The 113,696-nt window shown below is 68.8% G+C and carries 100 protein-coding genes (2 of these 100 only partly in view); 42 read left to right on the forward strand and 58 right to left on the reverse strand.

The window, feature by feature from the left end:
• On the reverse strand, positions 1-842 hold the 5' portion of the coding sequence (locus EJP69_RS26890; RefSeq protein WP_126473349.1) for a zinc-binding metallopeptidase family protein. 475 nt of this gene lie to the left of the window's left edge; the window shows 842 of its 1,317 coding nt (coding positions 1-842); it begins with the start codon at positions 840-842; the stop codon falls past the left edge of the window.
• A gap of 134 nt (positions 843-976) precedes the next feature.
• Between EJP69_RS26890 and EJP69_RS26895 the strand changes: the two genes are divergently transcribed.
• Together EJP69_RS26895 and EJP69_RS26900 are read left to right on the forward strand one after the other, a co-directional pair.
• Positions 977-2,497, forward strand: coding sequence for a DHA2 family efflux MFS transporter permease subunit (locus EJP69_RS26895; RefSeq protein WP_126473351.1), 1,521 nt, complete (start codon positions 977-979; stop codon positions 2,495-2,497).
• Between the two features lie 64 nt (positions 2,498-2,561).
• Positions 2,562-3,701, forward strand: a complete 1,140-nt coding sequence (locus EJP69_RS26900; RefSeq protein WP_126473353.1) for an ABC transporter substrate-binding protein — start codon at positions 2,562-2,564, stop codon at positions 3,699-3,701.
• A 9-nt stretch (positions 3,702-3,710) separates the two neighbouring features.
• Here the strand turns inward: EJP69_RS26900 and EJP69_RS26905 are convergent, their stop codons facing one another.
• The 7 genes from EJP69_RS26905 to EJP69_RS26935 are packed head-to-tail and all read right to left on the reverse strand — an operon-like array spanning position 3,711 to position 11,428.
• On the reverse strand, positions 3,711-4,481 hold the full coding sequence (locus EJP69_RS26905; RefSeq protein ID WP_126473355.1) for an SDR family NAD(P)-dependent oxidoreductase: 771 nt from the start codon (positions 4,479-4,481) through the stop codon (positions 3,711-3,713).
• A complete protein-coding gene (locus EJP69_RS26910) occupies positions 4,478-5,272 on the reverse strand; it encodes an SDR family oxidoreductase (RefSeq protein ID WP_126473357.1) in 795 nt (264 codons plus the stop codon). Before EJP69_RS26910 ends, EJP69_RS26905 begins: the two co-directional genes overlap by 4 nt.
• Entirely contained in the window at positions 5,269-6,660 is a 1,392-nt protein-coding gene (locus EJP69_RS26915; protein ID WP_126473359.1) for a transaminase, read from the reverse strand. The genes EJP69_RS26910 and EJP69_RS26915 overlap by 4 nt, the downstream gene beginning before the upstream one ends.
• 11 nt (positions 6,661-6,671) lie before the next feature.
• A complete protein-coding gene (locus EJP69_RS26920; protein ID WP_126473361.1) occupies positions 6,672-7,340 on the reverse strand; it encodes an HAD-IA family hydrolase in 669 nt (222 codons plus the stop codon).
• Positions 7,337-8,587, reverse strand: coding sequence for a Tm-1-like ATP-binding domain-containing protein (locus EJP69_RS26925; RefSeq protein ID WP_126473363.1), 1,251 nt, complete (start codon positions 8,585-8,587; stop codon positions 7,337-7,339). The genes EJP69_RS26920 and EJP69_RS26925 overlap by 4 nt, the downstream gene beginning before the upstream one ends.
• Positions 8,584-9,963 (reverse strand): aminotransferase class III-fold pyridoxal phosphate-dependent enzyme, encoded by a 1,380-nt coding sequence (locus tag EJP69_RS26930; RefSeq protein ID WP_126473365.1) that lies wholly within the window; start codon positions 9,961-9,963, stop codon positions 8,584-8,586. Before EJP69_RS26930 ends, EJP69_RS26925 begins: the two co-directional genes overlap by 4 nt.
• Positions 9,964-9,985: 22 nt before the next feature.
• Positions 9,986-11,428: an NAD-dependent succinate-semialdehyde dehydrogenase gene (locus EJP69_RS26935; protein ID WP_126473367.1), complete on the reverse strand. Its 1,443-nt coding sequence runs from the start codon at positions 11,426-11,428 to the stop codon at positions 9,986-9,988.
• Between the two features lie 147 nt (positions 11,429-11,575).
• Between EJP69_RS26935 and EJP69_RS26940 the strand changes: the two genes are divergently transcribed.
• From EJP69_RS26940 to EJP69_RS26995, 12 genes are all read left to right on the forward strand, one after another.
• Positions 11,576-12,103, forward strand: coding sequence for a MarR family winged helix-turn-helix transcriptional regulator (locus EJP69_RS26940; RefSeq protein ID WP_170217238.1), 528 nt, complete (start codon positions 11,576-11,578; stop codon positions 12,101-12,103).
• Positions 12,104-12,241: 138 nt separating this feature from the next.
• Positions 12,242-13,228 carry a helix-turn-helix domain-containing protein gene (locus EJP69_RS26945; protein ID WP_126473371.1) on the forward strand — a complete coding sequence of 329 codons (987 nt, stop codon included), beginning with the start codon at positions 12,242-12,244 and terminating at the stop codon, positions 13,226-13,228.
• An 85-nt stretch (positions 13,229-13,313) separates the two neighbouring features.
• Positions 13,314-14,783, forward strand: coding sequence for an amidase (locus tag EJP69_RS26950; RefSeq protein ID WP_126473373.1), 1,470 nt, complete (start codon positions 13,314-13,316; stop codon positions 14,781-14,783).
• Positions 14,784-14,823: 40 nt separating this feature from the next.
• Positions 14,824-15,807 carry a Bug family tripartite tricarboxylate transporter substrate binding protein gene (locus EJP69_RS26955; protein ID WP_126473375.1) on the forward strand — a complete coding sequence of 328 codons (984 nt, stop codon included), beginning with the start codon at positions 14,824-14,826 and terminating at the stop codon, positions 15,805-15,807.
• Between the two features lie 116 nt (positions 15,808-15,923).
• Complete coding sequence (locus tag EJP69_RS26960) at positions 15,924-17,234, forward strand: ABC transporter substrate-binding protein (RefSeq protein ID WP_126473377.1); 1,311 nt, start codon at positions 15,924-15,926, stop codon at positions 17,232-17,234.
• Between the two features lie 17 nt (positions 17,235-17,251).
• Positions 17,252-18,010, forward strand: coding sequence for an ABC transporter ATP-binding protein (locus EJP69_RS26965; RefSeq protein ID WP_126473379.1), 759 nt, complete (start codon positions 17,252-17,254; stop codon positions 18,008-18,010).
• Positions 17,997-18,698 (forward strand): ABC transporter ATP-binding protein, encoded by a 702-nt coding sequence (locus EJP69_RS26970; RefSeq protein WP_126473381.1) that lies wholly within the window; start codon positions 17,997-17,999, stop codon positions 18,696-18,698. Before EJP69_RS26965 ends, EJP69_RS26970 begins: the two co-directional genes overlap by 14 nt.
• A gap of 185 nt (positions 18,699-18,883) precedes the next feature.
• Entirely contained in the window at positions 18,884-19,750 is an 867-nt protein-coding gene (locus EJP69_RS26975; protein WP_126473383.1) for a branched-chain amino acid ABC transporter permease, read from the forward strand.
• A 12-nt stretch (positions 19,751-19,762) separates the two neighbouring features.
• Positions 19,763-20,818 carry a branched-chain amino acid ABC transporter permease gene (locus EJP69_RS26980; protein WP_126473385.1) on the forward strand — a complete coding sequence of 352 codons (1,056 nt, stop codon included), beginning with the start codon at positions 19,763-19,765 and terminating at the stop codon, positions 20,816-20,818.
• Positions 20,815-21,933, forward strand: a complete 1,119-nt coding sequence (locus EJP69_RS26985) for a class II histone deacetylase (RefSeq protein WP_126473387.1) — start codon at positions 20,815-20,817, stop codon at positions 21,931-21,933. Before EJP69_RS26980 ends, EJP69_RS26985 begins: the two co-directional genes overlap by 4 nt.
• 48 nt (positions 21,934-21,981) lie before the next feature.
• On the forward strand, positions 21,982-22,749 hold the full coding sequence (locus EJP69_RS26990) for a class II glutamine amidotransferase (protein WP_093203832.1): 768 nt from the start codon (positions 21,982-21,984) through the stop codon (positions 22,747-22,749).
• A gap of 122 nt (positions 22,750-22,871) precedes the next feature.
• Positions 22,872-25,088 carry a TonB-dependent receptor gene (locus EJP69_RS26995; RefSeq protein WP_126473389.1) on the forward strand — a complete coding sequence of 739 codons (2,217 nt, stop codon included), beginning with the start codon at positions 22,872-22,874 and terminating at the stop codon, positions 25,086-25,088.
• Between the two features lie 18 nt (positions 25,089-25,106).
• Here the strand turns inward: EJP69_RS26995 and gshB are convergent, their stop codons facing one another.
• Positions 25,107-26,066, reverse strand: coding sequence for a glutathione synthase (gshB, locus tag EJP69_RS27000; protein ID WP_126473391.1), 960 nt, complete (start codon positions 26,064-26,066; stop codon positions 25,107-25,109).
• 264 nt (positions 26,067-26,330) lie between these two features.
• On the opposite strand from gshB, the gene EJP69_RS27005 reads away from it, so the two are divergent.
• Together EJP69_RS27005 and EJP69_RS27010 are read left to right on the forward strand one after the other, a co-directional pair.
• A complete protein-coding gene (locus EJP69_RS27005; protein WP_093301570.1) occupies positions 26,331-26,759 on the forward strand; it encodes a hypothetical protein in 429 nt (142 codons plus the stop codon).
• A gap of 10 nt (positions 26,760-26,769) precedes the next feature.
• Entirely contained in the window at positions 26,770-27,693 is a 924-nt protein-coding gene (locus EJP69_RS27010) for a polysaccharide deacetylase family protein (RefSeq protein ID WP_126473393.1), read from the forward strand.
• 15 nt (positions 27,694-27,708) lie between these two features.
• Here the strand turns inward: EJP69_RS27010 and EJP69_RS27015 are convergent, their stop codons facing one another.
• The 6 genes from EJP69_RS27015 to leuS form a co-directional block, all read right to left on the reverse strand.
• On the reverse strand, positions 27,709-29,577 hold the full coding sequence (locus EJP69_RS27015) for a potassium transporter Kup (protein ID WP_093203818.1): 1,869 nt from the start codon (positions 29,575-29,577) through the stop codon (positions 27,709-27,711).
• A gap of 170 nt (positions 29,578-29,747) precedes the next feature.
• Positions 29,748-31,073, reverse strand: a complete 1,326-nt coding sequence (gene gshA / locus EJP69_RS27020; RefSeq protein ID WP_093203815.1) for a glutamate--cysteine ligase — start codon at positions 31,071-31,073, stop codon at positions 29,748-29,750.
• 105 nt (positions 31,074-31,178) lie between these two features.
• Positions 31,179-32,471, reverse strand: coding sequence for a glutamate-5-semialdehyde dehydrogenase (locus EJP69_RS27025; protein ID WP_126473394.1), 1,293 nt, complete (start codon positions 32,469-32,471; stop codon positions 31,179-31,181).
• 85 nt (positions 32,472-32,556) lie between these two features.
• Positions 32,557-33,621, reverse strand: coding sequence for a DNA polymerase III subunit delta (holA, locus tag EJP69_RS27030; RefSeq protein ID WP_126473396.1), 1,065 nt, complete (start codon positions 33,619-33,621; stop codon positions 32,557-32,559).
• A 19-nt stretch (positions 33,622-33,640) separates the two neighbouring features.
• Positions 33,641-34,162, reverse strand: a complete 522-nt coding sequence (locus tag EJP69_RS27035) for an LPS-assembly lipoprotein LptE (RefSeq protein WP_093203807.1) — start codon at positions 34,160-34,162, stop codon at positions 33,641-33,643.
• A 35-nt stretch (positions 34,163-34,197) separates the two neighbouring features.
• Positions 34,198-36,828 (reverse strand): leucine--tRNA ligase, encoded by a 2,631-nt coding sequence (gene leuS, locus EJP69_RS27040; RefSeq protein WP_126473398.1) that lies wholly within the window; start codon positions 36,826-36,828, stop codon positions 34,198-34,200.
• Between the two features lie 204 nt (positions 36,829-37,032).
• Here leuS and EJP69_RS27045 point away from each other — a divergent pair, with 204 nt between their 5' ends.
• Together EJP69_RS27045 and EJP69_RS27050 are read left to right on the forward strand one after the other, a co-directional pair.
• Positions 37,033-38,007 carry a Bug family tripartite tricarboxylate transporter substrate binding protein gene (locus EJP69_RS27045; RefSeq protein WP_126473400.1) on the forward strand — a complete coding sequence of 325 codons (975 nt, stop codon included), beginning with the start codon at positions 37,033-37,035 and terminating at the stop codon, positions 38,005-38,007.
• Positions 38,000-39,082, forward strand: a complete 1,083-nt coding sequence (locus EJP69_RS27050) for an NAD/NADP octopine/nopaline dehydrogenase family protein (protein ID WP_126473402.1) — start codon at positions 38,000-38,002, stop codon at positions 39,080-39,082. The genes EJP69_RS27045 and EJP69_RS27050 overlap by 8 nt, the downstream gene beginning before the upstream one ends.
• On the opposite strand, the gene EJP69_RS27055 is transcribed toward EJP69_RS27050, so the two are convergent.
• The 3 genes from EJP69_RS27055 to EJP69_RS27065 are packed head-to-tail and all read right to left on the reverse strand — an operon-like array spanning position 39,074 to position 41,657.
• On the reverse strand, positions 39,074-39,676 hold the full coding sequence (locus EJP69_RS27055; RefSeq protein WP_126473404.1) for a peroxidase-related enzyme: 603 nt from the start codon (positions 39,674-39,676) through the stop codon (positions 39,074-39,076). The two genes, EJP69_RS27050 and EJP69_RS27055, sit on opposite strands and share 9 nt — an antisense overlap.
• Complete coding sequence (locus tag EJP69_RS27060) at positions 39,673-40,182, reverse strand: CMD domain-containing protein (protein ID WP_126473406.1); 510 nt, start codon at positions 40,180-40,182, stop codon at positions 39,673-39,675. The genes EJP69_RS27055 and EJP69_RS27060 overlap by 4 nt, the downstream gene beginning before the upstream one ends.
• Before the next feature lie 14 nt (positions 40,183-40,196).
• On the reverse strand, positions 40,197-41,657 hold the full coding sequence (locus tag EJP69_RS27065; RefSeq protein ID WP_126473408.1) for an NAD(P)-binding domain-containing protein: 1,461 nt from the start codon (positions 41,655-41,657) through the stop codon (positions 40,197-40,199).
• A 135-nt stretch (positions 41,658-41,792) separates the two neighbouring features.
• Between EJP69_RS27065 and EJP69_RS27070 the strand changes: the two genes are divergently transcribed.
• The 6 genes from EJP69_RS27070 to EJP69_RS27105 all read left to right on the forward strand — a co-directional run bounded on the left by EJP69_RS27070 (position 41,793) and on the right by EJP69_RS27105 (position 53,835).
• Entirely contained in the window at positions 41,793-43,469 is a 1,677-nt protein-coding gene (locus EJP69_RS27070) for an alpha-amylase family glycosyl hydrolase (RefSeq protein ID WP_126473410.1), read from the forward strand.
• Positions 43,470-43,474: 5 nt separating this feature from the next.
• On the forward strand, positions 43,475-45,652 hold the full coding sequence (gene glgB, locus EJP69_RS27075) for a 1,4-alpha-glucan branching protein GlgB (protein WP_126473412.1): 2,178 nt from the start codon (positions 43,475-43,477) through the stop codon (positions 45,650-45,652).
• 676 nt (positions 45,653-46,328) lie between these two features.
• Complete coding sequence (gene glgX, locus EJP69_RS27090) at positions 46,329-48,437, forward strand: glycogen debranching protein GlgX (protein WP_126473414.1); 2,109 nt, start codon at positions 46,329-46,331, stop codon at positions 48,435-48,437.
• 91 nt (positions 48,438-48,528) lie between these two features.
• Complete coding sequence (gene glgC, locus EJP69_RS27095; protein ID WP_093203785.1) at positions 48,529-49,845, forward strand: glucose-1-phosphate adenylyltransferase; 1,317 nt, start codon at positions 48,529-48,531, stop codon at positions 49,843-49,845.
• Positions 49,846-49,855: 10 nt separating this feature from the next.
• Positions 49,856-51,328, forward strand: coding sequence for a glycogen synthase GlgA (glgA, locus tag EJP69_RS27100; protein WP_126473416.1), 1,473 nt, complete (start codon positions 49,856-49,858; stop codon positions 51,326-51,328).
• Positions 51,329-51,351: 23 nt separating this feature from the next.
• The gene (locus EJP69_RS27105) at positions 51,352-53,835 is read left to right on the forward strand and encodes a glycogen/starch/alpha-glucan phosphorylase (RefSeq protein WP_126473418.1); all 2,484 of its coding nucleotides are present in this window, start codon (positions 51,352-51,354) and stop codon (positions 53,833-53,835) included.
• Between the two features lie 104 nt (positions 53,836-53,939).
• On the opposite strand, the gene EJP69_RS27110 is transcribed toward EJP69_RS27105, so the two are convergent.
• The 4 genes from EJP69_RS27110 to EJP69_RS27125 form a co-directional block, all read right to left on the reverse strand.
• The gene (locus EJP69_RS27110) at positions 53,940-54,413 is read right to left on the reverse strand and encodes an ExbD/TolR family protein (protein ID WP_125948961.1); all 474 of its coding nucleotides are present in this window, start codon (positions 54,411-54,413) and stop codon (positions 53,940-53,942) included.
• A gap of 28 nt (positions 54,414-54,441) precedes the next feature.
• Complete coding sequence (locus EJP69_RS27115; RefSeq protein ID WP_093301542.1) at positions 54,442-55,137, reverse strand: MotA/TolQ/ExbB proton channel family protein; 696 nt, start codon at positions 55,135-55,137, stop codon at positions 54,442-54,444.
• 24 nt (positions 55,138-55,161) lie between these two features.
• Positions 55,162-56,007, reverse strand: coding sequence for a 4-hydroxy-tetrahydrodipicolinate reductase (gene dapB, locus EJP69_RS27120; protein WP_093203771.1), 846 nt, complete (start codon positions 56,005-56,007; stop codon positions 55,162-55,164).
• A gap of 109 nt (positions 56,008-56,116) precedes the next feature.
• The gene (locus tag EJP69_RS27125) at positions 56,117-56,683 is read right to left on the reverse strand and encodes an outer membrane protein assembly factor BamE (protein ID WP_093203768.1); all 567 of its coding nucleotides are present in this window, start codon (positions 56,681-56,683) and stop codon (positions 56,117-56,119) included.
• 93 nt (positions 56,684-56,776) lie between these two features.
• Between EJP69_RS27125 and fur the strand changes: the two genes are divergently transcribed.
• Complete coding sequence (gene fur / locus EJP69_RS27130) at positions 56,777-57,196, forward strand: ferric iron uptake transcriptional regulator (protein WP_093203766.1); 420 nt, start codon at positions 56,777-56,779, stop codon at positions 57,194-57,196.
• Between the two features lie 57 nt (positions 57,197-57,253).
• Here the strand turns inward: fur and hprK are convergent, their stop codons facing one another.
• From hprK to EJP69_RS27150, 4 genes are all read right to left on the reverse strand, one after another.
• Complete coding sequence (hprK, locus tag EJP69_RS27135; protein ID WP_093203763.1) at positions 57,254-58,213, reverse strand: HPr(Ser) kinase/phosphatase; 960 nt, start codon at positions 58,211-58,213, stop codon at positions 57,254-57,256.
• A 98-nt stretch (positions 58,214-58,311) separates the two neighbouring features.
• Positions 58,312-58,779: a PTS sugar transporter subunit IIA gene (locus tag EJP69_RS27140; protein ID WP_019655574.1), complete on the reverse strand. Its 468-nt coding sequence runs from the start codon at positions 58,777-58,779 to the stop codon at positions 58,312-58,314.
• Between the two features lie 193 nt (positions 58,780-58,972).
• Positions 58,973-59,302 (reverse strand): ribosome hibernation-promoting factor, HPF/YfiA family, encoded by a 330-nt coding sequence (gene hpf / locus EJP69_RS27145; RefSeq protein ID WP_019655573.1) that lies wholly within the window; start codon positions 59,300-59,302, stop codon positions 58,973-58,975.
• Between the two features lie 355 nt (positions 59,303-59,657).
• Complete coding sequence (locus EJP69_RS27150; protein WP_126473420.1) at positions 59,658-61,778, reverse strand: ATP-dependent helicase; 2,121 nt, start codon at positions 61,776-61,778, stop codon at positions 59,658-59,660.
• Positions 61,779-62,013: 235 nt separating this feature from the next.
• Between EJP69_RS27150 and corA the strand changes: the two genes are divergently transcribed.
• Positions 62,014-63,000, forward strand: coding sequence for a magnesium/cobalt transporter CorA (corA, locus tag EJP69_RS27155; RefSeq protein ID WP_093203758.1), 987 nt, complete (start codon positions 62,014-62,016; stop codon positions 62,998-63,000).
• Positions 63,001-63,081: 81 nt separating this feature from the next.
• Positions 63,082-63,846 (forward strand): YoaK family protein, encoded by a 765-nt coding sequence (locus tag EJP69_RS27160; RefSeq protein WP_126473422.1) that lies wholly within the window; start codon positions 63,082-63,084, stop codon positions 63,844-63,846.
• Here EJP69_RS27160 and EJP69_RS27165 read toward each other — a convergent pair.
• The 10 genes from EJP69_RS27165 to EJP69_RS27210 form a co-directional block, all read right to left on the reverse strand.
• Positions 63,839-64,582, reverse strand: a complete 744-nt coding sequence (locus tag EJP69_RS27165; protein WP_240652305.1) for a 5'-methylthioadenosine/adenosylhomocysteine nucleosidase — start codon at positions 64,580-64,582, stop codon at positions 63,839-63,841. The two genes, EJP69_RS27160 and EJP69_RS27165, sit on opposite strands and share 8 nt — an antisense overlap.
• Positions 64,583-64,733: 151 nt before the next feature.
• Positions 64,734-66,365, reverse strand: a complete 1,632-nt coding sequence (locus tag EJP69_RS27170) for an ABC transporter substrate-binding protein (RefSeq protein WP_093203750.1) — start codon at positions 66,363-66,365, stop codon at positions 64,734-64,736.
• Positions 66,366-66,438: 73 nt separating this feature from the next.
• On the reverse strand, positions 66,439-67,485 hold the full coding sequence (locus EJP69_RS27175) for a dipeptide ABC transporter ATP-binding protein (RefSeq protein WP_126473426.1): 1,047 nt from the start codon (positions 67,483-67,485) through the stop codon (positions 66,439-66,441).
• Complete coding sequence (locus EJP69_RS27180; RefSeq protein WP_093203745.1) at positions 67,482-68,507, reverse strand: ABC transporter ATP-binding protein; 1,026 nt, start codon at positions 68,505-68,507, stop codon at positions 67,482-67,484. Before EJP69_RS27180 ends, EJP69_RS27175 begins: the two co-directional genes overlap by 4 nt.
• Before the next feature lie 17 nt (positions 68,508-68,524).
• On the reverse strand, positions 68,525-69,430 hold the full coding sequence (locus EJP69_RS27185) for an ABC transporter permease subunit (protein WP_093203742.1): 906 nt from the start codon (positions 69,428-69,430) through the stop codon (positions 68,525-68,527).
• A 4-nt stretch (positions 69,431-69,434) separates the two neighbouring features.
• Positions 69,435-70,439 (reverse strand): ABC transporter permease subunit, encoded by a 1,005-nt coding sequence (locus EJP69_RS27190; protein ID WP_093301533.1) that lies wholly within the window; start codon positions 70,437-70,439, stop codon positions 69,435-69,437.
• A 63-nt stretch (positions 70,440-70,502) separates the two neighbouring features.
• The gene (locus tag EJP69_RS27195) at positions 70,503-72,188 is read right to left on the reverse strand and encodes a long-chain-fatty-acid--CoA ligase (protein WP_126473428.1); all 1,686 of its coding nucleotides are present in this window, start codon (positions 72,186-72,188) and stop codon (positions 70,503-70,505) included.
• Between the two features lie 99 nt (positions 72,189-72,287).
• A complete protein-coding gene (locus EJP69_RS27200; RefSeq protein ID WP_093301531.1) occupies positions 72,288-73,712 on the reverse strand; it encodes an NAD(P)(+) transhydrogenase (Re/Si-specific) subunit beta in 1,425 nt (474 codons plus the stop codon).
• Positions 73,709-74,041: an NAD(P) transhydrogenase subunit alpha part 2 gene (locus EJP69_RS27205; protein WP_093203732.1), complete on the reverse strand. Its 333-nt coding sequence runs from the start codon at positions 74,039-74,041 to the stop codon at positions 73,709-73,711. Before EJP69_RS27205 ends, EJP69_RS27200 begins: the two co-directional genes overlap by 4 nt.
• Before the next feature lie 23 nt (positions 74,042-74,064).
• Positions 74,065-75,195, reverse strand: coding sequence for a Re/Si-specific NAD(P)(+) transhydrogenase subunit alpha (locus EJP69_RS27210; RefSeq protein WP_126473430.1), 1,131 nt, complete (start codon positions 75,193-75,195; stop codon positions 74,065-74,067).
• Positions 75,196-75,644: 449 nt separating this feature from the next.
• Here EJP69_RS27210 and EJP69_RS27215 point away from each other — a divergent pair, with 449 nt between their 5' ends.
• The 3 genes from EJP69_RS27215 (at position 75,645) to EJP69_RS27225 (ending at position 77,409) form a co-directional block, all read left to right on the forward strand.
• Positions 75,645-76,358 (forward strand): response regulator transcription factor, encoded by a 714-nt coding sequence (locus tag EJP69_RS27215; protein WP_093203727.1) that lies wholly within the window; start codon positions 75,645-75,647, stop codon positions 76,356-76,358.
• Between the two features lie 107 nt (positions 76,359-76,465).
• A complete protein-coding gene (locus EJP69_RS27220; RefSeq protein ID WP_126473432.1) occupies positions 76,466-76,903 on the forward strand; it encodes a DUF4019 domain-containing protein in 438 nt (145 codons plus the stop codon).
• A 17-nt stretch (positions 76,904-76,920) separates the two neighbouring features.
• Complete coding sequence (locus tag EJP69_RS27225; RefSeq protein WP_126473434.1) at positions 76,921-77,409, forward strand: NUDIX hydrolase; 489 nt, start codon at positions 76,921-76,923, stop codon at positions 77,407-77,409.
• 14 nt (positions 77,410-77,423) lie between these two features.
• Here EJP69_RS27225 and mnmA read toward each other — a convergent pair whose 3' ends face one another.
• Complete coding sequence (gene mnmA, locus EJP69_RS27230) at positions 77,424-78,524, reverse strand: tRNA 2-thiouridine(34) synthase MnmA (RefSeq protein WP_126473436.1); 1,101 nt, start codon at positions 78,522-78,524, stop codon at positions 77,424-77,426.
• A gap of 188 nt (positions 78,525-78,712) precedes the next feature.
• Between mnmA and EJP69_RS27235 the strand changes: the two genes are divergently transcribed.
• The gene (locus tag EJP69_RS27235; RefSeq protein WP_126473438.1) at positions 78,713-80,452 is read left to right on the forward strand and encodes a long-chain-fatty-acid--CoA ligase; all 1,740 of its coding nucleotides are present in this window, start codon (positions 78,713-78,715) and stop codon (positions 80,450-80,452) included.
• A gap of 122 nt (positions 80,453-80,574) precedes the next feature.
• Here EJP69_RS27235 and EJP69_RS27240 read toward each other — a convergent pair whose 3' ends face one another.
• From EJP69_RS27240 to EJP69_RS27260, 5 genes are all read right to left on the reverse strand, one after another.
• Positions 80,575-81,555, reverse strand: a complete 981-nt coding sequence (locus EJP69_RS27240) for an LLM class flavin-dependent oxidoreductase (RefSeq protein WP_093301774.1) — start codon at positions 81,553-81,555, stop codon at positions 80,575-80,577.
• Positions 81,556-81,600: 45 nt separating this feature from the next.
• Positions 81,601-83,289, reverse strand: a complete 1,689-nt coding sequence (locus tag EJP69_RS27245; RefSeq protein ID WP_126473440.1) for an FxLYD domain-containing protein — start codon at positions 83,287-83,289, stop codon at positions 81,601-81,603.
• A 66-nt stretch (positions 83,290-83,355) separates the two neighbouring features.
• On the reverse strand, positions 83,356-83,952 hold the full coding sequence (locus EJP69_RS27250) for a hypothetical protein (RefSeq protein WP_126473441.1): 597 nt from the start codon (positions 83,950-83,952) through the stop codon (positions 83,356-83,358).
• Between the two features lie 13 nt (positions 83,953-83,965).
• Entirely contained in the window at positions 83,966-85,756 is a 1,791-nt protein-coding gene (locus tag EJP69_RS27255) for a VanW family protein (protein ID WP_240652298.1), read from the reverse strand.
• Positions 85,753-86,358, reverse strand: a complete 606-nt coding sequence (locus tag EJP69_RS27260; RefSeq protein WP_126473445.1) for a DUF6891 domain-containing protein — start codon at positions 86,356-86,358, stop codon at positions 85,753-85,755. The genes EJP69_RS27255 and EJP69_RS27260 overlap by 4 nt, the downstream gene beginning before the upstream one ends.
• 251 nt (positions 86,359-86,609) lie before the next feature.
• Between EJP69_RS27260 and EJP69_RS27265 the strand changes: the two genes are divergently transcribed.
• Positions 86,610-87,305 (forward strand): hypothetical protein, encoded by a 696-nt coding sequence (locus tag EJP69_RS27265; protein WP_240652299.1) that lies wholly within the window; start codon positions 86,610-86,612, stop codon positions 87,303-87,305.
• A gap of 61 nt (positions 87,306-87,366) precedes the next feature.
• Here EJP69_RS27265 and EJP69_RS27270 read toward each other — a convergent pair whose 3' ends face one another.
• Positions 87,367-87,747, reverse strand: coding sequence for a helicase SNF2 (locus EJP69_RS27270; protein ID WP_093203701.1), 381 nt, complete (start codon positions 87,745-87,747; stop codon positions 87,367-87,369).
• Between the two features lie 189 nt (positions 87,748-87,936).
• Here EJP69_RS27270 and EJP69_RS27275 point away from each other — a divergent pair, with 189 nt between their 5' ends.
• Positions 87,937-88,425, forward strand: a complete 489-nt coding sequence (locus tag EJP69_RS27275; RefSeq protein ID WP_126473446.1) for a DUF6314 family protein — start codon at positions 87,937-87,939, stop codon at positions 88,423-88,425.
• 10 nt (positions 88,426-88,435) lie between these two features.
• Here the strand turns inward: EJP69_RS27275 and EJP69_RS27280 are convergent, their stop codons facing one another.
• From EJP69_RS27280 to EJP69_RS27310, 7 genes are all read right to left on the reverse strand, one after another.
• The gene (locus EJP69_RS27280) at positions 88,436-89,029 is read right to left on the reverse strand and encodes a biotin transporter BioY (protein WP_093203696.1); all 594 of its coding nucleotides are present in this window, start codon (positions 89,027-89,029) and stop codon (positions 88,436-88,438) included.
• 33 nt (positions 89,030-89,062) lie between these two features.
• On the reverse strand, positions 89,063-89,656 hold the full coding sequence (locus EJP69_RS27285; protein WP_093301515.1) for an energy-coupling factor transporter transmembrane component T family protein: 594 nt from the start codon (positions 89,654-89,656) through the stop codon (positions 89,063-89,065).
• Positions 89,649-90,398, reverse strand: coding sequence for an energy-coupling factor ABC transporter ATP-binding protein (locus EJP69_RS27290; protein WP_093301513.1), 750 nt, complete (start codon positions 90,396-90,398; stop codon positions 89,649-89,651). The genes EJP69_RS27285 and EJP69_RS27290 overlap by 8 nt, the downstream gene beginning before the upstream one ends.
• Before the next feature lie 54 nt (positions 90,399-90,452).
• A complete protein-coding gene (locus EJP69_RS27295) occupies positions 90,453-91,289 on the reverse strand; it encodes an isocitrate lyase/PEP mutase family protein (RefSeq protein ID WP_240652300.1) in 837 nt (278 codons plus the stop codon).
• Positions 91,290-91,369: 80 nt separating this feature from the next.
• Positions 91,370-92,665: an MFS transporter gene (locus EJP69_RS27300; RefSeq protein ID WP_093301510.1), complete on the reverse strand. Its 1,296-nt coding sequence runs from the start codon at positions 92,663-92,665 to the stop codon at positions 91,370-91,372.
• Entirely contained in the window at positions 92,662-95,001 is a 2,340-nt protein-coding gene (locus tag EJP69_RS27305) for a LamG domain-containing protein (RefSeq protein WP_126473450.1), read from the reverse strand. Before EJP69_RS27305 ends, EJP69_RS27300 begins: the two co-directional genes overlap by 4 nt.
• Positions 94,998-96,407 (reverse strand): aminotransferase family protein, encoded by a 1,410-nt coding sequence (locus EJP69_RS27310; protein ID WP_126473452.1) that lies wholly within the window; start codon positions 96,405-96,407, stop codon positions 94,998-95,000. The genes EJP69_RS27305 and EJP69_RS27310 overlap by 4 nt, the downstream gene beginning before the upstream one ends.
• 104 nt (positions 96,408-96,511) lie before the next feature.
• On the opposite strand from EJP69_RS27310, the gene EJP69_RS27315 reads away from it, so the two are divergent.
• Positions 96,512-97,429, forward strand: coding sequence for a LysR family transcriptional regulator (locus tag EJP69_RS27315; RefSeq protein WP_093203678.1), 918 nt, complete (start codon positions 96,512-96,514; stop codon positions 97,427-97,429).
• Between the two features lie 7 nt (positions 97,430-97,436).
• Here EJP69_RS27315 and EJP69_RS27320 read toward each other — a convergent pair whose 3' ends face one another.
• Positions 97,437-99,140 (reverse strand): M14 family zinc carboxypeptidase, encoded by a 1,704-nt coding sequence (locus EJP69_RS27320; RefSeq protein ID WP_126473454.1) that lies wholly within the window; start codon positions 99,138-99,140, stop codon positions 97,437-97,439.
• Between the two features lie 105 nt (positions 99,141-99,245).
• Between EJP69_RS27320 and EJP69_RS27325 the strand changes: the two genes are divergently transcribed.
• The 4 genes from EJP69_RS27325 (at position 99,246) to EJP69_RS27340 (ending at position 101,554) form a co-directional block, all read left to right on the forward strand.
• Positions 99,246-99,959, forward strand: coding sequence for a YebC/PmpR family DNA-binding transcriptional regulator (locus EJP69_RS27325; RefSeq protein ID WP_093301504.1), 714 nt, complete (start codon positions 99,246-99,248; stop codon positions 99,957-99,959).
• Positions 99,956-100,360 (forward strand): GFA family protein, encoded by a 405-nt coding sequence (locus EJP69_RS27330; RefSeq protein ID WP_126473456.1) that lies wholly within the window; start codon positions 99,956-99,958, stop codon positions 100,358-100,360. Before EJP69_RS27325 ends, EJP69_RS27330 begins: the two co-directional genes overlap by 4 nt.
• A gap of 139 nt (positions 100,361-100,499) precedes the next feature.
• Positions 100,500-101,198, forward strand: coding sequence for an HAD-IA family hydrolase (locus EJP69_RS27335; RefSeq protein WP_126473458.1), 699 nt, complete (start codon positions 100,500-100,502; stop codon positions 101,196-101,198).
• 2 nt (positions 101,199-101,200) lie between these two features.
• On the forward strand, positions 101,201-101,554 hold the full coding sequence (locus EJP69_RS27340) for a cupin domain-containing protein (protein WP_126473460.1): 354 nt from the start codon (positions 101,201-101,203) through the stop codon (positions 101,552-101,554).
• Positions 101,555-101,666: 112 nt separating this feature from the next.
• On the opposite strand, the gene EJP69_RS27345 is transcribed toward EJP69_RS27340, so the two are convergent.
• The 7 genes from EJP69_RS27345 to EJP69_RS27375 all read right to left on the reverse strand — a co-directional run bounded on the left by EJP69_RS27345 (position 101,667) and on the right by EJP69_RS27375 (position 108,703).
• Positions 101,667-102,827, reverse strand: a complete 1,161-nt coding sequence (locus EJP69_RS27345) for an NAD(P)/FAD-dependent oxidoreductase (protein ID WP_093301496.1) — start codon at positions 102,825-102,827, stop codon at positions 101,667-101,669.
• A complete protein-coding gene (locus EJP69_RS27350) occupies positions 102,824-104,227 on the reverse strand; it encodes an FAD/NAD(P)-dependent oxidoreductase (protein ID WP_126473462.1) in 1,404 nt (467 codons plus the stop codon). The genes EJP69_RS27345 and EJP69_RS27350 overlap by 4 nt, the downstream gene beginning before the upstream one ends.
• On the reverse strand, positions 104,224-104,604 hold the full coding sequence (locus EJP69_RS27355; protein WP_093203653.1) for a (2Fe-2S)-binding protein: 381 nt from the start codon (positions 104,602-104,604) through the stop codon (positions 104,224-104,226). Before EJP69_RS27355 ends, EJP69_RS27350 begins: the two co-directional genes overlap by 4 nt.
• Positions 104,605-104,627: 23 nt before the next feature.
• Positions 104,628-105,122 carry an Lrp/AsnC family transcriptional regulator gene (locus EJP69_RS27360; protein WP_093203650.1) on the reverse strand — a complete coding sequence of 165 codons (495 nt, stop codon included), beginning with the start codon at positions 105,120-105,122 and terminating at the stop codon, positions 104,628-104,630.
• 78 nt (positions 105,123-105,200) lie between these two features.
• On the reverse strand, positions 105,201-106,604 hold the full coding sequence (locus EJP69_RS27365) for an aspartate aminotransferase family protein (protein ID WP_126473464.1): 1,404 nt from the start codon (positions 106,602-106,604) through the stop codon (positions 105,201-105,203).
• Positions 106,605-106,782: 178 nt separating this feature from the next.
• Complete coding sequence (locus EJP69_RS27370) at positions 106,783-107,715, reverse strand: 2-hydroxyacid dehydrogenase (RefSeq protein ID WP_126473465.1); 933 nt, start codon at positions 107,713-107,715, stop codon at positions 106,783-106,785.
• Between the two features lie 109 nt (positions 107,716-107,824).
• A complete protein-coding gene (locus EJP69_RS27375) occupies positions 107,825-108,703 on the reverse strand; it encodes a GNAT family N-acetyltransferase (protein WP_093203642.1) in 879 nt (292 codons plus the stop codon).
• 221 nt (positions 108,704-108,924) lie between these two features.
• On the opposite strand from EJP69_RS27375, the gene EJP69_RS27380 reads away from it, so the two are divergent.
• The 4 genes from EJP69_RS27380 to EJP69_RS27395 form a co-directional block, all read left to right on the forward strand.
• Positions 108,925-110,406 carry an aldehyde dehydrogenase family protein gene (locus tag EJP69_RS27380; RefSeq protein WP_093301771.1) on the forward strand — a complete coding sequence of 494 codons (1,482 nt, stop codon included), beginning with the start codon at positions 108,925-108,927 and terminating at the stop codon, positions 110,404-110,406.
• Positions 110,407-110,625: 219 nt separating this feature from the next.
• Positions 110,626-111,291 carry a haloacid dehalogenase type II gene (locus tag EJP69_RS27385; protein WP_093301490.1) on the forward strand — a complete coding sequence of 222 codons (666 nt, stop codon included), beginning with the start codon at positions 110,626-110,628 and terminating at the stop codon, positions 111,289-111,291.
• A gap of 31 nt (positions 111,292-111,322) precedes the next feature.
• Entirely contained in the window at positions 111,323-112,615 is a 1,293-nt protein-coding gene (locus EJP69_RS27390) for an NAD(P)/FAD-dependent oxidoreductase (RefSeq protein WP_126473467.1), read from the forward strand.
• Positions 112,616-112,685: 70 nt separating this feature from the next.
• Positions 112,686-113,696, forward strand: partial view of an ABC transporter substrate-binding protein gene (locus EJP69_RS27395; protein ID WP_093203635.1) — the 5' portion only. 618 nt of this gene lie beyond the right edge of the window; the window shows 1,011 of its 1,629 coding nt (coding positions 1-1,011); the start codon lies at positions 112,686-112,688; its stop codon lies beyond the right edge, outside the window.

Here is a 113,696-nt window from a genome sequence, read left to right on the forward strand (position 1 = left end):
TCGTAGTGCGTCTGCAGCGCGGCGGCGTAGTCGGCGCGCTCGTCGCCGAAGAGGGCGCGGAAGTCGTCGATCCACTGCGTGGGCTGCACAAGCAGGTCCCAGTAGTAGTGGCCGATCTCGTGGCGGAAGTGGCCCAGCAGAGTGCGGTAGGGCTCGCGCATCTCGGCGCGGATGCGCTCGCGCACGGCGTCCTCGGCCTCCTCCGCGTTGAGGGTGATCACGCCGTGCTGGTGGCCGGTCATGACGTGCGGGCCGCCGGGCACGTTGCTCAGGAAGTCGAAGCTCAGGCCGTGCGCGGGATCGACGTGGCGGCTCACCACCGGCAGGCCCAGCGCCAGCAGTTGCGAGACGAGCCGGCGCTTGGCGGTCTCGAGCTTGCGCCAGAGCTCGCCATTGCCCTCCACCGAGAGATCGGGAATGGTGCGCGTGACGCTGCAGGCCAGGCAGTAGCCGGGCGCCAGGCCCTGGGTGTCGGGGGGCAGCTGCTCGCCCTCGCGCGCGGCGGGCACCATCCAGTTGCACGCGGCGGGCGTCATGAGGTTCGCGCAGCGCCGGTAGGTCTTGCCGTGCGGATCGCCGAACACGGTGAAGGTGTCGGGCTGCGCGCCCTCGCCGACAGCCGGCGCGAGCGGCATCACGCCGAGCCGTTCGATCACGTAGCCCAGCGGCGTGTGGCAGGCCAGGCACTCGCTATTGCGCAGGAAGACGGGGCGGTCACACTGGCAGCGGTAGGCGCGACTGACGGTGGGCGCCGCGAGTTCGGTCGCGAGCGTGGGCGCGCCTTCCGCTTCGCCGGAGGCAACCGGCTGGGCGTTGGCTTGATCGTCGGATGGAGCGTTCATGCGGCAGTTGTCTTGATCGATCTTCTTGACGCGGAGGGGACAGCGGACCGATTTTGCGGCCGCCCCTTTCATTTGCCGCCGCGCAAAGCCCGATATGCTTGTAGGACGACGGACCCGAGACATTCCGCCGCCCCATGACCTCCCCACAGCCCCAAGAAGCCGCGACCACGCCGGCCCCGCCCTCCATCGGCACGCTGCGCCAGCGCTATGGCGAACGCTACCGCTGGTACCTGCTGCTTTCCGTGATGGTGGGAACGATGGCGTCGATCATGTCCTCGACCATCGTCAACGTGGCGATCCCCGGAATGAGCCATCACTTCTCGCTCGGCCAGGAGCGCGCGCAGTGGGTGAGTTCGGGCTTCATGGTGGCGATGACGGTGTCGATGCTCACCACGCCGTGGCTGCTGTCGCGCTACGGCTACCGGCGCACCTACGTGGGCACGATGCTCCTGCTGCTGGTGGGCGGCATCGTGGGCGGCGTGGCCAACGACTTCTCCCTGGTGCTGTTCGCGCGCGTGGCCGAGGGGCTGGCGGCGGGGGTGGTGCAGCCCATTCCGGCCATCATCATCCTGCGCGCCTTCGAGCCGCACGAGCAGGGGCGCGCGAGCGGCATCTTCGGCATGGGCGTGGTGCTGGCGCCGGCCATCGGGCCGAGCATCGGCGGGGTGCTGGTCGACCTGTTCGGCTGGCGCTCGATCTTCTTCATGGTGGTGCCGTTCTGCCTGGCCTCTCTCTGGCTGGCCTACAAGTTCGTGCCCAAGACCGCGCCCGGAGGGGTGGCCGCCACGCGCGGCGACGGCCTCGACGCGCGCGGACTGGCGCTGGGCACGGTCGGCACGCTGTGCCTGCTCAACGGCCTGGTGGCGCTGCGCGGAGATTCGCCGCTGCAGGCGGCGCTGCTGCTGGCGGGCGCGCTGGTGGCTTTCGGCGTCTTCGTGTGGTGGCAGAAGCGGCTCGCGGCATCTGGCGGCACGCCGCTGATGAACCTGGCGCTCTTCCAGTACCGGCAGTTCGCGATGGGCAGCGTGGTCGCCTTCATCTACGGCACGGCGCTGTTCGGCTCCACCTACCTGCTGCCGGTGTACATGCAGGTGGGGCTGCACCTGTCGGCGTCGCACGTGGGCACCATCCTGCTGCCGGCGGGCATCGTGCTGGCGCTCACCATCGCCGGCGTGGGCCGGCTGGCCGACAAGCACCCGACCTGGGTGCTGGTGACGATCGGCCTCGCGCTGCTGGCGGCCTCGTTCGCGCTGATGATGGTGCTGCGGCTCGACAGCGCGCTGTGGCTGCTGGTGGCCTTCGCGATCATCGGGCGCATCGGGCTGGGCTTCATCCTGCCCTCGCTCAACCTGGGCTCGATGCGGCCGCTGGCCAAGCCGCTGATTCCGCAGGGCGCGAGCGCGATCAACTTCGTGCGCATGCTGGGCGGCGCCGCCGGCGTGAGCCTGTGCGCCATCGTGCTCGAGTGGCGCCTCGCGGCGCACGGCGATTCGCTGGCCAACCCGATGAGCAGTCCGGCGCGGCTGGCCGCCTTCGACGAGGTTTTCGCGATGCTCGCCGGGCTCTGCGCGCTGGCCATCTGCGCGGCCTGGCAACTGCGCCAGGGGTCTGGGAACCCCGTGAGGCCGGCGGGGCCGCCGCGCAACACGGGGTAAACCCCGGCGGCGGAAGACGGGGCTTTCGCATTCAATTGTTATCAGTTGTATCGCAATCAGCCCCATGCACCGTAGAAACTTCATCGCCGCCTCGGCTGCGGCAGTGGCCGGCTTCGGCCCGTTTTCATCCTCCCTGGCCGCCGAGAACGGCGTCACCGACAGCGAGATCGTCCTCGGCCACACCGGCATCCTGAGCGGCCCGCTGGGCGTGCCGGTCAAGGTCGTGATGGCCGGCGCAGGGCTGGCCTTCGACGCGGTCAATGCGCAGGGCGGGTTGTCGGGCCGCAAGATCAGGCTTGTCTCGCTCGACGACGAGCTGAAGCCCGAGAAGGCCGTCGCCAACTACGAAAAGCTGCTGGCGGAACATCGCGTCTTCGCCTTCTTCGGCTGTGTCGGCTCCGCCACCACCGCCGCGGGGGCCAAGGTGCTGAACCAGAGCGGCGCGCCGACGGTGGGCGGCTACGCGGTATCGGACTCGGCCCGCGAGAAGGTCGGCGGCGCCGGCTACTTCGTGCGCGCCACCTTCGCCCGCGAGGCCCAGGCGCTGGTGCAGCACCTGACGACCATCGGCGTCTCGCGCATCGCCGTGGCCTATCTCGACAACCCGGGCGGCGCGGAGGTCGCCAAGCTCGTCGGCGATGCACTGACCGCGCTGAAGCTGAAGCCCGAGGCGGCGGTGGCTGTGAAGGGCGACGGCACCACCAACGAGGCGTCCGGCAAGGCACTGGCCGACAGCAAGGCGCAGGCCGTGATCATGTACCTGGGCGGCGGCATCGGCGGCGAGGTGATGAAAGCCGCGTGGGCCGCGGGCGGGCGCCAGATGTTCTACGGCATGTCGATCGTGCCGGGCGACGTCACCGCGAAGCTGGTGGGCGACAAGACCAGCGGCCTCGCCATCTCGCAGATCGTGCCCTACCCCTGGAGCGAGGTCGACGCCGGCGCGAAGGAATACCGCCAGCTCGCCGAGCGCGCCAAGGTGGACATCGGCTACCTGAGCTACGAGGGCTACGTGAACGCGATGGTGATGATCGAGGCGCTGCGCCGCACCGGCCGCGACCTCACGCGCGCGAAGCTGCACGCCACGCTCAAGGCCATGAAGCTGCGCATGAGCAACATGGAGATCGACTTCACCGGCACCAGCAACACCGGCTCGCGCTTCATCGAGATGGTGCGGGTGACGAAGGAAGGCAAGTTCCTGCGCTAGGAACGCCCCTCACGCGGCCCGCGCCGCCGCAGGCACCCGAGCACCGCCGTCTGCCACCAGCGCCGCGCCGGTGATGAAGGAAGCCTCGTCGCTCGCAAGGAACAGGCACACGGCCGCCATCTCCTCCGACGTGGCCATGCGGCCCAGCGCGATGCGCGCCACCGTCTGGGCGTGCGCGGCGCTCTCGTCGATGCCGCGCTCGGCCGCGAGGTCGCGCATCTCCTGCCGGCTCATCGGCGTATCGACCCAGCCGGGGCACAGCGCATTCACGCGCACGCCCTTCGGCCCGTAGGCCTGCGCCGCCGAACGCGTGAGCGCGACCACGCCGGCCTTGCTCGCGGCGTAGCTCGCCATGCCAGCGCCCGCATTGAAGGCCGCGACCGAGGCGATGTTGACGATGGCGCCGCCACCTTGAGCCACCATGCCGGGCAGCACCGCGCGCTGGCAGCGCATGGTGCCGCCGAGGTTGACCTCGTGCAGGCGCCCCCAGTCGTCGTCGTCGATGTCGGCCGCGTCGTCGTTGCGCACGATGCCTGCGCAGTTCACCAGCACGTCGAGGCGGCCGAAGGCGGCCTGCACCGCTGCCACGGTGGCGCGAACTGCCGCGTCGTCGGTCACGTCGCAATCGAAGGCCGGGCCCTCGCCTACGGACTGCGGCCTGGGCCAGCCGGCCACCGCGACGCGCGCGCCCTCGGCGGCGAAACGCGTGGCCACGGCTGCACCGATGCCGGTGGCTGCGCCGACCACCAGGCAGGCCTTGCCCTGCAGGCGCCCGGTCATGCCTGCTCCGCGAAGAACGGGCTCTCGGGCAGCGTGGAGCCGCCATCGACCACGATGGTCTGCCCCGTGATGTAGCGCGCCGCCGGGCTGGCCAGGAAGCGCATCGCGTACGCGATGTCCTCGGGCCGCCCGAGTTCACCCGCCGGAATGTGCCGCGCGATGCGCGCCGCCTTCGCCGGGTCGGACAGCAGCGAGCCGCCCTGCTTGGCGATGTAGCCCGGCTCCACGCCGTTGACGGTGATGCCCTCTCGCGCGTACTCCAGCGCAGCAGTGCGGATGAAGCCGTTCACGCCCGCCTTGCTCGCCGCGTAGTGCGCGCTGCCCGGCATCGCCACGCGCGGCCCCGTGACCGACGAAGTGACCAGCAACCGCCCGCCACCGCGCGCGCGCATGTGCGGCACCGCCGCCTGCGCAAGCCAGAAACAGGCCTTGAGGTTCACGGCGAGCGTCTGCTCGAGTTGATCGTCGCTCATCGCGTCGATCGCGGCCCAGGGATTGACGGCCGCGTTGTGGACCACGATGTCGAGCGCGCCGAAGATGCGCGCCGCCTCGGCCACGGCACGTTCGGCCTCGTCGCGACGGCCGATGTCGCAGGCCAGCGCCTGTGCGCAAAGGCCACGCTCGCGCAGCGCAGCCGCCACCGCCTCGCCCGCGCTGCCGGTGCGGTTGGCGATCAGTACCGAGGCACCGGCCTCGGCGAACACCTGCGCGATGGCCGCGCCGATGCCGCGCCCGCCGCCGGTGACGAGCGCGACCTTGCCTTCGAGCCCGAAGGGATCGACCGCGCTCATCCCCTGCACTCCCGCACGAACTCGGCGAAGGCCGCGTTGTGCTCGTCCACCTCGCGCTCTGTGGTGCCCGGGCAGCACAGCATCATGTTGTGGAAGGGCGTGATGAGCACGCCCCGGTTCATCAGGTAGAGGTGCAGCAGCGCCTCCAGGTCGCCGTCGCGCGTGCGGCGCACGTCGGCGGCGTTGCGCGGCGCGTCGGGACAGAAGAGCGTTTCCACGCGCGCGCCGACCTTGGTGGCGTGCCACGGCAGGCCCGCTTCCGCGATGCTGGCGTTGACGCCATCGGCCAGCCGCTGCGCGAGCGTGCGCATGCGCTCGAAGGCCTCGGGCGTGAGCACCTGCGAGAGCACCGCGCGCATCACGGCCACGGTGAGCGCGTTGCCCGCCAGCGTGCCGCCGAAGCCGGCATGTGCCGACTGGCGCTGCGTGGGATGCAGCTTGGGCAGCACCTGCCAGACCCGCTCGGCGGTTTCCGAGCTCAGCCCGAAGGCTGCGGCGGGAATGCCGCCCGCGATGGCCTTGCCGATCACGAACATGTCGGGCTCGAGCCCGTGCTCGCGCGTGTAGCCGCCGGGTCCGCTCGATATGGTGTGGGTCTCGTCGATGACGAGCAGCGTGCCGGTCTCGCGCGTGAGGCGGCGCAGCGCCTCGTGGAAGCCGGGGTCGGGCGCGATCATTCCGTAGTTGGTCATCGCGGGTTCGGCCAGCACGCAGGCCACGTCGCCGGCGCGCAGCGTGCGCTCCAGCGCCGGCAGGTCGTTGAACTCGACCACGGCCGAAAGTTTGTCGTGCGGAAAGCCGTTGGGGTGGATGTTGTTGCGCATCGCGACCGCGCCGTCGCGCAGCTCAACGTGCGCCTCTTCCACCGAGCCGTGGTAGCAGCCCGAGAACACCAGCACGCGAGGCCGGCCGGTGACCATGCGCGCCAGCCGTATGCAGGCGCGGTTGGCGTCCGAGGCCGAGGTCGTGAGGTTCCAGTACGGCAGGCCGAAGCGGCGCGCGAGCTCTTCGCCGACCCAGGCCGCATCGTCGTTCGGCAGCATCAGCGAGGTGCCAACGCGCGCCTGCCGAGCCATGGCCTCGACGATGGCGGGATGGCCGTGGCCGCACATGCCGCCGGTGTCGCCGAGGCAGAAGTCGGCATAGCCGTTGCCGTCCACGTCGACGAAGCGCGCGCCGTAGGGCAGCTGCGCGTCCTGCACGTAGAGCGGCCAGCCGCCGATCCAGCGGCGCATCCAGTGCGATGGGGCGCCGTAGAGCCAGGCCTGCTGGCCCTGGGCATAGAGTTCGCCGGAACGGGCGTGGGTGCGCGCGTAGCGTTCTTGCTCGGCCTGCATCAGGGCCTGCACGCGCTCGCGTGGCACAGTCGGTTCGAAGGTCGGTGTCATCGGAAGGAAGCTCAGTCGAGAGAAGAAGCGACGCCAAGAAGCCCGAGCGCGCGCGCATAGCTCGCGCCCGGATGCATCACGTCGAAGTGCACGGTGCGCATGCCCACGCGTTCGGCGCCGACGATGTTGCGCAGCTGGTCGTCGACGAACACGCATGCATCGGCGCTCAGGCCGAGCTGCTCGATGCATTGCCGGTAGGCGCGCGCGTCTGGCTTAAGGATGCCGGTGTGCGTGGCGTCCACCACCACGTCGAAGGCGGCCATGAAGGGCAGGCGCTTGCGGAAGTCGGCGCCGTAGAACAGGTCGAGCTCGTTGGAGAGGATCGCGAGCCTGCAGCCCGCGCGGCGCGCAGCGTCGATGGCCGCGATCGCTTCGGGCCGGATCGCCGCCTCGGGGTCGGCGCCGCGCGCGCGCTGCACGAAGGTTTCCATGCGGTCCCAGCGCTCGCCAACGAGCGAGCCGACTTCGCGGGTTCGCGCCATCCAGTAGTCGCGCTCGGAGATCTTGTCGGCCTGCATGTCGCGCCACAGCGGATCGCTCGCGATGTCGAAGGGGCCGCGCCAGGTCAGCGTGCCGCGCGGCAGCGACAGCGCCTCCTCGGTGAGCGCGTGCGTCTCGAACAGCGTGCGGCTGATGACGCCACCGAAGTCCAGCACAAGTGCCTGCGTGCCTCGGCTCATGCGGGCCTCCCGGCGGGCACGGTGCCGTCGGCCACCCATGCGTCGAACACGCGTAGCGCGGCGTCGCAGAAGGCGTCGTCGTTGATGTGCGCGTCCAGCTCGATCAGCCGCGTGGCACTGCCGATGCTGCCGCGCAGGCCGTCGGTGAAGGCCGCGAGGCCCTCGGGGTCGTGCAGCGGCTCGCCGGGGCGGTCCCAGCCTTCGATGCCCAGCAGCGGCATCAGCACGCAGGTGGCGCCTTCGGCACGGGCCAGCCGGCGCGCGATCTCGGCCGCGACGCCACGGCGGAAATCGGGCGCGCTCAGCGCGGAGGCCAGCAGCCGGTTGTGCATGTGCGCCGGCCGGCCTTCAAGTCCCGCGGGCATGGGCTGCCACGCGGGGTAGTCGAGCATGTCGATCGCGCCTGGCGCGACGATCTGCGGCGTGCCCGCGCGGCCCGCGCCCAGCAGCCGGTCGGGGCCCGCGTTGACGCAGGAGCCGCCGAGCTGGTTGGCCAGCTCCTGCAGGCTGAAGTCCATCACCGCGCAGAAGCGGCCCTCGGCGGCCAACGCCTCGAACGCTCGCCCGCCCATGCCGGTGGTGTGGAACACCGCGACCTCGTAGCCGCGCGACTCCAGCGCGGGCTTGAGCGTCTTCATGTAGGTCAGCGCGCTGGAGCCCAGCGAGGTCATGCCCACCAGCGGCCGCCCGAAGGCCGGCGCGCGCACCTGGCGGCAGGCGCCCAGCACCGCGCCGGCCGCCTGGCTCAGGGCCGAGCGGCACAGGCTGTTGAGGCCGTAGAGCCCGCCGGCCCACAGCACCATGATCAGGTCGGGCGGAATGCGCTCGGGCGGCAGCAGGTGCGAGTAGGCGATCGTCGAGACCAGCACCTTCGGCACGCCCAGCGGCAGCGCCTGCGCCACGTCGAGCGCGAGGTCGGTGCCCATGGTGCCGCCGAGCGCCAGCATGCCGTCGATGCGGCCCTCGGCCTGCCAGCGCGCGGCGAGCTTCGCGGCACCGTGGGCCATCAGCGTCATCGCGGTGTTCTCGTCGCCGCTGGCCGCCACTTCAGCGACGGTCTTGCCTGCCGCCGCGGCCACTTCGACGTGGGTGATCTCCGGCACGAAGGGCGCGCCGTCGAGCACGCCCACGTCCATCACCACCGCGCGGCCGCCGCCGGCCTCGATGCACTCGCGCATGAAGAGCAGCTCGGCGCTCTTGGTGTCGGCGGTGCCGATCAGGAGGATGGTCGGAACGGTCGAAGTCACAGCGTCGCTTCCACCTCGGCGAACGCGCCTTCGAGCGCATCGACCATGAAGTCGACCTCCTCGCGCGTGATGACCAGCGGCGGCGAGAGGATCAGGTTCGGCCCCGAGATGCGCACCATCAGCCCGCGCCGGTAGGCGGCCTGCGCCACCTTCGCCGCGACCGGGTTGCCGCGCGGCAGCGTGGCGCGCGTGGCCTTGTCGGCCACCATCTCGATGCCGAGCATCAGGCCCATGCCTCGCACGTCGCCGACGAAGCTGAAGCGCTCGGCGAAGGGCCGCGCGCGGGCCTGGAAATGCGCGCCCACCCGCGCGGCGTTGCCGGGCACGTCGAGTGCCTCGATCTGGTCGAGCGTGGCCAACGCTGCAGCAGCCGCCACCGGATGCGCGCTGTAGGTGTAGCCGTGCCCCACCGCGGCCTGTCCCGTCGGGTCGTCCATGAACGCCTCGGCCACCTTGGCGCCGATGGCCGTGGCGCCCAGCGGCACGTAGCCCGAGGAGATGCCCTTCGCGAGGCACCAGAGGTCGGCCTTCACGTTCCACAGCCGCGTGCCGAACATCGCGCCGCCGCGGCCGAAGCCGGTGACGACCTCGTCGGCGATCAGCAGCACGCCGTACTTGTCGCAGATCTCGCGCACGCGCGGCCAGTAGTTGGGCGGCGGCACGATCACGCCGCCCGCGCCCTGGATCGGCTCGGCGATGAAGGCGGCGACGGTGTCGGGGCCCTGGAACAGGATCTCGCGCTCCAGCAGCGTGGCGCAGATCTCGCCGAGCTCCTCTAGGTCTTGCGTGTAGGGGTTGCGGTACAGCCATGGCGTGTCGACATGGAAGCAGCCGGGCAGCAGGGGCTCGTAGGCGCGGCGGAAGTTGAGGTTGCCGTTGACGCTCATGCCGCCGAAGTGCACGCCGTGATAGCCCTGGCGCAGCGCGATGAACTTGTGGCGGTCGGCCTGACCCTTGAGCTTCCAGTACTGGCGCGCGAGCTTGAGCGCGCCTTCCACCGCGTCGGAGCCGCCGTTGCTGAAGAACACGGCCGTCACGCCGTCGGGCTCCATGGTCTGCACGATGCGTTTCGACAGCTCGATGGCTCGCGGATGCGTGGTGCCGCGGAACACGTTGTAGAAGGGCAGCTCGTCTAGCTGCGCGACGATGGCGTCGCGCACCGCCTTGTTGCTGTGGCCGAGGTTCGCGGCCCACAGGCCGCCGACGCCGTCGAGCATCCTGTGGCCGTCGACATCCCAGATCCAGCAGCCCTCGCCGCGCGCGATGATGTCCGGCTTCGCCTTCTGCATGGCCTGCGGATGGGCCATGGGGTGCCACAGGTACTGGGCGTTGTCGCGCTTGAGTGCCGCCACTGCGGCGGCATCGGTCGATGTCATGCGTTGTCTCCGGAAATTTTCGTCAGGCGGGCACGCCGACGGTGAGGGTCTTGACTTCGGTGTAGTGCAGCAGGCCTTCGGCACCCATCTCCTGGCCGATGCCGCTTTCCTTCCAGCCGCCGAAAGGCATCTCGGGCTGCGAGACGCCGAAGTGGTTGATGCCGACCATGCCGGCCTCCAGCGCTTCGCCGAGGCGGTGCGCGGTGTGCAGGTCGCGCGTGAAGGCGTAGGCGCCGAGGCCGTAGGGCAAGGCATTGGCACTGTCGATGGCCTCGTCGAGCGTGTCGTAGGGTTGCAGCACCGCGATGGGGCCGAAGGGCTCCTGGCGCATCACGCGGCTGTCGGGCGGTGCGTTGGCGATCACGGTCGGCTCGAAGAAGTAGCCGGGCCGCTGCGCACGCTGGCCGCCGCACAGAAGCTGCGCGCCGCGCTCGACGGCGTCGTCGACGAAGCGCTGCATGTCCTCGATGCGCCGCGCGTGCGCGAGCGGCCCCATCTGCGTGGCAGCGTCGGTGCCCGGGCCCATGCGCAATGCGCGCGCGGCCTGCACGAAGGCTTCGCTCCATTCGCCGAAGCGGCTGCGCGGTATGTAGAAGCGGATCGGCGAGGCGCACACCTGGCCCGCGTTGCGGAACTTGGCGGCGATGGAGCTCTTGAGCGCGAAGGAAAAGTCGGCGTCCTCGCAGACGATCACCGGCGCGTGGCCGCCGAGCTCGCCGGTGAAACGCTTGACGTGGCGCGCCGCCTGTTCGCCCAGCAGCTTGCCCACCGCCACCGAGCCGGTGAACGACACCTTGGCGATCGCCGGATGGTCGATGAGGAACGAAGACACCTCGGCCGGATCGCCGCACACCATGTTGAGCGCCTCGGGCGGCACGCCCGCATCGAGGAAGGCGCGCACCAGCAGCATGCAGGTGCCCGGCGTTTCCTCCGCGGGCTTGATGACTACGCTACAGCCAGCGGCGAGCGCGCTCGCCAGCTTGCGCGCCGGCAGGTTGGCCGGAAAGTTCCACGGCGTGAAGGCCGCCACCGGCCCCACCGGCCGACGCACCACGGCCTGCGAAAGAATGCCCTCGACGCGCGGCGGTACAAGCCGGCCGTAGAGGCGCTTGGCTTCCTCCGCCTGGAAGTCGACGATGTCCGCCGACAGCGTGACCTCGCGCACCGACTCGGCCAGCGGCTTGCCCTGTTCGAGCGTGAGCACCTGCGCGATGGTCTTCGCCTGTTCGCGGATCTTCTGCGCGGCGGCGCGCAGGATGTTGCAGCGCTCGAGCGCGCTCTTCGCGCGCCATTGAATGAAGCCGCGCCGCGCGGCTTCCGCGGCCTCGGCCAGTTCCTCGCGGCCTGCGAGCGGCAGGTGCGCGATCGTTTCTTCGGTGGCGGGGTCGATCACGGCGCGGCGGCCGCCTTGGGTCTGCGTGCGCCACCGGCCGGCGATGTGCAGTGCGAGTTCGGGGTAGTCCATGCCTGCACGATAGGTAGCGACCCGCATGCGGCGTTATCGAAAACTGGCAAACCTCGCGCGGCCCTGTTCGCGATGCGCGAAGGCCTTCCTATACTGTTCCTCGCTCCGATCCATCGACGACAAGAACACACACCACACACTCGCACCGTGCCCCGTTCACGCACTCCATCACAGCCAAGCTCCAGGACCTCCACGCGCGCGCGCAGCAACGCGAGCGTCGATGCATTCGACCTCGAGACCTTCCTGCCCTTCCAGCTTTCGGTGGTCGCCAATCGCGTGAGCCAGACGGTGGGCCAGTCGATCGCAAGCCGCTTCTCGCTGCAGATTCCGGAGTGGCGCATCGTCGTGGTGCTGGGCAAGTACGGCGCGCTGTCGGCGCTGGAGATCGCGCAGAAGACGAGCATGGACAAGGCCCGTGTGAGCCGCGCGCAGCACCGGCTGGTGGACCTGGGCCTGGCCAACATGCATCCCTCGGCCGAGGACCGCCGCAAGGTCATCGTGTCGCTGGAAGAAGAAGGCCTCGCGCTGTATCGCAACATGGTGCCGCTCGCGCACGACACCGCGCAGCGTCTCTTTGCACAGCTCACGCCCGAGGAGCAGCAGGTGCTGCAGACCATCGTGCAGAAGCTGTTCGACAGCACCACCGGCTTCGAGCCCAGCGGCGAGCTCGAATAGCCTGCGCACAGGCACTCGCCCCTTGCGCTTAGGGGTTTGTCCTGTCACTTTGAAATCGTTGTCAACGAAACAATCTGGTCTGGAGATTGCTTGAGGGAGGGCCACGCACGCCCTTGCCTAAAGACTCGCCGGACCGCCATGAACCGCCAGACCGCCTCCGCCCAATACCAACCCGCAGTCGAGCGCTGGACGCTGACCACGCACGACATCGACGCATACGCCAGCAGCCAGAGCGGCTGGCACCTGGAGTGCGACATGCTCTCCGGCGGCAGCTTCGCGGGCTTCCTCGATCATGTGCAGCTGCCAGGCCTCAGGCTGGTGCGCGAGACCACCAACCGCGCATTGCGCCAGCATGGCGAGATGAACCCCGACTGCTGCGGCTTCGCGCTCACATGCCGCCAGGACGGCGAGGCGCGCTTCTCCGGCCAGCGGCTGGACACCGGCTCGGTAATGGTCGGCCGCTGCGACGAACTCGACCTGTGCAGCCCCGCGGGCTTCGAGTTGACGGGCATCGTGGTCGACAACGCGCTGCTGCAGTCGCTCGCCGAACGATTGAACGATCGCGCACCGCCCGCGTGGCTCGAACGCCGCGTGGTGCTGCACTTCGACGAGAAGACGATGCAGTCGCTGCGCGGCACGCTGCGAGGCGCCTTCACCGCGCTCGACGCCATGCCCGCCCTGCTCGACGACCACGTCGCCACGATGCAGCTGCGCGACGACGTGCTGCTGGCCTGGCTCAGTGCGTTGCCCGAGGACGTGGACCTGCGCGAGCTGCGCTCCACCGAGGCGCAGCGCCGCGTGGTGCGCCGTGCCTGCGAGCTGATGATGGCGCGGCCCGACGAGCCGCTGTCGATGCTGGAGGTGTGCAACCGCATCGGCGCGAGCCAGCGCAAGCTCAACTACTGCTTCCAGGAAACGCTGGGCCTGAGCCCCGCGCGCTATCTGCGGGCGCTGCGCCTCAACGGCGTGCGCCGCGCACTCAAGCGGCCCGAATCGCGTTCGGTGCAGGACATCGCGGCGCACTGGGGCTTCTGGCACCTGAGCCAGTTCGCGACCGACTACCGGCGGCAGTTCGGCGAGCTGCCATCGCAGACGCTGCGCAGCGCGGCGGTCATGCACCACTGAGGCACCGGTCCCGCGCGGCGGGCGCGCGAAGTTTGCCGTTTTTCGATACTGGCTTGGCGAGGCGGTCGCTATCGTTGACCGCCATATGTCCGCCTCCACGTCGACCGAGCCGATCACGCTGAGCGCCCGTGCGCTCGCCACCGCCCTGCGGCGCCGCGAGCTCTCGTGCCGCGAACTGATGCAGGCCTGCCTCGCGCAGATCGAGCGTTTCAACCCGACCGTCAACGCACTGGTCTCGCTGCAGCCCACGGCACAGCTGCTGCAGCAGGCCAACGCCTGCGATGCGCGCCTCGCTCGCGGAGAAGCGGTGGGAAGGCTGCACGGCTTTCCGATGGCGCCCAAGGACTTCGTCGCCACCGCCGGCATGCCCACCACCATGGGCAGCCCGGTGTTCGCGAAGCAGGTCACGACACACGACGCGATCATGGTCGAGCGCCTGCGTCGCGCCGGCGCCATCTTCGTCGGCCGCAGCAACACGCCGGAATTCGGCCTCGGCTCGCACACCTACAACACGGTGTTCGGCACCACGCGCAACGCGTGGAGCATGGATCACGCGGCCGGCGGCAGCAGCGGCGGCGCCGCGGTGGCGCTCGCGCTGCACATGCTGCCCGTGGCCGACGGCAGCGACATGATGGGCTCGCTGCGCAACCCCGCCGCATGGAACAACGTCTACGGCCTGCGCCCTTCGCTGGGCCGCGTGCCGACCGGGCCGGGGCCGGAGCTCTTCTTCCAGCAACTGGGCTGCGAAGGGCCGATGGGCCGCACGCCGGAGGACGTGGCATGGCTGCTGTCGGTGCAGGCCGGCCACGACGAGCGCTCGCCGCTGAGCCTCGCGGGCGACGGCGAAGTCTTCGCCCAACCGCTCGACGCCGAGCTGCGCGGCCGGCGCATCGGATGGTTGGGCGACCTCGGCGGCCACCTGCCGATGGGGCCGGGCGTGATGGCGCTGTGCGAATCGGCGCTGCGGCACTTCGACACGCTGGGCTGCAGCGTCGAGGCCGCCGTGCCCGCCTTCGACTTCGACGCGCTGTGGACCGCATGGCTTCGCCTGCGCGGCTTCATCGTCGCGGGCGCACTGCGCGGCCTGCATGCCGACCCCATCACGCGCACGCAGCTCAAGCCCGAAGCCTGCTGGGAAGTGGAACAGGGCGAGCGCCTGAGCGCGGCGATGCTGCACGAAGCCGCCGTCACGCGCACGCAGTGGCATGGCGCGCTGCTGAAGCTCTTCGAGCGCTTCGACTTCCTGGTGCTGCCGGCCGCGCAGGTGTTTCCGCTTTCCGCCGACGAACACTGGCCGCGCGAAGTGGGTGGCCGCGCGATGGACACCTACCACCGCTGGATGGAAGTGACCATCGGTCCCACGCTCGCCGGCCTGCCTGCGATGGCGATCCCGGCCGGCTTCTCGCAGGAGGCCGGCACGCGCAGCCTGCCGATGGGGCTGCAACTCATCGGCAGGCCCGGAGCCGACCTGGAGGTGCTGCGCATGGCGCACGGCTGGCACCAGGCCACGCCCTTCGCGGGTATGCGGCCACCGCTGCTGCAGCACGCGCACTGAGTTCCGGAACCCGACAACAAACAACACGAGGAGACAACCCATGCGCAGACGTTCACTGATCGGCGCCGGCCTTGCCGCCGGCCTCTCCACCCTGACCGGGCTCGCCGCGGCCCAGGGCCCGGCGGGCAAGACCCTGAGCCTGATCGTTCCCTACCCCGCCGGCGGTGGCTCCGACATCAATGCGCGGCTGGCCGCCCCCGAGTTCTCGCGGCTGCTGGGCCAGACCGCCATCGTCGACAACGTGCCCGGCGCCAGCGGATCGCTGGGCGTGATGAAGGCAGCCAACGCGCCCGCCGACGGCTCGGTGCTGCTGCTGGGCTCGCCGATGGAGCTGATGCTCACGCCGCTCACGCTCGCCAGCGCGCGCTACAAGGCGGAGGACTTCCGGCCCATCGGCGTGATGGCCGTCACCTCGATGGTTCTGCTGGCGCGCAAGGACCTCGGCGTGGGCAGCGTCGACGAACTGGTCGCGATGCTGCGCCGCCCCGACGCGAAGGAGCTGAGCTACGGCAGCATCGGCCCCGGCTCGCTCTACCACCTGCTGGGCGAGCGATTCACGCAGCAGACGGGCACGAAGATGCTGCACGTGCCCTACAAGGGCATGGCGCCGGTGGTCAACGACCTGCTGGGCGGGCAGATCGACCTGGTGTTCATGCCGCTGGCCGGCAACGTGCCCGACCTGCTCGACGCCGGCAAGGTCAAGGCGCTGGGCCTCGCGGCCAATGCGCCGCACGAGCGCTTCACGGCCATTCCGCTGATGCGCAACAGCAAGGGGCTGGAGGACTTCGTCTACAGCCTGTGGTCGGGCGTGCAGGTGTCGCAGCGCGTGCCCGAGGAAACGCAGCAGCGGCTGCACGCGGCCTTCAACCAGATGATGCAGAAGCCGGAGATCCGCCGCGGCATCGAACTCGGCGGCAGCAAGGTGCCGCCCGAGCAGCCGCTGGCCGAGCTGCGCCGCGCCTACCAGGCCGACGTGGAGCGCTATCGGGCGATCGCGAAGTCGGTGAACCTGCGGCCCGAGTGAGGCACGCAGGGCACCCCACGCCTTTTGCCAGTTTTCGATAACGCCGCCGGCGCGCGCGGAGAGACGATGCGGCCCAGCCTACCGTCAATCCTCCACACGCCAAGGAGCACCCCACCATGACCGCCGACTCTTTCCGCGAAGCCTCCGGCGCGCTCACGCGCCGCCAACTCGTCATCGGCGGCGGCGCGGCCGCGCTGGCCGGCGTGCCCGTGCTGGCCAATGCGCAGTCGAAGACCATCAAGATCGGCTACCTCACCACGCTGTCGGGCGTGCGCGCCAATTTCGGCGAGGCCGATCCGTGGAGCCTGGAGCGCGTGCGCGCCGCGCTGAAGGACGGGCTCAACATCGGCGGCACCAACTACAAGGTCGAGATCGTGGTTCGCGACACCCAGTCGGACGCCAACCGCGGCGCCACCATGTCGAGCGAGCTGCTGCTGCGCGAGAAGGTCGACCTGCTGCTGGTGCAGGACAGCGACGCCGCGCTGGCCGCCGGCCAACTCTGCGACGTCAACGGCGTGCCGATGGTCTCCACCATGGGTCCGTGGCAGGCCATCACCTTCGGGCGCGGCTCCACGCCGCAGAAGGGCTTTCCGTTCTCGTTCCACTTCTTCTGGGGTGCCGACGACGTGCTGAAGAACTTCTTCGGCATGTGGGAGCCGCTGAAGGTGGAACGCACGCTGGGCACTCTCTACATCGACAACGGCCCGGGTCACGCCTTCGCCGATCCGGCCACTGGCATCCCCAACGGCGCGAAGCAGCGCGGCTACAAGGAGACCAACGGCGGCTTCTTCAAGATCGCGACCGACGACTTCAGCAACCAGGTCTCCAGTTTCAAGGCGGCGCGCGCGAACATCGTCTCGGGCTTCGCCTATGCGAACCACTTCGCCACCTTCTGGAAGCAAGCTCAGCAGGCGGGCTACCGGCCCGAGGTGGTGACGATGGCCGCGGCCTTCCTGTTCCCGAGCGCGGTGGAGTCGCTGGGCGCGGCGGGCAACGGCATGTCGACCGAGATCTGGTGGACACCCAGCTTCCCGTTCAAGTCGTCGCTCACAGGCCAGAGCGCCAAGGCGCTGGCGGCCGACTGGGAAAGCAGCACCGGCAAGCAGTGGACGCAGCCCATCGGCTACGGCCACGCGCTGTTCGAAGTGGGCATCGCGGCGCTGAAGAACGCAAGCAACCCGAAGGACAAGAAGGCGGTGCGCGACGCGCTGGCCAACCTGCAGCTCGACTCGATCGTCGGACGCATCGACTTCAAGGGCAGCCCGATCAAAAGCGTGGCCGTCACGCCGATGGTGGCGGGCCAGTGGCGCAAGACGAAGGCCGGCGCCAAGTTTCCGTACGAGCTGGTCATCACGCACAACAGCACGGCGACGCAGATCCCGGTGGAAGACGAGCTGAAGCTGCTGTCGCAGCTCAAGTCCGCCTGAGCCTCCAACACACCCGCATGACCGGCTGCCTCGTCATCGAAGGCCTGTGCAAGCGCTACGGCGAGATCGTCGTGGCCGACGGGGTCTCGCTCTCGCTCGCGCGCGGCGAGTGCCTGGGCGTGGTCGGGCCCAACGGCGCGGGCAAGAGTTCGCTTTTCAACCTGATCACCGGCGTGGCCGTGCCCAATGCCGGCAGCATCAAGCTCGAAGGCCGTGAACTGGTGGGCTTGCGCGCCGACGTGCGCGCGCGGCTGGGCGTTGCGCGCGCCTTCCAGATCCCGCAGCCCTTCGCGCACCTGAGCGCCTACGAGAACGCACTGGCGGCCGCGAGCTTCGCAGCGCGGCTGCCGCGCGCGCAGGCCGAACGCGAGGCCTGGGCGGTGCTGGAGCGCACCGGGCTGGCCGATCGTGCCGACACGCCTGCCGGCCGCCTGCCGCTGCTGGACCGCAAGCGGCTGGAGCTGGCCAAGGGCCTCGCGGCGCGGCCGCACCTGCTGCTGCTCGACGAGATCGCCGGAGGCCTGACCGAAGCCGAAGTGCAGGTGCTGGTGGCGCTCGTGCTGGAGCTCAAGAAGGACGTGGCGATGATCTGGATCGAGCACATCGCGCAGGCGCTGATGGCGGCGGCCGACCGCATCATGGTGCTGAACTTCGGCCGCAAGCTGCTGGAGGACGCGCCCGCCGCCGCGATGGACAGCCGCGAGGTGCGCGAGATCTACATGGGCGTGGGAGAAGAAGCCACGGAAACCCTGGAGGCCGGTCATGCCACTGCTTGAGGTGCGCGAGCTGTGCAGCCACTACGGCGACCTGCAGGCGCTGTTCGACCTGTCGCTCGACGTGGGCGAAGGCGAGGCCACCGCGCTGATCGGCGCCAACGGGGCGGGCAAGTCGACGCTGATCCGCGCCATCGCGGGACTGGGCCGTCGCAGCCGGGGCGCAATCCGCTTTGACGGGCAGGCCATCGAGGCCGAGCCGGCCGAGCGCATCGCGCACCGCGGCATCGCGCTGGTGCCCGAGGGGCGCATGCTGTTTCCCTCGCTCACCGTGGAGGAAAACCTGCGCATGGGTGCGCTGAGCCAGCGGCCCGGCCACTGGTCGCTGACGACGGTGTATGCGCTGTTCCCGATCCTGCGCGAGTTCCGCCACCGGCCGGCCACGCAACTGTCGGGCGGCCAGCAGCAGATGGTGAGCATCGGCCGCGCGCTCATGGCCAATCCGCGCCTCATGCTGTGCGACGAGATCTCGCTGGGCCTGGCGCCGGTGGTGATCGAGCAGATCTACCGCGCGTTCGTCGACATCCGCGCGCAGGGCACGGCATTGCTGATCGTGGAGCAGGACGTGACCCGCGCCTGCCGCATCGCGCAGCGCGTGTACTGCCTGCTCAAGGGGCGCGTGACGCTGGCGGGGCGCGCGAGCGACTTCAGCGCGCAGCAAATAGCCAACGCGTACTTCGGAAGCACATGAAGTTCTCCCCCAGGCTCCCCTCGCTTCGCGAGGTCCGCCAACCCCCTCGCCGGGGGCGCACCCGGTGGCCCGGCAAAGCCGGCTCCACGGGCGCCCGAGAACGGGCCGGCCATGCGGCCTTTGGATCTTTTGCATCGTCGGCGAGGCGAAGTGTTGTGGCCGTGGATCACTAAGAAGGGAAATTCATGGCCTGGATCGAAACCATCATCAACGGCGTGCTGCTCGGCGGCCTCTATGCGCTCTTCGGCCTCGGGCTGGCGCTGGTCTTCGGCGTGATGCGCATGGTCAACCTCGCGCACGGCGAGTTCGTGGTGCTGGCCGCCTACTTCGCTGTGTTCCTGGCGGCGCAGTTTCCGGGCGTGTCGCCGCTGCTCTTCATCGTGCCGGTGGGGCTGGCGGCCTTCGGCACCGGCTACCTGCTGCAGCGGCTGCTGCTGAACCGCGCCGTCGCCACCGACGATCCGCTCACGCCGGTGCTGGTGACCTTCGGCATCGCGGTGGTGCTGCGCAACCTGATGGCAGAGCTCTTCGGCGCCGATCCGCGCGCGCTCGACGGCGGCGCGCTGGCCACGGCCGGCTTCGAGATCGGCGGGCTGCGCATCGGCTGGTATCCGGTGCTGGTGCTTGTGCTCGCGGTGCTGGCCTTCGGCGCGCTGCAGTGGCTGCTCCAGCGCTCGCGCTTCGGCCTGATCGTGCGCGCCACCTCCGACCACCGCGAGATCGTGCGCACGATGGGCGTGCGGCCGGCCCACGTGTACGGCGTGGTGATGGGGCTGTCGCTGGCCTTCGCGTCGGTGGCGGGGCTGCTGCTCGCGCTGCGCACCTCGTTCACGCCGTTCTCGGGCGTGGAGCGGCTGCTGGGTGCCTTCGAGGTGGTCATCATCGGCGGCATGGGTTCATTCCGGGGCGCGCTTGCCGGCGGCATCACGCTGGGCGTGGCACAGCTCGCCGGCCAGCGGCTCGATTCCAATGCGGGCGCGCTGTATGCGCACCTGTTGTTCTTCGTGGTGCTGATGGTGCGTCCCAACGGCATCGCAGGCCCGCGCTCCTGATCGGCGAACTCCATGCGTGACCGCTCTTCTCCCGTTCCCTGGATCTGCTTCGCCATCGCCGCGGCGGCCATCGCCTTCGCGCCCGCGGTGGCCGACGGCGGCACGCTGCGCCTTCTGAGCGAAGTGCTCGTCACGCTGGCGATGGCCCAGATGTGGAACCTGCTGGCCGGCTACACGGGGCTGGTGTCGATGGGTCACCAGGCCTTCGTGGGCATCGGGGCCTACCTGCTGTTCATCGCGTCCGACCGGCTCGGCATCTCGCCCTACTGGATGGTGCCGGTGGCCGGCGCGGGTGCGGCGCTACTGGCGGCCGTGGTGGCGCCGCTGATGTTCCGGCTGCGCGATGCCTACTTCTCGATCGGCATGTGGGTGCTGGCCGAGATCGTGCGGCTGCTGGTGGCGAAGTTTCCGCTCTTCGGCGGCGAATCGGGCGTGCCACTGCAGGCGGTGCGGCTGGTGGAGGCCGAGAGCTTCCAGCAGAACGCGTTCTGGATCTCGGGTGCCATCGGTCTGGCGGCCGTGGCCGGGGTCTACCTGCTGATGCGCTCGCCCTTCGGCCTCGGGCTGATGGCGGTGCGCGACAACGAGCTGGCGGCCACCAGCATCGGCGTGAACGTGTGGCGCAACCGCTTCATCGCCTTCGTGCTCTCGGGGCTGGGCTTCGGGCTGGCGGGCGCGGCGCACTTCATGGGCACGATGTTCGTCTCGCCCGACTCGGCCTTCGACATCAACTGGGTGGTGACCGCGATGTTCATCGTCATCATCGGCGGCATCGGGACCATCGAGGGGCCGCTGATCGGCGCGGTCATCTACTTCGGGCTGCGCGAACTGTTCAACACCTGGTTCGCGATGTCGGGCGGCTGGTACCTGATCGCCATGGGCTGCATCGCGGTGACGGTGATGCTGCTGGCGCCGCGCGGCCTGTGGGGCCTGGCGCGCGAACGCTGGGGCTGGCGCGGGCTGAGCGTGCAGCGCCATCCGCCGTCGCGCGAGCACACTGCGCATTCTTCTGCTTCCGATTTTTCTTCTTCCCTCCCTTCCGAATCCACGCGAGGACGCACCGCATGAAGACCGCCACCACCGCCTTCTTTCACGACGAACGCACCTTCTGGCACGTGCCGGGCGGCCTGCATGCGCTGTTCCTGCCCGTGGGCGGCTGGGTGCAGCCCATGGCCGGCAGCGGCATGGCGGAGTCGCCCGACTCCAAGCGCCGCATCAAGTCGCTGATGGACGTGTCCGGCCTGAGCGCTCGGCTCGACCTGCTGGGCGCACCGATGGCCACCGAGGAAGACCTGCGGCGCGTGCACCCCGCGAGCTACCTGGAGAAGTTCAAGGCCGCCAGCGACGCCGGCGGCGGCGACCTGGGCGAGGTCGCGCCCTTCGGGCCGGGCAGCTATGAGATCGCGAAGCTGTCCACCGGGCTGGCCATCGCCGCGATGGACAGCGTGCTGCAGGGCCGCCACCGCAACGCCTTCGCGCTGACGCGCCCGCCAGGCCACCATTGCCTGCGCGAGCACAGCATGGGCTTCTGCCTGTTCAACAACATCGCGGTGGCCATCGAGACCATGAAGGCACGCCACAAGCTCGGCCGCGTGGCTGTGATCGACTGGGACGTGCACCACGGCAACGGCACGCAGGCGATCTTCTACGACCGCCCCGACGTGCTGACTCTGTCGCTGCACCAGGAGAACTGCTTTCCGCCCGGCTACAGCGGCGCGGAAGACCGTGGCGAGGGCGAAGGACTGGGCTTCAACGTCAACATTCCGCTGCAGCCCGGCGGCGGCCACAACGCCTACATGTATGCCTTCGAGCGCATGGTGACGCCGGTGATCGACCGCTTCAGGCCCGAGTTGATCGTGGTGGCGAGCGGGCTGGACGCCAACGGCGTGGACCCGCTGGCGCGGATGCAGCTGCATCCGGAGTCGTTCCGCCAGATGATGCGGCAGGTCAATGCGCTGGCCGCCAAGCATTGCGACGGGCGGGTGGTGGTAGTGCACGAGGGCGGCTACTCGGAAGCCTGCGTGCCGTTCTGCGGGCTGGCGGTGGTGGAGGAGCTCTCGGGGCACCGCACGGAGGTGCAAGACCCGTTCAGTGAGTTCTTCGGGCTGCAGCAGCCTTCGGCGCGCTTCGATGCGTTCCAGCGGGGGCTGATCGACGAGATGGCGACGCTGCACGGTATCTGAACGCAGCGGCGGCGCGATCGGCACGCGAATCGCGGTCTAATCGCAGTCATGTGCCAATTGCTAGGGATGAACTGCAACACGCCGACCGACGTGACCTTCAGCTTCACGGGGTTCGCGCAACGCGGCGGCCGCACCGACCACCACGCCGACGGCTGGGGCATCGCGTTCTTCGAGGATCGCGGGCTGCGGCACTTCGTCGATCACCAGCCGGCGAGCGAATCGCCGGTGGCGGACCTGATCCGGCGCTACCCGATCCAGAGCCGCAACGTCATCGCGCACATCCGCAAGGCGACGCAGGGCGAGGTCAACCTGCAGAACTGCCACCCGTTCGTGCGCGAGCTGTGGGGGCGCTACTGGGTGTTCGCCCACAACGGCGACCTGAAGGAATTCCGTCCGCGCCTGCACGGCAACTTCCACCCGGTGGGCAACACCGACAGCGAGCACGCCTTCTGCTGGATCATGCAGGAGCTGGCCAAGTCGCACGCGGGCGTGCCGAGCATCGAGGAGCTGACGCTCACGCTGCGCGAACTGGCGCCGCAGCTCGCGGGCCACGGCACCTTCAACTTCATGCTGTCCAACGGGCAGGCGCTGTGGGCGCACGCCTCGACCAACCTCTGGTACGTGGAGCGCCGCCATCCCTTCGTGACGGCGCAGCTGTCGGACGAAGACCTCGAGATCGACTTCGCGCAGCACACCACGCCCAACGACCGCGTCGCCGTGGTCGTGACCGCGCCCCTGACGACCAACGAGACGTGGACCCAGTTCGCTCCGGGCGAGCTGCAGGTGTTCGTGGACGGGCAGCGCGTCGGGCGCTGAAGGCGCCTGGAGCCGAGTCAGTCTTTTGACTGACACTTTTTAGCAACATTGCAAGAAAGTATCGACGGTCGGGCTCATACGAGTAAACAATAACGGTTCTCATTTGCATATCTGAACCGTCCATGCCCGCTCATTTCTTCCATCTCCGGCCTTCCGTGGTCGCAACGCTGCTCGCGCTCAATGCCGCGGCGGCCCTGGCCCAAACCACCACGGCGGAGCCGGCCGCTGCTGCGGTGTCGAGCGGCACGCTGTCGACGGTGACCGTCGAGGCCAGCGCCGACGCATCGGCCGAGGGCCTGACCAAGCCTTATGCCGGCGGCCAGGTGGCGCGCGGCGGGCGGGTCGGCATCCTGGGCAACCAGGACATGATGAGCACGCCTTTCTCGAGCAACAACTACACGAACGAGCTGATCCAGGACCAGCAGGCCAAGAGCGTGGCCGACGTGCTGCTGAACGACCCGTCGGTGCGCCAGGCCCGCGGCTTCGGCAACTTCCAGGAGCTCTACGTGGTGCGCGGCTTCCCCGTGTACTCCGACGACGTGTCGTACAACGGCCTCTACGGCATGCTGCCGCGCCAGTACATCGCCTCGGAATTCTTCGAGCGCGTGGAAGTGTTCCGCGGCGCCAACACCTTCCTGAACGGTGCCGCCCCCGGCGGCAGCGGCATCGGCGGCGCGATCAACCTGCTGCCGAAGCGTGCTCCCAACGAGCCGCTCACCCGCGTCGGCTTCGGCGTGCAGACCGGCGGCCAGGGCTTCGTCAACCTCGACCTCGCGCGCCGCTTCGGCCCCGACGACAGCCTGGGCGTGCGCGTGAACGCGGTGCGCCGCGAAGGCGGCACGGGCGTGAAGAACGAGAGCCAGCAGCTCAGCGCCTTCGGCATCGGCCTCGACTGGCACAACCGCAACGTGCGCCTGTCGGCCGACTTCGGCTACCAGGACTACGACCTGAAGGACGGCCGCCCGAGCCTGACGCCCTCTTCCACGCTGCCGATTCCGCGCGCGCCCGACGCCCGCACCAACTTCGCACAGCCCTGGACCTACTCGAAGGAAAAGGACAAGTTCGCCACCTTCCGCGGCGAAGTCGACATCACCGACAACATCACGGCCTGGGCCGCCGGCGGCGTGCGCCGCAGCGACGAGGACAACGTGCTGTCGAACCCGACGCTCACCGACGCCTTCGGCAACACCAGCAACACGCGCTTCAGCAACACCCGCAAGGATCGCATCGGCACCGCCGAGATCGGCGTGCGCGGCAACTTCGCCACCGGCCCGGTGAAGCACACCGTGGTGGTCTCGGCGGCCAAGTACAGCAACGACCGCGACAACGCCTACGCCATCTCGGCGCAGAGCGTGCGCAACAACATCTACACGCCGTACGCCTCGCCCTACCCGGTCGCCAACGGCGCCTTCGTGGGCAACACGCTGGACAACCCGCGCCTGACCGACAAGATCGACACCTCGAGCGTGGCCATTGCCGACACCATGTCGTTCATGGACGACCGCCTGCTGGTCACGCTCGGCGCGCGCCGCCAGACCATCGAGCAGACCAGCTTCGCCTACAACACGCTCAAACAGACGAGCACCTACGACAAGAGCAAGACCACGCCGGTCGCAGGAGTCGTGTTCAAGATCACTCCGACCGTCTCGGCCTACGCCAACTACATCGAAGGCCTGGTCAAGGGCAACGTCGCGGGCACCACCGTGAACAACCGTCCGGTGACCAATGCCGGCGAAATCTTCGCGCCCTATCAGGCCAAGCAGAAGGAAATCGGCGTCAAGTACGACGGCGGCACGCTCGGCGCCAGCGCTGCGTTCTTCACCACCGACCAGCCCACCTACTACTACTCGGGCCAGACCTACGGCCTCTACGGCAAGCAGCGCAACCAGGGCCTGGAGTTCTCGGTGTTCGGCCAGCCCGCCAAGGGCCTGCGCCTGCTCGGCGGCCTGACGCTGCTCGACGCCAAGCAGAAGAACACGCAAGGCGGCGCCACCGACGGCCTGACCGCCATCGGCGTGGCCAAGCAGCAGGCCAATCTCGGCGCCGAATGGGACGTGCCCGGCGTGCGCAACCTGTCGCTGAATGCCCGCGTGCTCTACACCTCGAAGCAGTACGCCAACGCCACCAACACGCAGTCGGTGCCGTCGTGGACGCGCGTCGACGTGGGCGCGCGCTACCTGGTCGATCTCGGCAACGGCCGCCTGCTCACGCTGCGCGCACGCATCGACAACCTGTTCAACAAGTCGTACTGGGCTTCGGTGGGCGGCACGCAGGGCAGCAACTACCTGGTGCTGGGTGCGCCGCGCACCTTCGCGGTGAGCGGCACGATCGACTTCTGATCGAACGCTGAGGTAGCGTCAGCGGCCCTGCTGGCGCAGGGTCGCCTCGAGCGCATCGATGAACATCGCCGGCACGTCGAAGCCGGTCTGCTCGGTGATTTCCTGGAAGCAGGTCGGGCTGGTCACGTTGATCTCGGTGACCGAGTCGCCGATCACGTCGAGCCCGATCAGCAGCAGCCCGCGCGGCGCCAGCGCGCGGCCCACGGTCTCGGCGATCTCGCGGTTGCGCGGCGTGAGCGGCTGCGCCACGCCCTTGCCGCCCGCGGCCAGGTTGCCGCGCACCTCGGTGCCCTGCGGAATGCGCGCCAGCACGAAGGGCGCCGGCTCGCCGGCAATGATGAGGATGCGCTTGTCGCCCTGCGAGATCTCGGGCACGAAGCGCTGCACCATGATGGTTTCGGCGCCGTCCTTGTTGAGCGTCTCGACGATGGAGCCGAGGTTCAGCGCATCCTGCTTCACGCGGAAGATGCCCATGCCGCCCATGCCGTCGAGCGGCTTCAGGATGATGTCGCCGTGCTCGGCGTGGAAGTCGCGCACGGCCTGCGCGCTGCGCGTCACCAGCGTGGGCGTGACGAACTGCGGAAACTCCATGATCGCCAGCTTCTCGGGATGGTCGCGCAGCGCGCGCGGCTTGTTCACCACGTGCGCGCCTTCCCGCTCGGCCTGCTCCAACAGGTGCGTAGCGTAGATGTACTCGGCGTCGAAGGGCGGGTCCTTGCGCATGAGCACGGCGTCGAAGTCCTTCAGCGCCTTGGCCTCGGTGATGTCGATGCGGTACCAGTCCTTCGCGTCGCCGGTCAGCGTGATCTGCTGAACCGTGGCCGTGACCACGCCGCCCGATTTCCACTGGATGTCCTGCGGCAGGCAGGCTGCGATGCGGTAGCCGCGACGCTGCGCCTCGCGCATCATCGAGAAGGTCGTGTCCTTGTAGATCTTGAAGTGATCGAGCGGATCGGCGACGAAGAGGATGTTTTTCATCAGGCGTTCTTTCTTGCGTTGCCGGGGCGCGGCGGCCATTGGCATGGATGTCGGGGCGCGATGTTGCCGGAAGCGGCGATGTCCTTGCCGGCGGGGGCTTTTTTCTCTTCAGCCCGCCGCGGCCAGCCGGGCCGCGCAACGCGCATCGGGTGATTGTGCCGGGAGCTCGCAGGCGCAGGATTGTCAACAATCTGAGACCCATAACGTCAACCATCCGGCACGGGAATTGCGTGCCTGCGACTGCGACAACTCCCGGAGAACCTCGTGGACACATCCTTTTCGCAAGGCGGCCCCGCGCTCGATCCCGCCGCCGTGGTCGACGAATTCCTGCGCCTGGTGATGATTCCGGACCCGCAGTCGGCCTCGCGCTTCACCGCGCCCGACATCCGCATCCGCTTCACCGGCAATCGCCCGATGCATGCGCCTGCCGACACCTCGGCCTTCAATGCAAAGCGCTATGCATGGGTGAAGAAGAAGATCGAGCGCACCGAAACGGTGGCCGGCGGCACGCCCGAGGAAACGGTGGTCTACAGCCTCGGCACGCTCTACGGCGCATGGCCCGACGGCACGGCCTTCGAGGGCAACCGCTATGTCGACCGCTACGTGGTGCGCCACGGCCTGATCGTGCAGATGGACGTCTGGAACGACAGCGCCGAATGGCTGCTGGTGCGCGCCGGCCTCGCGGTGCTGTGAGGCCACCGGCATGAGCACGCGCTGGCCCGACCGGCTGCCCACGCACGACCGCTTCGACTACCGGCCCATCACGCGGCGGCCCGACTACACCTGGCCGAACGGCGCGCGGCTGGCGGTGTACATAGGCTTCAACGTCGAGCACTTCGCCTTCGGGGACGGGCTGGGCGCATGCATCGGCCCCGCCTCGCCGCAGCCAGACGTGCTCAACCACGGCTGGCGCGAGTACGGCAATCGCGTCGGCGCGTGGCGCTGCCTCGAGCTGTTCGACGCGCTCGCGTTGCCGACCGGCGCGCTCGTCAACACAGCGCTGTACGACCACTGCCCGGAGCTGGTCCAGGCGCTGGTGGCGCGCGGCGACGAACTGATCGGCCACGGCCACAGCAATGCGGAACGCCAGGGCGTGCTCGACGAGGAGCACGAGCGCGCGCTGCTGATGCGCTGCCGCGAGCGCATGCTGCGCGAAAGCGGGCAGGCGCCCGCGGGCTGGCTTTCGCCGTGGATCTCCGAAAGCGCCCTCACGCCCGACCTGCTGGCCGAGACCGGCTACGGCTACACGCTCAACTGGTGCCACGACGACCAGCCGCTGCGCATGCGCACGCGCGGCGGCGGTTCGCTGTGGTCGGTGCCGTACCCGCAGGAGCTCAACGACATCCCGATGATCGTCGGCCGCCTGATGGACGCCAGGGACTTCAGCGCCATGGTGGTCGACAACTTCGAGGAAATGCTCGATCAGTCACGCGCGCAGCCGCTGGTGATGGGCGTGGCGCTGCATCCGTACATCGTGGGGCAGCCCTACCGGCTGAGACACCTGCGCACCGCGCTGGCGCGCCTGGCTCAGGCGCGGGACCGGGGCGATATCTGGTTCACCACGCCGGGGGCGATCGCCTCGCATGTGGGCGAGATCGAGAGGGAGCGGCCAGGGGAGTTCGGCTGAGCCGCGCACCCGGCCTCAGATCTCGATCTTCGAGCCCAGCTCCACCACCGCGTTGTTCGGCAGCCCCAGGAAGGCGGCCGCCCCGCTCGCGTTGTGGTGCATCTGCGCGAACAGCTTCTCGCGCCACGGCGCCATGCCGCTGCCCAGCGTGGGAATGACGACGTCGCGCGACAGGAAGTAGCTGGTGGTCATCTGCTCGAGCTGGCAGCCGCGCATGCGGGCGTTCTCGAGCGCGCGCGGCAGGTCGATGTCGTTCTTGAAGCCGTAGTGCACGATGATCTGCCAGCAGTGGTGGCCCAGTGCCTCGATCTCGATGCGCTTGTCCATCGGGATCCACGGCACCTCGTGGTTGCGCACGGTGACGAACATGTTCTGCTCGTGCAGCACCTTGTTGTGCTTGAGGTTGTGCAGCAGCGCATTCGGCACCACGCCCGGCTCGGCCGTGAGGAACACCGCCGTGCCGTCGACGCGCGCGGGCGGGCTCACGAACACCGAATCGAGAAACGACTTCAGGTCGATGGCGTCGGCGTGCTGCGCCTCGCCCATCAGGCGGCGGCCTTCCTTCCACGTGATCATCAGCGTGAAGACGAAGCCGCCGATCAGCAGCGGGAACCAGCCGCCCTCGAAGAGCTTGAGCAGGTTCGACGCGAAGAACAGGAAGTCGACGATGAAGAAAAGCGCGGTGGAGCCGATGCACAGCGCCAGCGGCAGCTTCCACGCGTAGCGGATCACGAAGAAGGTCAGCACCGTGGTGATCAGCATGTCGGTGGTCACGGCGATGCCGTAGGCCGCGGCCAGGCTGCTCGACGAACGGAACATGACCACTGCCAGCACGATGGCCACGAACAGGCCCCAGTTGACCAGCGGAATGTAGATCTGCCCCGCCGTGCGCACGCTGGTGTGCTCGATGTTCAGGCGCGGCAGGTAGCCCAGCTGGATGACCTGGCGCGTGACGCTGAAGGCGCCGGTGATGAGGGCCTGCGACGCGATCACGGTCGCGGCGGTGGCAAGCAGCACCAGTGGAATGAGCGCCCATTCGGGCGCCATCATGAAGAACGGGTTCTTCACCGCCTCGGGGTTCTCCAGCAGCAGCGCGCCCTGGCCGAAGTAGTTGAGCGTGAGCGCCGGCATCACCACCGAGAACCACGCGATGCGGATCGGGCTCTTGCCGAAGTGGCCGAGGTCGGCGTACAGCGCTTCGGCGCCGGTCACGCACAGCACGGTGGCGCCAAGCAGGATGAAGCTGGTGCCCGGGTTGTCCCACATGAACTTCAGCGCGTAGAACGGGTTCAACGCCTTCAAGATCTCGGGGTGGTGCAGGATCTGCGACACGCCGAGCACGGCGATCGCGAGGAACCAGGTCAGCGTGATCGGCCCGAAGAACTTGCCGATGCCCGCGGTGCCGCGCTTCTGCACCACGAACAGGCAGAACAGCACGACCAGCGTGAGCGGAATGACGTAGTGCGTGAAGTGCGGCGACACCACTTCCAGGCCCTCGACCGCCGAGAGCACCGAGATGGCCGGGGTGATGACCCCGTCGCCGTAGAAGAGCGATGTGCCGAAGATACCGACCACCAGCAGCAGGTGGCGCAGCCTGGGCTTGTCGGCCACCGCGCGGGAGGCCAGCGCCAGCATGGCGACCAGGCCGCCCTCGCCTTCGTTGTCGGCGCGCAGCACGAGCACGACGTACTTTATGGACACGATGACCGTGAGCGTCCAGAAGAACATCGAGAGGATGCCGTAGACGTTCTCGACGGTGAAAGGCACGTGGCCGTGGCCGAACACTTCCTTGACGGCGTACAGCACGCTGGTGCCGATGTCGCCATAGACGACGCCGATGGCGCCGACGATCAGGCCGGCTGAGAGATTTTTGGGGGCTGACACGAGGTCGATGGGAAAAGGACAGGCTGCTGGAATCGACGCGTCAGTCAGGCACGCCGGGGTGCGAAAGGCGAACTTTAGTCCACCTTCTTGCCCTCCCGCCCTTTTGTTTCCGTTGCTGTGGGGCCGCTATTTTGCCGTTGCCCGCCGCCTAGGCAAGCCGCCCCCGGCAATCATTCGTAGATTTCGGCGTCCGGATCGGTCGCTTCCATCTCGTAGCTGGCGGCCACCATGGCCAGCCGACCGACCACGCCGTACATGTAGAAGCGGTTGGGTGCACTAGCGCCAGGCTTGGCTCCCGGCTGTGGCAAGTGCGCACTTTCAGAAAAGGCCAGCGGCACGAAGCTCGCGCCCGGCAGCTTCAGGTTCTCGTCGGCGGCGCGCTCGGAATGCACGCGGTAGAAGCCCCCGACCACATAACGGTCCATCATGTAGACCACCGGCTCGGCCACGCCGTTGTGCACGCGCTCGTTGGTGAGCACGCCTTCCTGGACGATCAGCTCAGTGGGCTCGCGCAGGTCGCGGCCAGCACCCGTCCTGGCGGCTGGGGCAATGCTGGCGGCGCCGGTACGCGGCTTGCCGATCAGCGCCTCGACGTCCTTGGCGTCACGAACCGTCACCACGCCCGGGCTGCCGCTTCCGCTGTGGCCACCCTTGACGACCACGAAGGGCTTCTCGTTGATGCCGTATTCCTTGTACTTGCGACGCACCTTGGTCAGCACCGCGTCCACATGGCTCGTGAGCACGTCGATGCCGCGGCCCTCGGCCACGTCCACGCCTTCGGCCCGCGCATAGATCGGGTTGATGAGCCACGGGTCGATGCCCAGCAGCTTGCCGAAGCGCTTGGACAGCTCCTCGTAGCTGTGCAGGTGGTTGCTCTTGCGGCGAACCGACCAGCCCGCGTGCAGCGGCGGCAGCAGGTACTGCTCGTGCAAGTCCTCGAGGATGCCGGGAGTTCCTGCCGAAAGCTCGTTGTTAAGGAGAATTGTGCAGGGATCGAAATTCTTCAGCCCCAGCCGACGCTTGCTGCGCACGACCGGCTCGAGCGTCACGGTCTCGCCGTTCGGCAGTTCGATCTTCTTGGGCGACTTGATGGCCGGATCGATCGACCCGATGCGCACATTGAGCCCCGCCATGTGGAAGATGCGCACGAGTTGCGCGACGTTGGCGAGATAAAAGGTATTTTTGGAATGATTTTCCGGAATGACGAGCAGATTGCGCGCCTCCGGGCAGATCTTCTCGATGGCCGCCTGCGCTGCCTGAACCGCCAGCGGCAGCATTTCCTTGGTGAGGTTGTTCCAGCCGCCCGGAAAGAGGTTGGTGTCGACCGGCGCCAGCTTGAAGCCCGCGTTGCGGATGTCGACGGCGCTGTAGAACGGCGGCGTGTGCTCCATCCACTCGAGCCGGAACCAGCGCTCGATGGCGGGCATCGAGTCGAGCACCCGCTGCTCCAGTTCGTTGATCGGGCCGGTCAGGGCGGTGACTAGATGCGGAACCATGCGGCGGCCTTGTTGGTTTTGTGCTTAAAGGTGGAGCGGAATTCTAGGATTTGGGGATGTACGCCCCAATGACAAGGCCGCGCGCGGACGCATCGAACCCGGGCATCAGCTCCGGACTTCGCCTTGCCCCAGCACCACGTACTTGAGCGAGGTCAGTCCTTCGATGCCCACCGGGCCGCGCGCATGGAACTTGTCGGTGCTGATGCCGATTTCGGCACCCAGCCCGAACTCGAAGCCGTCCGCGAAGCGTGTGCTCGCATTGACCATCACGCTGGCCGAATCGACCTCGCGCAGGAAGCGCTGGGCATGCACGTGGTCGCGCGTCACGATGGCGTCGGTGTGGTGGCTCGAGTAGCGGTTGATGTGGGCGATGGCCTCGTCCACGCCGGCCACCACCTTGATGCTGATGACCGCGGCGAGGTATTCCTCCGACCAGTCGGACTCGACCGCATCGACCACCTTGGCCTTCGGATCGAGCGCGCCGTCGGCCCGCAGGATGGCGGCCGCCGCCGGGTCGCAGCGCATTTCCACGCCCTTGGCCGCGAAGATGGCGGCGATCTCGGGCAGGAAGTCGTCAGCCACCGCGGCCGACACCAGCAGGCCTTCGGCGGCGTTGCAGGGGCTGTATTTCTGAGTCTTGGCGTTGTCGACGATGCGAAGCGCCATGTCGAACTCGGCCGAGTCGTCCACGTAGACGTGGCAATTGCCGTCCAGGTGCTTGATGACCGGCACCTTGGCGTCGCGGCTGATGCGCTCGATCAGGCCCTTGCCGCCGCGCGGGATGATCACGTCGACGAACTCGGGCATGGCGATCAGCCGGCCCACGGCCTCGCGGTCGGTGGTCTGCACCAGCTGCACAGCCTCGACCGGCAGCCCGGGCTCGGCCAGCGCCTCGGACACGAGCAGCGCCAACGCCTTGTTCGATTCGATGGCTTCCGAGCCGCCGCGCAGGATGGCGGCATTGCCGCTCTTGATCGCCAGGCTCGCGGCCTCGATGGTCACGTTGGGCCGGCTCTCGTAGATCATGCCGAAGACGCCGATCGGCACGCGCATCTGGCCGACGCGGATGCCGCTGGGCTGCTGCTTCATGCCGATGATCTCGCCGATCACGTCGGCCATGCCGGCGAGCTGCTCGCAGCCCTGGGCAACCGTCTCGATGACCTTGGGCGTGAGCTTGAGGCGGTCGACCATCGGCGCCGAGAGGCCGGCGGCCGTGGCGCGCTCCAGGTCCTTCTGGTTGGCCACGGAAAGCACCGGGCCGGCTTCGCGCAGGCGGCGGGCCAGCGCCTTCAGCGCCGTGTTCTTGCTGGCCGCATCGGCACGAGCCATGAGGAATGCGGCGGTCTTGGCTTGCAGGCCTAGCGCCTGCATGTGTTCGCTTACGTTGAACGCGTTCATCCGCGTATTTTCCCACGCCGACCCCGGCCCGGCTGGCGCAGGTCTTTTGGTGGCTGGAGCCGCCCGTACCGGCCGGACCGGCAGCTCAGGCGCGCCGCGCCGCGCCGCCGCAGGCGCGGCACAGCATCAGCGCGAGCCGCTGCAGGGCCTGCCAGCCGCTGGCTGGCCAGTCGGGCTGCTTCAGGCCCTTCACGATGCCGTCCACCACGTGCGCAGCGCGCAGCAGGCGGGCCAGCATGCGGTCGTCCAGCCGGGGCAGCACGCGCTCGAAGGCGCGCTCGCGCGGTCCCCAGATGCGGTTCTCGCGCAGCGCCATGGGCAGCGGGCGGCCCGAGGCCATGGCGTCCTTCACGCGCTTGAGGGCGCGGATGTCTTCGGCGATGGCGTAATGCACCAGCACCTCGGCCTCGCCCTCGGCCTGCAGGCCGTCGAGCATGCGCGCCACGCGCTGGGGGTTGCCGGCCAGCACCGCCTCGGACAGCTTGAACACGTCGTAGCGCGCCACGTTGTTGACCGCGCCCTCGACCTGCTCCCAGCTCAGCTCGCCGGCCGGGTGCAGCAGCGCGAGCTTCTGGATCTCCTGGTGCGCCGCGAGCAGGTTGCCCTCCACGCGGTCGGCGAAGAACTGCAGCGTGCGCTGGCCTTCGTCGCCGGGCATCACGCGCTGGCCCTGCTGGCCCAGCCGCTGCGCGATCCACTGCGGCAGCGCGTTGCGCTCGATGGGGTCGACCTGGATGCTCGCGCCGTTGTTCTCCAGCGCAGAGAACCAGGCGCCGGTGCGCGTGGCCTTGTCCAGCCTGGGCAACATCACCAGCGTGAGCGTGCTGTCGTTGCCGGGCGCCGATTCGGCCAGCTGCTGCAGGGCCGCGCTGCCGTCCTTTCCGGGCTTGCCCGAGGGGATGCGGATCTCGACGATCTGCTTGTCGGCGAACAACGAAAGCGAGCCCCCGGCCGCGAGCACCGCGCTCCAGTCGAAGTGCGCGCCGGCCACGGTGTACGAGCTGCGCTCGGTGTAGCCCTGCGCGCGCGCGGCGGTACGGATGGCATCGGCCGCCTCCTGCGCGAGCAGCGGCTCGTCGCCGTGGATCGTGTAGAGCGGCTTCAGGCCCTTCTGCAGATGGGCCCCGAGCTGAGCGCTGGCAAGTTGCATGGAAAAGAAAGAGCCGGCCTCAGATTTCCTTGACCGCCGCCAGCCGGCGCATCAGCTGCTGCGCAATGTCCGACTGCATGTCGCGGAACAGCAGGTCGGCTTCGCCTTCCTTGGCCAGCGCGTTGGTCTCGTTGAAGCTCAGGTCTCGCGTCTGCGAGACGTCGGTGGGCGGCAGCAGGTCCTTGCCGCCCGGCGTACGCAGCTTGAAGCGCACCTTCAGCTGCAGCTGCAGTTCGCGCACCAAGCCGGCCGAATTGGTCGAAATGACGATGCGGTTGCGATCCTCGCTCAGGATCTCGAGCACCACGTCGGCCTTGGAGGCGTCCTCTCCCGACAGCACCGTCACCGAGCCGGTCGCCCGCAGCTCACGCCTGATCTGGTTGATGATGGCCGAGTTGCCCGACACCGACAGCGACTTGAACGCGAAGACGGGAGCCTTGCGCAGCTCGAAGCCGCAGCCGGCCAGACCGAGCGAGGCACCGGCCGCCGTCAGTCCGAGAAGAAAGCCGCGGCGCGGCAGCGAGACATTGCGAGTGTTCATGCTTGCTTGGTTGATTGAGTCGTTCGTTCGGCGGTTCAGATGACCACGTTGACCAGGCGGCCCGGAACCACGATCACGCGCTTGGCGGATGCCCCCTCGGCGAAGGCCACGAAGTCGTCGCAGGCGAGCGCGAGCTTCTCGATCTCGTCCTTCGAGGCGCCGGCCGGCACGCTGAGCTTGCCGCGCAGCTTGCCGTTGACCTGCAGCATGAGTTCGATCTCGTCCTGCACCAGCGCGCTCACGTCGACCGTGGGCCAGGGCGCATCGAGCAGGCCGCCCATGTCCTTGTCGTAGCCGAGTTCGTTCCACAGCTGCTGCGCGATGTGCGGCGTGGCCGGGTACAGGCAGCGCAGCAGGATGCCGAAGCCCTCGCGCACCGCCGCCGCGTCGCCCGCGCTGCCGTCGGGCTTGAAGCCTTCCAGCGCGTTGAGCAGCTTCATCGCGCCCGACACCACCGTGTTGTATTGCATGCGCTGGTAGTCGTAGTCGACCTGGCGCAGCACGGTGTGCACCTCGCGGCGCAGCGCCTGGGCACCCTTGCCGAAGGTCTGGCCGGCGATGGCCACCGGGGCCACGTCGGCCTGCGACACGCCGAAGTTCCACACGCGGCGCAGGAAGCGGTAGCTGCCTTCGACAGCCGCGTCGTTCCACTCGAGCGTGGCCTCGGGCGGCGCCGTGAACATGGTGTACAGGCGCGCGGTGTCGGCGCCGTACTTCTCGATCAGGTCCTGCGGATCGACGCCGTTGCGCTCGCTCTTGCCCATCTTGCCGACGCCGCCGTATTCGACCTTCGTGCCGTCGGCGGTGGTGCCGCCGACGATACGGCCCTGGGCATCGAGCACCGGCGTGACTTCGGAGGGCGGGAAGTAGTCCTTGCCGCCCTTCTCGTTGCGCGAATAGAAGATGTGGTTGAGCACCATGCCCTGCGTCAGCAGCTTGCTGAAGGGCTCGTCGGCCTTCACCAGGCCGAGGTCGCGCATCACCTTGGTCCAGAAGCGCGCGTACAGCAGGTGAAGAATGGCGTGCTCGATGCCGCCGATGTACTGGTCCATCGGCATCCAGTAGTCGGCGCCGCCGGCCACCATCGCCTCGTCGTTCTTCGGGTCGCAGTAGCGCATGAAGTACCACGACGAGTCGACGAAGGTGTCCATCGTGTCGGTCTCGCGCCGCGCGGGCTTGCCGCACACGGGGCAGACCACGCCGGCATGGAAGCCTTCGTGCTTGTGCAGCGGGTTGCCCGAGCCGTCCGGCACGCAGTCGGTGGGCAGCACCACGGGCAGGTCCTTCTCGGGCACCGGCACCGCACCGTGCTCTTCGCAATGGATGATCGGAATCGGCGTGCCCCAGTAGCGCTGGCGGCTCACGCCCCAGTCGCGCAGGCGCCAGGTGGTCTGCAGCTCTCCCAGTCCCTTCTGGCCCAGCGCGTGCGCCACGGCGGCCACGGCCTCCTTGTAGGTCATGCCGCTGAAGTTGTCGGAGTTGATGGTCACGCCGCGCTGCTTGTCGCCGTACCAGTCCTGCCACTTGTGATAGTCGAAGTGCGGCTCGTCGTCGACCAGCACCACCTGGATGATCTCGATGCCGTACTTGTTGGCGAAGGCGAAGTCGCGCTCGTCGTGCGCGGGCACGCCCATCACGGCGCCGTCGCCGTAGCCGATCAGCACGTAGTTGCCGACCCACACCGGCACCTGCTCCTCGGTGATCGGGTGCATCACGGTGAGGCCGGTGGGCACGCCCTTCTTTTCCTGCGTGGCGAGCTCGGCCTCGGTGGTGCCGCCGCTCTTGCACTCCTCGATGAAGGCCGCGACCTTGGGGTCGAGCGTGGCGGCATGCGCGGCCAGCGGGTGCTCGGGCGCCACGGCGCAGAAGGTCACGCCCATGATGGTGTCGGCGCGCGTGGTGAACACGTACATGCGGCCGTCCTGGATCAGCTTGCCTCCCGCGTCCTTGATGTCATGCGTGAAGGCGAAGCGCACGCCCTCGCTCTTGCCGATCCAGTTCTCCTGCATCAGCTTGACGCGCTCGGGCCAGCCCGGCAGCTTGTGCTGGGTGTGCTCGAGCAGCTCCTCGGCGTAGTCGCTGATCTTCAGGTAGTAGCCCGGGATCTCGCGGCGCTCGACCGTGGCGCCGGTGCGCCAGCCCTTGCCGTCGATCACCTGCTCGTTGGCCAGCACGGTCTGGTCGACCGGGTCCCAGTTGACGACCTGGGTCTTTCGGTAGGCAATGCCCTTCTCGAGCATCTTCAGGAACAGCCACTGGTTCCACTTGTAGTAGCTGGGATCGCAGGTGGCGATCTCGCGGCTCCAGTCGATGGCCAGGCCCATGGCCTGGAGCTGGCCCTTCATGTAGGCGATGTTCTCGTAGGTCCACTTGGCCGGCGGCACGCCGTTCTTCAGCGCGGCGTTCTCGGCCGGCAGGCCGAAGGCGTCCCAGCCCATGGGCATCAACACGTTGTAGCCGCTCATGCGCAGGTAGCGCGTGAGCATGTCGTTGATCGTGTAGTTGCGCACGTGGCCCATGTGCAGCTTGCCGCTGGGGTACGGCAGCATCGAGCAGGCGTAGTACTTCTTGCGGCTCGCGTCCTCGGTGACGCGGTAGGCATCGGCGGCGCTCCATTGCGCCTGGGCAGCGGACTCGACGTCGCTGGGTTTGTAGCTGGGATTCATGGCGGTTCGGCAAGAGCCCGGCTCGGAGCGGCCGGGAACGCGGGATTATCGCGCCGGACTAGACTCACCCCCAGGCTGCGCGCACTTCGTGTCGCTGCGCCAACCCCCTACCGGGGGCAACACCTGCGGCCCGGCAAAGCCGGTTCCGCGGTGTTTCGCGAAAAATGCATGTCCATCTGTTACGCGACGCGGACGAAAAGCACCATGAAACTGCGCCTGAAACACCTTGCCCTGGCCCTCGCCGCCGCCGCCGGCCTCGCCGCCACACCCCTCTGGGCCCAGCAGAACGACAAGCCCCTGCGCATCGTCGTGCCCTTCGCCACCGGGGGGGCGCAGGACGTCATCGCCCGCTACCTGGGCGCCAAGCTCACAGACAAGCTGGGCCAGCCGGTCATCATCGACAACAAGGCCGGCGCCGGCGGCATCGTGGCCGCCGACGCGGTGGCCAAGGCGACCGACGGAGCCACTGTGCTGCTGGCCACCGGCGGCGCGGTCACCATCGCGCCCCACCTGCAGGCCAAGCTCCCCTACGACCCGGTGCACGAGCTGGTGCCGGTCGCCCTGGTCGCCGACACCCCCATGACGCTGTCGGTGCGCGCCGAAAGCCCCTACAAGACGGTGGCCGATGTGCTGCGCGACGCCAAGGCCAAGCCCGGCCAGGTCACCTACGCCTCGACCGGCAACGGCACCGTCTCGCACCTGACCGGTGCGCTGCTGGCCCAGGCCAGCGGCGTGAACCTGCTGCACGTGCCCTACCGCGGCGCCGCGCCGGCCCTCACCGACCTGCTGGGAGGCCAGGTGGCGACCATCGTGACCAGCGTGGCCTCGATCGAGCCCATGGTCGCCAGCGGCAAGGCCCGCGTGCTCGGCACCTTCTCGCGCGCCGCGCTGCCCAGCATGGGCTCGGCCCCGACCATCGGCGACGCCACGGGCCTGCCGGGCATGGAAGTGCCGGTCTGGGTCGGCGTGATGGCGCCGGCGCGCATGCCGGCGGCGAGCATCGAGAAGCTGTCGACCGCGCTGGTCGAGGTGTGCAACCTGCCGGAGACGAAGCAGCGCTTCGCCCAGCTGGGCGCAGTCAATACCTGCGGCGGCGCGGCGGCTCTGGGCAAGGTCGTGACCGAGGACAGCCAGCGCTGGGCCAAGGTCATCAAGCAAGGCGGAATCAAGGTTGACTGAGCCCACGGGCCGCAAATACCGCGTCGGCATCGCGGGCGCCGGGGCGATCGCGCTGGCCAGCGCGGCCTGGCTGCGGCGGGCGGGCCACGGCGTCACCGTCTGGTCACCCGGCGGACGAGGCGCGGACGCGCTGCGCACCCAGCCGCTGGAGGCCGGAGGCATCGAGTCGTTCTCGGTGAGCGTCGATGTAGCCGACGACGCGGCCGGGCTCTGCGCCAATTCCGACGTGCTGCTGCTCGCCCTGCCCGTCAACGGCCACAGGCAGGTGATGGACGCCTTGCTACCCTTCCTGCGCGACGGCCAGACGGTGATCGTCAGCTCGATGGCCTCGCTGTCGTCGCTCTATCTGCACGAAGCCGCGGTCCGCGCCGGCCGGCGGATCACCGTCGCCAGCTTCGGCACCACCGTGCTGACCGCGCGCCGCGAATCGGGTACCCAGGTCAAGGTGATGACACGGCGCAAAGCCGTCGGCGTCTCCGCCCTGCCCGGCACCCGGGTTGATGAGGCCGTCGCGCTGTGCACGGATCTCTTCGGCGAAGGCTTTTCCGCGCAGGGCAATGCGCTCGCCAGCGCCCTGGCCAACGTCAATCCGCAGTCGCACGGGCCGCTCGCGGTCTTCAACTGGACACGCATCGAGCGCGCCGAGAACTGGCCGCAGTACCACTGCATGACGCCCGGCGTGTCGCGCGCGATCGAGGCGCTCGATGCCGAGCGCCGCGCCGTGGCGGCCGCCTTCGGCATCGAAGTCGGTCCCATCGAGGCGCATTTCGCTCGCTCCTTCGGCACCCAGTCGGAAAAGCTCGCCGACATCGCCGCCGAGCTGCACGCCAAGCGCGGCGGCCCGCCGGGCCCCACGCAGACCGACACCCGCTACGTGAGCGAGGACATGCCCTACGGCCTGGCCTTCGTCGAGGCGCTGGGCGCCATCGCCGGCGTACCTACGCCGGCGACGCGCACCATCGTGGATGCGGCCTCGCTGGTCAACGGCATCGACTACCGCTGCGGGAACGACCTGATCGATCCTCTGGGCCTGGCGAACGAGACAGTCGCCGGCCTGCTCGCGCGCCTAGGCTGAGGCGTCGGCTTCCTCGGGGAACACCGGCTCCCCTAGGTTGAGCATCAGCCGGTTGGCCCAGGCGAAGATGGCCACCGAGTGGATCAGGTCGAGGATCTCCAGCTCGCCCAGCCCGACCTCCTTCAGCTTGCGGATGTCCTCGGCCGCGACCTTGTCGGGCTCCGCGCCGAGCCTTATCGAGAACTCGACGATGGCCTTCTCGCGCTCCGTGGTGCCGGCGCCCGACGGCTCCTCGAACACCTGCGAGATCACGTCGTTGCGCTTGGCCAGCTGCTCGAAGCGCTGCGCGTGCACCGAGGCGCAGTACACGCAGCCGTTGACGCGCGACTCCACCGTGGCACCCAGCTCTCGCTCGGCGCGCGGCATGCCGCCCGGGGCAAACATGATCGCGTTGAAGGCGATGGAGCGCTGCAGCAATATCTCGGGCTGGTGCGCCAGCACCAGGAAATAGGGCGAGGTGCGCGCCTGCGGGCTCATCTCGTCCAGCGCCGCCAGTTGCTCGGGCGTGGCGATGTCGACGTTCACCGTGTCGAGCCACGGCTTCCACTTGAGCACTTCGTTGGTGAAGCCCTTGATGCGGATCGGGGCGCTCATGCCGACACCTCCAGCGCGGCCATCGCCTTCAGGCCCGCGGCGACGCGGATCTGGTACGAGAGGAAGGCGATCAGCTGGCTCGTCGCCACGATGGCCGGCGTCGAAAGGCCGCTTTCGGCCAGCGACTGCACGGCAGCCCTGTCGCCTTCGATGGGCCGCTCGATCAGCTTGCCGGTGAAGGCGAGCACAGCCTGCAGGCGTGCGTCGGCCACGGGCTTGCCGGCGTCGACAGCCGAGACCACGGCGGCGTCGGCACCCTCGGCCGCGAGCCGGTCGCGGTAGTGCACCGCCAGGCTGTCCGCCTTCGACACGCGGCAGGCATGCAGCGCCACGAGCAGCCGCTCGATCACCGAGATGCCCTCGACGGAGGGGGAAAACATCGCGTCGTAGCTGCCCTGCGTGGCGGCGAGCACCTTTTCGCGCTGGCGCCGCAGCGCCCAGTTGGGCTGGTCCGGCGTCAGCGGGACGACGACATCGATCACATCGGAAACGGGTGTGCTTGTCATGGTTCGGTTTCTTCTCAATTTCTCTCTTGCGGCGGCAGCGCGGGCGTCCATTCGTCGCCGAACAGCTCCGGCTCGGCAAAGACTTCGAGGTTGGCCCAGTGATGGTCGAAGTCCTCGCGGTAGAACAGGCTGGCGATGCCGCTGGCGAGCCGTTTCGCGCCGTCGCTGATGGCCGGGATGTCGCCCGACACCGTGCCGTGCGACAGCGCCGCCGGATAGCAGAAGCAGTGGATGCGCCCGAGCCCCGGGCATTCGCCGGGCGCGCGCTCCTTGAATTCGAAGGCCGGGCCGAGGTCGGGCGAGTCGTCCAGCTCCTGGTCTTCGTCGCCGGGGGCGGGCTGAAAGCGATCCTTCCAGGTGCGCACATGGGCGGCAATGCCGTCGAACTCGGGACGGTTGGGCCAGTCGACCTTGAAGCCGGTCGAGACGATCAGGAAGTCGAATTCGAAGTCGCCCTTGGGCGTCGACACGCGCATCGCCTCGCCCTTCGGCTCGATGGCCAGCACCGGGCAGCCGAAGTTGAAGAAAGCATTGGGATGCCGCGACACCCGCAGCGTGCTGCCGTGCGGCGGAGGCACGTTCAGCACGTTGATGTAGTGCCGGATGCGCCACTTGAGCTCGTCCGGCAGGTCGTAGTGCCCCTGCGTGAGCCCCGGCACGCCCGCGCCCTTGCCCTTGTTGACGCGCGGCAGGTCGGTGCGGCGGATCAGCAGCTCGACGCTGTGGGCGCCGGCTTCCAGCGCGGTGGCCGCGCTGTCCATGGCCGAGGAGCCCGCGCCGATCACGCCCACGCGCAGGCCCTTGAGCCGGCCGTAGTCCATCTCGTCGGAGGAATGGGCCCACTTCGAGCGCGGCAGGGCGTTCACGAAGGCGGGAACGGCCGGGCCGCCGAGGCCGTCGCGTCCGGTGGCCAGGACGAGGCGGCGCGCCAGCACGCTGCTTTCGCCTCCGGGCGTGCGCAGGGCGAGGCGCACGCCGGTCGCATCGGGCAGGGGCTGGATGCCGGTCACGGCCGTGTCGTTGCGCACGTCCACGCCCATCACGCGGCGGTACCAGACGAGGTAGTCCATCCACTGCAGGCGCGGGATCTTGTCCATCGCCGCCCAGGCTTCCAGCCCGAACTGGGCCTCGAACCATGCGCGGAAGGTGAGCGCGGGCAGCCCCAGCGCGGGACCGGTGAGCTCCTTGGGCGAGCGCAGCGTCTCCATGCGGGCCGTGGTGGCCCAGGGGCCCTCGCTGCCGGCGGGCGAACGGTCGAAGATCACGGCGCGCACGCCCAGCTGCGCCAACGCGACCGAGGCGGCCAGGCCGGCCTGGCCGCCGCCGACGATGGCCACGTCGAGCATCGGCTCGCCGCCGGCCTGCCGCGCGGGCATCCACTGGCGGGCGGGCCAGCCGAGGTATTCGAGGTCCTGGGCGAGCCGCGCTTCGAGCGCGGCCAGGGAAGAGGAGGAAGCGGGATCGGAAGTCGTCATCTTGAAAAGCGGGAACGGCGCCCAGTGTAGAAAGAAAGCTTCACGGACCTTCGCACCGTGCGCCGCCGCCCCGCATAACCGTATCACTGGCCCGGATTTCGCATGCCACAATGATTTCAGACCACAGGGACCGGCATGGGCAGCAAAACCGACGGCAGCAACAGCGAATGGTGGCGCGGCGCGGTGATCTACCAGATCTACCCGCGCAGCTTCATGGACAGCGACGGCGACGGCATCGGCGACCTGCCGGGCATCACGTCCCGGCTCGAACACGTGGCCGGCCTCGGCGTCGACGCCATCTGGGTCTCCCCCTTCTTCCGCTCGCCGATGAAGGACTTCGGCTACGACGTGGCCGACTACCGCGCGGTCGACCCGATCTTCGGCACGCTGGCCGACTTCGACGCCATGCTGGCGCGGATGCACGAGTTGGGCCTGAAGCTCATCATCGACCAGGTGCTCTCGCACACCTCCGACCAGCATGCCTGGTTCGCCGAAAGCCGGTCTTCGCGCGACAACCCGAAGGCCGACTGGTACGTGTGGGCCGACCCGAAGCCCGACGGCACGCCGCCGACCAACTGGCTCTCGGTGTTCGGCGGCTCGGCATGGCAGTGGGACTCGCGCCGGCGCCAGTACTACCTGCACAGCTTCCTCGCCGAGCAGCCCGACCTCAACTTCCACAACCCCGAGGTGCAGGCCGCGCTGCTGGACGAGGTGCGCTTCTGGTGCGAGCGCGGCGTGGACGGCTTCCGCTTCGACGCCTGCAACCACCAGTTCCACGACGCGCTGCTGCGCGACAACCCGCCGGCCACGCTGGCCTCCATCGGCGAGGTCAGCACGGTGCGCGCCGACAACCCGTACGCGATGCAGCAGCACCTGTACGACAAGAGCCAGCACGAGAACCTGGCGTTCCTCGAAGCCCTTCGCCGGCTGCTCGACGACTACGGCGCGGTGGCGCTGGGCGAGGTCGGCGACGAGAACGCGCCGCCGGTGATGGCCCAGTACACCGAGCTCGGCAAGCGACTGCACCTGGCCTACAGCTTCAGCCTGCTGACGGCCGACCACAGCCCCGCGCACCTGCGCCACCAGGTCGAGGCGCTCGACGACGCGCTCGCGCAAACGGGCGGCTGGGGCTGCTGGGCGGTATCGAACCACGACGTGCCGCGCGTCGCCACGCGCTGGAGCGACGGCGGCGTGCCCGACACGCGCCGCGACCGGCTCTGGCTCGCGCTGCTGCTGTCCCTGCGCGGCAGCGCCAGCATCTACCAGGGCGAGGAACTGGGCCTGCCCGAGGCCGAGGTGCCCTTCGAACTGCTGCAGGACCCGTACGGCCGCGCCTTCTGGCCCGAGTTCAAGGGCCGCGACGGCTGCCGCACGCCCATGCCCTGGGCCCCCGAGGCACCCAACGGCGGCTTCAGCACCGGCACGCCCTGGCTGCCGGTGTACGGCCCGCACCTGCCGCTGGCCGTCGAACGGCAGGCCGCCGACCCCGGCTCGATGCTGGCCTTCAGCCGCGCGCTGCTGCACTGGCGGCGCAACCAGCCGCTGCTGCGCACCGGCGGCATCCGCTTCATCGATGCGCCGGAGCCCCTGCTGCACTTCGAGCGCGGTGACGGCCTCCATTCGCTGCAGGCCGTCTTCAACCTCGGTGGCGAGCCGGTGTCGATGCCGCTGCCCGACGGGTTGATGCCTCTGGTCGGACAGCCGCTCGCGCCGACCGCCGTCATCCAGGACTCAGACGAAAGGCGCATGCTGGTGCTTGCGCCGTACGGCGTCTTCTTCGGCACGCCCGCCGCGGAAGAAGGACGAAGCTGACCGCCATGTCATCGAAGACCAAGCCGCTGCCCGAAGCCGATATCCACGCGCTGATGCGCGCGGAGCACGGCGATCCGTTCGCGGTGCTCGGCCCGCACGAGACTGCCGAGGGCCTGGTGGTGCGGGCGCTGCTGCCCGGCGCGCAGCACGTGGCCGTGGTGCATTCGCGCACCGGCTGGCCGCTTTCCATCCTCTCGCGCCATCCCGAGTCGGACCTGTTCAGCGGACTGGTGCCGGCGGCCGAGGCCCGCATGGGCTATTCATTCCAGGTCGACTGGGACACGCACACCTCGCGGCTCGAGGACCCGTATCGCTTTCCGTTCGTGCTCGGCGAGACCGACGTGTGGCTGCTGGCCGAGGGCACGCACCTGCGGCCGTGGGAGCGCCTGGGCGCGCACCTGCGCGAGATGGACGGCGTGAAGGGCGTGGCCTTCGCGGTCTGGGCGCCGAACGCGAAGCGCGTGTCGGTGGTCGGCAGCTTCAACAACTGGGACGGCCGGCGCCACATGATGCGGCTGCGCCGCGAGTGCGGCGTGTGGGAGATCTTCGCGCCGCACGTGTCCGTGGGCGACAGCTACGAGTTCGAGATTTTGTCGGCGCAGGGCGAGGTGCTGCGCAAGGCCGACCCCTTCGCCTTCTCGTCGCAGCTGCGCCCCGACACAGCCTGCGTGGTGCAGCCCCTGCCCGCGCCGGTGAAGATGCCCGAGGGCCGCGCCGCCGCGAACGGGCGCGACGCGCCCATCAGCATCTACGAGGTGCACCTGGGCTCGTGGCGGCGCAAGAACGGCCACGAGTGGCTGGACTATCGCGAGCTGGCCGACACGCTGGTGCCTTATGCGCGCGACATGGGCTTCACGCACATCGAGCTGCTGCCCGTCAGCGAGCATCCCTTCGACGGCTCGTGGGGCTACCAGCCCATCGGCCTCTATGCGCCGACCTCGCGCTTCGGCACGCCCGGCGACTTCCGGCACTTCGTCGAGGCCGCGCACGCGGCGGGGCTGGGCGTGATCCTCGACTGGGTGCCCGCGCACTTCCCCACCGATTCGCACGGCCTCGGCCGCTTCGACGGCACCGCGCTGTACGAGTACGCCGATCCGCGCGAGGGCTTCCACAACGACTGGCAGACGCTGATCTTCAACTACGCGCGCACGGAGGTGCGCAACTACCTCGTCGGCAACGCGCTGTACTGGCTGGAGCGCTATGGCGTGGATGGCCTGCGCGTGGACGCTGTGGCGTCGATGCTGTACCGCGACTACAGCCGCAAGTCGGGCGAGTGGGTGCCCAACGCGCTCGGCGGGCGCGAGAACCTGGAGGCCATCGAATTCCTGCGCCGCATGAACCGCGTGGTGGGCGTCGAGCGGCCCGGCGCGATGACGGTCGCCGAGGAGTCGACCAGCTTTCCCGGCGTGACCCGGCCGCCCGAGGACGGCGGGCTGGGCTTCCACTACAAGTGGAACATGGGCTGGATGAACGACACGCTGGCATACGCCGGCACCGATCCGGTCTACCGCAAGCACCATCACCGGCAGATCACCTTCGGGCTGATGTACGCGCACAGCGAGAACTTCGTGCTGCCGCTGTCGCATGACGAAGTGGTGCATGGCAAGGGATCGATGATCGGGCGCATGCCCGGCGACGAGTGGCAGAAGTTCGCGGGACTGCGCAATCTGTATGGGTACCTCTGGGCCTATCCGGGGAAGAAGCTGCTGTTCATGGGCGGGGAGTTTGCGCAGTACGCGGAGTGGAATGCCGATCGGAGTCTGGATTGGCATCTGCTGGAGCACGCGGCGCATCAAGGGGTTCGGCGGCTGGTGCGTGACCTGAACAACGTGTATCGGCACTTTCCTGCGCTGCATGAGCTCGACCATGAGGCGCGAGGGTTCGAGTGGATCGTGCATGACGATGCGGATCAGTCGGTGTTTGCTTTTGTGCGGCGGGCGCGGGATGGGGCGTTTGTTGTCGTGGTTTGCAACTTCACGCCTATGCCTCGGGAGGGGTATCGGTTGGGGGTGCCTTCTGCCGGGTCCTATCGGGAGGTCATCAATACGGATGGGGTTGTTTATGGGGGGAGTGGTGTGGGGAATGGGGTTGTCGAGAGTTCGCCTGTGGCCTGGCATGGGAGGGCGGATTCGTTGTCTATTCGCGTGCCGCCGCTGGGGACCTTGATGTGGGTGCTGGTTTGAGGGTTTGTTTTGTTTGCTTCCCGGGGCCGGGTCTCGGCCCGGCGGCCGACCTACTTTTCTTTGCTTCGCCAAAGAAAAGTAGGCAAAAGAAAGGCGACCCTACTGTCTGCGTCCCTCCGCTTCGCTGCGGGCAACCTGCGGTGCTCGACGTAGGAGGGGGTCCGCAGAACTCGCTTCGCTCAAACAGCTGCGGCCCTGATCCCTCCTACGTCTGCGCTCCTCGGCGCAGCCAGAAGGGAGTTGGAGACCGAACAGGCCATCGCTGCGCTCGGCCTTCTGAACAGCCTGGACGGGCCTTCGCTTCACTCGGCCACGCGTTCAGCTTCAGCGCCCCCAACAAGACCAACGGTCCATTCCAAGCACGACGGGCGCGAAGCGCCTGCCGTGCCTTGGGGGCCGAGCAACGCGATGGCCCGTGCGTCTCCCCTCCCCTCTGGCTGCGCCGAGGAGCGCAGCGTTTCGCGGATCAGGGCTCGCAGCTGTTTGAGCGAAGCGAGTTCTGCGAGACCCCGCGAAACGCGAGCACCGCAGGTTGCCCCGGAGCGAAGCGCAGGGGTCGCAGACAGTGGGGTCGCCTTTCTTTTGCCTACTTTTCTTTGGCGAAGCAAAGAAAAGTAGGTCGCCCGCCGGGGCGAGTCCCGGCCTCGGAAAGCAACCCCCATCGAGAGCACGCAAGATGCTGAGCCCAGGCAAGCCCTCCCCCCTAGGCGCAACCCCCTCGCAACAGGGCGTCAACTTCGCAATAGCAGCCCCCACAGCAGAAGCAGTAGACCTCTGCATCTTCGACACCACAGGCAAGAACGAACAACAACGCCTCAGCCTGAAAGAACAAACAGACGGCATCTGGCACGGCCACCTCCCAAGCGGCAAGCCAGGCCTCGTCTACGGCTACCGAGTCCACGGCCCCTGGAACCCCAAGGCAGGCCAGCGCTTCAACCCATCGAAGCTGCTCCTCGACCCATACGCCCGCGAGATCGTAGGCACCTACGACGGCAGCGACCTCTTCCTGGGCCACGACCCGGCGAACCCAGAAAAAAGAGACACCCGAGACAACGCAGCCATCGCCCTCAAGGCCCGGGTAGCGCCGGCACCGACCGAGCATGGACCCGCAGGCCACGCCCGCATCGCATCAGGCGACCGCGTCCTCTACGAACTCCACGTCAAGGGCCAGACAAAACTCCACCCCGCCGTCCCCGCAGCCCTCAGAGGCACCTACGCCGGCCTCGCCGAACCCGCAGTGCTCGACCACCTCCAGCGCATGGGCATCACCACCCTGAGCCTCATGCCCGTGCAGCACCGCGCCGACGAGCCGCGCCTCCTTCGCATGGGTGTGAGCAACTACTGGGGCTACAACACCATCGGCTGGTTCGCGCCCGAGGCCCGCTACTGGAGCGGCCGCCCCGGCACCACGCCCGCCGGCGAGTTCCGCGCAATGGCCGACGCGATCCACGCGCGCGGCATGGAGCTGGTGATCGACGTGGTCTACAACCACAGCGCCGAGAGCGACGAACTCGGCCCCACGCTCTCGATGCGCGGCATCGACAACGCCCTCTACTACCACCTGCGCGCCGACGACCGCGCGCTCTACGAGAACTGGGCCGGCACCGGCAACTGCCTGAACCTCGGCGAGCCCCGCGTGCTGCAGCTCGTGATGGACAGCCTGCGCTTCTGGGCCTGCGAGATGGGCGTCGACGGTTTCCGCTTCGATCTCGCGCCCGTGCTCGGCCGCGCCGACGCGCAACGCGGGTTCGATGCGCGCGCGCCCTTCTTCGCCGCCATCGCGCAAGACCCCGTGCTCTCGCGCACGCTGCTCATCGCCGAGCCCTGGGACATCGGCCCCGGCGGCTACCGGCTCGGCGGGTTCCCGCCCGGCTGGCTCGAGTGGAACGACCGCTACCGCGACACGCAGCGCGGCTTCTGGCTGCGGCAGGACCATGACGACAGGGCGAAGCTCGGCGACTTCGCCCATCGCTTCGCCGCCTCCAGCGCCCAGTTCGCGCACCACGGCCGCGCGCCGACGGCCAGCGTCAACTTCATCACCGCGCACGACGGCTTCACGCTGCGCGACCTGGTGAGCTACGGCGAGCGCCACAACCTCGCCAACGGCGAGGGCAACCGCGACGGCCACGCCCACAACATGAGCAACAACTGCGGCGTCGAGGGCCCGAGCGACGACCCCGCCGTGCTCGCCCTGCGCACCCGCCTGCGGCGCGCGCTGCTCGCCACGCTGATGCTGTCGCAGGGCACGCCCATGCTGCTGGCCGGCGACGAGATCGGCCACGGCCAGCAGGGCAACAACAACGCCTACTGCCAGGACAACGAGACCACCTGGCTCGCGTGGATCGGCACGTCGGCGCCCGGCAGCGACGCGGCGCGCATGAGCGCCTTCGTGGCCCGTCTCGCCGCGCTGCGCCGCGAGGCCCCCGCCCTGCGCAGCACGCGCTGGTGGCCGGCGGAAGAGCCGTCAAGGGAGGCTCCGCGGGGAGCGCCGGGCATCCGCTGGCTGCGCCCCGACGGCGAGCCGATGACGCCCGCCGAATGGAGCTCGGGCACGGCCCTTGCAATCCTCTTCAGCCGTGACTTTCCTCACGACACCGCGGACAGCGGCGCATGGCTGGTGATGGTGAACGCGGGCCCCGAGACCGTGTCGTTCACGCTGCCGGCGGGCGCGTGGCGCCTATGCCTGTCCACCGATCCCGACAGCGATCCGGACAACGCACAGGGCCGGGCGCTGACCGGCGCGCTGCAGGTGCCTTTTTCGAGCATCGGGATTGCAAGAACGTAGGAGCCAGGCGTACGGCGCGGTGCTAGTCTCGATGCAGAAACTCTGACGGCGGATTCCGGCAAGCGAACAAACCAACGAACGGAGACTCAGGATGGACAACCCAACACCGCAAGCGCAGCTACCGCAACAGCAGGAGCTGCAGGCCCATCAACTGGTCCGCCGCACCATCGCACTGGTGCTGGCCGGCGGACGCGGCTCCCGCCTCAAGCAGCTGACCGACCGGCGCGCCAAGCCGGCCGTGTACTTCGGCGGCAAGTTCCGCATCATCGACTTCGCGCTGTCCAACTGCCTGAACTCGGGCATCAGGCGCATGGCGGTGGTCACGCAGTACAAGTCGCACTCGCTCATGCGCCACCTGCAGCGCGGCTGGAGCTTTTTGCGCGCCGAGCTCAACGAGATGGTCGACGTGCTGCCCGCGCAGCAGCGCGTGGGCGACGAGCACTGGTACCGCGGCACGGCCGACGCGGTGTTCCAGAACCTGGACATCATCCAGACCCGCTCCACCAGGCACGACTACGTGGTGGTGCTGGCCGGCGACCACATCTACAAGATGGACTACTCGCTGATGGTGAAGGACCATGCCGAGCGCGGCCTGGGCTGCACGGTCGGCTGCATCGAGGTGCCGCGCATGGAGGCCACGGCCTTCGGCGTGATGGCCGTGGACGACGGCCGCCAGATCACCGACTTCCTCGAGAAGCCCGCCGATCCGCCCGCCATGCCCGGCAGGCCCGACACGGCGCTGGCGAGCATGGGCATCTACGTGTTCGATTCCGAGTACCTCTACCAGCTGCTCGAGGAAGACAACGCCAACCCCGATTCGAGCCACGACTTCGGCAAGGACATCATCCCCCGCGCCGTGGCCCAGGGCCGCGCGCTGGCCCATCCCTTCGGCATGTCCTGCGTGACGCGGGCCTCGCGCGGGCCGGAGGCCAAGACCTACTGGCGCGACGTGGGCACGATTGATGCATTCTGGGCAGCCAACCTCGACCTGGCCTCCATCACCCCGGAGCTCGACATCTATGACACGGACTGGCCCATCTGGACCTACCAGCGGCAGCTGCCGCCGGCCAAGTTCGTGCTCGACCGCAACGGCCACCACGGCATGACGGTCAACACCATCGTCTCCGGCGGCTGCATCGTCTCGGGCTCCAAGGTCAGCAGCTCGGTGCTGTTCTCGGGCGTGCGCGTGCATTCCTTCTGCGAGATCAACGAGGCCGTGCTGCTGCCCGACGTGGAAGTCGGCCGCGGCGCCAGACTGAACCGCGTGGTGATCGACCGCGCCTGCGTCATACCCGAGGACATGGTGATCGGCGAAGATGCCGAGGCGGACGCCGCTCGCTTCGAGCGCACCGAGAACGGCGTGGTGCTGGTCACCCGCGAGATGCTCAAACGACTGGCCTCGGCCTGATCCACCAACGATGCGAATCCTCCAGGTCAGCGCCGAACTCTTCCCCCTCCTCAAGACCGGCGGCCTGGCCGACATCGCCGGCGCCCTGCCCCTGGCGCTCCTCGCTGAAGGGCAGGACGCGCGCGTGCTGCTGCCGGGCTTCCCGGCCATCGTGGCCGGCGTGCGCGACCTGGCGCCGGTGGCCGCCTTCGATGCGCCCTGGGGCGAAGGCTTCGGGCTGCGCCTCGGGCACATCGACATCGACGGCACGCCCGGCATCCCGGCCTACGTGATCGACGCGCCGGCGCTCTACGGCCGGCCCGGCAACCCCTACGAGGACATCTCGCGCCAGCCCTACGGCGACAACCACCGCCGCTTCGCGCTGCTCGGCTGGGCGGCGGCGCAACTGGCGCAGGGGCTCGATCCGCAGTGGCAGCCCGAGGTGGTGCACGCGCACGACTGGCACGCCGCGCTCGCGCCGGCCTACCTGCACTTCGCGCGGCAGGCCGGTGGCCCGCGCGTGGGCAGCGTCTTCACCGTGCACAACCTGGCCTACCAGGGCATCTTCGCGCCCTGGCACTTTGCGGAGCTCGGCCTGCCCGGTCCGGCGTTCCAGATGAACGGCCTCGAATACCACGGCCAGATCTCGTTCATGAAGGGCGGCCTGTACTTCGCCGACCGGCTCACCACCGTGAGCCCGACCTACGCGCTGGAGATCCAGACGCCCGAGCAGGGCTGCGGGCTCGACGGCCTCCTGCGCCAGCGCAGCGCGGTGCTCAGCGGCATCCTCAACGCGGTCGACGACAAGGTCTGGAACCCCGCCACCGACACCGCGCTGATCCAGGGCTATCACACGCCCGAAGGCCGGCACATGGCCGGCAAGGCGCGCTGCAAGTCGGTGCTGCAGCACCAGCTGGGGCTGGCCGAGCGGCCCGATGCGCCGCTCTTCATCGTCGTGAGCCGGCTCACCGAGCAGAAGGGCCTGCACCTGGTGCTCGGCGGGCTCGACGCACTGCTGGCCCAGGGCGGGCAGCTCGCGCTGCTGGGCAGCGGCGAGGCCTGGCTGGAGGAAGCCTTCCGCCAGCGCGCGGCGGCCGCGCCGCAGTCGGTGGCCGTGACCATCGGCTACAACGAGACGCTGGCCCACCAGCTCTTCGGCGCGGGCGACGTGACCCTGGTGCCCTCGCTCTTCGAACCCTGCGGCCTCACGCAGATGTACGGCCTGAAGTACGGCGCCCTGCCGCTGGTACGCCGCGTCGGCGGGCTGGCCGACACGGTGGTCGACAGCTCGCTGGAAGACCTGGCCAGCGGCGAGGCCACCGGCTTCGTGTTCGACCGCTTCGAAGTGGCCGACTACGAGCGCGCCGTGCGCCGCGCCTTCGCCCTGCACGAGCGCGCGCCCGACTGGCGCCGCGTGCGCGGCAACGCCATGCGGCGGCCGGCCGACTGGGCCACGGCGGCGGCGCAGTACATCGACGTCTACCGTCAAGCCATCCAGCAATAGATAGATAACCCGGGAGCGTTCCCATGACGATCAAGGACTTCGCCTACGACCACCCCGACCGCGACGTCGCGGCCTTCAAGCGCGCCGTGGCCAACAAGCTGATCTACGCGGTCGGCAAGGACCCGGTCGCGGCCAGCCAGGACGACTGGCTCAACGCCACTTCGCAGGCGGTGCGCGACCAGCTGGTCGAGCGCTGGATGATGACCACGCGCGCCAACTACGCGCAGGACTTGAAGCGCGTCTACTACCTGTCGATGGAGTTCCTGATCGGGCGCACCTTCACCAACGCGCTGCTGGCGGTGGACCTGTACGACACCGTGCGCGAGGCGCTGGCCGACTTCGGCGTGGACATGGCGGCGCTGTCCGAACGCGAGCCCGACGCGGCGCTGGGCAACGGCGGCCTGGGGCGGCTGGCGGCCTGCTTCCTCGACTCGATGGCCACGCTGGGCGTGCCGGGCATGGGCTACGGCATCCGCTACGAATACGGCATGTTCCGCCAGCGTATCGTCGACGGCCAGCAGGTGGAGACACCCGACTACTGGCTCACGCGCGGCAACCCGTGGGAGTTCCAGCGGCCCGAGGTGAACTACCGCGTGCGCTTCGGCGGCCACGTGCAGAAGCGCGAGGGCGCCGGCGCAGTATCGGGCGCGGCCGACTGGGTCGACACGCACGACGTGCTGGCGGTGGCCTACGACACCATCATCCCGGGCTACGGCACGCAGGCCACCAACACGCTGCGGCTGTGGTCGGCGCGCGCCACCGAGGAGATCGACCTCTCGGCCTTCAACCGCGGCAACTACATGCAGGCGGTGGAGAGCAAGAACCACTCGGAGAACGTCTCCCGCGTGCTCTACCCCGACGACTCCACGCCCTCGGGCCGCGAGCTGCGGCTGCACCAGGAGTACTTCTTCTGCAGCGCGAGCGTGCAGGACCTGCTGCGCCGCTACCTGCGCAACCACAAGACCTTCGACCAGCTGTCGGAGAAGGTCAGCATCCACCTGAACGACACGCACCCCGTGCTGGCGGTGCCCGAACTCATGCGGCTGCTGCTCGACGAGCACGGCCTCTCCTGGGACGTGGCCTGGGCGCACACGCAGAAGGTGTTCAGCTACACCAACCACACGCTGATGCACGAGGCGCTGGAGACCTGGCCGGTGGAGATGCTGGGGCGCATCCTGCCGAGGCACCTGCAGATCATCTACGACATCAACGCGAAGTTCCTCGCCGCCGTGACGCAGAAGGTGGGCAACGACGTGGAGCTGATGCGCCGCCTTTCGCTGGTCGACGAGGCCGGCGAGCGGCGCGTGCGCATGGCCTACGTGGCGGTGCTCGCGAGCCATTCGGTCAACGGCGTGTCGGGGCTGCACTCGGAGCTGATGAAGCAGTCGATCTTCTCGGACTTCGCGAAGATCTTTCCCGAGCGCTTCAACAACAAGACCAACGGCGTCACGCCGCGCCGCTGGCTGGCGCAGGCCAACCCGCCGCTGGCGGCGCTGCTCGACCAGCGCATCGGCAAGGGCTGGCGGCGCGACCTGTCGCAGCTGGAGGCGCTCAGGCCCATGGCCGCGCAGCCTGCCTTCGTGCGCGCGTTCCGTCACGCCAAGCGCGAGAACAAGCTGCGGCTGGCCAACTGGGTCGAGCAGCACCTGAAGATCGACATCGACACGGACGCGCTGTTCGACGTGCAGGTCAAGCGCATCCACGAATACAAGCGGCAGCTGCTCAACGTGCTGCACGTGGTGACGCGCTACCACCGCATCCTCGATGCGCAGGCCGCGGGTACGCCGATCGACATGGTGCCGCGCGTGGTGGTGTTCGCGGGCAAGGCGGCGTCGGCCTATGCGATGGCCAAGCTGGTCATCAGGCTCATCAACGACGTGGCGAGCACCATCAACGCCGACGCGCGCGTGGGCAAGCTGCTGAAGGTGGTGTTTTTGCCGAACTACAGCGTGAGCCTGGCCGAGGTCATCATGCCGGCGGCCGACCTCTCGGAGCAGATCTCCACGGCGGGCACGGAAGCCTCGGGCACCGGAAACATGAAGTTCGCGCTCAACGGCGCGCTCACCATCGGCACGCTGGACGGCGCGAACGTGGAAATGCGCGAGAGCGTGGGGCCCGAGAACATCTTCATCTTCGGCAACACCACGCCCGAGGTGGCCGACATCCGCGCGCGGGGCTACCAGCCGCGCGAGATCTACGAGGAGAACGCCGAGCTCAAGCGCGTGCTCGACGCGATCCGCGACGGAGAGTTCTCGCCCGGCGAGCCGGCGCGCTACCAGGGCATCTACGACGCACTGGTGAACTGGGGCGACCACTACCTGCTGCTGGCCGACTACGCGAGCTACGTGGCGAAGCAGGCCGAGGTCGATGCGCTGTACCGCGACTCGGACGCGTGGACGCGCACGGCGATCCTCAACGTGGCGGGGATGGGGGTGTTCTCGTCGGACCGCACGATTGCGCAGTACGCGCACGAGATCTGGCACACCAAGCCGGTAGTGCTTGGCTAACCCCCAGGCTTGCCCACTTCGTGTGGCCGCCCACCCCCTTGCGGGGGGCGACACCTGCGGCCCGGCAAAGCCGGTTCCGCGGTGTCCACGAAAAAAGAGTCAGATCAGCGAGGTGGCTTCTGCGGCGCAGCCTCCGCCTCGGTCACGAAACCGATGCGGCTGAGCCCTGCCTTGTTCGCGATGCCCATCAGCGCGACCACCTTGCCGTAGGGCACGGTCTGGTCGGCGCGCAGCTGCACCTCGGTGTCCTTGCTGTCAGCGGCGGCCTTTTCGAGTTGCTGCGCCAGTTCCTCGTCGGTCACGGCCTTGTCGTTGAGGAAGACCTTGCCCGATGCGTCGACCGACAGGCTCACGAACTTGGGCGCGTCGTTGGGCTGGCCGGCGTCGGTCTGCGGCAGGTCGAGCTTGATCGAGCTGGCCATCAGCGGCGCGGTGATGATGAAGATCACCAGCAGCACCAGCATCACGTCGACCAGTGGCGTGACGTTGATGTCGGACAGCGGCCGCTGCGCGCCCGCGCCCATGGCGCGACCGCCGCCGCCGGTGGCGCTGCCCAGTGATGTGCGACCGAAGGCCATGGCTGCGGCTCTTGCTGTCTGCGTGCTCTCAGACCGGCATCGGCCGCGCGGGCGGCGGCGCGACGGGCGCGGCCGGGGCGCCGAAGCTGCCCAGCAGGTCGTGCGCGAAACCTTCGAGCTCGGCTTCGATGCGGCCGATGACGCGGCCGAAGACGTTGTAGGCCAGCACGGCCGGAATGGCCACGGCCAGGCCGAAGGCCGTCATGATGAGCGCCTCGCCGACCGGGCCCGCCACCTTGTCGATGGTGAAGCCGCCGGTCTGGCCGGCAATGCCCGTCAGCGCGCCGTAGATGCCCCAGACCGTGCCCAGCAGCCCGACGAAGGGCGCGGTGGCGCCGACCGTGGCCAGCAGGATCTGCCCCGCCTGCAGCCGGCGCAGCGCGCCGTGCAGGGCGTCGCGCAGCACGCGCGTGAGCCGCTGGTTGCGGTCGACCGTGGCGCCCAGCGTGCCTGCCGCTTCGCCGGCGGTCACATTCCGGATGGCCGACACGGCGGGCGACACCAGCGTCGCGCGGTCGAAGGCCCTGAGTTTCTGCTCGGCGTCGGCCAGCGTGGACGACTGCCAGAACGCCGCGATGCTGCGCAGCACGTCGCGCGTGCCGCCGCGCAGCAGCCACGCCTTCCAGAGGATGATGACCCAGCTCGCGATCGACATCGCGAGCAGCAGCGCGGCCACCGAACGGCTGACGCCGTCACCGTGGGCCAGCAGTTCGAGCACGCTCATCGGCGGTCCTTCCGGGCTGCGCGGTCAGCGCAGGCCGAGCACGTCGTACATGTCGAACAGGCCCGCGCGCTGCCCGGCCAGGAAGCGCACCGCACGCAGGCTGCCCTGTGCATACGTGACGCGGCTCGACGACTTGTGGGTGATCTCGATGCGCTCGCCGGTGCCGGCGAACAGCACGGTGTGGTCGCCCACGATGTCGCCGCCGCGGATGGCCGAGAAGCCGATGGTGGACGGGTCGCGCTCGCCGGTGATGCCCTCGCGGGCATAGACGGCGCAGTCCTTGAGGTCGCGGCCCAGCGCGTCGGCGATGACCTCGCCCATCTTGAGCGCGGTGCCCGAGGGCGCGTCGACCTTGTGGCGGTGGTGCGCCTCGATGATCTCGATGTCGTAGCCGGTCGCCATGGCCTTGGCCGCCATCTCGAGCAGCTTGAAGGTGACGTTGACGCCCACGCTCATGTTGGGCGCCATCATGATCGCGATGTCCTTCGCGATCTCGGCGATCTCGGCCTTCTGGGCGTCGCTGAAGCCGGTGGTGCCGATGACGGCCTGCACGCCCAGTTCGCGGCAGACCGCGAGATGCGCGAGCGTGCCCTCGGGGCGGGTGAAGTCGATGAGCACCTGCGCGTCCTTCAGGCCGGCGCGCAGGTCGGACACGATGGACACGCCGCTGTCGAAGCCCAGGAAGGCGCCGGCATCGGCGCCGAGGGCCGGGCTGCCGGCGATGTCGAGGGCGCCGGCCAGGCGCAGGTCGGGCGCGTTGCGCACGGCCTCGATCAGCATGTGGCCCATGCGGCCCGATGCCCCGGCGATGGCGACACGGCGCGGCGCGGAGGCGGAATTGCTGGTGGGAGTGGAGGTGGATTCGGTCACGCTGGTTCAGTCTTCGGGAATTTCGAAACGGCCAATGGCATGCATGGACACGGAACGGACGCCGCCCGACTGGCGGGCGCCGCCCGCAGCCGCCGATGCTCCTGCGCGCTCAGCGCGCGGCTTCGAGCGGGGGGTAGGCGGCCGGCAGCGGCGGCAGGGAAGCCGACGACGAGCCCTTGGAGGCATCGGCCTTCTTCTCGTCGTCCTTGGGGGCGTATTTCTTGAGCTCGTCTTCCGAGGCCTCGAGCGCGGGCACCTTGCCGGATTTCTTGCGGGTGTCGAGCGTGGCGACGAATTCTTCCTCGCTGGGCATCTCGTCGCCCTGGAAGCGGTCCATGATCTCGCCGTTGAAGAACACGGTCAGGCGGCGTTCCTGCGGGTCGACGCCCTGGCGTCGGATGGTGAAGACGTAGTCCCAGCGGTTGGCGTGGAAAACGTCGTTCAGCAGCGAGGTACCGAGGATTTCACGAACCTGCTGGCGGGACATGCCCGGCTTGAGCGCCGCGACCTGTTCCTTCGACACGAAATTGCCCTGAACCACCTCGACTTTGTAGGGGGTTACGGCGGCCAGCGCGCCACGCGTGCGCTCGGTGAAACCACTGCAGGCACCGAGGCCGAGCGTTGCCGCGACGGCGACAGCCAGCAGCCAGGGCCGGCGTTGGAAGTTGGCAGGCATGGGAGGAAAAGGGGGTAGCGATATGATCGGCCATTGTAGCGGCTGGCCTTTTCGGGGCCTTTAGCCGCAGCCCTCCGGGGCGCAGGAACCAACATGGCCAACATCGACGAACTGAAGAATACCGGCCTCAAGGCCACCCTCCCGCGCCTGAAGATCCTGGAGATCTTCCAGACCGGCAGCCAGCGGCACATGACGGCGGAAGACGTGTTCCGCGTGCTGCTCAACGAACATTCCGACATCGGCCTGGCCACGGTCTACCGGGTGCTCACCCAGTTCGAGCAGGCCGGCATCCTGGAGCGCAGCCACTTCGAGAGCGGCAAGGCGGTCTACGAGCTGAACGAAGGCACCCACCACGACCACCTGGTGTGCACCTCCTGCGGCAAGGTCGAGGAGTTCTACGACGCCGAGATCGAGCGCCGCCAGCAGATGGTCGCCAAGGACAAGGGCTGGATCCTGCAGGACCACGCCATGTCCCTCTACGGTCTTTGCGGAGATTGCGCCAAGAAGCGCTGATACGAAGCAGGAAAACGGGAAAAGGAAACGCGGCCCGGCGGCGGCCGCCGGAACCGATCAATCCCCGTCGCGGGAGTTTTCCATCGCCTTGTGGTGCCGCGCCACGAAGTCGGCGTACGTGTCGATGCCGCGCAGCTGCAGGATCGAGTTGCGCACCGCCGCTTCCACCAGCACGGCGATGTTGCGCCCGGCCACCACCTGGATGATGACCTTGCGCACCGGGATGCCCAGTACGTCCTGGGTGAGCGGAGCCGAAGGCATGCGCTCGTAGTCGCGCTCGAAGCTGTCGCGCCGCACGAGGTGCACGATGAGCTTCAGCCGCATCTTCCGGCGCACCGCCGTCTCGCCGAAGATCGCGCGGATGTCCAGCAGGCCGATGCCGCGCACCTCGAGCAGGTTCAGCAGCAGGTCGGGGCAGCGCCCCTCGATGGTGTTCTGGTTGATGCGGTAGAGATCGACCGCGTCGTCGGCCACGAGGCCGTTGCCGCGCGAGATCAGCTCCAGCCCCAGCTCGCTCTTGCCCAGGCCCGACTCGCCCGTGATCATCACGCCCATGCCCAGGATGTCCATGAACACGCCGTGCATCGAGGTGCGCTCGGCGAAGTGCTTGGACAGGTAGGCGCGCAGCAGGTCGATCACGAAGGCCGACGACTCGCGCGTGGCGAAGAGCGGCAGCTGCGCGCGCTCGCAGATCGACAGCAGCTCGTCGGGCGCGGCCTGGCCGTCGGCCAGCACCAGCATCGGCGGCTCCAGCGTGACGATGCGGGCGATGCGCCGCGCGCAGTCTTCCTCGCTGCCGCGCGTGAGGTAGGCCACCTCGCGGGCGCCGAGGATCTGCACGCGGTACGGGTGGATGTAGTTGAGGTAGCCGACCAGGTCCGCGGCCGACTGGGCCCGGCTGATGACCTCGGGGTCGAACTGGCGCTCCGAGGCGCCCAGCCCCGCGAGCCATTCCCACCGGAGCGAGCCACGGAACTCCTCGAACATGGCATCGGCACTGATGACTGTCGGCTTCATGCGTTCAGGAGACGGCGCGCGGGCGCCGGCATTGCGTTGGAATGAGGGAAGAAGGAGCCGCGCAGCTTATCAGCAGCCGCGCGCGCCGACGCATGCGCTCAGGCGACCTGGGTGGATTGCCAGCCGGCAATGAGGTCGTGCAAGGCAGTTGCGTCGGTGCTGGACTTGATCTGTTCGCGCAGGCTGGCGTCGCTCAGCAGTTCGGCGATTTCGGAAAGGATTTCGAGGTGCTTCTGCGTGGCCGCTTCAGGCACCAGCAGGAAGATCAGGAGTGCGACGGGTTGCTCGTCGGGGGCGTCGAAGCCGATGGGATTGGCCAGCTGGAACACGGCTGCCATCGGCGACTTGAGGCCCTTGATGCGGCCATGCGGAATGGCGACGCCGTGACCCAGGCCGGTGGAGCCGAGGCGCTCGCGCGCGAAGAGGCTGTCGGTGATGAGGGCACGGCCCAGACCGTGAAGGCTTTCGAACAGCAGGCCGGCTTCTTCGAAAGCACGTTTCTTGCTGGTAGCGTCAACGCTCACGAGCACTTGAGCGGGCGGCAGGATGGACGCGAGGCGATTCATGGTGGGTGCAGAGCGGGGGCGATTATGCACCCGCTTGGTAAAAACCCCCAGTCCCCCTATTTACTTTCTGTCTACATGTTGCCCAGAGGCCTCGTGCTCTCCTCTGGGCGCCTGCCAAAAGACCCAGCGTCACAGTCGGAAAAACGAAAGGCCGCCCTGAGGCGGCCTTCGATGCGAGCCCTGGGGCTCTCTCTTACATCAGGCGCTTGGGTGCCGCGTGATGGTGGTCCTGCAGGCGGTCCTTGTGGCGCACCACCTGGCGGTCGAGCTTGTCGACCAGTTCATCGACCGCAGCGTAGAGATCAGCGTGGCTCGACTCCGCGAACATGTCATTGCCCTTGACGTGGATGTTGCATTCCGCCCTTTGGCGGCGTTCCTTTTCCTTCTGCTTTTCCACCGTGAGGATCACCTTTACATCGACCACCTGGTCGAAATGTCGGATGACCCGGTCCAGCTTGCTCGTGACGTAGGTGCGCAAGGCAGGTGTGACGTCGAGGTGATGACCGCTGATCGTCAAATTCATGAATGACCTCCTGGAATTGACGGTTGGGGAAATGACCGCGCCGCAGGATGCGGTTTGGCCGGCGAAACGGGAGTTCTCTTGGGGGTAGGGAAAGGGAGGAAGGGGGAGGGGAAGAAGAGGAGAAAGAGGGGACGGTCGATTCACTATGCCCAAGCTGTCACGGTATTGCAATACCTGAGTTGCCCGGGGTTTTGCCGCCTCTTGAGCAGCTTTTCACACGCTAGCGAATCGATAGCTGCGGGCACGCGCGGGGCTGGCGATGCCGCGCGTTCGAAACAAGTGTTTCAGCGCCGCGCGGCCGGTGACCCTGCCGCCGGAAGGGCCAGCCGCCCTGCCCGCTCATGCAGCCGCCCGCTCAGCGCCAGGCAGCGCGCATCCTGTTTCGCAGGTCGATCACCGCGCTGGGCGGCGGCACGGCCGGTGCCCGCTCGGGCGGAGGCGGCCAGGTCTGCTGCTCGAAGCCTTCCAGGTCGGCGTCGGCGATGAAGCGCGTGCGGTTGGCGTACATGTGCCTGTCGCCTCGCGCCGCCTGCTGCGTGACGTAGAAGCGCTGCGGCACCAGCAGGTGCAGGTGGTCGCGGGCCCGGGTCATCGCGACGTAGAGCAGCCGGCGCTCCTCTTCCAGCTCGTGCGCGCTCTGCGCCACGTCGGCCGGCAGGCAGCCGTCGACCACGTTGAGCACGTGCACCGAGTTCCACTCCTGCCCCTTTGCCGAGTGGATGGTGGAGAGGATCAGGTAGTCCTCGTCGAGCAGCGGCGGCCCCGGCCGGTCGCTGGTGGCTTCGGGCGGATCGAGCGTGAGTTCGGTGAGGAAGCGCTCGCGCGAGGCATACCCGGCCGCGAGGCGCGCGAGCTGTTCCACGTCGGCGCGCCGCACGCCGGAGGTGTCCTCGTACAGGCGCTCCAGGTGCGGCAGGTACCAGTCCATCGCCAGCTCGACGTCGGCCGGCCACTTGAGCCCCGGCGCGCGCAGGGCGGCATAGGCGTCGACGAAGTCGGCCCATTGCGCGCGGGCGGCCGAAGGCGGCACGAACTCGCGCACGGCGGCGGCCGGGTCGGCGGCCTGCTCCATCGCGTCGAGCAGGCGTGCGCTGGTGGCGGGGCCGATGCCCGGTATCAGCTGCGTCACCCGGAACCCCGCCATGCGCCCGCGCGGGTTCTGCGCGAAGCGCAGCACCGCGAGCAGGTCCTTCACGTGCGAGGCCTCGAGAAACTTGAGCCCGCCGAACTTCACGAACGGGATGTTGCGCCGCGCCAGCTCGAGCTCGAGCGCCGCGCTGTGCGTCGAGGTGCGGAACAGCACTGCCTGCGACTTCAGCGCCAGCCCGCCCTCGCGATGCGCCAGCACCTTGTCTGCCACCCAGCGCGCCTGCCCGGCCTCGTCGGGCACGAGCACCAGCAGCGGCTTGCCGGCCGAGGGCTTGTCGGTCCACAGCGTCTTGGCATGCCGCTCGGCGGCCTGCGCGATCACGCGATTCGACACGTCGAGGATCGGCTGCGTCGAGCGGTAGTTGCGCTCCAGCGTGACCACGCGCGCCTCCTGCGCGAACTGCGAAGGGAAGTCGAGGATGTTGCGCACCGTGGCGCCGCGAAAGGAATAGATCGACTGCGCGTCGTCCCCCACCACCGTCACGCCGCGCCCGTCGGGCTTGAGCGCCAGCAGGATCGAGGCCTGCAGCAGGTTGGTGTCCTGGTACTCGTCGACCAGCACATGGTCGAAGCGCCCGCCGATGTGCGCGGCCAGCGCGGGTTCGGTGGCCATCTCGGCCCAGTAGAGCAGCAGGTCGTCGTAGTCGAGCACGTTCTGCCGCTGCTTGGCCTCGACATACGCGCCGAACAGCTTCTTCAGCTCGGCCTCCCATTCGTCGCACCAGGGAAAGGCCTCCTTCAGCACATCGGCCAGCGGCGCGCGGGTGTTCACGCAGCGCGAGTAGATCGACAGGCAGGTGCCCTTGCGCGGAAAGCGGTTGACGGTGGAAGACAGGCCGAGCTCGTGGCGCACCAGCCCCATCAGGTCTTCGGCGTCGCCGCGGTCGTGGATGGTGAAGTTCTCGTCGAGCCCGATCTGCGGCGCGTACTCGCGCAGCAGCCGCGCGCCGACGCCGTGGAAGGTGCCCGCCCAGGGCAGCGCGGGCGGCGCCTCGGACTTCAGGCCCAGCACCTGCGCCAGCACCCGGCCGGCGCGGCGCTCCATCTCCTGCGCGGCACGGCGGGAGAAGGTCAGCAGCAGCAGGCGCTGCGGATCGACGCCGCCGGCGATGAGGGTTGCGACGCGGTGCGCCAGCGTGCTGGTCTTGCCCGAGCCGGCGCCCGCGATGACGAGCAGCGGCCGCTCGTCGCGCCCGGCGGTGGCCGCGCTCACGCCGTGCTCGACCGCCGCGCGCTGCGCCTCGTTGAGCGAGGCGAGCGCGTCGGCCAGGCGTTCGGCCTGGGTCTTCGGCACGGCCGGAAAAACGGGGAGCGCAGTGGTCTGCATGGCGCACGACTTTACTGTATGCCCGTCCAGTCCGGCCACCTCGTCGACATATGAGCGGTGACATAATCGCGCCTCGCTGCAACCGGAGATTTTTCCTATGGAAACCGCCCCGTCTCGGCAGCTTTCAACTCCCTTTCGCTGACGCCTTTTCTGCGCTTCCTGCGCACGTCGGGCCGGGGAATTGAAAGCGCCCCTCCCCTCGCCCACCGTCCAGTCATCTCCGGGAGTGAGCCCAATGCTCAACATCTTCACGCTCGCCAACGGCCGCCTCGTCCAGGAAGAGATCGAGGCCCTCGAAGAGCTCTCCAAGTTCCAGCCGATCTGGGTCGACCTCGAATCGCCCACGCTCGAGGAAAAGCGCTGGATCAAGCAGTACTACGGCCTGTCCATTCCCGAAGACGCGATGGACGAGGACATCGAGGAGTCGGCCCGCTTCTACGAGGAAGACAACGGCGAGCTGCACATCCGCTCCGACTTCCTGATCGACGACGACGAGGCCCCGCGCGCGGTGCGCGTCGCCTTCATCCTCAACCAGCACAACACCGACCTGCGCAGCCGCGGCGTGCTGTTCTCGATCCACGACGAGGACGTGCCCGTGTTCCGCCTGCTGCGCATGCGCGCGCGCCGCGCGCCGGGGCTGATCGAGGACGCCAAGGAAGTCATGCTCAAGCTCTTCGACGCCGATGCCGAGTATTCGGCCGACTCGCTGGAGAACATCTACGACGAACTCGAGGCGGCCAGCAAGAAAGTGCTCTCGGGCAACGTCAGCGACGAGCTGGCCGGCGAGGTTCTCGGCGCCATCGCCCGGCAGGAAGACCTGAACGGCCGCATCCGCCGCAACGTGATGGACACGCGCCGCGCGGTCAGCTTCATGATGCGCAGCAAGATGCTCAACGCCGAGCAGTTCGAGGAAGCGCGCCAGATCCTGCGCGACATCGAGTCGCTGGACAACCACACGGCCTTCCTGTTCGACAAGATCAACTTCCTGATGGATGCGACCGTCGGTTTCATCAACATCAACCAGAACAAGACCATCAAGATCTTCTCGGTGGCCAGCGTCGCGCTGCTGCCGCCGACGCTGATCGCCAGCATCTACGGCATGAACTTCAAGTTCATGCCCGAGCTCGACTGGGCCATGGGCTACCCGTATGCCATCGTGCTGATGGCGGCCAGCGCGCTGGTGCCCATGTGGTACTTCCGCCGGCGCGGCTGGCTGAAGTAGGCACGAGCAACGGGCGGGGGCCGGCCCCCGGCCCCGGGGTGCTAGAGTGGCCGGCAGCCAGGCGCTGACCGGAGAGCCACAGTGCGCAGACTTCGTTTCCTCACCAACCGCCATCGCGCGCCGTCCACCAACGCCGCGCTGGGCCTGCTGCTGGCCTTCAACGCCGGCGCCGTCAATGCGGGCGGCTTCCTCGTGCTGCACATGTACACCTCGCCCATGACCGGCTTCGCCTCTCAGCTGGCGGACGGCATGGTGCTGGGAAACGTCAAGCTGCTGCTGAATGCGCTGGGCGCGATCCTGGCCTTCGTGACCGGCGCGGCCGTCTGCGCGGTGCTCGTGAACTGGGGCCGGCAGCACCGCATGCACGGCGTGTACGCACTGCCGCTGATGCTCGAGGCGGCGCTGATGTTTCCCTTCGGGCTCATGGGCGCCATCACGCTGACCTGGGCGACGCCGTTCGCGGTGCCGCTCACCGTGCTGCTGCTGTCCTTCATCATGGGCCTGCAGAACGCGGTGGCGTCCAAGACCTCGGGCGGCAGCATCCGCACCACCCACATGACCGGCAACATCACCGACATGGGCATCGAGATCGGCAAGATGCTCTACTGGAACCGCCGCTCGAAGTCGGCACCGTCGCCGGCCCTTGTCGTGCGCCACGACCGCAGCCGCATGCGCCGCGCCGGCGGTCTGGTCGGCATGTTCGTGCTCGGCGGCGCGGTGGGCGCGCTGGGCTTCAAGTACGTGGGCTTCGTCTGCGTGGTGCCGCTGGCCGCGCTGCTGCTCGCGCTGTCGATCCCGCCGCTGCTGCGCGACATTCCGCGCCGCCGCACGCCCTCGCTCAGCTGAGCTCCCGCGGCGACAACGAAGCCAGCCACGCATCGACGAGCGCGAGGCTGTAGCGGCTCGCCACCGCGACGACGAAGCGTGAGAAGTCGCCGTGCGCGGCATCGTCGGCCCGGTCGGAGATCGTCCGCATCGCCGCGAAGGGCACGCCGTAGTCATGGCACACCTGCGCCACCGACGCACCTTCCATCTCGACCGCGAGCGCATCCGGCAAGGCGCGCTGCAGCGCCGCGCTCTCGGCGGTGGTCGAGACGAACCTGTCGCCGCTCACCAGCAGGCCGCGATGCACCCTCGGCGAACGAAGGCCGAACTCGTCGACGGCCTCCTGCCCCAGCAATGCCACCGGATCGCGCAGCGTCGTTTCGGCAACCGCCGCCAGTGCATCGGCCATGGTCGCATCGGCCGCGAAGCGCGACAGGCCCATCAACGGCACCTCGTACTTCGGGAAGATCGGCGAGGCATCGAGGTCGTGCTGCAGCAGCTGCGTCGCGACCACCACGTCACCTACGTTCACGCCCGGCGCAAGCCCGCCCGCGACGCCGGTGAACACGATGGCCCGCACGCCGAAGCGCTCCAGCAGCACAGTGGCCGTGATTGCCGCGGCGACCTTGCCGATGCGCGACAGCACCGCGACCACCGGCTGGCCATGCAGATGGCCCACCCAGAAGTCGCGGCCCGGGACGCGAACGCGCTGCTCGTCGGGCATCAGCGCGAGGAGCGCGCCCAACTCCTCGTGCATGGCCGCGACGATGGCGATGGGCGCGCGTGACAGAGAGCTCAAGCTACTTCTCTTTCCAGGAACACCGCGGAACCGGCTTTGCCGGGCCGCAGGTGTTGCCCCCTGCAAGGGGGTTGGCGTAGCGACACGAAGTGCGCGAAGCCTGGGGGGTTTACTTGATGTCCACGCCGTAGAAGGTGTGGCGGCCGAAGGGGCTGAGCTTGAAGTCGATCACTTCCTTGCGCACCGGCTTCAGCTGCACCGCGTGCGCGATGGTGAACCACGGTGCCTGCTCCTTGAAGATCAGCTGGGCCTTCTTGTAGAGCGCGTCGCGGTCGGCCTGCTTGGTCGCGCTCTTGGCCTTCACCACGAGGTCTTCGTACGGCTGGTAGCAGAACTTCGAGATGTTGCTGCCGCTGGCCGACTTGGCCGACGAGCAGCCCAGCAGCGTGTAGAGGAAGTTGTCGGGGTCGCCGTTGTCGCCGGTCCAGCCCAGCATGCCCATCTGGTGCTCGCCGGCCTGCAAGCGCTTGCGGTACTCGCCCCACTCGAAGCTCTTGATCTCGGCCTTGACGTTGATCTTGGCCAGGTCGGCCTGCATCAGCTCGGCGATGCGCTTGGCGTTCGGGTTGTAAGGGCGCTGCACCGGCATGGCCCACAGGTCGGTCGAGAAGCCGTCGGGGAAGCCGGCCTGCGCCAGCAGCTTCTTCGCGGCTTCGGGGTCATACGGGTCGTCCTTCACCGCGTCGTTGTAGGACCACATGGTCGGCGGGATCGGGTTCTTCGCCGCCACGCCGGTCGACAGGTACACGCCGTCGATGATGGCCTTCTTGTTGATCGCCATGTTGATGGCCTTGCGCACGCGCACGTCGTCGAAGGGCTTCTTCGTCGTGTTGTACGAGAGGTAGCCCACGTTCAGGCCGGGCTGCTCCAGCAGCTGCACGTTCGGGTCCTTGCGGATCGCGTCGAGGTCGGCCGGGTTCGGGTACGGCATGACGTGGCACTCGCCCTTCTGCAGCTTGGCCCAGCGCACCGACGCGTCGGGCGTGATCGCGAACACGAGGTCGTCGATCTTGGCCTTGCCGCCCCAGTACTGCGGGAAGGCCTTGAAGCGGATGATCGCGTCCTTCTGGTACTGCACCAGGTAGAAGGGGCCGGTGCCGATCGGGTCCTGGTCGACCTTCTCGGGCGTGCCGGCCTTCAGCATCGCGATGGCGTATTCCTTCGACTGGATGCCCGCGTACTGCATCGCCAGGTTCGCGAGGAACGGCGCCTCGGGCTGGTTCAGCACGATCTTCACGGTGTAGTCGTCGATGCGGTCCACCGTCTTCAGCAGCTTGGGCATGCCCATGTCGTTGAAGTACGAGTGGTTCTGGCTCGTCACCTTGAAGAAGGGGTCGCTCTCCTTCCACTGCCGCTCCAGCATGAAGATGAAGTCGTCGGCGTTGAAGTCGCGCGTAGGCTTGAAGCTCTTGCTCGTGGTGTGCCACTTCACGCCCTTGCGCAGGTGGAAGGTGTAGACCGTGCCGTCGGCCGAGATGTCCCATTTCTCGGCGAGGCCGGGCACGACCTTGGTGCCGCCGCGCTCGAACTCGACGATGGTGTTGTAGACCTGCGTGGTCACGTCGAACGAGGTGCCGGTGGTGTTCATCCCCGGATAGAAATTCTCGGGACTGCCTTCCGAGCAATACACCAGCGTCTTGGCGGACACCGCGCCGCAGGCCAGGGTAAGGGCTGCAAGCGCTGTCGGTGCCAGGAGCGCCAGGCTTCGTGAGCGGCGCGAAACGGTGGGCTGGGTCTTCATGTGGACTCCTTGATACACGGTTGAAAAAACTGCGAGAACGGAAACGAAAGCGGAAACTGAAACGGAAAGGACACTAGGAATTCGTCGCCATCGCGATGGCGGCGGAGGGAACATCGGCACGCACCAATGGCGCGCCTTCGAGGAACTTCTCTGAAAAGTGGCAGGCCACCAGCCGCTCGTCGAGCATGCGCGGCAGCGGCCTTTCCTCGCGGCAGCGCGGCTCCACATGCGGGCAGCGCGTGCTGAACACGCAGCCCGACGGCGGATTCAGCGGCGACGGCAGCTCGCCCTTGAGCACGATGCGCTGGCTGCTCAGGCCCGGCGTCGAGGCCAGCAGCGCCTGCGTGTAGGGATGCAGCGGTCGCGCGAAGATGCGCGACTTCGGACCCTGTTCCACCGCGTGGCCGAGGTACATCACGAGCACGTCGTGCGCGATGTGCCGCACCACGCCGAGGTCGTGCGAGATGAAGAGATACGCGAGGCCCAGCTCGGCCTGCAGGTCGGCCAGCAGGTTGAGCACCTGCGCCTGGATCGACACGTCGAGCGCCGACACCGGCTCGTCGGCCACCAGCAGGCGCGGGTTCAGCATCAGCGCGCGCGCGATGGCGATGCGCTGGCGCTGCCCGCCCGAGAACATGTGCGGATAGCGATTGGCGTACTCGGGCCGCAGGCCCACGCGCGCGAGCATGTCGCGGGCCTTCGCGGCGCGCTCGGGCTTGCCCATGCTCGTGTTGATGGCCAGCGGATCCTCGAGCACCGTCGAGATCTTCTTGCGCGGATTGAGCGAGCCGTACGGGTTCTGGAACACCAGCTGCACCGCCTGGCGCAGCTCCCGCTTGCGCTCGGCGGGCGTGTCGACCGCATCGGCGCCGACCAGCGTGAGCTGGCCTGCCGTCGGCTTCTCGATCAGCGAGACCATGCGCGCCAGCGTCGACTTGCCGCAGCCCGATTCGCCGACCACGGCCAGCGTGCGGCCGCGCTCGATGCGAAAGGAAATGTCGCCCACGGCACGCAGGTGCGAAGGCGCGCGGAACAGCCCGCGGCGGACGTCGTAGGTGCGCTGGAGGTTCTTCGCCTCGACGACCACTTCGGTCGAAGCATGGGTGGATGCCGCGCTCATGCCGCCACCTCTGCGGCCTGCCGCTTCGGCGGATCGCTCGCGATCGCCTCCCTGCGCCCAGGATCGCCGAGCGGAAAGTGGCAGCGCACCTCGGCACCATGCGATTCCCTCAGCGCCGGCCGCACCTGGCAGGCGCGCTCGGTGACGTAACCGCAGCGCGGCGCGAACAGGCAGCCTGCCGGCCGGTCGTGCACGCCGGGCACCACGCCGCTGATGGTGGCGAGCCGCCCCTCGGGCGCGGCGCGCTCGGGCAGCGCCGCGAGCAGCGCCTCGGTGTAGGGATGCTGCGGCGAGGCGAAGAGCCTATCGACGCGCTGGTGCTCCATCACCTGGCCCGCGTACATCACGGCGATGCGCTGCGCCATCTCGCTGACCACGCCCATGTTGTGCGTGATGAGCACCAGCGCCATGCCGCGCTCCTTCTGCAGGTCGCGCAGCAGGTCGAGGATCTGCGCCTGGATGGTCACGTCTAGCGCGGTGGTCGGCTCGTCGGCGATCAGCAGGCGCGGGTTGCAGGCAATGGCCATCGCGATCATCACGCGCTGGTTCATGCCGCCCGAGAGCTGGTGCGGAAAGCTGCCCAGGCGCGATGACGCTGCCGGAATGCCGACCTGCTCCAGCAGTTCGGTGGCGCGTTTCTTTGCTTCGCGCTTGTCGAGCTTCAGGTGCAGCCGCAGCGTCTCCATCAGCTGGAAGCCGATGGTGAAGCAGGGGTTGAGGCTGGTGGTCGGCTCCTGGAAGATCATCGCGACTTCCTTGCCGACCAGCGAACGGCGCGCCTTGTCGGAAATGCCGAGCAGGTCGTTGCCCGCGAAGCGCATGTGGTCCGCGCGCACGCGGCCCGGAAAGCCGACGAGGCCCATCAGCGCCATCATCGTGACGCTCTTGCCCGAGCCCGATTCGCCGACGATGCCGAGCACCTCGCCTTCTTCGAGACTGAGGCTCACGCCGTCTACCGCATGCAACACGCCCCCTTGAGTCGGGAACTCGACGTGCAGATCCTTGATGTCAAGCAAAGGCATCTTTTCTCTCCTTTGCTTCAGCGCTTGAGCTTGGGGTCCAGCGCATCGCGCAGGCCGTCGCCCAGAAGATTGAAAGCCAGCACGGCCGCGAGGATCGCCATGCCGGGGAAGGTGACCACCCACCATGCGCGCAGCACGAATTCGCGCGCGTCGGCCAGCATCGTTCCCCACTCGGGCGAAGGCGGCTGCGCGCCAAGGCCGAGGAAGCCAAGCGCCGCCGCGTCGAGGATGGCGGTGGAGATGCCGAGCGAAGCCTGCACGATCAGCGGCGCGGCGCAGTTGGGCAGCACCTCGCTGAACATCAGCCGCAGCGTGCCGGCGCCGCTCACGCGCGCGGCGGTCACGTAGTCGCGCGAAACCTCGGCGATGACGGCGGCGCGCGTGATGCGCACGTAGTGCGGCAGCACCACGATGGCCACCGCGAGCATCGCGTTGATGAGCCCCGGCCCGAGGATCGCGACGATCACGATGGCCAGCAGCAGGCTGGGCAGCGTGAGCACGATGTCCATCAGCCGCATGATCGCGATCTCGAGCACGCCGCGGAAGAAGCCCGCGATCAGGCCGAGCACGATGCCGACGACCACCGACAGCGCCACCACCGCGACGCCGATCGACAGCGACAGGCGCGCGCCGTACATGAGCCGCGAAAGAATGTCGCGGCCGATGGCGTCGGTGCCCAGCAGGTAGCTCATCGAGCCGCCCTGCTGCCACGCCGGCGGCTGCAGGAAGGCGGCGCTGTTGGTCTCGTTGGGTGCGTGCGGCGCGATCCACGGTGCGAACAGCGCGACCAGCAGCAGCACGACGATGGTGGCGAGCCCGATGACCGCGCCGCGGTTGGCCGAAAAGGCCGTCCAGAATTCGCGCCAGGGGCCGGGAGGGGCGGCGCTTTTCACGCCGTTCGAAATGATCTGTGTCGAGGCCATGAGCTCAGCGCCGGATGCGGGGATTGATGACGCCGTAAGCCACGTCGACGAGAAGATTCACGAGCATCACGATGCCGCCGAGCAGCAGCATGCCGCCCTGCAGCACCGGATAGTCGCGCCGGCCGATGGCCTCGATGAGCCACTTGCCGACGCCGGGCCAGGAGAAGATGGTCTCGGTGAGGATCGCGCCCGTGAAGAGCACGCCCACCTGCAGGCCGATGACGGTCACGACCGGAATGAGCGCATTGCGCAGCGCATGCAGCCCCACCACGCGCAAGCGCGAGAGGCCCTTGGCGCGCGCGGTGCGGATGTAGTCCTCGCCCAGCACCTCGAGCATGGCCGAGCGCGTCATGCGAGCGATGACCGCGAGCGGCACGGTGCCGAGCACCACGGCCGGCAGCACGAGGTGATGCAGCGCCGACCAGAAGGCGCCGGTGTCGCCGGCGCGCAGTGCGTCGATCAGCAGGAAGCCGGTGTCGGGCTCGACGTAGTACTGCACCGCGATGCGGCCCGACACGGGCGTCCATCCGAGCTGCACCGAGAAGAACAGGATCAGCAGCAGCCCCCACCAGAAGATCGGCATCGAGTAGCCGGTGAGCGAGGTGGCCATCACGCCGTGGTCGAAGATGGAATTGCGCCGCACCGCCGCGAGGATGCCGGCCGGCAGGCCGAGCAGCAGCGCGAAGAGAATTGCGCACACCGCGAGCTCGACCGTGGCCGGGAAGAGCGAGAGGAACTCGCTCATCACCGTGTCCTGCGTGATGAGCGACTTGCCGAGATCGCCGTGCAGCACGCGGGCGATGTAGATGCCGTACTGCACGATCACCGGCTTGTCGAAGCCGTAGGCGGTGCGCAGTTCGGCATGGCGCGCGGGGTCGATTCCGCGCTCGCCGGCCATGGTTTCGATAGGGTCACCCGGCACGAGCCGGATGAGGAAGAAGGCGAGCAATGTCATGCCGAAGAAGGTCGGCACCAACAGACTCAAACGGGTAAAGACAAACCTGAGCATCGACCCGCGAATATGCAAGATCGATGCCTCGGCCCCACCCGGGCCGAACCCTTATTCCAGCACTTACTTCTTGGCGTCGCGCAGCTCGCGGCGAAGGATCTTGCCGACCGGCGTCTTCGGCATGTCGGTACGAAACTCTACGATGCGCGGCTGCTTGTAACCCGTAAGGTTTGCTCTGCAGTATTCGCGCACCTGCGCTTCGGTGAGTGAAGGGTCTTTCTTCACGATCACGAGCTTCACGGCCTCGCCGGTCTTGTCGTCGGGCACGCCGACCGCGGCGCACTCGAGCACGCCCGGAATGAGTGCGACCACATCCTCGATCTCGTTCGGGTACACGTTGAAGCCCGACACCAGGATCATGTCCTTCTTGCGGTCGACCACCTTGAAGTAGCCGCGCTCGTCGACCACGCCGATGTCGCCGCTCTTGAAGTAGCCGTCGGCCGTCATGACCTTGGCGGTCTCGTCGGGACGCTGCCAGTAGCCGGCCATCACCTGCGGGCCCTTGATCGCGATTTCGCCGCGCTCGCCGACGGGCACTTCGTTGCCGTCGTCGTCGAGCAGCTTGAGCCAGGTGCTCGGCAGCGGCAGGCCGATGGTGCCGGTGTAGGCCGTGCTGTTGGTCGGGTTGCAGGTGGCCGAGGGCGAGGTTTCGGAGAGGCCGTAGCCCTCGCAGATCGGGCAGCCGGTCTTCTCGAGCCAGAGCTTCGCGACTGCGGCCTGCACCGCCATGCCGCCGCCGACCGAGACCTTGAGGTTCTTCCAGTTGACGGTGTTGAAGTCGGGATGGTTCGCGAGGCCGTTGAACAGCGTGTTGACGGCCGGGAAACTGTGGATGGTGTGCTTGGAGAGTTCCTTCAGCACGCCGGGAATGTCGCGCGGATTCGGGATCAGGATCAGCTTGCCGCCCGTACGCATGCTCAGCATCATGCCGACCGTGAACGCGAAGATGTGATACAGCGGCAGCGCGCACACGCCCGTGGGCTGCTCGTTGGCCGGCACCTTGTTCATGACCGGCTCGTTCCATGCCTCGGACTGCAGCACGTTGGCGATCACGTTGCGATGCAGGAGCACCGCGCCCTTCGACACGCCGGTGGTGCCGCCGGTGTATTGCAGCACCGCCACGTCGTCGGGGCCGATGGCCACGGGCTTCGGCGAGGCACTCGCGCCCTTGTCGAGCGCGTCGTTGAAGCGCACCGCGCCCGGCAGGCTGAAGGGAGGCACCAGCTTCTTGACGTTGCGCACCACGTAGTTGACGAGCGCGCCCTTCAGGAAGCCGAGGCGGTCGCCCATGGAGGCCAGCACGATGTGCTTGACCGGCGTACTCGCGATGCATTGCTGCAGCGTGGTGCCGAAGTTCTCCATGATGACGATGGCCTTCGCGCCCGAGTCCTTGAGCTGGTGCTCGAGTTCGCGCGGCGTGTACAGCGGGTTCACGTTGACCAGGATCAGGCCGGCGCGCAGGATGCCCGCGACCGCGACCGGGTACTGCGGGCAGTTCGGCATCATGACCGCGACACGGTCTCCCTTGGCCAGGCCCAGGCCCAGGCCCTGCAGGTAGCCCGCGAACGACTTGCTCTGCCTGTCGGTCTCGGCATAGCTGATGTCCTTGCCCATGAAGCTGTAGGCCGTGCGGTCCGCGTACTTCGTGAAGCTCTCTTCCATGAGCGCGACCAGCGAGGGGTACTGCGAGGCGTCGATATCGGCAGGCACGCCCTGCGGATAGCTGCTGAGCCAGGGACGATCGGTCATTGTTTTGTCTCCTCCGGGAGTCGGACTGTTGAAAACGAAAACGGCGCACGAAGTGGCGCCGCGAAGAACTCGTCCGCTGCGCGGACGGGGACCTTCGGCCTATTCGATGGCCTTGCCCATATCTTCCACTACTTTTTTGGCATCGCCAAAGACCATCATGGTCTTGTCCATGTAGAAGAGCTCGTTGTCCAGGCCGGCATAACCTGCGGCCATGGAGCGCTTGTTGACGATGACGGTCTTGGCCTTGTAGGCCTCCAGGATCGGCATGCCGTAGATCGGGCTGCCCTTGGTGTGCGCGGCAGGGTTCACGACGTCGTTGGCGCCCAGGATGATCGCCACATCGGCCTGGCCGAACTCGCCGTTGATGTCTTCCATTTCGAACACCTGGTCGTAGGGCACCTCGGCCTCGGCCAGCAGCACGTTCATGTGGCCGGGCATGCGGCCCGCCACCGGGTGGATGGCGTACTTCACGGTGATGCCCTTCTCGACGAGCTTCTGCGCGAGTTCCTTCACCGCGTGCTGGGCACGGGCGACCGCCAGGCCGTAGCCGGGCACGATCACCACCGTCTCGGCGTTGCCGAGCACGAAGGCCGCGTCGTCGGCGCTGCCGCTCTTCACGGGGCGCTGCTCCTTCGCACCGCCCGTGGCCGCGGTCGCGTCGCCGCCGAAGCCGCCCAGGATCACGTTGAAGAACGAGCGGTTCATGGCCTTGCACATGATGTAGCTCAGGATCGCGCCCGAGGAGCCCACCAGCGAGCCGGCCACGATCAGCATCGCGTTGTTCAGGCTGAAGCCGATGCCCGCGGCCGCCCAGCCCGAGTAGCTGTTGAGCATCGACACCACCACCGGCATGTCGGCGCCGCCGATCGGGATGATGATGAGCACGCCCATCACGAAGGCCAGCGCCAGCATCGCAAAGAAGGCCGGCCAGCTTTCGGTGAACACGAACACCAGCCCCAGGCCGATGGTCGCGAGGCCCAGCACGAGGTTGAGCATGTGCTGGCCCGCGAACTGCACCGGCGCGCCCTGGAACAGGCGGAACTTGTACTTGCCCGAGAGCTTGCCGAAGGCGATGACCGAGCCGCTGAAGGTGATGGCGCCGATGGCCGCCCCCAGGAACAACTCGAGCCGGTTGCCGCTCGGGATCGGATCACCCTTGAGCGCGATGCCGAAGGCATGAGGCTCGGCCACGGCGGCCACCGCGATGAACACCGCGGCCAGGCCGATCATGCTGTGCATGAAGGCGACCAGCTCGGGCATCTTGGTCATCTCGACCTTGTTGGCCATGTAGGCGCCCAGGCCGCCGCCGGCGACCAGCGCGACCAGCACGTAGGCCAGTCCGTTGAGGTTGCCGCTGGCGAGCTTGTAGATCAGCGCGCCGGTGGTCAGCACGGCGATCGCCATGCCGGTCATGCCGAAGATGTTGCCGCGGATCGAAGTGGTGGGATGGCTCAGGCCCTTCAGGGCCTGGATGAAGCAGATGCTGGCGACGAGGTACAGCAGCGTGACGAGATTCATGCTCACTTGGCGGCTCCCTCGGCGTTGGCCGCGGGGGCGGCCTTCTTGTCCTTCTTCTTGAACATCTCCAGCATCCGCCGCGTGACGAGGAAGCCGCCGAAGACGTTCACCGCGGCCAGCGCCACGGCGAGCACACCCATGGTCTTGCCCAGCGGCGTGTCGGTGAGCGCGGCCGCCAGCATGGCGCCCACGATCACGATGGCCGAGATGGCGTTGGTCACGGCCATCAGCGGCGTATGCAGCGCTGGCGTGACGGTCCACACGACGTGGTAGCCGACGTAGATGGCCAGCACGAAGATGATCAGGTTGATGACTGTGTGAGAGACGATGTCCATGTTCTTCTCCTCGGCGGGCTGGGTTACTTCTTCGTGACCTGGCCGTCCTGCGTGACGCGGCAGGCGGCGACGATGTCGTCCTCGAGGTCGATCTTCAGCGCGCCCTCCTTGGTGACGATGAGCTTGAGAAAGTCGAGCACGTTGCGCGCGTAGAGCGCCGATGCGTCGGCCGCCACGAGCGCGGCGAGGTTGGTCTCGCCCACGATGGTCACGCCGTGCTTCACCACCGTCCTGTCGGCTTCCGACAGCGGGCAGTTGCCGCCCACACCGTCGGGGCCCTTGCCGGCCGCGATGTCGACGATGACGGAGCCCGGCTTCATCGCCTTGACCATGTCCTCGGTGATGAGCGTCGGCGCGGCGCGGCCCGGGATGAGCGCGGTGCTGATGACCACGTCGGCCAGCGCCACGCGCTTGGCGACCTCGGCCTGTTGGCGGGTGAGCCAGCTCGCGGGCATGGGCCGCGCGTAGCCGCCGACGCCTTCGGCCGCGTCCTTCTCTTCCTGGGTTTCGTAGGGCACGTCGATGAACTTGCCGCCCAGCGACTCGATCTGCTCCTTGACGCTCGGGCGCACGTCGGACGCCTCGATGACCGCGCCCAGGCGCTTGGCGGTGGCGATGGCCTGCAGGCCCGCCACGCCCACGCCCAGGATGACGACGCGCGCTGCCTTCACAGTGCCGGCAGCGGTCATGAGCATGGGGAAGAAGCGCTGGTACTTGTCGGCCGCGATCATCACGGCCTTGTAGCCGGCGATGTTGGCCTGGGAGCTGAGCACGTCCATGCTCTGGGCGCGCGTGGTGCGCGGCGCGGCTTCGAGCGCGAAGCCGGTGACGCCGGCGGCGGCCAGGCGCTGCAGGCCGGCCGCGTCGAAGGGATTGAGCATGCCGATGACCACGGCGCCGGACTTCAGCAGCGAGGTTTCCGATTCGGTCGGGGTGCGCACCTTGAGCACCATGTCGGCGGAGAAGGCACCCGGTTGATCGGTGATCTCTGCACCTGCGGCCTGATAGGCGCTGTCGGTGACGCTGGCCGCGACGCCTGCCCCCGACTGCACCCGTACGGTGTGCCCTGAGGCGACAAGTTTCTTCACCGTCTCAGGTGTAACAGCCACGCGGGTTTCGCCTGCCAGTGTCTCGGCGGGCACGCCTATCAGCATAGAGATCTCCTCAGAGCAAGGGGCACAGGGGGAATGCCGGCAGCTTACAGCAAGATTACAGCCGATCGCTGTCGCCGGAGTGCTCTGTCGTTTTCATCCCAAAGCGTCGAGGAGCTTATGGTTACTATAACTTTCGCTATTTAATTGATAGCGAATTCGGGTATTCGATAGCGGTTTGCGAGAAGGCCGGCGCGTGTTTCCTCGGCATGCCGGACGGATTTCCGCCTGATTGCCCGGCAAAAGTACTTCCAATGCCTGACGGAAGCCCGTCAATCAAAATCTCCATTTGTATCCAACTGCTGCCAACTTCGTTAACAAGCAATCAGAAATCGGCGATTTGCGTGCATTATTTGCAAATCCAAAAACTTTACCTTAGTCGCAGATAGATACACTTCTACTAACAATCGCCAGTTCACGGAAGCTGACGAAGGGAGGAAGAAGGGGTAGGAATGCGAATCGCGGTACTCGATGAAGGTGTAGATCACTTCAAGCGGATCAATCAGACCATGGCGGCACTCGAGCACGAGTGCCATCCCTATACGGAAGGCAAGGCCCTGCTGCAGGCGATGCGCCGCCAGACCTTCGACCTGCTGATACTCGGCTGGAATCTCCCTGACATGAAGGGTCCCGAGGTGGTAGCGACCATCCGTCGGGATCTCAACAGCCGGCTTCCCATTCTTTTCGTGTCCGACAAGCCCGGCGAGGCCGACATGGTCGAGGGCCTCAACGCCGGCGCGGACGACTTCATGGCCAAGCCCGCCCGCGCCGGCGAACTCGAAGCCCGCGTGAACGCGCTGCTGCGCCGCTCCTACCCGGCCCAGCACGAGGCGGAACTGGTCTTCGGGCCCTATCACTTCTATCCGCCGTCGCGCGTACTCAAGGTCCGCGGCGTGCAGGTCGAACTCAAGAACCGCGAATACGAGCTCGCGCTGTTCCTGTTCCAGAACCTCGGCCGGCTACTCTCGCGGGAGCATCTGCACGAAGCCGTCTGGGGCCTCGGCATCGAGGCGCTCTCGCGCTCGCTCGACACCCATATCTCGCGCCTGCGGACCAAGCTCGACCTGCGCCCCGCAAACGGCTTCCTGCTGCTGGCCATCTACGGCCTGGGCTACCGGCTCGAAACCATCGAAGCCGATGCGTTGCCCGGAGTCAACGTACGCTGACCCCGGAAATCTCAGCGGGCTAAAGTAGCCTCCAGCGGCTAGCGCGGCAACCAACACGGCCGCCGCAAGAACGGGCGATGTGCCCGCCGCCACGAGGAACGAGACGAATGAATCCGATGATCCGGCTGCTGCTCGCCGCCACATTGCTCTGGAGCTGGCTCGGGCCGGCCGCCGCACAGGAAGTGGTGGAGGCCAGCGACATGGTGCGCGGCGGCATGCAGGCGATCGAGATGATCGACCAGGGCAAGGCCGGCGAACTGTGGGACGGCGCCGCCCCGGCCACGCGCAAGCGGGTGACGCGCGCCGACTTCCTCGGCCAGGTCGCCCGGAGCCGGGCACAGATCGGCGTGCCGCAGATGCGCACCTGGGTCTCGGTCAACCGCCAGGTCGTTGCCGCGCAAGACGGCGACACGGCCGGCCAGTACGTCAGCATCGAATACGAGACCCGGTTCGCGAGCAAGTCCGACGGCACGGTGCGCGAACTCGTGAGCTTCCATCTCGACCAGGACCGCGTCTGGCGCTTCAGCGGCTATGCACTGAAATAAGGAAAGGAGCCGAGAACATGGCAGGTCCGCGCTGGAAACCCAATGTCACCGTGGCTGCGGTGATCGAGCGCGACGGGCGCTTCCTGCTCGTCGAGGAGCAGACCAGCGACGGCCTTCGGCTCAACACGCCGGCCGGGCACCTGGACCCCGGCGAGTCGCCCGCCGAAGGCTGCGCGCGCGAAACGCTGGAAGAAACAGCCCATCATTTCACGCCAACGGCGCTCATCGGCATCTACATGGCGCGTTCCCGGCCGCTGGCGGAACGCGGCGAGGACACCACCTACATGCGTTTCGCGTTCTCAGGCACCTTGGGCGCGTTCGAGGCAGGCCGCCCGCTCGACGAAGGCATCGTGCGCACCGTGTGGATGACTGCCGACGAAATCCGCACCAGCGTCGCCCGGCACCGCAGCCCGCTGCTGCTGCAATGTGTCGAGGACCACCTGGCCGGCAAGCGCCACCCGCTGGACCTCGTTTACGTCGACGAATCGGTGCGGTCCGCGCCCTGATCGGCTGAAGAGGCTCAGACGATGACGCCGCCGCCAAGGCAGCGCTCGCCGTCGTAGAGCACGGCCGACTGCCCCGGGGTCACTGCCCATTGCGCTTCGCCGAAGCGCAGGCCGAAGGTGCCGGCATCTCCCGCATCCATCTCGCAGGCCGCATCCGCCTGCCGGTAGCGCGCCTTGGAGCCGTAGCCGCCCGGCACCGGCGGCTCGCCGGAAATCCAGCTCGCGTCGTCCGCCTTCAGCTGAGACGACAGCAACCACGGATGGTCGTGCCCCTGCACCACCCACAGCGTGTTCTTCTCGATGTCCTTGCGCGCCACGAACCACGGTGAGTGGTCGCCCGAACCGCGCTGCGCGCCCTTTTCCTTCACGCCGCCGATGCCCAGCCCCTGCCGCTGCCCCAGCGTGTAGAAGCTCAGCCCCTGGTGCTCGCCCAGCTTGCGGCCCCGGTCGTCCTTGATCGGGCCGGGCTCCTTGGAGATGTAGCGGTTCAGGAATTCGCGGAACGGCCGCTCGCCGATGAAGCAGATGCCGGTCGAGTCCTTCTTCTTCGCGTTGGGCAGGCCGATTTCCTCGGCGATGCGGCGCACTTCGGTCTTGTGCAGCTCGCCGACCGGGAACATCGTCTTCGACAGCTGCGCCTGGTTCAGGCGGTGCAGGAAGTAGCTCTGGTCCTTCGAGGGATCGAGTCCCTTGAGCAGCTCGTGCCTGCCGGTCGCCTCGTTCAGCCGCACGCGGGCGTAGTGGCCGGTGGCGATCTTCTCGGCGCCCAGCCGCATGGCGTGGTCGAGGAAGGCCTTGAACTTGATCTCGGCATTGCACAGCACGTCGGGGTTGGGCGTGCGGCCGGCCTTGTATTCGCGCAGGAACTCGGCGAACACGCGGTCCTTGTAGTCGGCCGCGAAGTTGACGTGCTCGATCTCGATGCCCAGCACGTCGGCCACGCTGGCGGCGTCCACGAAGTCGATGTTCGACGAGCAGTACTCGCTGTCGTCGTCGTCTTCCCAGTTCTTCATGAAGATGCCGACCACCTCGTGCCCCTGCTGCTTGAGCAGGTGCGCCGTCACCGCGGAGTCCACTCCGCCGCTCAGTCCCACAACGATCCGATGCTTTGCCATAAGCCCCCTATTGTCCCAGCCCCGCGGAAGGGGCTTCCGGCGTGTGGGAAATCGGGAAAACCCGTGTCGCCGGTTTGTCAGCCTGCGGGTTCGCGGCGCGAAGGCCGGCGCTACAGTGACTCCGCATGAAGGCGGCACAGATCCGCCAGGCGATTTGCAACAGACAACAACCAGCGGAGACAAGACGCATGGCCACCCCTTCCCCAGCTTGCCCCGCCGCATCCTTCGGCGACAGCACTCCCTGGACACGCGCCTACCCGCCCGGCATGCGCTGGGACGCGGAGCTTCCCGTGAAGCCGGTGCAGCAGATGCTCGACGAGGCCGTCGAACGCTGGCCCGACCGGTCGGCCGTCGAGTTCATGGGCCAGGCCATCACCTACCGCGAGCTCGGTGCCGCGGTCGAACGTGCCGCCAAGGGCCTGCAGGACCTGGGCGTGAAGCCCGGCGTACACGTCGGCCTCTACCTGCCGAACACGCCGCACTACCCCATCGCCTTCTTCGCGGTGCTGAAGGCAGGCGGCACGGTGGTGAACTATTCCCCGCTGGACGCCGAGCGCGTGCTGGCCCACAAGATCGAGGACAGCCGCACCGACATCCTGGTCACGCTCGACCTCGTCAACCTGTACCCGCAGATGGCGCGCCTGCTCGACAACTCGCGCCTGAAGACGCTGGTGGTCGGCAGCCTCGGCGACTACGGTGCCATGGGCGACAAGGTGCAGGCCCAGCTGCAGGGCGCCGGCCAGATCGCCCCGGTGCCCGTCGATGAACGGCACGTGCGCTTCACCGATCTGCTCAAGAGCGAAGGCACGCACAAGACCCATCCGCTGGGCGACCTCGCCGAAGAGATCGTGGTGCTGCAGTACACCGGCGGCACCACCGGCCTGCCCAAGGGCGCGATGCTCACGCACGCCAACCTCACATCGGCCTCGGCGCAGTACTACGAGTCGACCAAGGGCGATCCGCCCATCCTGGACGAAGGAACGGAACGCTTCCTGGTGGTGCTGCCGCTCTTCCACATCTTCGCGCTCAGCGCGGCAATGCTGCTCGGCGTGCGCCTGGGCGCGGCGCTGGTGCTGCACACGCGCTTCGACGTCGACGCGGTGATGAACGAGCTCGCCGCCAGCCGGATCAGCGTGTTCCCCGGCGTGCCGACGATGTACACCGCGATCCTCTCGCACCCCAAGGCGAAGGAGATGGACCTGCGCTCGCTCAAGTTCTGCGGCTCCGGCGGCGCGCCGCTGCCGGTGGAAGTGGAGCAGCGCTTCTTCGAGCTCACAGGCTGCCACCTCAACGAGGGCTGGGGCATGACCGAGACCTCGCCCGTGGGCACCTTCACGCCCGCGCGCGGCCTGCGCAAGGCGGGCTCGTGCGGCATGCCGCTGCCGCGAGTGCGCATCAAGCTCGTGAGCCTGGACGACCCGACGCAGGACATCACCGCCTTCGGCGAAGCGGGCGAACTCTGCATCAAGGGCCCGAACGTGATGAAGGGCTACTGGAACAACCCCAAGGCCACGGCCGAGTCGATGACGGCCGACGGCTACTTCCGCAGCGGCGACGTCGCGAAGATGGACGCCGACGGCTACCTCTACATCGTCGACCGCACCAAGGACATGCTGCTGTGCGGCGGCTACAACGTCTACCCGCGCGTGCTGGAAGAGGCGGTGTACGAGCACCCTTCGGTGGCCGAAGTCTGCGTGATCGGCATTCCCGACGAGTACCGCGGCCAGTCGCCCAAGGCCTTCGTGAAGCTGAAGGACGGCGCGCCCGGACTGACGCTCGACGAGCTCAAGTCATTCCTGAAGAACCGCCTCGGCAAGCACGAGATGATCGGCGCGCTGGAGATCCGCGCCGAGCTGCCCAAGACGCCGGTGGGCAAGCTCTCGAAGAAGGATCTGGTGGACGAGGAAGCCCGCAAGCGGGCGGCGTAGCAGCGGAGCCGCACACCGCTCTTTCGTGGAACACCGAGGAACCGGCTTTGCCGGGCCTCAGGTGTTGCCCCCGGTAGGGGGTTGGCGAAGCGACACGAAGTGCGCGCAGCCTGGGGGCGAGCCTAGCGAAAGGCTTCGGCCAGCAATTCGTAGGAACGCAGCCGGGCCACGTGGTCGAACACCTGCGAGGTGATCATCAGTTCGTCCGCGCCGGTGCGCGCGACGAAAGCTTCCACGCCCTTCTTCACCGTCTCGACCGAGCCCACCGCGGAGCACGACAGCACCGAGTCGAGCAGCGCGTTCTCCGCCGGCCCGACCTTCTGGCGATAGTTCTCCACCGGCGGCGGCAGGCGCCCGGGCCGTCCGCTGCGCAGGTTCACGAAGGCCTGCTGCCACGAGGTGGCGCGGAACTCGGCCTCCTCGTCGGTGTCGGCCGCGAACACATTGAAGCCCAGCATCACGTACGGCTTCTGCAGCTGCGCCGAGGGCTTGAAGGTCTCGCGATAGATCTGGATGGCCTGCATGATCTGCTGCGGCGCGAAGTGCGAGGCGAAGGCATAGGGCAGGCCCAGGTGCGCCGCGAGCTGCGCGCCGAAGGTGCTCGATCCGAGGATCCACACCGGCACCTCGAGCCCCGCGCCGGGCACGGCCCGAACGGGCTGCTGCGGCGCCTTCGACATGAAGTCCATGAGTTCGATCACGTCCTGCGGGAACTGGTCGGCGTCCGACTCCAGGTTGCGCCTCAGGGCGCGCGCGGTGCGCTGGTCGGAGCCGGGCGCGCGGCCCAGGCCGAGGTCGATGCGCCCCGGGTACAGCGACTCGAGCGTGCCGAACTGCTCGGCGATCACCAGCGGCGAATGGTTCGGCAGCATCACGCCGCCGGCGCCGATGCGGATGGTGGACGTACCCGCCCCCACGTACGACAGCAGCACTGCGGTGGCAGCGCTCGCGATGCCCGGCATGCCGTGGTGCTCGGCCAGCCAGTAGCGCGTGTAGCCCAGCTTCTCGCCATGCTGCGCCAGCGAGAGCGAGTTGCGGAACGACTGCGCGGCGTCGCTGCCCTCGGTGATCGGGGAAAGGTCGAGGATGGAGAACGGAATCATGGGCGCGATCATGGCGCGAACCGCCCAACGCCGCTGCCCCAGGGGCTATTCGGTTTGGTATAGCGTGGTCACGCTCGCGAAGTCGCGCCCGTTCTGCTCCACGCTCGCCTGGAAGGGCACGCTCTCGCCCGGCGCGATGGCCGGCAGGTTGTCCACCAGCTTGAAGCCGGTGAGCTGCCCGTTGCGGTCACGAAGGCTCACCCACAGCCGCACCTTGCCGACGATGCCCGTGCCCGGGTTCTTCACGCTGCCGCTGACCACCACGTACTTGTACGAAAAGCGCTGGCTGAAGTTGAGCAGCACGCTGCCGATCTCGGCCTTGGTGCCCGTCACCTTCACCTCCAGCGGCTTGCGCGGGCCGGGCAAGGCCGCGCGGCGCATCGGCTTCCACTCGATGCGCGTGTCGGTGATGCGCTCCATGTCCTGCGGCTCCAGGTAGATGGGAAAGCGCTCGCCGGGGTACAGGTACGCCAGCCCCGCGATGGTGGTCGTGCCGTGCGCCTTGCTGCCGCTGAAGCGCGAGATCACGCCGCCCGGCGCGAGCACGACTGCGTCGGTGCTGCGATTGACGAGCTCGCCCAGGAACAGCCGCTGCTGGATGTTGTTGCGCCCGTCCACCAGCGGCAGCATCTCGAGCAGCCTGGCGTCGAAGCGCTCGCTGTCCTCGGCCAGCAGGTCGTCGGTGCCCAGGCGAAGCTCCGAATTGAAGGACTCCGGACCGCCCGCCGTGCGGATCACGCGGTCGCCGCTGCCCAGCACCGGCGTGCGCGAGCCCGAGGCCTCGACCGTGCTGTAGCCGATGCGGTAGTCCCATGCCGCGATGGCCGCGCCGCGACCGAAGCGCGCGATGCTCACGCCCACCGAGGTCCGCCCGCCGGGCTGTATCTCGTTGGCTTGCCCGTAGCCGTGGCCGAAGCCGATCACCTGCCCCGCGTCGTCGTACAGCGTGGCCAGCACCTCGAAGCCGCCGAGCACGGTGGCGTCCTTGCGGTCGTTGACGATGCGGCCCACCAGCCGCACGCGGTCGCCCTGCTGCACCAGCCGCACGCGCGAGAACACCATGCGCGGCCCCTTCACCGAGCTGTAGGGCTCGGCCAGCTTCTGCACGCGCAGCTCCTGCCGAGTGACGTTCTTGCCGCTGGGCATGTCGATCAGCGCGGGCGCGCTCTCGCCGGGCTCCAGCACGGACACGGGCAGCATCTCGCTGCGCTCGTCGAGCTTGCTTTCGCCGTCGAAGTACACGGCGCGAATGCCGGCGCGAGACAGCGGCTTGCCGGTCTCGTTGCGCGCCACCACCAGCAACTTGGGCATGGCCGAGCTGCCGCTGCCCACGAGCACCTGCCGCGGTTCGTCGAGCTTGAGGCCGTCGACGGGAATGGTGCGGTCGACCGCGGCCACCACCCGCTGCGAGGCGGACGCGCCGCGCGTGTCGGCATTGCGGCTGCCGAGGAACACGCCCACCACGCTGAAGAGCACCACCGCCCCCACCGCAATGGCCACCCCGATGCCGACCTTGCGCATCATGATCGCCTGCCTGCGTGCCTCGTCGGCCGCGAGCCGCCGGCCGGCTTCGTTCTTCACCTGGTTGAGCACGCGCTCCAGCCGGTCGGAGACGTTGTCCTCCACCAGCGTGACGGAGCCGCAGTGCTCGCAGGTGTATTCGTTGAGGCCCGTGCGCTTGAGCACGCTGCTGCCGCACTCGCCGCACTTGAGCGTCTGGAGATCGATGGTCATGTCTGAAATGCTGCTCCCGTTTTCTTCTTCTGCTTCTGCTCTTGCTGATGCTTCCGTCGCGGCCCTCTACCAGCCGAAGACATCCGCGAGATCTTCGGCCCGGTCCGCGCCGATCAGCGGCGCGAGCCGCTCGACCAGACGCGCGCGGTGCACCGGGTTGACCGAATAGTCGTCCGCGAAGATGTCCTCGCCCGCCTCGTCCCAGACCTGCCCGACGGTGCCGAGGCAGGCGGCCATCTCGAGGATGTCGGCGAAGAGCGGTTCATCGTCATCCCACGCGCCCGCGCCGTGCCGGGCGAACTGTATCGCGCCGGTGTTCAGGTCGAGGATGAATGGATCGGCGCCCTGGTCGGCCACCACCAGCCAGTGGTCGGGCCACGCGGCGAGGCGCTCGCCCGTGATGCCGTGCCAGCGGTAGCCGGCCTGCGCCGACCACAGGCGCGCCAGCGGAGGAATGCTGAAGGGGTTGCCGGCGGTGGGAACGGTGAGGCCCGCATGGCCCACGCGCTCGTTGATCCAGTTGCCGAGCGGGCCGACCTGCTCGTAGAAGGCCGCGACGGCTTCGGGCAGCGGAATCTCGCCGCGCCAGTGGTCGGCGGCGGGTTGCGGCTCCAGCGTGCCATGCGGGGCCAGGGCTGCACGAGCCTGTTCTGTCGATGCCAAGTGCGTCCTCCGTTCAGCGAGAGCAGGCCGTTCGCAACGCGGCGCGAAGCGCATCCACGTCGCCGGGCGCGATCTCGCGCATGCCCGGCAGTGCGCCGAGGCCGCATGCGGTCGATGCGACGACCGGCACGCCGGCTGCCACGGCGCGCAGCAACGCGCGCGGCGCGTGCTCGATGTGCGCGGGCAGCACGACGACGTCGGCGCCTGCCAGCCAGTCGCCCTGCCAGTTCATGTGTTCGACATGCCCGATGCCCTGCCAGAGCCGCGCATCGTCCGAAGGCGAGCCCAGCACGCGCAGCCTGCACGGCCAGCCCTGCAGCGCGGCCGCGAGTTCGCGCGCGCCCTTGCGTGCCAGCGCGCTCGCGGCGAAGACGACGAGCGGAAGCTCCTGGCCCCCGGCCTTTGCGCGGCCGGTTGCCCTGATCTCGGGCAGCACCCAATCGAGTCGCCGCGACGCGGCAAGCTGTCGCGCGACTTCGGCATGCGGCGTGACCACGATCGAAGCTCGTGCAAGCGCCAGCGACTCGGCTCGTACCAGCGACGCATCGGCACGGAAGTCGCGCAAGGTGGCGTCATCGGGCCAGCGCCGCGAGGCTTCGTCGAGCCGCCTTTCGATGTCGGCCATCGGCAGCGCGCCGGCCAGCACGATCACGCGACGGCCGTCGAGCGCGCCGAGGCGCTGCAGGTGCGGCAGCAGTGCCTGCTCGACCACCAGCTGCGTGTGCTCCGGCTTCAGGCGCGCCGCGAAAGCCTGCGCGAGCCAGCGCTGGCCGTCGATCAGGCTGGCCTGGCGCCGTCCTGCCTGCCGGGCCCACAGCCGCTGCCACAGCGCACGGCGCAGGCTCGCGGCCCACGGCGCCTGTGCCGGCGCAACGCCGGCGGCAACCGGCTCGCGATGCCAGCCCGTCGCGGGGCGACGCCAGAAGGCGAGCCGCAGCGGCACAGGCTGCATGCGCTGCGCACCCGGATGCTCCTCGCGCAGGTAGCGCGCGAACTCGGGCGTCCAGCCGTCGAGCAATGCGATGGTGAGCCCTTCGGGGCCAACGTCGACCCGCGGGCGATGGCGGAAGCAAGCGGCCTGGTCGCAGCTGAGGCAGCCGCGCGCCACGGGCAACGCGGCGCCCGCATCCTCGCTCGCGCGGCGCATCGTGACGGGCACGAAAGGCGCGGCCGATGCGCCACGGCCCCGGATGCGCAGCACCAGCTCCGTGCCGGTCAGCTCCACTTCGAGCCGCCATGCCTGCCTGGCGCGCACCTTGAGGTCGATGTAGTTCCAGAACACGGTCGCGTCGACGGCATCCGCGCCCGGCTCGCCGGCCTGCTCGATGCGCGCCGTGTGCCCGTGCCGCTCCACCAGCTCGAAACCCGCTCGCACCGCCACGGTGGCGAGCGCGTTCGACAGCTGGCACAGCCCGCCGGCCAGCGTCGGCACCACGCAGCCGCCGCGCAGTTCGCGGCCCTGCACAAAACCGCGCCACGAAGCGGGCCTGCCCAGCTGGCGCCAGAAGCTCAGCACTTCGCCGGCAGGCACCTCGACGGCATCGAAGGCGCGGCGCGCCACGCGAAGGTTCTGCACCTTGCCGGCCACGAGCGGGAATTCGTCCGCGCGACCGTCGGTCCACAACGGCGTGCGGTATTGGGCGAGCACGGGCGCGTCGGCCAGTGCGTGGCTGCCGACGGGCCATCGGCGGGCCGAGGGCCGCAGGGTCTCGCGCAGCGCGTGGGCCGTGGCCAGGAGCCGCGAACGCAGCCAGAAATCGATCGCGTCGATGCGGCGCGGCGGCTGCCAGGCCTGCACGCTCACGCGGAGGGGCCTCGCTTGCGCCATTGGCCGAGGTCGGCTTCGATGCGCTCGTTGATGTTGCCGCTCCAGTGCGCGCCGAAGCCGGCCGCGCGCAGCAGTTCGACGATGCGATAGCCCACGGCCGCGGTGTTGGCCTCGCGCTGCTCGATTTCGGGGATCATGCCGCCGCTGAAGGCCAGGTGCAGGCGGCCGGTGCGCACGGCCGTGTCGAGGTCCTGCGCGTGATAGAAGCAGCAGCCGCGAATGCCGGACTCCGCCCGACCGGCCGCGCGCCACTGCTCGCGCACGTCGTCGTGGCCGTCGGAGAGCGTGTTGCCCGCGCGGTGCAGCGCGATGATCTTCTCGCCTCGCAGCTGCGCGAACACGGCCTCGAGCCTGTCGTATTCGGTCTGCGCCGGCCATCCGGCCTCGGCCTCGCGCTTGGCGGCGCATGCGCTCGCGGCCTCTGCCTTGACCCAGGCACGGTCTTCGCTGGTGATTTCGTCGGGATCGAGGTACTCGTCGGTGATCATCCACTCGACATCGGCGTCGGGATAGAAGCCGCTCCACACCAGGTCGTGGATGCGTCCGCGCGTGTCTTCTGGGTCGAGAGTAAGGGCCATGCGTGTTGGGCTGCCGCCTCGGCGGCAACGGGTCATGCTTTCTTTTTTCCTGGCGGAAGCGTGGTCGTATTTTTACCCTAGCGCACCACGATGGCGCGGTAATGCGAAAGCATGATGTCCGACGGCCACCCCTTCCGTACCGCACCATCATGAAGGATGCGCCATGGCAAGGCAATGCGCCTTATGGCGAAGCCGGCTCCGCCACATGGCCGGGGTGCCGCGGGGCTGCTGGCTATGCTCGGCGGCTCCCCATGCCGCAGCAACATCGCCTTCCAGACCCCGCCCTGCCGCCAGCCGACGAACGCCTGCCCGCCTCGTGGACCTCCGCCATGCCGCAGGCCACGGAACGCATGCAGAGGACGGCCGCCGACCGGATCGCCTGGCTGGTCGCGCTGGCAGTGCTGGTGTTCATGGCCGTCTTCGGCTTCCAGGCGATGCGCTGGTCGCTGGCCGGCGGCTGGCAATGGCTCTGGATGCTGGTGGGATTGCCGTTCTTCGGCGTCTTCTCGGTGCTGTCGGTGCTGGCCGTCGTCACGAGGCTGCGCGAACGCCGGCGGGTGCGGGTGACGCTGGAGAACATGTCGCTGGAGCGCGGGGAAGGCTTTCGCGTCAGCGAGCCGCTCGAGCTGCGCCTGCGCGCGACGGTGCCGGTTGCACCGGAGGGTGAGCGCACGGCGGCACCGGAGCACATCGCGATGCGCCTGGTGCGCCGCTTCATGCTCGATGCAGCCGACGGAACGCGATCGCTGGTCGAGGAGTGCTGCGACGAAGCGATCGCGCCGCGCGAGGATGCGCGGGCCGGCCGGGTTGTCTATGCCTGCGAGCTTCGCGCGAAGCCCGCGAACGGCGACGAAGCCGCGCAATGGTCGGTCGAGTTGCGCGAAGCGGCCGACGGTGCCAGCGAGCCCTTGCTCGTCGCCGCGCTGCGGCGGCTCCCTCCGCGCTGAGGCCGGACCAGACGCAAAAAAGCCGGGCCATGGCCCGGCTTTCTTTCAGCCCCGCAGGAAATTACAGCGGCAGTGCGTCACCATGAGCGGCAGCGCGGGCTGCGGCACGAACCGCGGCGCGGTCCACCGAGCTGGCCACGATCGGGGCCACGCCCGACGAAGCGCCTTCGGCATACGGGTCACCGCTGCGGGCGGCTGCCACGGCTTCGGCACGAACGGCCGAGCGGCTGGCGGTCGAGACGATCGCTTGTGCCGGGCCGGCGTTGGCACCGGTGGCGTAGGGGTTCGCGCTGTGGGCGGCAACCACGGCCTGGCTGGCAACGTCGGCGCGGCTGGCGGCCGAGGTCAGCTGGTGCACGCCTTCATAGGTTTCGGCGTGGGCAACGCCGGCAGCGGCCAGCAGGGCGAGGGAAACGGCGGAGAGGAGCTTCGAGGCGGTCATTTGGATGTGTCCTTCAATTGGTTCGGTTCTTGTTTCTTGGTCTGGATCAGCTGAAGGGCTGGTCCATGGGAAGAATTGTGCGCCCGTTGTCTAAGTAAAAACCCTTAGACAATGGAACCACGGTGTTCACACCATGGAAACAATCAACCGCCAGGAAGACGGATCACCGCCTGTCGTAGAGTCCCCAGCATGAGCGAACCGGCCCCCGCCCTTTCACCTTCCACGTCCTTCTGGGGAAGCCCCGACACCGTGTTCGACCGGCTGGCGGGCGAATGGAGCCTGCAGCGCAACATCGAGGGGCAGGCCACCATGAGCGGCGTCGCCACGTTCACGCCGCTGGAAGCCGGAACGCTCAAGTACCGTGAGGAAGGCCGCATCCGCCTGGCCGACGGCAAGGAATTCGACGGGCACCGCGAATACCTTTTCGAACGCGCTCCGGGCGGTTTCGCGGTGCATTTCGCCGAAACGCCGCCACGCCTCTTCCATGCCATCGCCGTCGTGCGCGAGGGCAAGGGTGACGGTGACGTGCTCGCCGGCTCGGCCACGCACCTGTGCACGCCCGACACCTACGACAGCAGCTACCGCTTCCTGCCCGACGGCTCCTTCACGATCCGCCACGTGGTGCACGGCCCGCGCAAGGACTACCTCTCGGAAACCGTCTTCAGCCGGCGAGGCTGAGGGAAGCCGCTCAGTCGCGGTCGAGGCGCCACGCCGGCATGCCGCGCATCACGGTCTGCACCAGCACCGCGCAGATGCCGCACTTGATGAGGTCGCCGGGAATGAACACCAGCATGGCCAGCGCGGCCTTCGACAGCGACATGTGGGCGATCCACGAGAGCCCGACGATGCCGAAGGCGTAGACCACGCCGATCCCGCCGACCAGCGCCGAGAGGAACGCCGCCGCCAACAGGGGAAGCCCCGTCGTGCCGCCGATGCGGCGCACGGCCAGGCGCATCAGCAGGCCGCAGGCGAAGGCGCCGAACATCCAGCCGAACAGGAAGCCGCCGGCAGGCGCCACGAACACGCTCAGGCCGCCACGGCCGCCCGGCAGCAGCGGCAGCCCGAGCGCCACCGCGAGCAGGAACAGCGCGATGGCCAAAAAGCCCCGGCGCGGCCCCAGCAGGCAGCCCGCCAGCATCACGCCCAGCGACTGCAGCGTGATCGGCACGCCGAACGGCAGGTCGATCTTCGGGATCAGGCCGAACACCGCCATCAGCGCCGCGAACAGCGCGATGTACGACAGCGAACGGGAGGAAGTGAGGGAGCCTGAAGTGGTGGTCATGGCAGTCGCAATCGAGAAAAGACGGAAGAAGGATCAGCGCCCGAGCCGCGCGGCCAGCGCGTCCGCCACGCGCTCCGCCGTCTGCAGCGTGCGGATGGTCAGCGGCGCCAGCAGCCGCAGGCCGCCGCCGTGGCCGGAGCGGACGCGGTAGGCATCGTCGAGGCGCTGCCACTGCACATAGAAATTTTCGGCGAAGCGCAGCATGAGGCCAAGGCCCAGCGCGATCCGCTCGGTGGGCACGCCGAAGCGCTGCAGCGGATGCAGCACGGCCTCGAGCACCGCCAGCAGGTCCTCGAAGCGAGTGGTCAGCGTGAGCATCAGCGCAAGCGTGGCCGCGCTCGCCAGGCGCAGTGCGCTGGCCACGCCGAGCAGCGTCGTGCCCATCGCCCAGTGGAAGCCGACGATCAGCCCGCAGGCCACCGTCACGCCGACCAGCATGCGCACGCGGCGCCATGCGGGCGCTCCGAGCGAGGCGAAGATCAGCAGCACCGCTGCGCAGGCGATGGCCAAGTACGACGGGCGCTCGACCAGCACCAGCAGCGTGCCGCACACCGACAGCACCGCGAGCTTGATCCATGCCGCGATCGCATGCATCCACGTCGGCTGCTCCGAATACAGGCTACGCATGGTGGCGCCCCCGCTCAGCGGCAGCGCGCTCGCGCACGTCCTCGGCGTAGGCCTCGCACACCTCGCGGCCCGGTCCGTCGCCGCGCACCCTGCCCTGGTCGAGCCACAGCACGCGCTCGAAGTCGTAGACGTGCTCCAGCAGGTGCGTGGACACGAGGATCTGGTGGTCGCTCGCCTCCAGTTGCGCGGCAAGCCGCGCCTGGCTCAACAGGTCGAGGCTGGCGAATGGCTCGTCGAGCAGCAGCGTGGCGGGCTCGCTGATCTGCAGGGCCAGCAGGCACACCTGCTGGCGCTGGCCCTGGCTCAGCTCGCTCACCGCGCGCCCGGCCCAGGCCTCGAGCCCGCGCCGGGCAAGGAAATCGCGCGCCTGCTGCCTGGCCGCCTGCCGCGTCTCGCCGCGCGCCGTAAGACTGAAGGCCAGCTCCTCGGCCACGGTCGGAAAGATGATCTGGTCGTCGGGGTTCTGGAACATCAGCCCCACGTGCTTCGACAGCTGCCTGCGGTCGGCCTGCGTGTCGCAGCCATGCACGACCACGCGCCCTTCCTGCGGCTGGTCGAGCCCGCTGATGAGGCGGAACAGGCTGCTCTTGCCCGCGCCGTTGTCGCCGACCAGGCCGATGCGCATCTCCTGCAGGTCGAGCGTCAGCCCCTCGAAGACGCGCTGGCTGCCGCGCACCAGCGTCACCGCCTCGAGGCGGATGCTGTGCGGGGAGCTGGGTTCGGACGGGGTCGGCTGCGGCAAGGGGCGCCCACTGTACCTGATGCGGTACCCGAAGCCGCCTCGCCGCCGCGAGGCTCAGGCCGCGGCCGGAAACAGCGCGTTGAGCTCGCCCACGGACAGCATGCCCTCGCCCATCGTGCCGAAGCGGCCGTGCCCGAAGGCTTCGCCCGCGATGCGCGCCACCAGCCCCAACGCCGACTGCAGCGGGCCGCAGCCCAGGCTGATGCGCCGCGCGCCGGCACGCGCGAGGCTATCGGCCGGCGGTGCGCCGGCGTAGCCCGCGTACACGTTCAGCGGCAGGTCGAGCGCACCGGACAGCCGCCCGATCTCTTCGGGGCTGGACATGCCCGGCACGAAGATGCCGTCCGCGCCCGCCGCCGCGTAGAGCTTCGCGCGGCGCAGCGCCTCCTCGAAGCGCGCGGCCGGGTCGTCCCACGGCATGAAGTACACGTCGGTGCGTGCGTTGATGAAGAAGCGCGCGTCCAGCTCGCGGATGGCCGCGATGCGCTCGCACAGCACCTCGGGCGACGCCAGCTCGCGCGTGCCCGGTCGCGTGCCGTCCTCGATGTTGATGCCGGCTGCGCCCATGTCGACGAGCGCGCCCGCCACCTCGCGCACCGCCGCGGCGCTCTCGCCGAAGCCGCTCTCGATGTCCACGCTCACCGGCACGCTCGCCACGCGGCAGATGCGCGCGCAGGCCGCGACCAGCTCGGCGACGGGCATTCGCTCGCCATCCGCGTAGCCGAGCGACCAGGCCATGCCCGCGCTGGTGGTGCCGATGGCCGTGGCGCCGGCGCGCTCGACGATGCGGGCGCTGGCGGCGTCCCATGCGTTCACCAGGACCAGCGGTCCGGGGCCGGCATGAAGCCGGTGGAAATCTTCTGTCTTCTGCTGCGCGTCGCTCGATCGCATGGCCATCCGTTCCAAGGGAGTTGAGGAATGGCCGCAGCTTAGGAGCGGCGCGCCGTCCCGGCTTGGAAAAAACTGCTATTTCATTTCACGCCGTAGCCGCGCGCCGCCCGCAGCGCGATCAGGCTCACCACCACGCCGAAGCCCACGTAGAACGCCGGCGCGATCTTGCTGCCCGTGGCCGTGATGAGCCAGGCGCTGATGAAGGGCGCGAAGCCGCCGAAGATCGCCACGCCGAAGCTGTAGCTCACAGAGAGCCCCGTGCCGCGCGTGGCCGCCGGGAACAGCTCCGACATCGCCGCCGAGATCGGACCCCAGTAGGCGGAAGCCACCACGCCCATCGCCGTGAGCGCCAGCATCAGCGCCGGCACCGAGGGATGGTTCACCAGCAGGTAGAACAGCGGCACGATCATCACCAGCATGACCAGCGCCGCGGCACGCATCACGGGAATGCGCCCCACGCGGTCGGACATGCTGCCGAACAGCGGCACCAGCGCGAACTGCAGCACGCCGAACCAGAAGGTGCCGGCGAAGGCCATCGACGGCGGCAGGCCCAGCTGGCGCACCGCGAAGGTGGGCATGAAGAGGCCCGTGTAGGCCACGATGGTCGCGAGGATGATGAGCCCCATCGCCGCCAGCGTGCGCCCGCGCTGGTCCACCAGCGTGGTGCGCACCGGCGTGGCTTCCTGCGCGGCGCGCTTGAACTCCACGCCTTCGTCGAGGTGGCGGCGGATGTACAGGCCTGCCGGTCCGATCAACAAGCCGAAGAAGAACGGAATGCGCCAGCCCCACGACAGCAGCTGCTCGGGCGTGAGCAGCGCGTTGAGCCCCATGCCGAAGCCCGCCGCCAGGAAGGTGGTGATGCCCTGGCTCGCGAACTGCCAGCTCGAGAAGAAGCCGCGCCGGCGCGGGTCCTGCTCGGCCAGCAGCGCGGTGGCACTGCCGAACTCGCCGCCCGCCGCGAAGCCCTGCAGCAGCCGCGCGAGGATCACGAGCCCCGGCGCCCACAGCCCGATCTGCGCGAAGGTGGGTGCCACCGCGATCAGCAGCGTCCCGCACAGCATCAGCGCCATCGACAGCGTCAGCGCGTTCTTGCGCCCGCGCGCGTCGGCATACGCGCCCAGCACCAGCGAGCCGACCGGGCGCATCACGAAGGTCACGCCGAAGGTGCCCAGCGTGATGAGCAGCGACACGGTGTCGTTCTCGGCCGGGAAGAACAGCTTGGAGATGGTCACGGCCAGAAAGCCGTAGATCACGATCTCGAACCACTCCAGCGCGTTGCCGATGGAGATGGCCGTGATGACCCGCAGCGTGCTCTGCCGGGAGGCCGGCTCGGCGGGTTCTGAAAGGTCGGCGGTGCGTGGGGCGAGTGTGCTCATGGTGCTGCGTGCTCCAGGGGTGGTTGAACTGCAAGGTCCGCGCCAGTCGCGGGCCGGACGCCGAAGTGATGCAGCACGTTGCGCAGCAGTCCTTCGAAACAGGGGTCGGCACCGAGCACCCAGCTCGCGCCGACGGCGCCTGCGTTGAACACGCGGCCGCCTTGCGGGCGCTCCCAATAGATCATCTCGGCCGACAGCCCGCCCAGCGAATCGGTCGGCTGCGAGTAGTAGTCGAGGTACGCGTCGAGGCGCCCGGGGCGCTGCCTGCGCCCCTCGGCGATGACCTGGATGCCGCGCTGCGGCTCGGGCAGGCTCTCTCCGGCGGGCAGCCTGCGCGTCATGCGGTTCAGCGTCGCGACGCTCAGGTCCCACTCGTGGCCGATGGCGCGCGGCAGGCCGCCGCCCGGCGCGTGACCGAAGGTGGAGCCGTCTTCGAGCCCCAGCGCGTGCGGCTGCGTGAACAGGAAGTGCTTCGGCAGCGTCGCGTGGTACACGCCGAAGTCGTCGCCATCGGCGAAGGCCCAGCCCGCCGATTCCAGCCCGATGAGCTCGGCGCAGGAGCGCCCGGCCTGCCTGAACTGGCCGCCGCGCGCCCAGTCCTGCGAGTGGTACTGCTCGCCGTAGGGGCCGGCGGGCGGGCGCAGCTCCACCGATTCAGCGCCGTCCTCGTCGCCCGGCCCGCGCACCTTGCGCTGCTCCATCACCGTGCATTCCTCGTCGTAGCTCACGCGCAGGTACATGGTGTTGCCCGACAGCACGATGGCGGTGCCGCCGTTCGACAGGTAGTCGTCGAGTCCGTCGCAGGCAGGCTGCGACCAGTATTCGCTGTGGCCGTTGATTAACACCGTCCTGTAGGCCTTCAACAGGCCCGGGTCGCGATGCAGGTCGAGATCGCTCACCACGTCGTAGTCGTAACCGCAGCGCTCCAGCCACACGTGCAGGCGACGCTCCAGCCGGGTCCACTGGCTGAAGCCTGCATCGGCCGGGTCGTACAGCGCGTTCGGGCTGGCGTTGGGCCACGGCATGCGCAGGCCCACCTGGTAGGTCGGCTGGCCGCCGCGGTGGTAGGTGTAGCTGCAGAAGGCCGGCGCCTCGGGGTGGCTGTTCTCCAGGCCCGCCGAGCGGCGCGGCCACACCGGGTCGCTCGCGGTGTTCTTCGCGAAGGGCGTGGCCGCGTAGGCCAGCCAGCTGTTGGTGGCACACAGCACCAGCACCGGCGCGGGAGCCCGTTGCGCGGCGCGGCGCACGATGAACGCGATGTCGTACTCGGCGGGCCTGCCGTCGAGCAGGAAGCGCGCGCGCCCCACGTACACGCCGGATTTCGCGTCCGCCGGAATGCGGAAGGCATGGCTCTCGGGCCAGCGGCAGTCGTAGAGGTCGTCGCTCGCCAGGCGCAGGCCGTGGCCGCGCGTGGGGTCGGCCAGCGGGTCGTAGCCGTCGTCGGAAAACTCGTTCACGCGCGCCGGTTCGAAGGCCGGGCCGACGATCATCCAGGTGCCGTGGTTGACGATGCGGCCGGTGCGCTGGTGGCCGCTGGCATCGGCCACCACGTCGCCGCGCTCCTCGCGCAGCGGCCAGCAGGCGAGCACGGTGCGTCCGCGCGGCGTGCGCAGGCCGCGATCGGAGAAGCGCGCCTTCACCTCATCGGCCTCCAGCGCATGGGAGTAGATCGCCGGCATGACGATGTCGCCCTCGAGGAATGCATCCGCCAGGCCGTCGATGCAGCTGCCCCCAAGGCGCAGAGGTGCCCTGCCCGGCTGCACCAGGCCGTCGAAACGGCCGCGCGCAACGGCCTCGCCGTCGATCCACAGCACCGTCTCGCGCCCGTCCCAGGTGGCGACGATGTGATGCCAGCGCTTCGGCACCAGCGAGCCGCCCGCGAGCTCGCCTTCCGGGCGGAAGGCGCCGCCGTCGCCCAGATGGAACACCGCGCGGCCCGCCTCGTCGACGAAGAGGCCGTAGCCGCAGGCGGCGGGCAGGTCGAACTGCCCCATCACGCTCTGCCGCGCGCCCACGCTCCACACCTGCACCCAGCACTCCAGCGTGAGCGCACGCAGCGGATGGCCGAGGCCGCGCTCGACCAGCACATAGGAGCCCGGGTGGATCGGATGCACGCGCGCGGGCGAAGGCTCGAAGGCGTGCAGCACCGTGTCGGCCGTGCGGCCCTCGGTGTCGGGGCCGAGCCGGCACACCGAGAGCGTGTAGGGCACGTCGCTGCTGAGGTGGAAGCGCACCACCTCGCCGGCGGCCACGCTCTTGCGGTCGGTGTAGCCGTGCACGCCGGGCACTTGCAGGCTGCGGTGGGGCGGAAGGATCTTCTGCTGTTGCATCGTCATGCCATGGTGGCCAGGCCCTTGGCCGCGATCTCGTCGGCCAGGTCGTGCAGCGAGCGTTCGAGCAGGTCCGCCAGTTCGTCGATCTCGGCCGGCGTGATGGTCAGCGGCGGCGTGATCATCTGGAAGTCGCCGAAGGCGCCCAGGTTGGCGCGCCGGTTGTACAGCGCGATGCCGTGCTTCAGCCCGTGCTCGGTGAGCCGCGCCGGCGCGTTGAAGCTTGCCGGCAGCTGCCGCTTCGTCGCCTTGTCGGCCACGATCTCGATGGCGGTGAAGAGCCCCTTGCCGCGCACGTCGCCCACGATGGGCGAGCGCGCCGCCACCTCGCGCAGGCGCGCCATCAGCAGCTCGCCCATGTCGCGCGCGCGGGTCACGAGGTCCTGCGCGATCACCTCGCCGAGCACCGCGTTCGCCACCGCACACGACAGCGGATTGGTGAAGTAGGTGTGGCCGTGCACGAAGCCGCCGCTGCCGGCGACCGCATCGACGATGCGGTCGGGCGCCAGCAGCGCGCCCAGCGGCGTGTAGCCCGCCGCCAGCCCCTTGGCCAGCGTGACCAGGTCGGGCCGCGCGCCGGCCCAGTGGTGCGCCGCGAGGAAGGCGCCGGTGCGGCCCGCACCGCTCATGATCTCGTCGTAGATCAGCAGCACGCCGTGGCGGTCGCAGATCTGGCGCACGCGCTCGAAATACACGGCGGGCGCCACCGCCGCGCCGGTCGACAGCCCACCGATCGGCTCCATGATGAAGGCCAGCACCGTGTCGGCGCCCTCGCGCACGATGGTGGTCTCCAGCTCGTCGGCGCAGGCCAGCGCGTGGCTCTCGGCGGTGTGGCCGGCGGGCACGCGGTACGACAGCGGTGCGCTCACCTTCGGCATCTCGCGCACCATCGGCCCGTAGATCGACTGGGTGTGCGCATCGCCCGTCACCGCCAGTGCGCCGAGCGTGGAGCCGTGGTAGCTCGGGTTGCGCGAGATCACCTTCACACGCCGCGACTGGCCCGTGACCACCGCGTATTGCCGCGCCAGCTTGATCGCCGACTCGTTGGCCTCCGAGCCGCCCGAGACGAAGAAGGCACGGTCGAAGCCCTCGCCCGCCAGCGCGCAGACGCGGTCGGCCAGCTCGATGCTCTGCTCGCTCTCGAAGAAGCGCGGATAGGCGAAGGTCACGCGCGCCGCCTGCTCCTGCATGGCCGCCAGCACGCGCGGGTTGCCGTGGCCGATGTTGGCGACCACCGCGCCGGCCGTCGCATCGAGGAAGCGGCGGCAGCCCGTGTCCCAGAGATAGATGCCCTCGCCGTGCGCGATGCGCGGCGGCCGTGGCGTGCCCTTGGCGGCATAGAAGCCGAGCACGGAACCGCCCTTTGGCGTGTCTCCCACGGTGCGGGGGGTGTCTTCGATCGAGGCGCTCATCGGGAAATATCCATTCATCGCAGGTCTTGAACGGCCACGACGATAGGCAGAGCCCGCCGCCGCGGGTAGACGTATGGGCCGATGAAGTGCTATACGTCTGGCGCATGAAGAACACCCACGACCGGCTCGACCTGCTGCACACCTTCATCCGCATCGGCGAGAGCGGATCGCTCAGCAAGGCGGCGCGCCTGCTCGACACCACGCAGCCCACCGTGAGCCGCCGCCTGCTCGAACTGGAACGGCTGCTGGGCTGCAAGCTGGCCATCCGCAACACCGCGAACTTCTCGCTCACCGACGAAGGCCGCTCGCTGCTGGCCGAGGCGCACGACCTCACCGACCGCTGGTCGGGCCTGTCGCAGCGGCTGCAGGGCGGGCAGAGCCGGCCCGAGGGCACGCTGCGCGTGATCGGGCCCTCGGGCTACGGCACGGGCTTTCTCACCGACGCGGTGACCGACCTGCGCGCGGCGCATCCGCAGCTGCGCGTGGAGCTCACGCTGACCGACCGCGTGGTCGACCTCGCGGCCTCCGGCGCCGAATGCTGGGTGTGCGTGGGCGAGGTGCGCGACCCCGGCCTCGTCTGCCGCACGGTGGGCCGCATGGAGCGCGTGCTGATCGCCACGCCCGAGCTGCTGAAGCGCACCGGCCCCGTCACGCTGGCGCGGCTGCCGCAGCTGCCGTGCGTGGGCCTGATCCCGTACGTGACGGGCAACGTGCGGCTCATCAACCGCGCGGGCCGCTCGCGCATCGTGCCGCTGGACACGCCCATCCGTACCGACAGCCTGCTCGCGAGCTACCGTGCGATCCTCAACGGCGCGGGCATCGGCGCCGCCGCGCCATGGATGTGCCACGAGGACATGCAGGCCGGCCGCCTGAAGCGCGTGCTTCCCAACTGGTGGCTGGAGCCCATCGGCGTGCACGTCGCGCTGCCGCCGGGGCTGTACCGGCCGGCACGGGTCACGGCCTTCGTGGAGGCGCTGCGGCAGCGCATGCATGCGCTGCCGGGGTTCCGGCCGGCGGCGTGAGCCGCAACTACATCAGCGCGACGACCGGATAGCGCCGCCACCCGGGCTCCGCGTGGCGCCGGCCGTGCGCGAAGATGAAGCCCAGCACCGCCTTCTGGTCGCCCAGCTTCTCCGGGTTCTCCGCCTTCCACTGCTCGAACAGGCGTTTCAGCTCGGGCTCGTCTTCCAGCATGCGCAGCGCCGTGTCCTCGAAGACGTAGGGCGAGAAGTTCTCCTTCTTCTCGAGCACGCTGTTGAAGAAGCCCCAGCGGAAGAAGCTGTCGTGGGCCTGCGGCTCCAGCGTCTCGACCGCGTAGCGGGCACGGGGCTGGTCCAGCGGAACCAGCACGTCGCCCGCGCGCGCCTGGAAGGGCTCGGTGCCTTCGGCAAGCTCCACCTCGTCGTGGAACATGTGGCCTTCGTAGGCGTTCGCGCGGGAGGTCACGCTGCGGATGCGGTACACGCGCGCCGCCTCGAAGAGCCTGTCTTCGTCGAGCCGCTTCAGCTCGACGCCGTTCCACTCCAGCCGCTCGATCGCTTCTCTCCATGCCCGGGGCACGAGGTAGGCCCTTGGCGCCGCGGCGGTCTCTCCCACGATGCAGCGGTCGAAATGCACGATGTCCTTCTCCCACGGCTGGCTGCGGTCATAGGCCAGGCGCTCGTAGCTGCCCAGCAGGCTGGGCTTGCGGACCGCGCGATAGCCCTTGAAGCGAAGGCCGGCGGGCCGGCTGCGGTCGTTGCGCCAGGTCAGCGGCCAGCGGGCCTGCCGTGCGGCCGCGGCCTTCGCCTCGCGGCGCAGCTGCTGGATGCGCTGCGCATTCGCGATGCTGAAGTCGAGCACCGTCTCGACCAGCGCCCGCATCGAAGCCACGCGGTCGGCGAAGGGCTTGAGCATGTGGGTCTCGGGCATGAAGCCGATGGTGTGGTGCAGCGCGGCATAGCCGGTGGAAAAGCGCGGCGTGTCGAGGAAGTCCTCGATGCCGTCGTCGGGCGTCTCGGCCAGCAGGTTCATGTACGGGCAGGTGGGCCAGCCGCGCCGTTCCATGCCGCCGTAGATCGCGGGCAGCATGCTCTCGCGCAGGAAGGCGCCGAGCCCGCCGCCCAGCTTGTCGGGCTGGGTCGGGATCAGCGTCATGGTGTAGCTGTAGTCGGCGCCGTTGGAGGTGTGGGTGTCGACCATCACGTCCGGGTCCCACGCGGTGAAGAAGCGGTTGAAGGCCTGCGCCGCGAGGCTGTCGCACTTGATGAAGTCGCGGTTCAGGTCCAGGTGCCGGCCGTTGCCGCGGAAGCCGAAGGACTCGGGGCCGAGCTGGTTCACGCGCGAGGTGTTCTGCCGGTCGATGCAGCCGTCCACGTTGTAGACCGGGATGAAGAGGAACACCGTGCGGCCCAGCGCGGCCAGCTTCTCGGGCTGCGTGCAGAAGTCGCGCACCAGCGCCATGCAGGTGTCGATGCCCTCGGGCTCGCCGGGATGGATGCCGTTGTTGTTGAAGAACACCGGACGCCCCTGCCGCGCGAGCGTCTCGCGGTCGAACACGCCGTCCGAAGTGACCACGCCGGCGTGAAGGGGAACGCCGGTGTCCGAGACCCCGATCTCGCCCCAGCGCAGCACGCCGGGGAAGTCCCTGGCCAGCCGCTCGTAGAAGGCGATGCATTCGGCCCAGGTAGCGGTCTGGTTGCCATTGCCGGCTTCGAACGGCGTGACGTAGGAAGTGTCTTGTGGAGCGGTCATGGGAAGAAGGCTACAGTAGTCGCCCCTCCCGGTCATCCAGCCCTTCTTTCTTCAAAAGAGCCAGACAAGGCCGCAAGCAATACATATTCATTCAAGGAAACGCACATGGGCGCCCAATGGAAAGCCAAACACAAGGACATCGCGGCCAACGCCAAGGGCCGGCTGTTCGGCAAGCTCGTCAAGGAAATCGTGGTGGCCGCGCGCAACGGCGCCGACCCGGCCTCCAACGCGCGCCTGCGGCTGGTGGTGGAGCAGGCCCGCAAGGTCTCGATGCCCAAGGACACGCTCGACCGCGCCATCAAGAAGGGCGCCGGCCTCACGGGCGAGTCCGTGCACTACGAGCACGTGATCTACGAGGGCTTCGCGCCGCATCGCGTGGCCGTGATGGTCGAATGCCTCACCGACAACGTGAACCGCACCGCGCCTGAAATGCGCGTGCTGTTCCGCAAGGGCCAGCTGGGCACGTCGGGCTCGGTGTCGTGGGACTTCGACCACGTCGGCATGATCGAGGCCGAACCCGCGAAGCCCGACGCAGACCCCGAAGTGGCCGCCATCGAGGCCGGCGCGCAAGACTTCGAGCCGGCCGGCGAAGACCACCCCGCCGTCTTCCTCACCGACCCCACCGACCTCGACCTCGTGAGCCGCGCCCTGCCCGCCCAGGGCTTCACCGTGCTGTCGGCCAAGCTGGGCTACAAGCCGAAGAACCCCGTAGATCCGGCGAGCCTGAGCGCCGAGGCACTGGAAGAAGTCGAGAGCTTCCTCGCGGCCATCGACGCGAACGACGACGTGCAGAACGTGTTCGTGGGACTGGCGGGTTGAGCATCCTTGCCGGCAGGTGCCTGTGCGGCGCCGTTCACTACGAGGTGGCGGATGAATTCGTCTACTCGCTGAACTGCCACTGCCAGGACTGCCGGCGCGCGACCGGCTCGGCCTTCAAGCCCTTCGCGGGCATCGAGCGCGGCAAGTTCGCCATCACGCAGGGAAAGGACGGGCTCGCGATCTACGGCAAGCCCGATGCGGGCGACCTGCACTGCGCGAAGTGCGGCTCGCTGCTGTGCTCCGTGGTGCGCGACGGGCAGTTCGTGCATGTCACGCTGGGCACCCTGGTCGATGCCCCCTCCATCCGGCCGAGCGCGCACATCTTCGTGGGCTCGAAGGCGCCGTGGTTCACGATCACGGACGACCTGCCGCAGCACGAGGGCCACGCCGGCGGGAGCTGAGCGCGCCGCGCAAGAAGATGCCGGCCCGCGGCCGACAACCGCATCCTGTGCCGCGAGGCGGCCCCAGTTCGGGACGCGCATCCGGACAGCGCACCTATGCTCGATGAAGCCATTTCCACTTCATCCCTGGAGCGTTTCCATGTCCCTGCAAGATTTCAAGGTCCTCACCTTCGACGTCGTCGGCACGCTGATCGACTTCGAGGGCGGCATGCTCGCCTACCTGCGCAGCGTGGCGCCCAATGCCAAGGTGAGCGACGACGACTTCCTCGCCGCCTACCGGCGCGCACGCGCCGACGGCAATGCCGGCTGGTATCCGGACGACCTCGAGCGCTGCTGGCACGCCGTGGCCCCCGCGCTGGGCCTGCCCGACACCGACGCCGTCGCTCGCGGGCTGCGCGACTCGGTCTCGCAATGGCCGGCCTTCCCCGATTCGGTGGAAGCGCTCAAGCGCCTGGGCAAGCGCTTCAAGCTGGTGACGATGACCAACGCGCAGGCCTGGGCGCTCGCGCACTTCGACAAGACCCTGGGCTCGCCCTTCGACATGCTGCTGAGCTGCGACGACGCGCTGTGCGAGAAGCCCGACGCGCGCTACTTCGCCTATGCACGCGGCCGCTTCGAAGGCGCCTGGGGCTTCAAGCAGGCCGACAACCTGCACGTGGCGCAGAGCCAGTACCACGACATCGGCATCTCCAGGCAGCTGGGCATCACCACCTGCTGGATCGAGCGCCGGCATGCGCAGAAGGGCTCGGGCGGCACCATCGAGTCGAAGCACACCGTACCCGACTACCACTTCCACACGCTGGCCGAACTGGCCGACGCGGTAGAGGCGGGGCGCTGAGCATGACGGGCATCACCATCCTTCGCCAGTCGGCCACCATCGGCGGCCTGCAGGACCAGGGCACGCCCGCGCGCCCCCTGAGCCAGCCACCCTGCAGGCTCAGCGGCATCGACGTCGAGCTCGCCGGCGCGGGCGAGAACAAGAGCGGCATCTGGCAGTGCGAGCCCGGCCGCTTCGAGCGCCAGCTCGCCAACGCCGAGGTCATGCACATCATCGCGGGCGCATGCACCTTCACGCCCACCGGCGGCGAGGCGCTGCAGATCCGCGCGGGCGACACGCTGTTCTTTCCTGCGCACACCACCGGCGAGTGGCATGTGCACGAAACCCTGCGCAAGGTCTTCGTCGTGATGGCATAGGGCTCACGCCCAGGCCTGCACGCTTCGTGCAGCCGCCCCCCTTTGCAGGGGGCCATGCCGGTGGCCCGGCGAAGCCGGTTCCACGGTATGCCTGGAAGGGTGCCCCTCGAACTCAGGCCGCCTGCCTCGTCAGTTCGCTCGCGAACCGGCCGATGGAAAAGCTCTCGATCGGCGTCGAGGTCCGGCCGGTGGCGATCAGCTCGGCCATCGTCTCGCCCACGCCGGGGCTGATCGCGAAGCCCTCGCCGTTGAAGCCGAAGGCGTAGTGCAGGCCCGGCACGCGCGCGCTCGGGCCCATCACGGGCTGCCAGTCCGCCGTGTAGCCCTCGATGCCGCTCCACACGCGGATCAGCTGCACGTGCGCGAAGGCCGGCACGAAGCGGCGCAGCTCGCGCATCTGGCGCAGCACGTTGTCGGGCTTCACGTAGGCGCGGATGTGCTCCGCATGCGCCGGGCCCTTGAGCCCGCCGCCGAAGACGATGTTGCCGCGCGCGATCTGCCTGAAGTACAGCCCCTCGTGCTCGATGGGCGACGAGATGCCGACGGACGGCCCGATGGCATAGGGCAGCGGCTCGGTCACGCCCATCTGCGGCCCGCGCGCTTCCATCGGTACGCCTTCGCCGAACTGCCCGGCCATGCGGTTCGACCATGCGCCGCAGGCCACGAAAAGCTGTGCCGCGCGATAGCGCCTGCCGTCCGCCGTGTGGGCGACGAAGCCCGCGCCGTCGCGCTCCACGTGCATCACCTCGGCGTGCTCGACGATGTTCGCGCCGGCACGCCGAGCCGCGCGCGCGAAGGCCGGCCCGGCCAGGCGCGGATTGGCATGGCCGTCGTTCGGCGAGAGCGAGCCCGCCACGATGCCGGGCGCGAAGATGCCCCAGCGCCTGGCGAGGCCGGCCGCGTCGAACAGTTCGAGATCGAGGCCCAGCGGCTTCACGTCCCTCGCGTGCTGTTCCAGCACCGCCGCCTGCTTCTCGGTGTAGCAGACGCGCAGGTGGCCGTAGGGCACGAACTCAAGGTCTTCGCCCAGCAGTTCCTTCACGCGTCCCCAGACGGCGCGCGCGCGGTTGGCCAGCGGCATCTGCGCCAGCGCGCGGCCCTGCCGGCGCACGTTGCCGAAGTTGGTGCCGCTGGCCTGGCGGCCCACGAGCTCGCGCTCGAGCAGCGTGACCGACAGGCCATGCTGGCGGCGCAGGAAGAAGGCGGCGGTGGTGCCCATGAGGCCGCCGCCCAGCACCAGCACGTCGGTGTCGGTTGTCGTCGTGTCGCTCATGCCTGCACCTCGCGCGTATCCATCATCAGCGGCTTGACCGGAGCCTGCGAGCGCAACCGCCCCACGAGCTCGACCGGCACGCCGCTGGCCTGCGCCACGATCTCGGCCGACGCATGGCCGCAGAAGCGGCCCTGGCAGCGCCCCATGCCGACGCGGCTGAAGGCCTTGGCGCGGTTGACTTCGCGGCTGTCCATCTCGTCGACGCAGCGGCGCAGCTCGCCGGCCGTCACGGCCTCGCAGCGGCACACGATGGCGTCGTCGGGCAGCGACGCGACCTGCGCGTGCGGCCAGGGAAAGGCGCGCGCCAGGCCCTGGCGGAAGCGGTCCATCTGCGCCAGCGTGCGGCGCAGCGCGGCTGATTCGGCGTCGTAGAGGGCGCCGCCCCGCGCATGGCCCAGGTCCGAGAGCGCCGCGAGCGCGGCCAGCCGGCCTGCCGCCTCGGCGCCGTCGGCACCGAGGATGCGAACGCCGTCGCCGGCCAGGTACACGCCTTGGGTGCTGCTGCGGCCGTCGGCATCGATGCGCGGCAGCCACTGGCGGCTCGCCGGCTCGAATTCGAATTCGCAGCGCGCGAGGTCGGCCAGCTGAGTTTCCGCTCGCAGATGCCAGCCGAGCCCGACGGCGTCGCACTCGAAGCGGCGTTCGCCCCCGTCGGCATCGCGCACCGCCACGGCCTGCACGCCCAGGCTGTCGTCGCCCTCGATGCGCAGCGGCACGACGCCCTGCAGCACCGGCACGCCCGCGCGGCGCAGGCCGCGGATCAGCCCGAGCCCGCGCAGCGCGAGGCGCGGCCGCGCGAGCAATCCCGCCACCGCTCCCCAGGGCTTGGAGGCCGGGGCGGTGTCGAGCACCGCCGCCACCTTGGCGCCGGCCTGCACGTACTGCGAGGCCACGAGGTACAGCAGCGGTCCGCTGCCCATGAAGACCACGCGCGAGCCGATCGCGCAGGCCTGCGCCTTCAGCGCGATCTGCGAGGCACCAAGGCTGTAGCAGCCGGCGCGATGCCAGCCCGCCACCGGCATCAGGCGGTCGGTGGCGCCGCTGCACACCAGCAGCGCGTCGAAGGGCAGCGCCTGCGGCTCGCCGGCATGCACCACGTGCAGCTCGCCCGCGCTCACGTTCCAGGCGAGCGTGTCGCCGCGGTAGTCGATGCGCTCGCGCAGCGCGTCGAAGTCGCCGTGCAGCGCCTGCGCCTTCGCGGCCTCGCTGCCGTAGAGCTTGGCGTAGGGGCGCTTGAAGCCCTCGGGCTGGCGCCGGTAGATCTGGCCGCCGTCGCGCCGGCCTTCGTCGACCACGACGGGCCGCACGCCGGCCTGCACCAGCGCCTGCGCGGCGCGCACGCCGGCGGGGCCGGTGCCGACCACGACGACGCGCGGCGAGAGAACGACTTCGGCGTTCATGCCCCTGCCTCCGTGGCATGCCGTGCGAGCGACTGCCTCAGGTCCGGCGTGGCGGGCCAGTGCTGCGCCGGCGGACGGGTCAGCACCGACATGCCCTCCTCCACCGCCGTGGAGCAGGCGCGCAGGCGCTCTCCGGCCGGCGTCCACACCCAGCAGTCCTGGCAGGCGCCCATCAGACAGAAGCCGGCGCGCGAACCGTCGCCGAACTCGCTGTCTCGCACGCGCCGGCCGTTGCTCAGCAGGGCCACCAGCAGCGTGTCGCCGGCCAGCGCGGTGCGGGCTTCGCCGTCGATGTGCAGGGTCAGCGCGGGCCGGTCGGTTTCCGCGAGCCGCACGAAGCGGGCCGGCGGGTGGAAGCGAGGCGTGGATTCGGGCATGGAGAAGAGTCGGAGAGCGCCGCTCAGCGCTCGTGGGGAAAGAGCCGCTCGATCGGACAGTGCGTCTTGATGAACGGCGACTTGATGACGATGTAGCTGAAGTACTTCGAGATGCCGATGTTGCGTTCGAGCAGCCCCTCGATCACTTCCTGGTAGTGGTTCACGCCGCGCGTGAGAAAGCGCAGCAGGTAGTCGTAGCCGCCGCTCACGAGGTGGCATTCGAGCACCTCGTCGACCTCGCGGATCGCGGCCTCGAAGCGCACGAAGTCTTCGCGGTGGTGGTCCGACAGCGTGACCTCGGTGAACACGGTGAGCGTGTCGCCGAGCTTCTCGAGCCGCAGGTGCGCGCCGTAGCCCGCGATGTAGCCGGCCTGCTCCAGGCGCTTCACGCGGATCAGGCAGGGGCTGGGCGAAAGCCCCACCGCATCCGCCAGGTCGACGTTGGTCATGCGCCCGTTCTTCTGCAACTGGGCCAGGATGCGCAGGTCGAGTCGGTCGATCTTGAAAGCTTCTGACATGGCGGTGCCTGATAACGAAACGAGAGATCCCGATTCTGCTTCGGCGGCCGGCTCTTGCGGGTGTCGTTCGACGCGGTTTCAGGCGGCCAGCGCGGCGCGAACGTCGGGCGCCTCGAGCACCTCGTCCAGCGTCTTCCTCAGCCGCGCGAACAGCTGCGCGAACTCGTCCTCGGTGAAGGTGAGCGCGGGCGCGAAGCCGAGGATGTGGTCGCCGAAGGAGCGGAACACCAGGCCGTTGCGGTAGCCGGCCGCGAAGATGCGGTCGGACAGCCCGAGCGATGCGTCGAAGCGGCGCTTGCTGGCCTTGTCGCTCACCAGCTCCAGCGCGCCCAGCAGGCCGCGGTGGCGCGAATCGCCCACCAGCGGATGGTCGAGCAATCCATCGAGCCCGGCCGCGAAATGCGCCGCGCCGCGCTGGCCGTTGGCGAGGATGCCGCCCTCCTCGTAGAGCCGCAGCACCTCGAGCGCGACGGCTGCGCCGACCGGGTGCGCCGAATAGGTCGCGCCGTGGCCGATGGCGGCCCCCTCGGGCGCGCCGTCGGCGATGCCGGCGTAGACCTTCTCGGACATCATGGTCGCGCCCATCGGCACGTAGCCCGCCGTCAGGCCCTTGGCCATGGTCATCAGGTCGGGCTCCACGCCTTCGGCCTCGCAGGCGAACATGGGGCCGGTGCGGCCGAAGCCGGTGATGACCTCATCGACCACGAAGAGGATGTCGAGCTCGCGTGCCGCGTCGCGCATGGCCGTGAGCCAGCCCTTGGGCGGCACCACGACGCCGCCCGAACCCTGGATCGGTTCGCAGAAGAAGGCCGCCACGTTGTCGGCGCCCAGCTCGGCCACCTTGGCGCGCAGCGCCGCGACCGAGGAGGCGATCAGCGCCTGCGGATCGTCGCCGTGCTCATGGCGATAGGCATACGGCGAGGCGATGTAGTGCTGCGTGGGCAGCGGCAGGTCGAAGCCGCGATGGAAGGCCGGCAGCGCGGTCAGTCCCGCGCCGGTGGACGAGGAGCCGTGGTAGCCGCGCTCCAGCGAGATGAACTGCTTCTTCGACGGCCGTCCGGTGGCGTTGTAGTACTGCACGACGAAGCGCACGGCCGCGTCAACCGCCTCGGAGCCGCCCAGCGTGAGGTACACGCGCGTCAGCGAAGCGGGAGTGATCTGCACCAGCTTCTCGGCAAGGCGGATCGCCGGCTCGCTGCTGAAGTGGAAGTAGCCGGTGGCGTAGGGCAGCCGGCGCATCTGCTCGGTGGCGGCCTGCACCACGCTTTCCTGCCCGTAGCCCACGTTCACGCACCACAGGCCGGCGAATGCATCGAGCAGCCGGTGGCCGTTGCCGTCGGTGAGCCATGCGCCCTTGCCCGAGGCCAGCACGGTGGGACCGCGCTGCTCGTGCACGCGCCAGGGCGAGACGGGGTGGATGAGGTGCGCGCGGTCGATGGCGTCGAGAGCGGCTTGCTGGGGCAATGCGGTGGGGTGCGTCATGGGGTGTGAAGGTGCGAGAGCGGAAGGAGCTTTCGATGCCTTCAGCTTAGGCGGCGCACCGCACGAGGTGGTGCTGCTTTGGGGGTGTCGCACGAAGCAGGCTGCGGTTGTGCGTGCGGCGCGCAGCAGATCGTGCGGTGGCTCTTGCTTCGCCCCCTTCGCTCCTTCGCTCCTTCGCTCAGTAGCCGCGCGCGCGGTCGACCAGCCCGAGCATCGGCTTGCCCGCCTCGAAGCACTCGAGGTTGTCGAGCACCACTTCGGCCGCGCTCAGCGGCTGCGTCATGCTCGCGATGTGCGGCGTGAGATGGATGCGCGGATGGCGCCAGAAGGCATGCTCCGGCGGCAGCGGCTCGGGATCGGTCACGTCGAGCACGGCGTCGCCGATGCGGCCGCTTTCGAGCGCGGCCAGCAGGTCGGCGTCGACCAGTTGCGGTCCGCGCCCGACGTGCACGAGGCCGGCGCCTTCGGGCAGTTGCGAGAACAGGCGCGCGTCGAGAAAGCCGCGCGTCGAATCGGTCAGCGGCAGCAGGCAGACGAGGATGCCCGTGCGCGCGAGAAAGGCCGGCAGCTCGTCGGCGCCGGCATGGCATTGAACGCCTGCCACTTCATGCCGCGAGCGGCTCCATCCCGCGCAGTCGAAGCCCAGCGCGACGAGTTGTTCCAGTACTGCCTGCCCGAGGGAACCCAGTCCGAGCACGCCCACGCACCGCTCGCGGGCAGTCCGCACGGGCAGCGGCTTCCACAGGCCTTCCTGCTGCTGGCGCCGGTATTGCGGCATGTCGCGATGCAGGCCCAGCACCGCATGCGTCACGTACTCGACCATGCCGCGCACGATGCCGGGCTCGACCATGCGCACCACGGGCAGCGCCGGCGGCAGCGACGCGAAGTCGAACTGGTCGACGCCCGCTCCTGAAGAGAACAACACCTGCAGATTGGGAAAGCGCGTCGCCAGGTCGTCCGGCGGCTCCCACGCCGCGAGGAAGCGCACCTGCGCGGGATCGCCGATGTCGGGCCAGATGCGGAAGTCGATGTCGGGGGCGCGGCGGCGGAACACCTCGGCCCACAGGCGGCCTCTTGCCGGGTCGGATTTGTAGAGGAAAGTGGTTTTCATGATTTGGCTGGACTCGGCTCGGAACACATTCGGGGTGCGTGCGAATGACACCGGGTACTCCCCTCCGCGAATGCCCCCGTCGGCGTGATCGCACCACGAACAGAAACGGTCACCCAACAGCCTGAGTGACGATGGCAAAGAGCGAAGGCCCGCCCGCCGGAGAGGCAAGCGATGCACCACGCACCATCGTCGTGGGCGCATCCACGCGCAGCAGCCCGATGCTTTCCAGGCACTCCGCCAGTCCGCTGTCGAAATCGATGTCGATGCGCGTGAAGTGGCCTGCGTTCACGCTGGCAAGGTGAGCGATCAGCGCCTTCGCCCCATCCAGGTCCGGGGCCACCACAGGACCGATCGAGTGCCCACGCCCGAAGCGCCGCAGCATCGCGAAGCCGCGCGGTTCGTTGTCGTGGTCCAGCACCACGCAGGCATCGGCGCTGGCCAGCAGGTCGGAGATGAGCGCGTCGCGCGGCATGCCGCGTGCGGCGGCGTCCAGGGCCTGCAGTGCCGCTGCCTCATGCACGCCGGCGGGCCGGAGGCGCCAGCCCGGCTGCAGTGCGACCAGCGGCGCGGGCTGCGCGATGCCCTGGTGCTGGCGCAGCTCGCCGGTGCGCACGAAGCCCAGCCGCTCGTAGAGCCCGCGCCCCTCGGCGGTGGCATGCAGCAGCACCGTGCGGTCTTCCAGGCCTTCTAGCACCGCGCTCATCAGTCGATGGCCGATGCGGCGACCCTGGCAGGCCGGCGTCACGATCACGAGGCCGACGGTGGCGTGGTGCTCGCCCCAGAGCCAGCGCAGCGCGCAGCCGACGATCTCGCCGTCGCGCTCGGCCACGATGCCCTCGGCATGCGCGAACACCTGCTCCCAGTCCGCGCGCCGGTGCGGCCAGCGCAGCAGGTCCGTCAGCGCGTGGGTGAACGGCAGATCTGCGGACGTCATCGGTCTGAGCACCACGCCGTCGCCGGCGGGTGCATTCGGGGTCTGGTCGGGCATCGGAGAGTCTCTTGGCGAAGAAAAGTCCCTTCCATCTTGGACGACATCGGCGCGCGAGGCCAGACAGAAATGGGCCCTCGCCGCAACTTGCAAGCTTCGGCTGCCGCGCGCCCGGGTTTTGCAATTCGCTGCGGTGAGGCGCCCGCGTACGCATACAAATGCTGTGCCAACCTGCCTAGGATCGATCGCCGCTCTTGCGGTGCCTCATCGATCCCAAGCCCATGCAAGTCTTCGACCCGCGACAGATCCACGTGCCTTCGGGCCATTTCATCGGCGGGCGCCTCGTGCCCGATGCCGGCCGCATCGTCGTGCACCGCCCCTCCGACGCCCAGGCGCATGCCGAGCTTCCGCTGGCCGACGCCGACACGGTGGACGCCGCAGTGCGCGACGCATGGAACGCCTGGCGCACGAGCGACTGGGCACGCCGCGCACCGCGCGAACGCGCACGCGTGCTGCGCCGCTGGGCCGAGCTCGTCGAGGCCGACGCCGCACGGCTCGGCCCGCTGGAAGCCGTGTGCTCCACGCGGCCGGTGCGCGACGCGATCGCGTGGGACATTCCATTCACCGCCGAGGGCCTGCGCTTCTTCGCCGAGTACGCCGACAAGCTCGGCGGCGAGGTCGCCGCCACGCGCCACGACAACCTCGGCATGGTGGTGGCCGAGCCCTACGGCGTCGTCGGCGCGATCACGCCGTGGAATTTTCCGCTGGTGATGGTGTCGTGGAAGGTCGGTGCCGCGCTCGCGGCCGGCAACGCGGTGGTGCTCAAGCCCTCGGAGCTCACGCCGTGGTCGGCGCTGCGGCTGGCCGAGCTGGCCGTCGAGGCCGGCGTGCCGCCCGGTCTCTTCAACGTGGTGCAGGGCGACGGCCGCACCACGGGCGATGCGCTCTCGCGCCACCCGCTCATATCGAAGATGACCTTCACCGGCTCCACCCGCACCGGCGCCGCCATCATGGCCGCCTGCGCCATGACCGGCCCCAAGCCGGTGACGCTGGAGCTCGGCGGCAAGAGCCCGCAGCTGGTGTTCGACGACGCTCCCGACGTCGACCGCCTGGCCGGCATGATCGCCGGCGCCATCACCGGAAACGCCGGGCAGGTGTGCGTGGCCGGCTCGCGGCTGATCGTGCAGCGCGGCATCGCGGGCGAGCTGGTGGAGCGCATCGCGACGCGCTTCGCGGCAATGCGCCCCGGTGCGACCTGGGACGACTCCGCCACGCTGCCGCCCATCATCTCGACGCAGCAGGCAGGCCGCATCCTGGAGATCGTCGATCGCGCGCGCGACGCCGGCGCCACCGTGCGCTGCGGCGGCGGCCTGTACGACGGCGGCCCGGGCGGCGCCTTCTTCCAGCCCACGCTGGTCGAGGGCGTGGACTCTTCCAACCCGGCGGTTCGCGAGGAGATCTTCGGCCCGGTGCTCACGGTGCAGACCTTCGCCGACGAGGAGGAAGGCCTGGCGCTCGCCGCGCACGAGCACTACGGCCTGGCCAGCGGCGTGCACACGGCCGACATCGGCCGCGCGCTGCGGGCGATGCGCGGCATCTCCGCGGGCACGGTCTGGATCAACCGCTACGGGCGCAGCGCCGACTTCGTGATCCCTACCGGGGGTTACCACCAATCGGGTATCGGCAAGGACCTGGGACGCCAGGCGGTCGAGGCCAACCTGCGCTTCAAAAGCGTGCTGATCGACTTTGCCGCGGCGCACTGAGGTGCGCGCCGCACCCATGGAGGGCAGACCGCATGGCATGCCGTCGCCGGCCCTCCAAACCGCAGCTTCGTCGCGGCAGGCAACGCATTTCCCTACAACTGCCGCGCGACTGCGTGCTGCAATCAATCCGTAATTTGCTTGTCGCAATTGCCATCTGAAGAAGTGGCCGGCGGCCGGTTTGGACAACGAGCGAACCAACGAAACACAGGACCCGAGACCATGACCTTCAAGCCCAAGTACGTGACCTTCGACTGCTACGGAACGCTGACCCGCTTCCGCATGAAGGAGATGACGCGCGAGTTCTTCGCCGACCGCATCCCGGCCGACCGCATGGAGCAGTTCATCGCCGACTTCGCGGCCTACCGCTTCGACGAGGTACTCGGTGCCTGGCAGCCCTATGAGGTGGTGCTGAAGAACGCCGTGCGGCGCCTGTGCCGCAAATGGAAGATCCAGTACTTCGACATCGACGCGCAGCGCATCTACGACGCCGTGCCCACCTGGGGCCCGCACGAGGACGTGCCCGCGGGCCTGGCCAAGGTGGCCAAGGAAATTCCGCTGGTGATTTTGTCGAACGCGTCGGACGACCAGATCCAGAAGAACGTCGCGATGCTGGGCGCGCCCTTCCATCGCGTCTACACCGCGCAGCAGGCGCAGGCCTACAAGCCGCGCCTGACGGCCTTCGAGTACATGCTCGACTCGCTGGGCTGCAACCCGGAAGACGTGCTGCACGTGTCGTCCAGCCTGCGCTACGACCTGATGTCGGCGGACGACCTGGGCATCGTCAACAAGGTGTTCGTCAACCGCGGCCACGGCCCCGGCAACCCGGCCTACCGCTACACGGAAATCAAGGACATCGGCGGCCTGCCGGGCGTCGTGGGACTCTGATCTTTCATCTTTCCGGAAACAGCCTCAAGCCATGAAGCTCGACTCCTACTGGACCGATTCGGCCCCGGCCTTCGTGCCCGAAGCCCGCGAGCTTCCGGCGCAGGTCGACGTCGCGATCGTCGGCGGCGGCTTCACCGGCCTGTCGGCGGCGCTGGCGCTGGCCCGGCGCGGTGCCAGCGTCGCGGTGCTGGAAGCCGGCACGCGCGTGGCTGCCGAGGCCTCGGGGCGCAACGGCGGGCACGTCAACAACGGGCTGGCCGTCGACTATGCCGATGTGGCGGCCAAGGTCGGCGTGGAGCGCGCGCGCGGCTGGTATCACGCGTACGACGCCGCGGTCGACACGGTGGACCGGCTGGTGCGCGAGGAAGGCATCGACTGCGACTTCATGCGCCACGGCAAGCTCAAGCTCGCCACGCGGGCGAACCAGATGGCCGCGCTCGAGAACAGCGCGCGGCGCCTGATCGACGACGGCGTGGACTGCGACGTGGAGATCCTCGACGCGGCGCGCGTGCGCGCGGAGGTGCAGAGCGATCGCTTCCACGGCGGCCTGCTCTACAAGCGCAGCGGCCAGATGCACATGGGCCGCTTCGCGCACGGGCTGGCAACGGCGGCGCAGCGCAACGGCGCGCAGGTCCATACCGGCGCCGAAGTGAGCCGCATCGAGCGCGTGGGGCAGGGCCATGCACACCGGCTGCACACCGCGCGCGGCACGGTCGCGGCGCAGCAGGTGCTGCTGGCCACCGGCGCGACACGCCACGGCGGCTACGGCAGCTTCGGCTGGCTGCGCCGCCGCATCGTGCCCATCGGCAGCTTCATCGTCGTGACCGAGCCGCTGGGCGAGCAGCGGGCGCTGGCGCTGCTCGCGGGCCGGCGCACCTACACGACCATCGCGAACATCCACCACTACTTCAGGCTCACGGCCGACCACCGGCTGGTGTTCGGCGGGCGCGCGCGCTTCGCCATATCGAGCCCGCAGTCGGACGCAGCCAGCGGCGAGATCCTGCGCGCGGGGCTGGCCGAAACGTTCCCGCAGCTCGGCAAGGTGCGGCTCGACTATTGCTGGGGCGGACTCGTCGACATGACGCAGGACCGCCTGCCCCACGCCGGCGAACGCGACGGCCTCTACTACGCCATGGGCTACAGCGGTCACGGCACGCAGATGTCGGTGCACATGGGCCAGCGCATGGCCGCCGTGATGGGCGGCGACGCGGGCGCCAACCCCTGGCAGGGCCGCGACTGGCCCGCCATTCCCGGCCACTTCGGCCCGCCGTGGTTCCTGCCGGCGGTGGGCTTCTATTACCGGCTCAAGGACAGGCTGGCCTGAGGGCGGGCTGTCCGGCGTTCGTTCTTCCGACTGATTTCTTTCACCCCACGGTCCCCCAGGAGCACTCACCATGAGCGACAGCAGCAGCGACTACAAGAGCTTCCAGAACCTCGTCGGCCCCGACGAAAGCCTTCGCGTGATGGCATCGCTGCGACGCGGTGCCACCCGGCGCGACATTTTGTCGATGCTGGTGGCCGGCGGCATGCAGGCCACGCTGGCCGGCAGCCTCGCGGGCGTGGCCGTCTCGGCCCACGCGCAGGCGCCGCGGCGCGGCGGGCGCATCCGGGTTGCCGGTGCCACCGCCGCCGCCACCGACACGCTCGACCCCGCCAAGCAGTCGAACCAGACCGACTACTCCCGCGGCAACATGATCTACAACAGCCTGACCTCGCTGGACGGCAGCCTCACGCCGCAGCCCGCGCTGGCCGAGTCGTTCACCACGAAAGACGCGAAGACCTGGGTGTTCACGCTGCGCAAGGGCGTGGTGTTCCACGACGGCAAGGCGCTGTCGCCGGCCGACGTGGTGTTCTCGGTGATGCGCCACAAGGACCCGGCCACCGCCTCCAAGGCCAAGGTGCTCGCCGACCAGATCGAGAGCGTGAAGGCCACCGGCCCCAACGAGGTGACGATGGTGCTGAGCGCGCCGAACGCCGACCTGCCGGTGATCCTGGGCACCTACCACTTCCACATCGTCAAGGAAGGCACCACCGACTTCAACGCCGGCATCGGCACCGGCCCCTACAAGCTCAAGGAGTTCAAGCCCGGCATCCGCTCGCTGGTGGTGCGCAACGAGGCCTACTGGAAGCCCGGCAAGCCCTACCTCGACGAGATCGAGTTCGTCGGCATCGGCGACGAGAGCGCGCGCGTCAACGCACTGCTGTCGGGCGGCATGGACCTGGTGGGCTCGGTCAATCCGCGCTCGGTGGAGCGCGTGAAGGGCACGCCCGGCTTCGGCATCTTCGTCACGCAGTCGGGCCAGTATTCCGACCTCGTGATGCGCAAGGACGTGGGCCCCGGCGCCAACCCCGACTTCGTGCTCGGCATGAAGCACCTGTTCGACCGCGAGCAGATGAAGAAGACC

Origin of the sequence: Variovorax gossypii (genome assembly GCF_003965815.1) — a bacterium.
GTDB classification, from domain to species: domain Bacteria; phylum Pseudomonadota; class Gammaproteobacteria; order Burkholderiales; family Burkholderiaceae_C; genus Variovorax; species Variovorax gossypii.

Bases quoted from the DNA above. Each gene is read 5' to 3' on its own strand.
- EJP69_RS27365 (WP_126473464.1), bottom strand. From the start codon at position 106,604: ATGACGCACCCCACCGCATTGCCCCAGCAAGCCGCTCTCGACGCCATC.
- EJP69_RS27035 (WP_093203807.1), bottom strand. From the start codon at position 34,162: ATGAACACTCGCAATGTCTCGCTGCCGCGCCGCGGCTTTCTTCTCGGA.
- EJP69_RS26900 (WP_126473353.1), top strand. From the start codon at position 2,562: ATGCACCGTAGAAACTTCATCGCCGCCTCGGCTGCGGCAGTGGCCGGC.
- EJP69_RS27025 (WP_126473394.1), bottom strand. From the start codon at position 32,471: ATGAACGCGTTCAACGTAAGCGAACACATGCAGGCGCTAGGCCTGCAA.
- EJP69_RS27300 (WP_093301510.1), bottom strand. From the start codon at position 92,665: ATGAGCACACTCGCCCCACGCACCGCCGACCTTTCAGAACCCGCCGAG.
- EJP69_RS27345 (WP_093301496.1), bottom strand. From the start codon at position 102,827: ATGAGCGACACGACGACAACCGACACCGACGTGCTGGTGCTGGGCGGC.
- hprK (WP_093203763.1), bottom strand. From the start codon at position 58,213: ATGAAGCCGACAGTCATCAGTGCCGATGCCATGTTCGAGGAGTTCCGT.
- glgX (WP_126473414.1), top strand. From the start codon at position 46,329: ATGCTGAGCCCAGGCAAGCCCTCCCCCCTAGGCGCAACCCCCTCGCAA.
- EJP69_RS27350 (WP_126473462.1), bottom strand. From the start codon at position 104,227: ATGAACGCCGAAGTCGTTCTCTCGCCGCGCGTCGTCGTGGTCGGCACC.
- EJP69_RS27190 (WP_093301533.1), bottom strand. From the start codon at position 70,439: ATGCTCAGGTTTGTCTTTACCCGTTTGAGTCTGTTGGTGCCGACCTTC.
- EJP69_RS27170 (WP_093203750.1), bottom strand. From the start codon at position 66,365: ATGAAGACCCAGCCCACCGTTTCGCGCCGCTCACGAAGCCTGGCGCTC.
- EJP69_RS26990 (WP_093203832.1), top strand. From the start codon at position 21,982: ATGTGCCAATTGCTAGGGATGAACTGCAACACGCCGACCGACGTGACC.
- holA (WP_126473396.1), bottom strand. From the start codon at position 33,621: ATGCAACTTGCCAGCGCTCAGCTCGGGGCCCATCTGCAGAAGGGCCTG.
- EJP69_RS27260 (WP_126473445.1), bottom strand. From the start codon at position 86,358: ATGGCCCTTACTCTCGACCCAGAAGACACGCGCGGACGCATCCACGAC.
- EJP69_RS27275 (WP_126473446.1), top strand. From the start codon at position 87,937: ATGAGCGAACCGGCCCCCGCCCTTTCACCTTCCACGTCCTTCTGGGGA.
- EJP69_RS27115 (WP_093301542.1), bottom strand. From the start codon at position 55,137: ATGAGCGTGCTCGAACTGCTGGCCCACGGTGACGGCGTCAGCCGTTCG.
- EJP69_RS27065 (WP_126473408.1), bottom strand. From the start codon at position 41,657: ATGACGACTTCCGATCCCGCTTCCTCCTCTTCCCTGGCCGCGCTCGAA.
- EJP69_RS27165 (WP_240652305.1), bottom strand. From the start codon at position 64,582: ATGCACGAGGAGTTGGGCGCGCTCCTCGCGCTGATGCCCGACGAGCAG.
- EJP69_RS27385 (WP_093301490.1), top strand. From the start codon at position 110,626: ATGACCTTCAAGCCCAAGTACGTGACCTTCGACTGCTACGGAACGCTG.
- EJP69_RS27285 (WP_093301515.1), bottom strand. From the start codon at position 89,656: ATGCGTAGCCTGTATTCGGAGCAGCCGACGTGGATGCATGCGATCGCG.
- EJP69_RS27220 (WP_126473432.1), top strand. From the start codon at position 76,466: ATGAATCCGATGATCCGGCTGCTGCTCGCCGCCACATTGCTCTGGAGC.
- EJP69_RS27210 (WP_126473430.1), bottom strand. From the start codon at position 75,195: ATGCTGATAGGCGTGCCCGCCGAGACACTGGCAGGCGAAACCCGCGTG.
- gshA (WP_093203815.1), bottom strand. From the start codon at position 31,073: ATGGTTCCGCATCTAGTCACCGCCCTGACCGGCCCGATCAACGAACTG.
- EJP69_RS26995 (WP_126473389.1), top strand. From the start codon at position 22,872: ATGCCCGCTCATTTCTTCCATCTCCGGCCTTCCGTGGTCGCAACGCTG.
- EJP69_RS27335 (WP_126473458.1), top strand. From the start codon at position 100,500: ATGTCCCTGCAAGATTTCAAGGTCCTCACCTTCGACGTCGTCGGCACG.
- EJP69_RS27295 (WP_240652300.1), bottom strand. From the start codon at position 91,289: ATGCGATCGAGCGACGCGCAGCAGAAGACAGAAGATTTCCACCGGCTT.
- EJP69_RS26935 (WP_126473367.1), bottom strand. From the start codon at position 11,428: ATGGACTACCCCGAACTCGCACTGCACATCGCCGGCCGGTGGCGCACG.
- EJP69_RS26985 (WP_126473387.1), top strand. From the start codon at position 20,815: ATGAAGACCGCCACCACCGCCTTCTTTCACGACGAACGCACCTTCTGG.
- EJP69_RS26970 (WP_126473381.1), top strand. From the start codon at position 17,997: ATGCCACTGCTTGAGGTGCGCGAGCTGTGCAGCCACTACGGCGACCTG.
- EJP69_RS27390 (WP_126473467.1), top strand. From the start codon at position 111,323: ATGAAGCTCGACTCCTACTGGACCGATTCGGCCCCGGCCTTCGTGCCC.
- EJP69_RS27280 (WP_093203696.1), bottom strand. From the start codon at position 89,029: ATGACCACCACTTCAGGCTCCCTCACTTCCTCCCGTTCGCTGTCGTAC.
- EJP69_RS27180 (WP_093203745.1), bottom strand. From the start codon at position 68,507: ATGCCTTTGCTTGACATCAAGGATCTGCACGTCGAGTTCCCGACTCAA.
- EJP69_RS27340 (WP_126473460.1), top strand. From the start codon at position 101,201: ATGACGGGCATCACCATCCTTCGCCAGTCGGCCACCATCGGCGGCCTG.
- EJP69_RS26965 (WP_126473379.1), top strand. From the start codon at position 17,252: ATGACCGGCTGCCTCGTCATCGAAGGCCTGTGCAAGCGCTACGGCGAG.
- EJP69_RS27045 (WP_126473400.1), top strand. From the start codon at position 37,033: ATGAAACTGCGCCTGAAACACCTTGCCCTGGCCCTCGCCGCCGCCGCC.
- EJP69_RS26955 (WP_126473375.1), top strand. From the start codon at position 14,824: ATGCGCAGACGTTCACTGATCGGCGCCGGCCTTGCCGCCGGCCTCTCC.
- EJP69_RS27375 (WP_093203642.1), bottom strand. From the start codon at position 108,703: ATGCCCGACCAGACCCCGAATGCACCCGCCGGCGACGGCGTGGTGCTC.
- leuS (WP_126473398.1), bottom strand. From the start codon at position 36,828: ATGAATCCCAGCTACAAACCCAGCGACGTCGAGTCCGCTGCCCAGGCG.
- EJP69_RS27315 (WP_093203678.1), top strand. From the start codon at position 96,512: ATGAAGAACACCCACGACCGGCTCGACCTGCTGCACACCTTCATCCGC.
- glgB (WP_126473412.1), top strand. From the start codon at position 43,475: ATGTCATCGAAGACCAAGCCGCTGCCCGAAGCCGATATCCACGCGCTG.
- EJP69_RS27060 (WP_126473406.1), bottom strand. From the start codon at position 40,182: ATGACAAGCACACCCGTTTCCGATGTGATCGATGTCGTCGTCCCGCTG.
- EJP69_RS27355 (WP_093203653.1), bottom strand. From the start codon at position 104,604: ATGCCCGAATCCACGCCTCGCTTCCACCCGCCGGCCCGCTTCGTGCGG.
- EJP69_RS26960 (WP_126473377.1), top strand. From the start codon at position 15,924: ATGACCGCCGACTCTTTCCGCGAAGCCTCCGGCGCGCTCACGCGCCGC.
- EJP69_RS27175 (WP_126473426.1), bottom strand. From the start codon at position 67,485: ATGAGCGCGGCATCCACCCATGCTTCGACCGAAGTGGTCGTCGAGGCG.
- glgA (WP_126473416.1), top strand. From the start codon at position 49,856: ATGCGAATCCTCCAGGTCAGCGCCGAACTCTTCCCCCTCCTCAAGACC.
- EJP69_RS26950 (WP_126473373.1), top strand. From the start codon at position 13,314: ATGTCCGCCTCCACGTCGACCGAGCCGATCACGCTGAGCGCCCGTGCG.
- EJP69_RS27105 (WP_126473418.1), top strand. From the start codon at position 51,352: ATGACGATCAAGGACTTCGCCTACGACCACCCCGACCGCGACGTCGCG.
- EJP69_RS26895 (WP_126473351.1), top strand. From the start codon at position 977: ATGACCTCCCCACAGCCCCAAGAAGCCGCGACCACGCCGGCCCCGCCC.
- EJP69_RS27370 (WP_126473465.1), bottom strand. From the start codon at position 107,715: ATGAAAACCACTTTCCTCTACAAATCCGACCCGGCAAGAGGCCGCCTG.
- gshB (WP_126473391.1), bottom strand. From the start codon at position 26,066: ATGAAAAACATCCTCTTCGTCGCCGATCCGCTCGATCACTTCAAGATC.
- EJP69_RS27270 (WP_093203701.1), bottom strand. From the start codon at position 87,747: ATGACCGCCTCGAAGCTCCTCTCCGCCGTTTCCCTCGCCCTGCTGGCC.
- EJP69_RS27240 (WP_093301774.1), bottom strand. From the start codon at position 81,555: ATGATTCCGTTCTCCATCCTCGACCTTTCCCCGATCACCGAGGGCAGC.
- glgC (WP_093203785.1), top strand. From the start codon at position 48,529: ATGGACAACCCAACACCGCAAGCGCAGCTACCGCAACAGCAGGAGCTG.
- EJP69_RS26910 (WP_126473357.1), bottom strand. From the start codon at position 5,272: ATGAGCGCGGTCGATCCCTTCGGGCTCGAAGGCAAGGTCGCGCTCGTC.
- EJP69_RS27195 (WP_126473428.1), bottom strand. From the start codon at position 72,188: ATGACCGATCGTCCCTGGCTCAGCAGCTATCCGCAGGGCGTGCCTGCC.
- EJP69_RS26905 (WP_126473355.1), bottom strand. From the start codon at position 4,481: ATGACCGGGCGCCTGCAGGGCAAGGCCTGCCTGGTGGTCGGCGCAGCC.
- EJP69_RS26920 (WP_126473361.1), bottom strand. From the start codon at position 7,340: ATGAGCCGAGGCACGCAGGCACTTGTGCTGGACTTCGGTGGCGTCATC.
- EJP69_RS27205 (WP_093203732.1), bottom strand. From the start codon at position 74,041: ATGGACATCGTCTCTCACACAGTCATCAACCTGATCATCTTCGTGCTG.
- corA (WP_093203758.1), top strand. From the start codon at position 62,014: ATGCTCAACATCTTCACGCTCGCCAACGGCCGCCTCGTCCAGGAAGAG.
- EJP69_RS27310 (WP_126473452.1), bottom strand. From the start codon at position 96,407: ATGAGCGCCTCGATCGAAGACACCCCCCGCACCGTGGGAGACACGCCA.
- EJP69_RS27125 (WP_093203768.1), bottom strand. From the start codon at position 56,683: ATGCCTGCCAACTTCCAACGCCGGCCCTGGCTGCTGGCTGTCGCCGTC.
- EJP69_RS26980 (WP_126473385.1), top strand. From the start codon at position 19,763: ATGCGTGACCGCTCTTCTCCCGTTCCCTGGATCTGCTTCGCCATCGCC.
- EJP69_RS27245 (WP_126473440.1), bottom strand. From the start codon at position 83,289: ATGACCATCGATCTCCAGACGCTCAAGTGCGGCGAGTGCGGCAGCAGC.
- EJP69_RS27010 (WP_126473393.1), top strand. From the start codon at position 26,770: ATGAGCACGCGCTGGCCCGACCGGCTGCCCACGCACGACCGCTTCGAC.
- EJP69_RS27235 (WP_126473438.1), top strand. From the start codon at position 78,713: ATGGCCACCCCTTCCCCAGCTTGCCCCGCCGCATCCTTCGGCGACAGC.
- EJP69_RS27140 (WP_019655574.1), bottom strand. From the start codon at position 58,779: ATGAATCGCCTCGCGTCCATCCTGCCGCCCGCTCAAGTGCTCGTGAGC.
- EJP69_RS27225 (WP_126473434.1), top strand. From the start codon at position 76,921: ATGGCAGGTCCGCGCTGGAAACCCAATGTCACCGTGGCTGCGGTGATC.
- EJP69_RS27110 (WP_125948961.1), bottom strand. From the start codon at position 54,413: ATGGCCTTCGGTCGCACATCACTGGGCAGCGCCACCGGCGGCGGCGGT.
- EJP69_RS27150 (WP_126473420.1), bottom strand. From the start codon at position 61,778: ATGCAGACCACTGCGCTCCCCGTTTTTCCGGCCGTGCCGAAGACCCAG.
- EJP69_RS27185 (WP_093203742.1), bottom strand. From the start codon at position 69,430: ATGGCCTCGACACAGATCATTTCGAACGGCGTGAAAAGCGCCGCCCCT.
- EJP69_RS27265 (WP_240652299.1), top strand. From the start codon at position 86,610: ATGCCGCAGCAACATCGCCTTCCAGACCCCGCCCTGCCGCCAGCCGAC.
- EJP69_RS27360 (WP_093203650.1), bottom strand. From the start codon at position 105,122: ATGTCAGAAGCTTTCAAGATCGACCGACTCGACCTGCGCATCCTGGCC.
- mnmA (WP_126473436.1), bottom strand. From the start codon at position 78,524: ATGGCAAAGCATCGGATCGTTGTGGGACTGAGCGGCGGAGTGGACTCC.
- EJP69_RS27325 (WP_093301504.1), top strand. From the start codon at position 99,246: ATGGGCGCCCAATGGAAAGCCAAACACAAGGACATCGCGGCCAACGCC.
- fur (WP_093203766.1), top strand. From the start codon at position 56,777: ATGGCCAACATCGACGAACTGAAGAATACCGGCCTCAAGGCCACCCTC.
- EJP69_RS27055 (WP_126473404.1), bottom strand. From the start codon at position 39,676: ATGAGCGCCCCGATCCGCATCAAGGGCTTCACCAACGAAGTGCTCAAG.
- hpf (WP_019655573.1), bottom strand. From the start codon at position 59,302: ATGAATTTGACGATCAGCGGTCATCACCTCGACGTCACACCTGCCTTG.
- EJP69_RS27320 (WP_126473454.1), bottom strand. From the start codon at position 99,140: ATGACCGCTCCACAAGACACTTCCTACGTCACGCCGTTCGAAGCCGGC.
- EJP69_RS27380 (WP_093301771.1), top strand. From the start codon at position 108,925: ATGCAAGTCTTCGACCCGCGACAGATCCACGTGCCTTCGGGCCATTTC.
- EJP69_RS27070 (WP_126473410.1), top strand. From the start codon at position 41,793: ATGGGCAGCAAAACCGACGGCAGCAACAGCGAATGGTGGCGCGGCGCG.
- EJP69_RS26945 (WP_126473371.1), top strand. From the start codon at position 12,242: ATGAACCGCCAGACCGCCTCCGCCCAATACCAACCCGCAGTCGAGCGC.
- EJP69_RS26975 (WP_126473383.1), top strand. From the start codon at position 18,884: ATGGCCTGGATCGAAACCATCATCAACGGCGTGCTGCTCGGCGGCCTC.
- EJP69_RS27305 (WP_126473450.1), bottom strand. From the start codon at position 95,001: ATGACGATGCAACAGCAGAAGATCCTTCCGCCCCACCGCAGCCTGCAA.
- EJP69_RS27215 (WP_093203727.1), top strand. From the start codon at position 75,645: ATGCGAATCGCGGTACTCGATGAAGGTGTAGATCACTTCAAGCGGATC.
- EJP69_RS26930 (WP_126473365.1), bottom strand. From the start codon at position 9,963: ATGACATCGACCGATGCCGCCGCAGTGGCGGCACTCAAGCGCGACAAC.
- EJP69_RS26915 (WP_126473359.1), bottom strand. From the start codon at position 6,660: ATGACACCGACCTTCGAACCGACTGTGCCACGCGAGCGCGTGCAGGCC.